General features: G+C 71.2%; 98 protein-coding genes and 1 pseudogene (2 of these 99 cut by a window edge). 55 read left to right on the forward strand and 44 right to left on the reverse strand.

All coding sequences use genetic code 11. The features are described 5' to 3' along the window. Positions 1–71, reverse strand: the beginning of a protein-coding gene (locus OHS59_RS39625) for a glycosyltransferase (RefSeq protein ID WP_328498146.1). It extends 1102 nt beyond the left edge of the window; only the first 71 of its 1173 coding nucleotides appear in the window; its start codon is at positions 69–71; the stop codon falls past the left edge of the window. Between the two features lie 58 nt (positions 72–129). On the opposite strand from OHS59_RS39625, the gene OHS59_RS39630 reads away from it, so the two are divergent. Together OHS59_RS39630 and OHS59_RS39635 are read left to right on the forward strand one after the other, a co-directional pair. Continuing rightward, positions 130–915: a glutamate racemase gene (locus OHS59_RS39630; RefSeq protein ID WP_328498147.1), complete on the forward strand. Its 786-nt coding sequence runs from the start codon at positions 130–132 to the stop codon at positions 913–915. Positions 916–1010: 95 nt separating this feature from the next. Continuing rightward, positions 1011–1568, forward strand: coding sequence for a hypothetical protein (locus OHS59_RS39635; RefSeq protein ID WP_328498148.1), 558 nt, complete (start codon positions 1011–1013; stop codon positions 1566–1568). Between the two features lie 143 nt (positions 1569–1711). On the opposite strand, the gene OHS59_RS39640 is transcribed toward OHS59_RS39635, so the two are convergent. Next, positions 1712–2746, reverse strand: a complete 1035-nt coding sequence (locus tag OHS59_RS39640) for an O-antigen ligase family protein (protein WP_328498149.1) — start codon at positions 2744–2746, stop codon at positions 1712–1714. Between the two features lie 241 nt (positions 2747–2987). Between OHS59_RS39640 and lnt the strand changes: the two genes are divergently transcribed. The 4 genes from lnt (at position 2988) to OHS59_RS39660 (ending at position 8036) form a co-directional block, all read left to right on the forward strand. Then, complete coding sequence (gene lnt / locus OHS59_RS39645) at positions 2988–4601, forward strand: apolipoprotein N-acyltransferase (protein ID WP_328498150.1); 1614 nt, start codon at positions 2988–2990, stop codon at positions 4599–4601. A gap of 107 nt (positions 4602–4708) precedes the next feature. Next, entirely contained in the window at positions 4709–5182 is a 474-nt protein-coding gene (locus tag OHS59_RS39650; RefSeq protein ID WP_328498151.1) for an NUDIX hydrolase, read from the forward strand. Positions 5183–5242: 60 nt separating this feature from the next. Further along, entirely contained in the window at positions 5243–6043 is an 801-nt protein-coding gene (locus OHS59_RS39655; RefSeq protein ID WP_328498152.1) for a 3-hydroxybutyrate dehydrogenase, read from the forward strand. Between the two features lie 58 nt (positions 6044–6101). Beyond that, the gene (locus OHS59_RS39660) at positions 6102–8036 is read left to right on the forward strand and encodes a helix-turn-helix domain-containing protein (RefSeq protein WP_328498153.1); all 1935 of its coding nucleotides are present in this window, start codon (positions 6102–6104) and stop codon (positions 8034–8036) included. Positions 8037–8131: 95 nt separating this feature from the next. On the opposite strand, the gene OHS59_RS39665 is transcribed toward OHS59_RS39660, so the two are convergent. Next, complete coding sequence (locus OHS59_RS39665; RefSeq protein ID WP_328498154.1) at positions 8132–9571, reverse strand: MFS transporter; 1440 nt, start codon at positions 9569–9571, stop codon at positions 8132–8134. Positions 9572–9818: 247 nt separating this feature from the next. On the opposite strand from OHS59_RS39665, the gene OHS59_RS39670 reads away from it, so the two are divergent. The 4 genes from OHS59_RS39670 (at position 9819) to OHS59_RS39685 (ending at position 15863) form a co-directional block, all read left to right on the forward strand. Further along, positions 9819–11318, forward strand: coding sequence for a hypothetical protein (locus OHS59_RS39670; RefSeq protein WP_328498155.1), 1500 nt, complete (start codon positions 9819–9821; stop codon positions 11316–11318). A gap of 121 nt (positions 11319–11439) precedes the next feature. After that, positions 11440–13659: an NADP-dependent isocitrate dehydrogenase gene (locus tag OHS59_RS39675; RefSeq protein WP_328498156.1), complete on the forward strand. Its 2220-nt coding sequence runs from the start codon at positions 11440–11442 to the stop codon at positions 13657–13659. A 144-nt stretch (positions 13660–13803) separates the two neighbouring features. Further along, a complete protein-coding gene (locus tag OHS59_RS39680) occupies positions 13804–15261 on the forward strand; it encodes a purine-cytosine permease family protein (protein ID WP_328499535.1) in 1458 nt (485 codons plus the stop codon). 83 nt (positions 15262–15344) lie between these two features. Continuing rightward, positions 15345–15863 carry a cysteine hydrolase family protein gene (locus OHS59_RS39685; protein ID WP_328499536.1) on the forward strand — a complete coding sequence of 173 codons (519 nt, stop codon included), beginning with the start codon at positions 15345–15347 and terminating at the stop codon, positions 15861–15863. Between the two features lie 5 nt (positions 15864–15868). Here the strand turns inward: OHS59_RS39685 and OHS59_RS39690 are convergent, their stop codons facing one another. Then, positions 15869–17134, reverse strand: coding sequence for an alpha-L-fucosidase (locus OHS59_RS39690; protein WP_328498157.1), 1266 nt, complete (start codon positions 17132–17134; stop codon positions 15869–15871). A gap of 206 nt (positions 17135–17340) precedes the next feature. Here OHS59_RS39690 and OHS59_RS39695 point away from each other — a divergent pair, with 206 nt between their 5' ends. The 3 genes from OHS59_RS39695 (at position 17341) to OHS59_RS39705 (ending at position 22203) form a co-directional block, all read left to right on the forward strand. After that, positions 17341–20316 carry a carbohydrate binding domain-containing protein gene (locus OHS59_RS39695; RefSeq protein WP_328498158.1) on the forward strand — a complete coding sequence of 992 codons (2976 nt, stop codon included), beginning with the start codon at positions 17341–17343 and terminating at the stop codon, positions 20314–20316. 111 nt (positions 20317–20427) lie between these two features. After that, a complete protein-coding gene (locus OHS59_RS39700; RefSeq protein ID WP_328498159.1) occupies positions 20428–21669 on the forward strand; it encodes an acyl-CoA dehydrogenase family protein in 1242 nt (413 codons plus the stop codon). A 129-nt stretch (positions 21670–21798) separates the two neighbouring features. Continuing rightward, a complete protein-coding gene (locus tag OHS59_RS39705; protein WP_328498160.1) occupies positions 21799–22203 on the forward strand; it encodes an SseB family protein in 405 nt (134 codons plus the stop codon). A 111-nt stretch (positions 22204–22314) separates the two neighbouring features. On the opposite strand, the gene OHS59_RS39710 is transcribed toward OHS59_RS39705, so the two are convergent. From OHS59_RS39710 to OHS59_RS39720, 3 genes are all read right to left on the reverse strand, one after another. Further along, positions 22315–22734, reverse strand: a complete 420-nt coding sequence (locus OHS59_RS39710) for a MarR family winged helix-turn-helix transcriptional regulator (protein ID WP_328498161.1) — start codon at positions 22732–22734, stop codon at positions 22315–22317. Between the two features lie 96 nt (positions 22735–22830). Next, complete coding sequence (locus OHS59_RS39715; protein WP_328498162.1) at positions 22831–23181, reverse strand: VOC family protein; 351 nt, start codon at positions 23179–23181, stop codon at positions 22831–22833. Positions 23182–23417: 236 nt separating this feature from the next. Beyond that, positions 23418–24002 carry a TMEM165/GDT1 family protein gene (locus OHS59_RS39720; protein WP_328498163.1) on the reverse strand — a complete coding sequence of 195 codons (585 nt, stop codon included), beginning with the start codon at positions 24000–24002 and terminating at the stop codon, positions 23418–23420. Positions 24003–24370: 368 nt separating this feature from the next. On the opposite strand from OHS59_RS39720, the gene OHS59_RS39725 reads away from it, so the two are divergent. Continuing rightward, positions 24371–24760, forward strand: a complete 390-nt coding sequence (locus OHS59_RS39725; RefSeq protein WP_328498164.1) for an SseB family protein — start codon at positions 24371–24373, stop codon at positions 24758–24760. Between the two features lie 9 nt (positions 24761–24769). On the opposite strand, the gene OHS59_RS39730 is transcribed toward OHS59_RS39725, so the two are convergent. Genes OHS59_RS39730 through OHS59_RS39745 form a run of 4 tightly spaced genes read right to left on the reverse strand, consistent with a single transcriptional unit; the run spans position 24770 to position 28957 of the window. Then, positions 24770–25801, reverse strand: coding sequence for a LacI family DNA-binding transcriptional regulator (locus tag OHS59_RS39730; RefSeq protein WP_328498165.1), 1032 nt, complete (start codon positions 25799–25801; stop codon positions 24770–24772). Beyond that, the gene (locus tag OHS59_RS39735; protein ID WP_328498166.1) at positions 25798–26703 is read right to left on the reverse strand and encodes a carbohydrate ABC transporter permease; all 906 of its coding nucleotides are present in this window, start codon (positions 26701–26703) and stop codon (positions 25798–25800) included. The genes OHS59_RS39730 and OHS59_RS39735 overlap by 4 nt, the downstream gene beginning before the upstream one ends. Beyond that, a complete protein-coding gene (locus OHS59_RS39740; protein WP_328498167.1) occupies positions 26700–27629 on the reverse strand; it encodes a carbohydrate ABC transporter permease in 930 nt (309 codons plus the stop codon). The genes OHS59_RS39735 and OHS59_RS39740 overlap by 4 nt, the downstream gene beginning before the upstream one ends. Continuing rightward, positions 27626–28957, reverse strand: coding sequence for an extracellular solute-binding protein (locus tag OHS59_RS39745; protein ID WP_328498168.1), 1332 nt, complete (start codon positions 28955–28957; stop codon positions 27626–27628). Before OHS59_RS39745 ends, OHS59_RS39740 begins: the two co-directional genes overlap by 4 nt. Positions 28958–29141: 184 nt before the next feature. Between OHS59_RS39745 and OHS59_RS39750 the strand changes: the two genes are divergently transcribed. Continuing rightward, entirely contained in the window at positions 29142–31292 is a 2151-nt protein-coding gene (locus tag OHS59_RS39750) for a beta-galactosidase (RefSeq protein WP_328498169.1), read from the forward strand. A 263-nt stretch (positions 31293–31555) separates the two neighbouring features. Beyond that, a complete protein-coding gene (locus tag OHS59_RS39755; protein WP_328498170.1) occupies positions 31556–33124 on the forward strand; it encodes a glycoside hydrolase family 53 protein in 1569 nt (522 codons plus the stop codon). 73 nt (positions 33125–33197) lie between these two features. On the opposite strand, the gene OHS59_RS39760 is transcribed toward OHS59_RS39755, so the two are convergent. Next, positions 33198–34709, reverse strand: a complete 1512-nt coding sequence (locus tag OHS59_RS39760) for an AMP-binding protein (protein ID WP_328498171.1) — start codon at positions 34707–34709, stop codon at positions 33198–33200. Between the two features lie 229 nt (positions 34710–34938). On the opposite strand from OHS59_RS39760, the gene OHS59_RS39765 reads away from it, so the two are divergent. From OHS59_RS39765 to OHS59_RS39810, 10 genes are all read left to right on the forward strand, one after another. Beyond that, positions 34939–35340 carry a nuclear transport factor 2 family protein gene (locus OHS59_RS39765; RefSeq protein ID WP_328498172.1) on the forward strand — a complete coding sequence of 134 codons (402 nt, stop codon included), beginning with the start codon at positions 34939–34941 and terminating at the stop codon, positions 35338–35340. A gap of 63 nt (positions 35341–35403) precedes the next feature. Continuing rightward, positions 35404–35892 carry a fluoride efflux transporter CrcB gene (gene crcB / locus OHS59_RS39770; protein ID WP_328498173.1) on the forward strand — a complete coding sequence of 163 codons (489 nt, stop codon included), beginning with the start codon at positions 35404–35406 and terminating at the stop codon, positions 35890–35892. Then, the gene (gene crcB, locus OHS59_RS39775; protein WP_328498174.1) at positions 35889–36263 is read left to right on the forward strand and encodes a fluoride efflux transporter CrcB; all 375 of its coding nucleotides are present in this window, start codon (positions 35889–35891) and stop codon (positions 36261–36263) included. The genes crcB (OHS59_RS39770) and crcB (OHS59_RS39775) overlap by 4 nt, the downstream gene beginning before the upstream one ends. Before the next feature lie 189 nt (positions 36264–36452). Next, a complete protein-coding gene (locus OHS59_RS39780; protein ID WP_328498175.1) occupies positions 36453–37142 on the forward strand; it encodes a FadR/GntR family transcriptional regulator in 690 nt (229 codons plus the stop codon). Next, on the forward strand, positions 37139–38599 hold the full coding sequence (locus OHS59_RS39785) for an amino acid permease (protein WP_328498176.1): 1461 nt from the start codon (positions 37139–37141) through the stop codon (positions 38597–38599). Before OHS59_RS39780 ends, OHS59_RS39785 begins: the two co-directional genes overlap by 4 nt. Next, entirely contained in the window at positions 38596–39636 is a 1041-nt protein-coding gene (locus OHS59_RS39790; RefSeq protein WP_328498177.1) for an asparaginase, read from the forward strand. The genes OHS59_RS39785 and OHS59_RS39790 overlap by 4 nt, the downstream gene beginning before the upstream one ends. A 64-nt stretch (positions 39637–39700) precedes the next feature. Then, entirely contained in the window at positions 39701–41101 is a 1401-nt protein-coding gene (gene aspA, locus OHS59_RS39795) for an aspartate ammonia-lyase (RefSeq protein WP_328498178.1), read from the forward strand. A gap of 598 nt (positions 41102–41699) precedes the next feature. Further along, complete coding sequence (locus OHS59_RS39800) at positions 41700–42632, forward strand: glutaminase (RefSeq protein ID WP_328498179.1); 933 nt, start codon at positions 41700–41702, stop codon at positions 42630–42632. Positions 42633–42746: 114 nt separating this feature from the next. Continuing rightward, positions 42747–44153 (forward strand): polyprenol phosphomannose-dependent alpha 1,6 mannosyltransferase MptB, encoded by a 1407-nt coding sequence (mptB, locus tag OHS59_RS39805; protein WP_328498180.1) that lies wholly within the window; start codon positions 42747–42749, stop codon positions 44151–44153. Positions 44154–44167: 14 nt separating this feature from the next. Next, a complete protein-coding gene (locus OHS59_RS39810) occupies positions 44168–45664 on the forward strand; it encodes a glycosyltransferase 87 family protein (RefSeq protein ID WP_328499537.1) in 1497 nt (498 codons plus the stop codon). A gap of 11 nt (positions 45665–45675) precedes the next feature. Here OHS59_RS39810 and OHS59_RS39815 read toward each other — a convergent pair. Then, a pseudogene (locus OHS59_RS39815) lies at positions 45676–46650 on the reverse strand (D-alanyl-D-alanine carboxypeptidase family protein); the annotation flags it as partial. A 137-nt stretch (positions 46651–46787) separates the two neighbouring features. Then, positions 46788–47930 carry a transcription termination factor Rho gene (gene rho, locus OHS59_RS39820; RefSeq protein WP_328498181.1) on the reverse strand — a complete coding sequence of 381 codons (1143 nt, stop codon included), beginning with the start codon at positions 47928–47930 and terminating at the stop codon, positions 46788–46790. Between the two features lie 392 nt (positions 47931–48322). Here rho and OHS59_RS39825 point away from each other — a divergent pair, with 392 nt between their 5' ends. The 4 genes from OHS59_RS39825 to OHS59_RS39840 all read left to right on the forward strand — a co-directional run bounded on the left by OHS59_RS39825 (position 48323) and on the right by OHS59_RS39840 (position 52645). Next, a complete protein-coding gene (locus OHS59_RS39825; RefSeq protein ID WP_328498182.1) occupies positions 48323–49510 on the forward strand; it encodes a flavin-dependent monooxygenase in 1188 nt (395 codons plus the stop codon). A gap of 128 nt (positions 49511–49638) precedes the next feature. Continuing rightward, positions 49639–50871, forward strand: coding sequence for a cytochrome P450 family protein (locus OHS59_RS39830; RefSeq protein ID WP_328498183.1), 1233 nt, complete (start codon positions 49639–49641; stop codon positions 50869–50871). A gap of 134 nt (positions 50872–51005) precedes the next feature. Next, positions 51006–51347 carry a YciI family protein gene (locus OHS59_RS39835; protein WP_328498184.1) on the forward strand — a complete coding sequence of 114 codons (342 nt, stop codon included), beginning with the start codon at positions 51006–51008 and terminating at the stop codon, positions 51345–51347. Continuing rightward, the gene (locus OHS59_RS39840; protein WP_328498185.1) at positions 51344–52645 is read left to right on the forward strand and encodes an RNA polymerase sigma factor; all 1302 of its coding nucleotides are present in this window, start codon (positions 51344–51346) and stop codon (positions 52643–52645) included. Before OHS59_RS39835 ends, OHS59_RS39840 begins: the two co-directional genes overlap by 4 nt. A 75-nt stretch (positions 52646–52720) precedes the next feature. Here the strand turns inward: OHS59_RS39840 and OHS59_RS39845 are convergent, their stop codons facing one another. Then, entirely contained in the window at positions 52721–54304 is a 1584-nt protein-coding gene (locus tag OHS59_RS39845; protein WP_328498186.1) for an alpha-amylase family glycosyl hydrolase, read from the reverse strand. Between the two features lie 121 nt (positions 54305–54425). On the opposite strand from OHS59_RS39845, the gene OHS59_RS39850 reads away from it, so the two are divergent. From OHS59_RS39850 to corA, 7 genes are all read left to right on the forward strand, one after another. Further along, positions 54426–55160 (forward strand): class I SAM-dependent methyltransferase, encoded by a 735-nt coding sequence (locus tag OHS59_RS39850; protein WP_328498187.1) that lies wholly within the window; start codon positions 54426–54428, stop codon positions 55158–55160. A gap of 323 nt (positions 55161–55483) precedes the next feature. After that, positions 55484–55573: a K(+)-transporting ATPase subunit F gene (gene kdpF, locus OHS59_RS39855; protein WP_328498188.1), complete on the forward strand. Its 90-nt coding sequence runs from the start codon at positions 55484–55486 to the stop codon at positions 55571–55573. Positions 55574–55580: 7 nt separating this feature from the next. After that, a complete protein-coding gene (kdpA, locus tag OHS59_RS39860; RefSeq protein WP_328498189.1) occupies positions 55581–57245 on the forward strand; it encodes a potassium-transporting ATPase subunit KdpA in 1665 nt (554 codons plus the stop codon). Between the two features lie 35 nt (positions 57246–57280). Then, complete coding sequence (kdpB, locus tag OHS59_RS39865; protein WP_328498190.1) at positions 57281–59386, forward strand: potassium-transporting ATPase subunit KdpB; 2106 nt, start codon at positions 57281–57283, stop codon at positions 59384–59386. Between the two features lie 35 nt (positions 59387–59421). Beyond that, positions 59422–60051 carry a potassium-transporting ATPase subunit C gene (locus OHS59_RS39870; protein WP_328499538.1) on the forward strand — a complete coding sequence of 210 codons (630 nt, stop codon included), beginning with the start codon at positions 59422–59424 and terminating at the stop codon, positions 60049–60051. A gap of 198 nt (positions 60052–60249) precedes the next feature. Further along, on the forward strand, positions 60250–60663 hold the full coding sequence (locus tag OHS59_RS39875) for a VOC family protein (protein ID WP_328498191.1): 414 nt from the start codon (positions 60250–60252) through the stop codon (positions 60661–60663). Between the two features lie 128 nt (positions 60664–60791). Then, positions 60792–61874: a magnesium/cobalt transporter CorA gene (gene corA / locus OHS59_RS39880; RefSeq protein ID WP_328498192.1), complete on the forward strand. Its 1083-nt coding sequence runs from the start codon at positions 60792–60794 to the stop codon at positions 61872–61874. A 108-nt stretch (positions 61875–61982) separates the two neighbouring features. On the opposite strand, the gene OHS59_RS39885 is transcribed toward corA, so the two are convergent. Both OHS59_RS39885 and OHS59_RS39890 read right to left on the reverse strand, forming a co-directional pair. Next, positions 61983–62804 carry an alpha/beta fold hydrolase gene (locus OHS59_RS39885; protein ID WP_328498193.1) on the reverse strand — a complete coding sequence of 274 codons (822 nt, stop codon included), beginning with the start codon at positions 62802–62804 and terminating at the stop codon, positions 61983–61985. Between the two features lie 246 nt (positions 62805–63050). After that, positions 63051–65123 carry an ATP-binding protein gene (locus tag OHS59_RS39890; protein WP_328498194.1) on the reverse strand — a complete coding sequence of 691 codons (2073 nt, stop codon included), beginning with the start codon at positions 65121–65123 and terminating at the stop codon, positions 63051–63053. Positions 65124–65291: 168 nt separating this feature from the next. Between OHS59_RS39890 and OHS59_RS39895 the strand changes: the two genes are divergently transcribed. Then, the gene (locus OHS59_RS39895) at positions 65292–66197 is read left to right on the forward strand and encodes an MEDS domain-containing protein (RefSeq protein ID WP_328498195.1); all 906 of its coding nucleotides are present in this window, start codon (positions 65292–65294) and stop codon (positions 66195–66197) included. Next, positions 66194–67162 (forward strand): sensor histidine kinase, encoded by a 969-nt coding sequence (locus tag OHS59_RS39900; protein WP_328498196.1) that lies wholly within the window; start codon positions 66194–66196, stop codon positions 67160–67162. Before OHS59_RS39895 ends, OHS59_RS39900 begins: the two co-directional genes overlap by 4 nt. 27 nt (positions 67163–67189) lie before the next feature. On the opposite strand, the gene OHS59_RS39905 is transcribed toward OHS59_RS39900, so the two are convergent. Further along, complete coding sequence (locus OHS59_RS39905; RefSeq protein ID WP_328498197.1) at positions 67190–67768, reverse strand: TetR/AcrR family transcriptional regulator; 579 nt, start codon at positions 67766–67768, stop codon at positions 67190–67192. A 110-nt stretch (positions 67769–67878) separates the two neighbouring features. Here OHS59_RS39905 and OHS59_RS39910 point away from each other — a divergent pair, with 110 nt between their 5' ends. Beyond that, positions 67879–70077 (forward strand): MMPL family transporter, encoded by a 2199-nt coding sequence (locus OHS59_RS39910; protein WP_328498198.1) that lies wholly within the window; start codon positions 67879–67881, stop codon positions 70075–70077. Positions 70078–70206: 129 nt separating this feature from the next. Here the strand turns inward: OHS59_RS39910 and OHS59_RS39915 are convergent, their stop codons facing one another. From OHS59_RS39915 to OHS59_RS39925, 3 genes are all read right to left on the reverse strand, one after another. Beyond that, positions 70207–70953: a GntR family transcriptional regulator gene (locus tag OHS59_RS39915; protein ID WP_328498199.1), complete on the reverse strand. Its 747-nt coding sequence runs from the start codon at positions 70951–70953 to the stop codon at positions 70207–70209. Between the two features lie 239 nt (positions 70954–71192). Further along, a complete protein-coding gene (locus OHS59_RS39920) occupies positions 71193–72347 on the reverse strand; it encodes a serine hydrolase domain-containing protein (RefSeq protein WP_328498200.1) in 1155 nt (384 codons plus the stop codon). A 179-nt stretch (positions 72348–72526) separates the two neighbouring features. Then, on the reverse strand, positions 72527–73495 hold the full coding sequence (locus OHS59_RS39925) for an acetylxylan esterase (protein WP_328498201.1): 969 nt from the start codon (positions 73493–73495) through the stop codon (positions 72527–72529). Between the two features lie 116 nt (positions 73496–73611). Between OHS59_RS39925 and OHS59_RS39930 the strand changes: the two genes are divergently transcribed. Further along, entirely contained in the window at positions 73612–74970 is a 1359-nt protein-coding gene (locus OHS59_RS39930) for an 8-oxoguanine deaminase (RefSeq protein WP_328498202.1), read from the forward strand. A 192-nt stretch (positions 74971–75162) separates the two neighbouring features. Then, complete coding sequence (locus OHS59_RS39935) at positions 75163–76929, forward strand: sensor histidine kinase (RefSeq protein ID WP_328498203.1); 1767 nt, start codon at positions 75163–75165, stop codon at positions 76927–76929. Between the two features lie 18 nt (positions 76930–76947). On the opposite strand, the gene OHS59_RS39940 is transcribed toward OHS59_RS39935, so the two are convergent. From OHS59_RS39940 to OHS59_RS39950, 3 genes are all read right to left on the reverse strand, one after another. Next, complete coding sequence (locus OHS59_RS39940) at positions 76948–77646, reverse strand: response regulator transcription factor (RefSeq protein ID WP_328498204.1); 699 nt, start codon at positions 77644–77646, stop codon at positions 76948–76950. A gap of 91 nt (positions 77647–77737) precedes the next feature. Then, positions 77738–78202, reverse strand: a complete 465-nt coding sequence (locus tag OHS59_RS39945; protein ID WP_328498205.1) for a cyclic nucleotide-binding domain-containing protein — start codon at positions 78200–78202, stop codon at positions 77738–77740. A gap of 244 nt (positions 78203–78446) precedes the next feature. Then, a complete protein-coding gene (locus OHS59_RS39950) occupies positions 78447–79061 on the reverse strand; it encodes an Rv1733c family protein (RefSeq protein ID WP_328498206.1) in 615 nt (204 codons plus the stop codon). A gap of 394 nt (positions 79062–79455) precedes the next feature. Between OHS59_RS39950 and OHS59_RS39955 the strand changes: the two genes are divergently transcribed. After that, entirely contained in the window at positions 79456–81867 is a 2412-nt protein-coding gene (locus OHS59_RS39955; protein ID WP_443061577.1) for a phosphoketolase family protein, read from the forward strand. Positions 81868–81960: 93 nt separating this feature from the next. Next, positions 81961–83034 (forward strand): universal stress protein, encoded by a 1074-nt coding sequence (locus OHS59_RS39960; RefSeq protein WP_328498208.1) that lies wholly within the window; start codon positions 81961–81963, stop codon positions 83032–83034. Positions 83035–83054: 20 nt separating this feature from the next. On the opposite strand, the gene OHS59_RS39965 is transcribed toward OHS59_RS39960, so the two are convergent. Both OHS59_RS39965 and OHS59_RS39970 read right to left on the reverse strand, forming a co-directional pair. Then, the gene (locus OHS59_RS39965; RefSeq protein WP_328498209.1) at positions 83055–83834 is read right to left on the reverse strand and encodes a ferredoxin reductase; all 780 of its coding nucleotides are present in this window, start codon (positions 83832–83834) and stop codon (positions 83055–83057) included. A 7-nt stretch (positions 83835–83841) separates the two neighbouring features. Next, positions 83842–84447, reverse strand: coding sequence for a sulfite oxidase-like oxidoreductase (locus OHS59_RS39970; RefSeq protein WP_328498210.1), 606 nt, complete (start codon positions 84445–84447; stop codon positions 83842–83844). A 304-nt stretch (positions 84448–84751) separates the two neighbouring features. On the opposite strand from OHS59_RS39970, the gene OHS59_RS39975 reads away from it, so the two are divergent. Further along, positions 84752–85672: a quinone oxidoreductase family protein gene (locus tag OHS59_RS39975; protein ID WP_328499539.1), complete on the forward strand. Its 921-nt coding sequence runs from the start codon at positions 84752–84754 to the stop codon at positions 85670–85672. After that, positions 85669–86394: a GNAT family N-acetyltransferase gene (locus tag OHS59_RS39980; RefSeq protein WP_328498211.1), complete on the forward strand. Its 726-nt coding sequence runs from the start codon at positions 85669–85671 to the stop codon at positions 86392–86394. The genes OHS59_RS39975 and OHS59_RS39980 overlap by 4 nt, the downstream gene beginning before the upstream one ends. Positions 86395–86475: 81 nt before the next feature. Here the strand turns inward: OHS59_RS39980 and OHS59_RS39985 are convergent, their stop codons facing one another. Next, a complete protein-coding gene (locus OHS59_RS39985) occupies positions 86476–87060 on the reverse strand; it encodes a MarR family winged helix-turn-helix transcriptional regulator (RefSeq protein ID WP_443061578.1) in 585 nt (194 codons plus the stop codon). A gap of 260 nt (positions 87061–87320) precedes the next feature. On the opposite strand from OHS59_RS39985, the gene OHS59_RS39990 reads away from it, so the two are divergent. The 3 genes from OHS59_RS39990 to OHS59_RS40000 all read left to right on the forward strand — a co-directional run bounded on the left by OHS59_RS39990 (position 87321) and on the right by OHS59_RS40000 (position 91458). Then, a complete protein-coding gene (locus OHS59_RS39990) occupies positions 87321–88106 on the forward strand; it encodes a putative protein N(5)-glutamine methyltransferase (RefSeq protein WP_328498212.1) in 786 nt (261 codons plus the stop codon). Positions 88107–88847: 741 nt separating this feature from the next. Then, on the forward strand, positions 88848–90863 hold the full coding sequence (locus OHS59_RS39995) for an NADPH-dependent 2,4-dienoyl-CoA reductase (RefSeq protein WP_328498213.1): 2016 nt from the start codon (positions 88848–88850) through the stop codon (positions 90861–90863). A gap of 40 nt (positions 90864–90903) precedes the next feature. After that, entirely contained in the window at positions 90904–91458 is a 555-nt protein-coding gene (locus OHS59_RS40000) for a PadR family transcriptional regulator (protein WP_328498214.1), read from the forward strand. Positions 91459–91548: 90 nt separating this feature from the next. On the opposite strand, the gene OHS59_RS40005 is transcribed toward OHS59_RS40000, so the two are convergent. Together OHS59_RS40005 and OHS59_RS40010 are read right to left on the reverse strand one after the other, a co-directional pair. Continuing rightward, entirely contained in the window at positions 91549–92097 is a 549-nt protein-coding gene (locus OHS59_RS40005; protein WP_328498215.1) for a hypothetical protein, read from the reverse strand. A gap of 170 nt (positions 92098–92267) precedes the next feature. Continuing rightward, a complete protein-coding gene (locus OHS59_RS40010; RefSeq protein ID WP_328498216.1) occupies positions 92268–93275 on the reverse strand; it encodes a fibronectin type III domain-containing protein in 1008 nt (335 codons plus the stop codon). Positions 93276–93681: 406 nt separating this feature from the next. On the opposite strand from OHS59_RS40010, the gene OHS59_RS40015 reads away from it, so the two are divergent. Beyond that, positions 93682–94458, forward strand: a complete 777-nt coding sequence (locus tag OHS59_RS40015) for a glycoside hydrolase family 75 protein (protein ID WP_328498217.1) — start codon at positions 93682–93684, stop codon at positions 94456–94458. Between the two features lie 56 nt (positions 94459–94514). Here OHS59_RS40015 and OHS59_RS40020 read toward each other — a convergent pair whose 3' ends face one another. The 13 genes from OHS59_RS40020 to OHS59_RS40080 all read right to left on the reverse strand — a co-directional run bounded on the left by OHS59_RS40020 (position 94515) and on the right by OHS59_RS40080 (position 109738). Beyond that, positions 94515–94958 (reverse strand): PTS fructose transporter subunit IIA, encoded by a 444-nt coding sequence (locus tag OHS59_RS40020; protein WP_443061674.1) that lies wholly within the window; start codon positions 94956–94958, stop codon positions 94515–94517. Between the two features lie 4 nt (positions 94959–94962). After that, the gene (gene dhaL / locus OHS59_RS40025) at positions 94963–95562 is read right to left on the reverse strand and encodes a dihydroxyacetone kinase subunit DhaL (protein ID WP_328498219.1); all 600 of its coding nucleotides are present in this window, start codon (positions 95560–95562) and stop codon (positions 94963–94965) included. A gap of 65 nt (positions 95563–95627) precedes the next feature. Further along, a complete protein-coding gene (gene dhaK, locus OHS59_RS40030) occupies positions 95628–96620 on the reverse strand; it encodes a dihydroxyacetone kinase subunit DhaK (RefSeq protein WP_328498220.1) in 993 nt (330 codons plus the stop codon). Positions 96621–96786: 166 nt separating this feature from the next. Beyond that, positions 96787–98115, reverse strand: a complete 1329-nt coding sequence (locus OHS59_RS40035) for an alpha-glucosidase/alpha-galactosidase (protein ID WP_328498221.1) — start codon at positions 98113–98115, stop codon at positions 96787–96789. Continuing rightward, the gene (locus tag OHS59_RS40040) at positions 98115–99110 is read right to left on the reverse strand and encodes a carbohydrate kinase family protein (protein ID WP_328498222.1); all 996 of its coding nucleotides are present in this window, start codon (positions 99108–99110) and stop codon (positions 98115–98117) included. Before OHS59_RS40040 ends, OHS59_RS40035 begins: the two co-directional genes overlap by 1 nt. A 148-nt stretch (positions 99111–99258) precedes the next feature. Then, a complete protein-coding gene (locus tag OHS59_RS40045; RefSeq protein WP_328498223.1) occupies positions 99259–100179 on the reverse strand; it encodes a carbohydrate ABC transporter permease in 921 nt (306 codons plus the stop codon). Beyond that, entirely contained in the window at positions 100176–101210 is a 1035-nt protein-coding gene (locus OHS59_RS40050) for a carbohydrate ABC transporter permease (RefSeq protein ID WP_328498224.1), read from the reverse strand. Before OHS59_RS40050 ends, OHS59_RS40045 begins: the two co-directional genes overlap by 4 nt. An 11-nt stretch (positions 101211–101221) precedes the next feature. Then, complete coding sequence (locus OHS59_RS40055) at positions 101222–102559, reverse strand: ABC transporter substrate-binding protein (protein WP_328498225.1); 1338 nt, start codon at positions 102557–102559, stop codon at positions 101222–101224. 524 nt (positions 102560–103083) lie between these two features. Beyond that, positions 103084–103929, reverse strand: coding sequence for a hypothetical protein (locus tag OHS59_RS40060; RefSeq protein WP_328499541.1), 846 nt, complete (start codon positions 103927–103929; stop codon positions 103084–103086). A gap of 500 nt (positions 103930–104429) precedes the next feature. Beyond that, positions 104430–105155 (reverse strand): GNAT family N-acetyltransferase, encoded by a 726-nt coding sequence (locus OHS59_RS40065; protein ID WP_328498226.1) that lies wholly within the window; start codon positions 105153–105155, stop codon positions 104430–104432. A 502-nt stretch (positions 105156–105657) separates the two neighbouring features. Further along, positions 105658–106578 carry a helix-turn-helix transcriptional regulator gene (locus tag OHS59_RS40070; protein WP_328498227.1) on the reverse strand — a complete coding sequence of 307 codons (921 nt, stop codon included), beginning with the start codon at positions 106576–106578 and terminating at the stop codon, positions 105658–105660. A gap of 361 nt (positions 106579–106939) precedes the next feature. Further along, positions 106940–108277 (reverse strand): AbfB domain-containing protein, encoded by a 1338-nt coding sequence (locus OHS59_RS40075; protein ID WP_328499542.1) that lies wholly within the window; start codon positions 108275–108277, stop codon positions 106940–106942. A gap of 276 nt (positions 108278–108553) precedes the next feature. Next, positions 108554–109738, reverse strand: coding sequence for a right-handed parallel beta-helix repeat-containing protein (locus OHS59_RS40080; protein WP_443061675.1), 1185 nt, complete (start codon positions 109736–109738; stop codon positions 108554–108556). Positions 109739–110103: 365 nt separating this feature from the next. On the opposite strand from OHS59_RS40080, the gene OHS59_RS40085 reads away from it, so the two are divergent. Continuing rightward, positions 110104–110475 carry a four-helix bundle copper-binding protein gene (locus tag OHS59_RS40085; protein WP_328498229.1) on the forward strand — a complete coding sequence of 124 codons (372 nt, stop codon included), beginning with the start codon at positions 110104–110106 and terminating at the stop codon, positions 110473–110475. A gap of 172 nt (positions 110476–110647) precedes the next feature. Beyond that, positions 110648–111871, forward strand: coding sequence for an acyl-CoA dehydrogenase family protein (locus tag OHS59_RS40090; RefSeq protein ID WP_328498230.1), 1224 nt, complete (start codon positions 110648–110650; stop codon positions 111869–111871). Between the two features lie 101 nt (positions 111872–111972). Here the strand turns inward: OHS59_RS40090 and OHS59_RS40095 are convergent, their stop codons facing one another. Beyond that, the gene (locus OHS59_RS40095; protein ID WP_328498231.1) at positions 111973–112635 is read right to left on the reverse strand and encodes an NADP-dependent oxidoreductase; all 663 of its coding nucleotides are present in this window, start codon (positions 112633–112635) and stop codon (positions 111973–111975) included. Positions 112636–112748: 113 nt separating this feature from the next. Between OHS59_RS40095 and OHS59_RS40100 the strand changes: the two genes are divergently transcribed. Further along, positions 112749–113129: a winged helix-turn-helix transcriptional regulator gene (locus OHS59_RS40100; RefSeq protein WP_328498232.1), complete on the forward strand. Its 381-nt coding sequence runs from the start codon at positions 112749–112751 to the stop codon at positions 113127–113129. 534 nt (positions 113130–113663) lie between these two features. Here the strand turns inward: OHS59_RS40100 and OHS59_RS40105 are convergent. Further along, complete coding sequence (locus OHS59_RS40105; protein ID WP_328498233.1) at positions 113664–114551, reverse strand: helix-turn-helix transcriptional regulator; 888 nt, start codon at positions 114549–114551, stop codon at positions 113664–113666. A 212-nt stretch (positions 114552–114763) separates the two neighbouring features. Here OHS59_RS40105 and OHS59_RS40110 point away from each other — a divergent pair, with 212 nt between their 5' ends. Together OHS59_RS40110 and OHS59_RS40115 are read left to right on the forward strand one after the other, a co-directional pair. Further along, entirely contained in the window at positions 114764–114913 is a 150-nt protein-coding gene (locus OHS59_RS40110) for a hypothetical protein (RefSeq protein WP_328498234.1), read from the forward strand. Between the two features lie 204 nt (positions 114914–115117). After that, positions 115118–115343 carry the beginning of an alcohol dehydrogenase catalytic domain-containing protein gene (locus tag OHS59_RS40115; RefSeq protein ID WP_328498235.1) on the forward strand. It continues 812 nt past the right edge of the window, so the window shows 226 of its 1038 coding nt (coding positions 1–226); it begins with the start codon at positions 115118–115120; its stop codon lies beyond the right edge, outside the window.

The following is a 115343-nucleotide window of genomic DNA, read 5'->3' on the forward strand; positions in this document are numbered from 1 at the left end:
AAGCCCTGGCCGAGAAGCAGCCACAGCCAGGCGGCCAGTGATCCGACAGCGGTCCACGCGAGGGCGCTCACCCGCCGCAGTCTGCCCCACCACGGCGGCCCGTCGAGGCGGATCGACTATGGTGACCGGGTGAAGATCGCGCTCATGGACTCCGGAATCGGACTGCTCGCGGCGGCCGCCGCGGTACGTCGACTGCGACCCGACGCGGACCTCGTTCTCTCCTCGGACCCCGGCAGCATGCCATGGGGGCCCCGCACACCCGAGGACGTGACCGCACGCGCCCTCGCCGTCGCGGAGGCCGCCGCCGCGCACCGGCCCGACGCCCTGATCGTCGCCTGCAACACCGCGTCCGTGCACGCTCTGCCCGCCCTGCGGGCCCGCCTGGAGCCGGGAGTGCCGGTCATCGGCACGGTCCCCGCGATCAAGCCGGCCGCGGCGGGCGGCGGACCCGTCGCGATCTGGGCCACGCCCGCCACCACCGGCAGCCCCTACCAGCGCGGACTCATCCGTGAGTTCGCCGACGGTGTGAGCGTCACCGAAGTGCCCTGCCCCGGACTGGCCGACGCCGTCGAGCACGCCGACCACGCGGCCATCGACACCGCGATCGCGGCGGCCGCAGCCCTCACCCCCGACGACGTGACGACCGTCGTCCTGGGATGCACCCATTACGAACTGGTCGCCGAGCGCATCCGCGCGGCCGTGCAGCGGCCCGGCACGCCACCGCTCGTCCTGCACGGCTCGGCCGGTGCCGTGGCCGCCCAGGCACTGCGCCGGACCGGCGAGGCCGCGGCCCCACAGGCGCCCGACCAGGGCACACTCACGGTGCTGCTCGGCGGACGGGAGGGCGTACTGCCCGACACCGCGCTGACGTACGCCGAGGGCCGACTGCTCCAGGCGGTCAGCCCCGCACGCTGACCGGCGCCCGTCCGGCGGAAGCCTCGCCTCCTCGCGCGACAGTCACGGTCCGCGATCAGGTGCCCGCTCCGCGGAACATGAGTACGCTCATTGGCATGACGGACCACCCCCACGGCGAACAGGGCGCTGCCGACGCCCCGCACACCGAGGTCTGGCACGGTCGCGCGTCCAACCGCATGCAGTGGCTGCTCGCCTGCATCGGCGCCGCCTGCCTGGCGCTGGGCATCGAGCTGGCCGTCGACTCGACATGGACGTCGGGCATCGCCGCCCTCGCCATGTCCGTGGTCGGCTGCATCGCAGCGGGGCTGCTCGTCCTCTTCGGCACGCTCGCCTTCGTGCACGTCGCCGTGAAGGTCGACAAGGAGTGCCTCGAAGTGCGCTGCGGCCACATGGGTGTCCCGCGCCGCCGCATCCCCCTCTCCCACATCACGGGCGCCGATTTCGCGCCCCGGGTCACCCCGCGGCAGTGGGGCGGCTGGGGCTACCGCTGGCGGCCCGACCAGGGCACCGCCGTGGTCGTCCGGCGCGGCGAGGGCCTGGTGCTCCTCCTGGGCGACGGCCATACGTTCACCATCACGGTGGACAACGCGGAGGCGGCGGTACGAGTGATCCGCGACCGGCTGAAGGTCGCCGCGGTGGGCCGGACCCGCTGACTCCTCGGCCTGCGGCAGTGGGCCGGACGCGCTCACTCCGTAGCTGCCGCCGTGAGCCGGACCCGCTCACTCCTCGGCCGCCGCCATCGGCCGTACCCGTAGACCCCTTAGACACTGGTCACCGGTCGGCGTGGGCCCGCCGTCTACCCCGTGGGGACGGTCGGCGCCGTCGGTGCGGGACGCGCCGTGGCCAGGCCCGCGAGCAGGCCCGCGCCCGCCGTGACCGTCGTGAAACTCAACGCGTTGCCGACCGCGGCGATCGCGGCCAGTGCCGTCAGCGCGGCGCCCGCGGTCAGGACGACCGGCGTGGGGCGCGGTGACCTCCACAGGGCGTACAGGACCCAGCCGAACACCGCGGCGAGCAGGACCACACCCAGGACGCCCTGCTCGGCGGCCTGCTGGAACGGCGCCGAATGCGGTTTGCCGTCCGGCGGCAGCGCCTGGGTGACGGTCGGGCTCAGCTCCGCGAAGCGCCCCGGGCCGACACCCAGCCCCGGTTCCCGGCCCGCCAGGTCGAGCGCGTCGTGCCACAGCAGCACCCGGTGCTGGGTGAGCTGCCCCTCCAGGGACGAGGTCAGGCCGTCCGGCAGTCCGTTCTCGGCTATCGCCCAGGTCGCCCCGGTCACCAGCGCCACGGCGAGCGCGAGCCCGCCGAGCCCCACGGCACGGCGGTGCATACGGTCGGCGGCGAGCGAGCAGAGCAGCACTCCGAGGCAGGCCACGAAGCCCGACGTCGATCCCAGGACGGCCGCGGTGACCGCGATACCGGCGGCCAGCAGTCGCAGACCGAGCCGCAGGCCCGGCGGGCGGGCCGCCCAGGCCGCACAGCACGCGGCTCCCGCGGAGAGGGTGAGCAGCGCGGCGGTCGCGCCGGTCTGACCGAGCGGTGAGGTCATCTGCGTACCGGGATTGATGTGCGGGGCGGCCACGGCCAGACCGAGTCCGGCGAACGCGCCGGCGCTGGGAACGGCCACCGGCAGGAGTTCGCCGCAGATCCGCCCCACCGCGTAGCCGGCGGCCACGGCGAGCACCGCGAGCAGGACTCCTTCAGGCCGGCCGCCGTGCGCCGCGGCCGTGATCAGGGACCAGGCGGCGCACGCTCCGAGGACGGCGACACCCGTCGCGTCCGCCGCGCTGCGTCTCTCGTGTGCCGACGCCGGACCGGTCGCCGAAGCCATCCCCGTGGACCCCACCCCGACGCCCCCCGACCTGTGACGCCCCCCGCCCGCCCGGCCGGAAACGGCCCGTACGTCGAAGGCTCCGGCACACCGTAACGGGTGATGCGCCGGTTTGTGGACGAGTTGCGCAGAAACGATGCGGCAAGTGAGGGGTAAACGTGCGGTCAGTGCCGGTGGCTGCCTGGTCAGGCGTCGGGGACCGCGCTGTCGGCGCCGCGGTCACGCGCCGTACACTCCCCGAGTGACCGTCACAGCGACCTCCGTAGACGAGCCGGAACAGCTCGAACCGCAGGACCGGCCCGTTTCGCGCATGGTTCGCCTGGCGCGACGGCTGCTTCCGGCCACCGCCGCCGCACTCTCCGGGGTGCTGCTGTACGTCAGTTTTCCGCCGCGCACCCTGTGGTGGCTGGCCCTGCCGGCCTTCGCGGTCCTCGGCTGGTGTCTGCACGGCCGCAGCCGTAAGGCGGCCTTCGGTCTCGGCTACCTCTTCGGCCTCGGCTTCCTGCTGCCGCTGCTCGTGTGGACCGGCGTCGAGGTCGGTCCCGGACCGTGGCTGGCGCTCGTCGTCATCGAGGCGGTGTACGTCGGACTCGTCGGCGTCGGCATCGCGGCCGTGTCGAAGCTGCCCGGCCGGCCGCTGTGGGCCGCCGCCCTGTGGATCGCCGGTGAGGCGGCACGCGCGCGCATGCCGTTCGGCGGCTTCCCCTGGGGCAAGATCGCCTTCGGCCAGGCCGACGGGGTCTTCCTGCCGCTCGCGGCCGTGGGCGGCACCCCCGTACTCGGGTTCGCGGTCGTCCTGTGCGGCTTCGGCCTGTACGAGACCGTCCGGCTGGGCCTCGAAGCGCGGCGCACCCGTGTGGTACGCCGGGGCGCCGCCGCCGTGGCCGTGGTCAGTCTCGTCCTCCCCGTGGCGGGCGCCCTCGCCGCCCGCTCCCTGGTCAGCGACCGGGCCGAGGACGGCACCGCGACCGTCGCCGTCATCCAGGGCAACGTGCCGCGCGCCGGACTCGACTTCAACTCCCAGCGCCGCGCCGTCCTCGACCACCACGCGCGGGAGACCGAGCGCCTCGCCGCGAAGGTCAAGGCGGGCAAGGCCGCCCAGCCGGACTTCGTGCTGTGGCCGGAGAACTCCTCCGACATCGACCCCTTCCGCAACCCCGACGCCTACGCCGTGATCGACAAGGCGGCCCGTGCGATCGGCGCGCCCATCTCGGTCGGCGGCGTCGTGGAGAAGGACGACAAGCTCTACAACGAGCAGATCCTGTGGGACCCGGTGAAGGGCCCCGGCGCCACCTACGACAAACGGCAGGTCCAGCCGTTCGGTGAGTACCTCCCGATGCGCTCGCTGCTCGGCGCCATCAACGAGAACTGGACGTCCATGGTCCGCCAGGACTTCAGCCGGGGCGACAAGCCGGGCGTGTTCACCATGGCGGGCACCGAGGTCGGCCTCGCGACCTGCTACGAGGCCGCCTTCGACTGGGCCGTGCGCGACACCGTCACCAACGGCGCCCAGCTCATCTCCGTACCGAGCAACAACGCCACGTTCGACCGCAGCGAGATGACCTACCAGCAGCTCGCCATGTCCCGCATCCGGGCCGTCGAGCACAGCCGCACCGTCACCGTCCCGGTGACCAGCGGCGTCAGCGCCGTGATCATGCCGGACGGGAAGATCACCCAGCGGACCGGCATGTTCGTGGCCGACTCGCTCGTCCAGAAGGTGCCGCTGCGCTCCTCCGAGACCCCCGCGACACGCTTCGGGATCGCGCCCGAGATGGTGCTGGTCCTGATCGCGGCGGGCGGCCTCGCCTGGGCCGTGACGGCGGGAGTGCGAGGACGGCGCACCGGCGACCTGTAATCCCGCGCCGCGCACACGCCAGGCGGACATACGCCGCGCAGGAGTACGCCGGGTGGGTGTGTTCGGAACACGGCGGGGTGACGGGACCGGCCCGTTAGGGTCGATCCATGGCTACTCCTGACTTCATCCGTACGATCCGCGCCACCGCCGGCCGGCAGCTGCTCTGGCTTCCCGGAGTCACCGCGGTCGTCTTCGACGACGAGGGCAGAGTGCTGCTCGGGCGCCGCGTCGACACCGGCAAGTGGGCCGTCATCGCCGGCATGTCGGAGCCGGGGGAGCAGCCCGCGGCCTGCGCCGTCCGCGAGGTGTACGAGGAGACGGGCGTACGGTGTGTCGCCGAGCGCGTCGTGCTCGTGGAGGCACTGAAGCCGATCACCTATCCCAACGGCGACATCTGCCAGTTCATGGACATCACCATCCGCTGCCGGGCCGTCGGCGGAGAGGCGCGTGTCAACGACGACGAATCGCTGGAGGTCGCCTGGTTCGCCGTGGACGCGCTGCCCGAGCTGAACGATCACGGACAGTTCAGGATCAAGCAGGCACTGTCCGACGAACCCACGTGGTTCAACCCCACGACCTGAGGGCGAAGTATGGGTTGTGACCACATCGGTCCGGCCGGGAGGGCTCCCTATGGTCGGGGCATGACCGCGCGCAGCGTCCTCCCAGGCCCCCACGCCCCGTCCCTCGACCTCGGTGGCCGTACCGCCCTCGTCACCGGCGCCGCGGGAGGCATCGGCGGAGCGTGCGCGCTGCGGCTCGCCGCCGCCGGGGCGAAGGTGCGGGCGGTCGACCTGCAGGCCGAAGGGCTGGCGACACTCACCGAACAGGCCCGGGGCCTCGCGGGCACCGTCGAGCCGCTCGTCCTGGACCTCACCGACCTGGACGCGGCGGAATCCGCCGCAGCGGGCACCGACCTCCTCGTCAACAACGCCGGACTGCAACTGGTGCGGCCCATCGAGGAGTTCCCGCCCGACGTCTTCCACACCGTGCTGACGGTGATGCTGGAGGCCCCGTTCCGCCTCATCCGCGGGGCACTGCCGCACATGTACGGGCAGGGGTGGGGCCGCATCGTCAACGTGTCCTCCGTCCATGGGCTCCGTGCCTCCGCCTTCAAGTCGGCTTATGTGGCGGCGAAACACGGTCTGGAGGGTCTCTCCAAGACCGCGGCACTGGAAGGCGCCCCCCATGGAGTCACCTCGAACTGTGTGAACCCCGCCTATGTGCGCACACCCCTGGTCGAGAAGCAGCTCGCCGACCAGGCCGCCGCCCACGGAATACCGCGCGAGCGGGTCCTGACCGAGATCCTCTTGCAGGACACCGCCGTCAAACGCCTCATCGAACCCGAGGAGGTCGCCGAGGCCGTGGCGTACCTGTGCGGCCCTGCCGCGTCCTTCGTCACCGGCACCTCACTGGTGCTCGACGGCGGCTGGACCGCGCACTGAGAGGAAGTTATCCACAGGGCCGGGCAGGCTGTCGGCGCGACGGGTCATTCTGGTGGACATGTTCCGTGATCAATCGAAGTCGACCGGGCGCTCCGAGGCGAGCGCGGAGACGCCGTTCCTGGAACTGCTGGCCAGGGGCGCGTCCGCCGACGCGTACGAGCAGCCGGTGCTGCTCGCCCGCGCGGACGGCCAGACGTCCGACCGGATCGCCGCCCTGGAGCACGCCAAGCTGCTCGCGCTGCGGGTGCGCTCGGAGATGGAGGGGCGCCGCAGACGCGAGGCCGAACTGTCCGCGCTCTTCGAGACGGCCCACGACCTGGCGGGACTGCGCGACCTCGACGCCGTGCTCCGGGCGATCGTGCAGCGCGCCCGCTCACTGCTGAGCACGGACGTCGCCTACCTCAGTCTGAACGACCCAGCCCAGGGCGACACCTACATGCGGGTCACCGAGGGCTCGGTGGCGGCGCGCTTCCAGCAGCTGCGACTGGGCATGGGGGAGGGGCTCGGCGGACTCGTCGCCCAGACGGCCCGGCCCTACGTCACCGACGACTACTTCCGGGACGACCGCTTCCGCCACACCCTGACGATCGACACGGGCGTACGGGACGAGGGGCTGGTGGCGATCCTCGGCGTGCCCCTCATGCTCGGCCCGCACGTGATCGGGGTGCTGTTCGCCGCAGACCGCCGCGCACGGGTCTTCGAACGGGAGGAGATCGCGCTGCTCGGCTCGTTCGCGGCCCTCGCGGCAGCCGCCATCGACGCCGCGAACCTGCTCACCGAGACCAGGGAGGCGCTGGCGGACCTGGAGCGGGCCAACGAGATCATCGGGGACCGCAGCGGGGTCATCGAGCGGGCCTCGGACGTCCACGACCGGCTGGCCGAGCTGGTCCTGCGGGGCGGCGGGGTCCACGACGTCTCCGCCGCGGTCTCCCAGGTCCTCGACGGCACCGTGCGCTTCGCCGACGCGGGAGCCGCACCCGGTGACGCCCTGGAGACGTCACGCGCCGAAGGACACGCCGTCCGGCACGGGGACGACTGGGTCGCGGCCGTCGCCGCCGGCGGCGAGCTGCTCGGCGCACTGGTGCTTCGCGGCCAGCCGGGGCTCGACCCCGTCGACCAGCGCACCCTGGAGCGGGCCGCCATGGTCACCTCGCTCCTGCTGCTCGCCCGGCGCTCGGCCGCCGAGGCCGAACAGCGCGTCCGCGGCGAGCTGCTGGACGATCTGCTCGACGCCCGCGACCGCGATCCCCGGCTGCTGCGCGAGCGCGCGGCCCGCCTCGACGCCGACCTGGATGCCGTCCACGTGGTGCTCGCCGCCCGCCTGGACGGCCCGGCAGCGGACGCCGACCAGGAAGCGGGCGCCCGGCGCAGGCTCTGGTCCGCGGCGTCCCACCTCGCCGCCACCCGGCACGGACTCGCCGCGGCCCGCGACGGCGGCACCGTCCTGCTGCTGCCCCTGCGACCCGGCGACACCGCGACGGACCTGGCCCGCCGCACGGCGAGAGACCTGGGCACGGCCGTCCACGAGGCGGTCACCGTCGGCGCCTCCGCACCCGTACGGGAACTCGCCGTACGGCCGGAGAGTGTGTCCGAGGCCTACTCCGAGGGGCAGCGGTGTCTCGACGCGCTGCGGCTCCTCGGCCGCCCGGGAGACGGGGCCGCGGCCGAGGACTTCGGGTTCCTGGGGCTGCTGCTGGCCGGGAGCAGGGACATCTCGGGCTTCGTCGAGCGCACCATCGGCCAGGTCGTCACCTACGACGAGAAGCGCGGCACGGATCTCCTGCGCACCCTCGACGCGTACTTCGCCTGCGGGATGAGCCCGGCGCGTACCAAGGACGAGCTGCACGTCCATGTCAACACGGTCGCGCAGCGTTTGGAGCGGGTGGGCCGGCTGCTCGGCCCCGAGTGGCAGAGCCCGGCCCGCGCGCTGGAGATCCAGCTCGCCCTGCGACTGCACCGGTTGTCGTCCGCGGCGCCCCCCGGGCAGTACTGACCCCCGCACGCGGAGGGCGCGCGGGGGTCGGTCGCCGTACAGAGGGTCGGGCGTCGTACGAGGGGTCAGCCGCCGCACCAGGGCTCCGGCGGCGCTCAGACGGTGCGGGCGTCCGCGGGGCGGGCCGACTCCTTCGCGGCCTGCGCGCCGGGCAGCCCGGCCCCGGACGGCCCGGGTTCGGCCACCGCCTCCCCGTCGACGTCCGCGAGGTCGCGGTGGCGGGTCTCCTTCGCCACACCGACCGCGATCAGCGTCAGCACGACCGCCCCGATCACGTACAGGGCGATCGGTGTCGGGCTGTCGTAGTCGGCCAGCAACGCGGTCGCGACGAGCGGCGCGGGCGCCCCGGCCGCGACCGACGAGAACTGCGCGCCGATCGAGGCCCCGGAGTAGCGCATACGGGTCGCGAACATCTCCGAGAAGAACGCGGCCTGCGGCGCGTACATGGCTCCGTGCAGGACCAGGCCCACGGTCACGGCGAGGATCAGGTTCCCGAAGCCGCCCGTGTCGATGAGCGCGAAGAACGGGAACATCCACAGCCCGGTACCGGCCGCGCCCAGCAGGTACACCGGCCGGCGGCCGACGCGGTCGGACAGGGCGCCCCACGCCGGGATCACCGCGAAATGCACCGCGGACGCGATGAGCACCGCGTTCAGCGCGGTCTGCTTGGACAGCCCGGTCGACGTGGTGGCGTACACGAGGATGAACGCCGTGATCACGTAGTAGCTGATGTTCTCCGCCATGCGCGCGCCCATCGCGATCAGCACGTCCCGCCAGTGGTGGCGCAGCACGGAGACCAGCGGCGGTTTCTCGGCGGGTCCGTCCTGGGCCGACCTGCGCGCCTCGGCCCGGGCGAGGGCGGCCTTGAAGACGGGCGATTCATCGACAGAGAGACGAATCCACAGACCGACCATCACCAGGACGCCCGACAGCAGGAAGGGGATGCGCCAGCCCCACGCCGTGAACTGGGCGTCGGACAGCACGGCGGTCAGCAGCGACAGCACACCCGTCGCCAGCAACTGCCCGGCGGGCGCCCCGGTCTGCGGCCACGAGGCCCAGAACCCGCGCCGTCGCGCGTCCCCGTGCTCCGACACCAGCAGTACGGCGCCGCCCCACTCCCCGCCCAGCGCGAAGCCCTGCACCAGGCGCAGCACGGTCAGCAGCACCGGGGCCGCCGTCCCGATGGTCGCGTGCGTGGGCAGCAGCCCGATCGCGAAGGTCGCCCCGCCCATCAACAGCAGGCTCAGGACGAGGAGTTTCTTACGTCCGAGCCGGTCGCCGTAGTGCCCGAAGACCAGTGCCCCGAGCGGTCGGGCGGCGAATCCCACCGCGTAGGTCAGAAACGACAGCAGCGTGCCGACGAGCGGGTCGGAGCCGGGGAAGAAGAGCTTGTTGAAGACGAGCGCGGCGGCGGATCCGTAGAGGAAGAAGTCGTACCACTCGATGGTGGTGCCGATGAGGCTCGCGGCGACGATGCGCTTGAGGCTGCTGGGCGGTGTGGCGGGTGGTGGGGGAGCGGTTGCTGCGGAGGCCATGTGCACCACTTCCGGGTGTTCGGTGGGGACGGGTACGTATCGGCACACCGTAGGAAGGCGCAGGTCAGGCGCACATGTGGTGGGACAACATACTTCGGGCGCGGAGTGTGCGTGGGACCTCCATACGCCCTCTCTCTTGATCTACGCCCTGCACACCCGGGTCGAGCAGGTTAATTTGTCCATGCTTCTGATCTTTTGACGCTTTCTGCCGGCAGGTGACCCAGCCCGCAGGGACGAAGGGTGGACGATGGCAGGGACCCTCAACGCCCCGCTCGCGGAAGCCGAGCGCCCGCCCGCGCCGCCGACCGTCCGCGTCGGACGGGACACCGGCGGCCGACACTGGCCGGCGGCCGTCGCTGCCGCCTTCACCCTGGCCCAACTGGTCCTCGTACGGCCCACCATGGGTCTCGGCTGGGACGAGTCGGTGTACGTCAGCCAGGTCAGCGGGCATGCCCCGGCGGCGTTCTTCAGCGCTCCGCGCGCCCGCGGCGTCACGCTGCTCGTGGCGCCGGTCGCCTCGTGGTCCTCCTCGACCACGCTGCTCAGGATGTTTCTGGCGCTGCTCTCCGGACTCGGCCTCTACCTGGCCCTGCGCGCCTGGCGAGGGCTCTTCCCCGCCGGGGTGCTGGGCGCCGCGGGTGCCCTGTTCGCCACCTTGTGGGTGACCCTCTTCTACGGCCCGCAGGCCATGCCCAATTACTGGGTCGCCCTCGGCGCGCTCGCCGGAGTCGGCTGCTTCCTGCGCGCCCGCGCCGATCCCGGCGACCGGGCGGCGCTGTGGGGCCTGGCGGCGAGCGCGGGGCTGATGGCATGGATGCGGCCCGCCGACGCCGTCTGGATCACCCTCCCGTTGTTCGCCGCGCTGATGTCCGGCCGAGGCCGGCGGCGGCCCGCCCCGCCGCTGGCGCTCGCCGCGGGGCTCGCGTCCGGAGCCGCGGAGTGGATCGCCGAGGCGTACCTCGCCCACGGCGGCCCGGGCGCCCGGCTGGCGGACGCCTCGGCGATCCAGGGCGGACTGGGCTGGAACATCGCCGTCCTCGACCAACTGCGCAGCCTGGACGGAGTCGCCCTGTGCCGCCCGTGCGCCGGGCCGGTGCCGGACACGTGGGTCGTCGCCTGGTGGTTCGTCCTGCCGCTGCTCGCCGCCCTGGGACTGGCGATCGCGGCAAGGGCCCGGCGCACCACCCCCACACTCCTGCCGCTGGCCTGCGCCGCCACGGCCGGCACCCCCTACCTGCTCATGATCGGATACGCCGCGCCACGCTTCCTGCTGCCGATGTACGCGCTCCTCGTCATCCCGGCCGCCGACGCCCTCGTCCACCTGGTCACCGCGTCGAGCCGCAAGAGGCGACCGGTGGCCGCGACCCTGGTGACGCTCGGCCTCGCCGGACACCTGGCCGTCCAGTACACCGTGCTGGCGGCGGCGGTGGACCGCACCACCTCCTCCCACCGCGACTGGGCCCGCACCGCGGCCGAACTGCACCGGCTCGGCGTACGGCCGCCGTGCACGCTCACCGGGCACCGGGCCACCCCGATCGCCTTCTACGCCGGCTGCCGCTCCGTCCAGACCCACGGACACAACGCCAACACCACCGCCGCGGACATCGAGCGGGCCGCCCGGCGGCAGCCGACAGCGGCCCTCACCACGCGGCGGGAGCCGCCGCCCGGGTTCGCCCGGGACTGGGAACGGCACCGCGGCGGCCGACTGAGCCTCTATGTGGCGCCCGCGCCCGGCAAAGCCCCCTGAGACCGGCCTCCGGCCGGGCCGTGGCGGAGTTGCACGGCCTCCTGTCCGGTCCGGTTGCATCAAGAGATATCTTGATGTCGAGCAATGTTGCAGACTTTGCAGACGTGGAGCGGAGCACCCGGTGACTGACTCGACCATCATCTATACGCACACTGACGAGGCCCCGGCCCTGGCGACCTATTCGTTCTTGCCGGTGGTCCAGGCGTACGCGTCGCAGGCCGGTGTCACTGTGGAAACCCGTGACATCTCGCTGGCCGGGCGGATCATCGCCCTCTTCCCCGAGTTCCTGGAGGAGGGGCAGCGCATCCCCGACGCGCTCGCCGAGCTGGGTGAGCTGGCCAAGACGCCCGGCGCCAACATCATCAAGCTGCCGAACATCTCGGCCTCGATCCCGCAGCTGAAGGCCGCGGTCGCCGAGCTGCAGTCGCAGGGCTACGCGCTGCCGAACTACCCGGACGACCCGAAGACCGACGAGGAGCGCGACATCCGCGCCCGCTACGACAAGGTCAAGGGCAGCGCCGTGAACCCGGTGCTGCGCGAGGGCAACTCCGACCGCCGCGCCCCCGCGTCGGTCAAGAACTACGCCAAGGCCCACCCGCACCGCATGGGCGCCTGGAGCTCCGACTCGAAGACGAACGTCGCGACCATGGGCGTCGACGACTTCCGGTCCACCGAGAAGTCCGTGGTGGTCTCCGAGGCCGGCTCCCTGCGTATCGAGCTGACCGGCGACGACGGCTCCACCACCGTCCTGCGTGAGTCCGTACCCGTCCTCGCGGGCGAGGTCGTCGACGCCTCCGTCCTGCACGTCGCCGCGCTGCGCGAGTTCCTCACCGCGCAGATCGCCCGGGCCAAGGCCGACGGTGTGCTGTTCTCCGTGCACCTCAAGGCCACGATGATGAAGGTCTCCGACCCGATCATCTTCGGCCACGTGGTGCGCGCCTTCTTCCCGAAGACGTTCGCGCAGTACGGCAAGGCGCTCGCCACCGCCGGTCTGACCCCGAACGACGGCCTCGGCGGCATCTACAAGGGCCTTGAGTCCCTGCCCGAGGGCGCCGAGATCAAGGCGTCCTTCGACGCCGAGCTCGCCGAGGGTCCCGAGCTGGCCATGGTCGACTCCGACAAGGGCATCAGCAACCTGCACGTCCCGTCCGACGTCATCGTCGACGCCTCCATGCCGGCGATGATCCGCACCTCCGGCCACATGTGGGGCCCGGACGGCGGCGAGGCCGACACCCTCGCGGTCCTCCCGGACTCCAGCTACGCCGGTGTCTACCAGGTCGTCCTCGACGACTGCCGCGCCAACGGCGCCTTCGACCCGTCGACGATGGGCACCGTCCCGAACGTCGGTCTGATGGCGCAGAAGGCCGAGGAGTACGGCAGCCACGACAAGACCTTCGAGATCCCGACCACCGGCACGGTCCGCCTCGTCGACCAGGCCGGGAACGTCGTCATCCAGCAGGCGGTCTCCGCCGGCGACATCTTCCGCGCCTGCCAGACCAAGGACGCCCCGATCCGGGACTGGGTCAAGCTGGCCGTCACCCGCGCCCGCGCCACCGGCGACCCGACCGTGTTCTGGCTGGACGAGAGCCGCGCCCACGACGCGAAGCTCATCGAGAAGGTCAACGCCTACCTGCCGGAGCACGACACCGAGGGACTGGACATCCGCGTCCTGTCACCCGTCGAGGCCACCAAGCTCTCCGTGGAGCGCATCCGCCGCGGCGAGAACACGATCTCGGTCACCGGCAACGTCCTGCGCGACTACCTGACCGACCTGTTCCCGATCCTGGAGCTGGGCACCAGCGCCAAGATGCTCTCGATCGTCCCGCTGATGAACGGCGGCGGCCTCTTCGAGACGGGCGCCGGCGGCTCCGCGCCCAAGCACGTGCAGCAGCTGGTCAAGGAGAACTACCTGCGCTGGGACAGCCTGGGTGAGTTCCTCGCGCTGGCGTCCAGCTTCGAGCACCTCGCGCAGACCACGGACAACGCGCGCGCCCAGGTCCTCGCCGACACCCTCGACCGGGCGACGGCCACGTTCCTGGAGAACGACAAGTCGCCGAGCCGTCGCCTCGGCGGCATCGACAACCGCGGCAGCCACTTCTTCCTCGCGCTGTACTGGGCGCAGGAGCTGGCCAGGCAGACCGACGACGCCGAGCTCGCCAAGGTGATCGCCCCGCTCGCCGAGACGCTCACCGCGCAGGAGGAGACGATCGTCTCCGAGCTGAACGCCGTGCAGGGCTCTCCGGCCGAGATCGGTGGCTACTACCAGCCCGACCCGGTCAAGGCCGAGGCCGTCATGCGGCCGTCCGCGACGCTGAACGCGGCGCTGGCCACGTTGGCCTGAGCCTTCGGCTCCGCTTGCGCCCGGGATTCGTCCGCGGGTGCGTTGTGGCTGGTCGCGCAGTTCCCCGCGCCCCTGAGGGGGTGCGGGGAACTGCTAGTTCCGCTCGATGACCCCGGACCCCGGATGGGCAGGTCGGCGATGGCGATGCAGGTGGAGACGCACGGGCTCGACGTGATCGGGGACGGCGAGCGCAAAGGCACGCCCCGTACGCTCTTCTGGCCCTGGTTCGGGGCGAATGTGTCCATTCTCGGACTCAGCTACGGGTCGTTCGCCCTCGGGTTCGGGATCTCGTTCTGGCAGGCGCTCGCCGCCGGAGTGATCGGCATCGTCTTCTCCTTCCTGCTCTGCGGTCTCGTCGCGGTCGCGGGCAAGCGCGGCTCGGCGCCGACGATGGTGATGAGCCGCGCCGCCTACGGCGTACGGGGCAACCGTCTGCCCGCGGTGGTGTCCTGGATGCTCACCGTCGGCTGGGAGACCGTGCTCACGGCCCTGGCGACGATGGCCACCGCGACCGTGCTGGACCGGCTCGGGTGGGGCGGCGGCACCGGGACCAAGGTGGTCGCCCTGATCGTCGTCGGGGCGCTCGTCGTGGTCGGCGGAGTCATGGGCTTCGACCTGATCATGAGGCTCCAGACGGTGATCACCGTCGTCACCGGGCTCCTGACCGTCGTCTACATCGGGCTCGTCGCCGACCACATCCACTGGTCGGCCGTCAGCGCCGTACCGGCGGGCTCCGCCCAGGAGTTCATCGGCGCGCTCGTCTTCATGATGACCGGCTTCGGCCTCGGCTGGGTCAACGCCGCCGCCGACTACTCGCGCTACCTGCCCCGCGACTCCTCCGGCCGGGGCGTGGTCGGGTGGACCACCTTCGGCGCGTCCTTGGCACCCCTGATCCTGCTGGTCTTCGGTCTGCTGCTCGCCGGCTCGTCCACGACGCTCAACACGGCGATCGCGGCCGACCCGATCGGTGCGCTCACCACGATCCTGCCCACCTGGTTCCTGATCCCCTTCGCGCTGGTGGCCGTACTCGGCCTGGTCGGCGGGGCGGTCCTCGACATCTACTCCTCCGGCCTGGCCCTGCTCGCGGCCGGCCTGCGCGTACCGCGCTATCTGGCGGCCCTGCTGGACGGCGTCCTGATGATCGCGGGCTCGGTCTACATCGTCTTCCTCGCGGACGACTTCCTGGGACAGTTCATCGGCTTCCTCACCACGCTCGGCGTGCCGGTCGCGGCCTGGTGCGGTGTGATGCTCGCCGACCTGGCGCTGCGCCGCCGCGACTACGACGAGGCGGACCTGTTCCGTGTGAAGGGCCGCTACGGAGACGTCGAACCGCTCCCGCTGCTGCTCACCCTCGCCGCCACGGCGATCGGCTGGGGGCTGGTCACCAACTCGGCCGCCGGCTGGCTGGAATGGCAGGGCTATCTGCTCGGACCGCTGGGCCTCGGCGGCAAGGACGGCACCTGGGCCTACGCGAACCTGGGCGTCCTCGCGGCGCTCGCCCTAGGCTTCCTCGGCACCCTCGCACTCGGCCGGAGAAGGGTGCGTACGCAGGAGGAACAGGCCCCGAGCGGACCGGTGGACGGGAAGGCGCCGAACGCATGAGCGGCAGTGGCCGAGACGATCTCGGCGACCTCCGAGGTGGCGGCCCCCTCGGCGGGACCCGTGACCACCTGGCCGTCGTCGACATGCAACGCGTCTTCGCCGAGCCGGACAGTCCGTGGGCCACGCCCCGTTTCGGCGAGGCGGCCGACGGAGTGCGCCGCCTGCTGCCCGCCTTCGCGGAGCGGGTCACCTTCACCCGCTTCCTGGCACCCGCCGAACCGGCCGGCGCCTGGCGCGCGTACTACGAGCAGTGGCCCTTCGCGCTGCGGCCCCCGCACGACCGGCTGTGGGAACTGGTCGACGAACTCGCGCCCCACGCACGGCACTTCGTGGACGCCCACACCTTCGGCAAGTGGACCCCGGAACTGGCCGGGCGCGTGGGCCCCGAAGGCCGTCTGGTGCTCGCCGGAGTAAGCACCGACTGCTGTGTGCTGTCCACCGCGCTGGCGGCGGCCGACGCGGGGGTCGAGGTCCGGGTGGTGGCCGACGCCTGCGCGGGCGCGGACGACGCCTCGCACGCGAAGGCCCTGCAGATCATGGACCTGTACCAGCCGCTGATCCGGGTCGTCACCGTGGCCGAGGTGCTCACCGGGACGAAGTGAGGCCGTCAGAGCCGGCCGGCTCCCGTGTAGAGGTCCAGCTCCCCCTCCAGCTCCACGGCCAGTACCGTCGCCTGCTCGTCCAGGTCGGCTGCCGCGGGCGCGTCGATCCAGGTCACCCCCGGTACCGTGTCGAGGCCGCCGGTCACGTGGTGGCCGAGTTCCGTGCCCGTGCCGAGCACCGTGACGCGCCGGACGCCGTTGCGCAGGCCCCGTACCGAGACGGTGTCGCGCGGGGCGTCGAAACACACCAGATAGAGCGTGCGCCGGTCGGCGGACAGGGTGCTGGGGCCGTAGTGGTGCCCGGCGGGCAGCCCCGCGACCGTGCCGTACACGGCAGCGGAGTGCCGTGCGATCCACGCGCCGAGGCCCTCCATGCGGTCGATCTGCTCCTGCGGGATCGTGCCGTCCTCGCGCGGTCCCGCGGCCAGCAGCAGATTGCCGCCCATGCCGATGGTCTCGGTGAAATACCGCACCAGCTGGCGCACCGACTTGAAGTCGCGGTCCTGCGGCCGGTGGCTCCATGAGTCGTTGATCGTGAGGCACAGCTCCCACGGGCCGTCCGGTGCCTGGAGAGGGGCGCCCTGTTCCGGCGTGGCGTAGTCGCCGTGGCGGAGCATCCGGCCGTTGAGGATCGTGTCCGGGTTGCCCGTGAGGATCAGCTCGGCGAGATCGTCCATCCGCCACTGCTCCTCCGTACGTTCCCACTCGCCGTCGAACCAGAGGATGTCGGGCCGGAAGCGTTCGACGAGTTCGCGGACCTGCCCGTCGCGGTACGCGAGGTAGCGCGCCCAGGCTTCCGGGTCCTCCTGGCCGGGCTCGGCCTGCGAGTACGCGTTGAGCGGCACGACGTACGGTCCGGGGTGCCGCTCGCTCGCGTAGTCCGGGTGGTTCCAGTCGGAGTGCGAGTAGTAGAGGCCGACCTTGAGATCCCGGGCGCGCAGCGCCTCGACGAACCCGGTGACGAGGTCGCGGCCCGCCGGGGTGTCCCGGACCACGTCGAGGTTGCGGTGGTCGGTGTCCCAGAGGGCGACGCCGTCGTGGTGCCGGGTGGTGAGAACCGCATACTGTGCGCCGACGCGGGCGAACAGATCGGCCCAGGCGCCGGGGTCGTAGCGCGACGCGGTGAAGCCGTCGAGCTGTTTCATGTACTGCTCGTGCGTCATCTCGCCCGTGTAGAAGGACCAGGACTCGGCGGCGCCGCCCACGGCATAGACGCCGTAGTGGATGAAGATGCCCAGCTTGGCACCGGGAAACCAGGGTTGCATCGGCATGCGTCCACGCTAGGCGCGCACCCCTCGCGGCGCGTGGGCGCCGGTCACCACTACTGGTCCGTTTTCACCCTGCGGCCCGGCCGCTGCGCGATGCCTTTACGTGGCTGTCATGTACCTGTAGCTTCCGCGCTGCAAGGAGTTTCAGGAACTTGCCGGTTCTCTTTGCAGAGCAACTCCCCACCTCCCGGCCCGCATTGGAGACGCTCATGGGACGCACCTTCCTCTGTCGGCCGAGGCGCCCGCTCGTTGCGGTGGTGGTGGCGACCGGACTGCTCGGCGCGCTCGCGGGACCACCGGAAACCGGCGCCGCCTCGATGAGGACGACCGCCGCCGAGGCGAACACGGCGACCGTCTTCCACTACACGAAGACCAAGAACTGGACGTCCACGTATCTGCACTACGCGCCGGACGGCGGCGCGTGGACCACCGCGCCGGGTACGAAGATGGAGGCGGCCTGCACGGACTGGGTGAAGCAGACCGTCGACCTGGGCTCGGCGGCCGGACTCGCGGCCACCTTCAACAACGGCAACGGCGTCTGGGACAACAACGGCGGCGCCAACTACGCGCTGGGCACCGGGAACATCACCGTCAAGGACGGGGTGATCGCCCACAGCGACCCGTGCGCCGGCACCGATCCCGTCGAGGGCAACAGGGCCACGGTCTACTACTCGACGGCGACGACCGGCTGGACGACGGCCAACCTCCACTACGCGCCGACGGGTGGCACCTGGACGACCGCGCCCGGAGTCGGCATGGAGGCGGCCTGCACGGGCTGGTGGAAGAAGACCCTGGACATCGGCACGGCGACCGCACTGAAGGCCGCCTTCAACAACGGCAACGGCGTCTGGGACAACAACAACAGCGCCGACTACGCCCTCACCACCGGCACTTCGACCGTCAAGGACCGTACGGTCACCAGGGACGCGAAGGACCCGTGCGCCGCCGAGGAGCCGGACACCCAGGCGCCGACAGCGCCCACCGGGGTCACCGCGAGTGCCACGAGCACCTCGGTCGTCCTGAGCTGGAACGCGTCGACCGACGACACCGGAGTGACCAGGTACCAGGTGACCCGCACCGGCGGCACCAAAGGCACGGTCGTCACCGACATCGCCTCAACGGTGTACTCCGACACGGGACTTGAGGAGAGGACCGGCTACACGTACACGGTGAAGGCGGTCGACGCGGCGGGCAACACCTCGCCCGCCTCCACCGGGGCCTCCGCGACCACCGGCGAGAAGGCCCCCGAACCCGCCTCCGGCACCCCACTGGGCACCGACCCCCGCAAGGACCCCATCTACTTCGTCCTCACCGCCCGCTTCCACGACGGCGACAGCTCCAACAACCGCGGCGGCAGCCGGCACACCAAGTCAGGCAACGCGGCCAACGACGACCCCATGTTCCGGGGCGACTTCAAGGGACTGGTCGAGAAACTCGACTACATCAAGGCGCTCGGCTTCTCGGCGGTCTGGGTCACCCCGGTGGTGCTCAACCGGTCGGACTACGACTACCACGGCTATCACGGCTACGACTTCTACAAGGTCGACCCACGCCTGGAATCGGCGGGCGCCTCCTACCAGGACCTGATCAACGCGGCGCACGCCAAGGGCATGAAGATCTACCAGGACGTCGTCTACAACCACAGCTCCCGCTGGGGCGCCAAAGGCCTGTTCACCCCCACGGTGTACGGCGTCCGCGACTCCCAGTGGAGCTGGTACTACGACGAGAGGAACGCGGGCTTCGAGTACGACGGCCTCACCGTCGAGCCCAAGTCCGGCAAGGCGTACTACAACGGCGACCTCTGGTCGACCGCCGAACCGTCCGGGAACACCTGTCTCGACTGGGGCAGGCCCACCGGCGGCAAGAGCGCCGAGGGCTACACGCTCTACAACTGCCAGTGGCCGAGCCCCACTTCGGGCATGTTCCCCAAGGCGCTCTACCACCGGTGCTGGATCGGCAACTGGGAGGGCGAGGACGCCCGTTCCTGCTGGCTGCACGAGGACCTGGCCGACTTCGACACCGAGAACACGCAGGTCCAGAACTACCTGATCGGTGCGTACGACAAGTACATCGACATGGGCGTCGACGGGTTCCGCGTGGACACGGCCGTGCACATACCCCGCGTGACCTGGAACCGCCGTTTCCTGCCCGCCATCCAGGAGCGCGTCACCCAGAGGTTCGGCGCCGAGGCCGCGAAGAACTTCTTCGTCTTCGGCGAGGTCGCGGCCTTCGTGAACGACAAGTGGAACCGCGGCTCGGTCAACCACTCCGCGCAGTTCTACACCTGGAAGGAGCGCAAGGAGTACAGCGCGGACGACGAGGCGGCGGCCCTGGAACAGTTCACCTACGAGAACGACCAGGGCACGGGGAACCAGCCGACCTCCACCAACGCCTTCCTGAACGGGAACAGCTACCACACGCCCGACCGCAGTCGGTTCTCCGGCATGAACATCATCGACATGCGCATGCACATGAACTTCGGTGACGCCCAGAACGCCTACGGCAACGGCAAGGACTCAGACGACAGCGTCAACGACGCCACGTACAACGTCGTCTACGTCGACAGTCACGACTACGGGCCCAACAAGAGCAGTGAGCGCTACACCGGCGGCACCGACGCGTGGGCCGAGAACATGGCTCTGATGTGGACCTTCCGGGGCATCCCCACCCTGTACTACGGCTCGGAGATCGAGTTCCAGAAGGGCAAGAAGATCGACTGCGGTCCGAGCTGCCCGCTGGCCACGACCGGTCGCGCCTACTACGGCGACCACCTCGCCGGCAGCGTTACGGCCTCCGACTTCGGCACGGTCGGCTCCGCGAGCGGCGAGGTCGCGAACACCCTCGCCCAGCCCCTGGTCAAGCACCTCCAGCGGCTCAACCGGATCCGCCGGGCCGTCCCGGCGCTCCAGACGGGCCAGTACTCCACGGAGGGGATCAGCGGCTCGATGGCCTTCAAGCGCCGGTACACCAGCGGTTCGACGGACAGTTTCGCCCTGGTCACCGTCACGGGCGACGCCACGTACACGGGCATCCCGAACGGCACCTACAAGGACGCCGTCACCGGGGACGTGAAGACCGTCTCGAACGGGACGCTGAGCGTCGCCGCGCCCGGCAAGGGCAACCTCCGCGTGTACGTGCTGAACGGCCCCGGGAAGATCGGCACCGACGGCCCGTACCTCAAGTAGGCGCGGGGGCGGTCCACTTGGCGGTATCCGGTGGGTACAGGAGACACCGGTCGCGTGTTCAATCACGGGTACCGCGTCACATACGGACCGCCCCACCCGTCAGGAGGCACCGTGATCGCCCCTCCCGAGCCAGGACTCACCGAACGCGAACTCATCGACCGCGCCGTCGCCCTGCGACCCGCACTTCTCGAACGCCAGGCGGAGACCGAGGAGTTGACGCGCTACCCGCAGGAGACGCACGAGGACTTCCTGCGGGCCGGCTTCTACCGGACCCTGCAGCCGCGCCGCTACGGCGGATACGAGTTCGGGCTGCCGACCTTCTTCCGCGTGGTCACCGAGATCACCCGCGGCTGCCCCTCCACCGGCTGGGCCCTGTCCCTGACCGCCGCCCATGTCCTGCAGTTCGCCGCGCAGTTCGACGAGCGGACACAGGACGAGGTCTTCGGCGACGACGGCGAGTTCCGCGCCGCGTCCACCGTCGCACCCGTCGGAGTCGCCCAGCCGGACGGCGACGACGGAATAGTCCTGGACGGCACCTGGCCGTACTCCTCCGGCTCCCCGTACTCCACCCACTACCTCGGCCAGACCCTGCGCGCGCCCGAGAAGCCCGGCGACCCGCCCGGACCGCTGGTGCTGTTCGTCGCCCCGCGCCCGGTGTGGGAACTCGTCGACGACTGGCACGGCGTCCTCGGCCTGCGCGGCAGCGGTTCCAACAGCATCCGCATGGCACAGGCCCGTATCCCCGAACACCTCACCCGGGAGGTGAGCCTCCTCGACCTGCCCGTGGAGGGCGGCACCCCCGGCTCGAAGCTGCACGGCAACGCGCTGTACGCGGGACGCGCGCCCAGCGTCTACCACGGGGAACTGGCGGCCATCATGACCGGCATCGGATACGCCGCCGCGGACGAGTACGCCCGGATCCTCGCCGACCGGCCGCTCACCCTGGAACCGGACCGCACCCGGTCGCAGCTCCACGACTACCAACGCCACCTCGGCGAGGCACTCGGCATGATCCACACCGCCGAGGCGGCCCTCCAGCGCAACGCCGAGGACTACATGGAGGCCTGCCGCCGCAACGTGTCGGGCGAGGCGCCCTTCACCGTCGCCGACGACAACCGCCTCGCGTTCGTCTTCCTCAACGCCGGCCGCATGGCCTACGACGCCCTGCAGACCATCCTCTTCCGCACGGCAGGCTCCCGCTACGCCCGGGACGGCGAGCGGATGCAGCGCTACTTCCGGGACGCCGCCACGTACTGGTCGCACATCGGGGCGAGCATGGCCGAGCCACTGGCCCGGCGGGTCGGCTGCGACCGGCTGGGACTGCCCTCGCACGACATTCCGCTCATCCCGTGACCGTTCGGTGCGAGGTGTGTGGAGTGTGTGGAGCGGGCATGGCACCTCCCCTGACGGGTACGCAATCAGCCGCGCCCGAGTCGGCAACGACACGGGCGGCCTGTTTTCGCCACTACGTCTGGATGTGCCATGGAGATTTCCTCGAACGACAACGCCACGGTGGAGGCCCAGCGCGCGCTGAGCGCCCTGGCCGAGAACGCCGAGGACGGAGCCGCGCTGGACACGCTGGCCGGTAGTGACGTGCTGGTCCCGGTCCCCGACGACGCCGACGACGAGGCGGCGGCCGACCCCACGGTCGTGGCCCTGCCGGTCCTCGAACAGCCGGGGTCGGACCCGCTGGTCCCGGTGTTCACCTCGGAAGTGACCATGGCCGAGCTGCTGCCGTCCGTGTCGCGCTACCGCCTCGTACCCCTGGGGACGCTCGCCGCGCAGTGGCCCGCCAGCGATCTCTCGCTGAGTATCGACGCCAGTACGCCGCACGGACTGACCCTCGACTCCCAGGGTGTACGCACCCTGCTGGCGTCCCGCGCCTGAGACGGGCGGGGTGCGGACGGGGCCCGGGCCCGGCCACCTGACGGAGGGGAGCGGCCGGGCCCCTCGGCCCGTACGGCGCACCGCCGTCGGTCACACCTGTGCCGCGGTGGTTCAGCCGGTGGCGAGCATGCGGGTCAGGACCGCGCGTTGCAGCGGGCGCACCTCGGTGTGCAGGCCGCGGCCCTTCTCGGTGAGGACGACCCAGACCCCGCGGCGGTCCTCCTGGCACATGCTCCGCTCCACCAGGCCCTCCTTCTCCAGGCGGCCGATGAGGCGGGACAGCGCGCTCTGGCTCAGATGGACCCGCTCGGCGATGTTCTGCACCCGGCACGGCTCGGCCGAGGACGGACCTGAGCCCGTGCCCGTACCCCGGCCCGCGTCCGACGCGAGGATGTCCAGCACCTCGAAGTCGCTGGCGCACAGGCCGTGCGGATGCAGTTCGCGGTCGATCTCGCACATGGTGCGGGCGTGCACCGACAGAATGTCCCGCCACTGGTCTTCGAGCCGGGAAGCGGCCTTCTCTGCTGCCATGTACGCACGGTAACAGAGAACAGGCCACTTGTTGAGTATGCAACTAGTGCAGTTGCATACAGTTGGCCGGCTTCGTCGAGCGGCGGAGCGACCGGCTCAGGACGCCTCCTGGGCGAGACCGACGGCGTTGCCGTCCGCGTCCTTCACGGAGGCGATCAGCATGCCGCCGCCGACGTCCTGGACGTCCTGGACCACCTCGGCGCCCGCGCCGACGAGATCGGCCAGGGTCGCCCTGATGTCGCCGGTGTGCCAGTAGGGGACAGGCCCGGTCAGGCCCTTGGTGTGACCGTTCGGGTCGAGCCCCACCTCGGGCCGCCCCGGCGCCCGGAAGCCCACGTAGTACGCCTCGTCCACGTACGGCTCGACACCCAGCAGCGCCCCGAACAGCGCCTTGGCGCGGGCGAGGTCCTTGACGGGGTAGGTGATGGTCTTGAGGCCTTCGGACATGACGGGCTCCTCCGCGGTCGTGATCGCAAGCCGTGCTCGCGGCTCGTGATGGCAGGTCGTGATCGCACCGGCGGTCCTCCGCCGGTTTCCCACCGGTTTCTCGCCGGTGCAATCACGCTACGACCGCGGACCACGAACCCGCTTCTCCGATCCTGACCGGTCCGTGCGGGCCGCGGTCCGCACGGACCGGCCGTAAGAGCTGGTCGTACGGACCGGTCGTCGTCCGGAGCGGGCCGTCAGCCCGCGAAGATCTCCACCACCGACCAGACGGCGAGGCCGAGCATGCAGATGCCGCCCACGCGCTGCACGGTCTTCAGGGGAACGCGCTTGGCGATGAAACGGCCGGCCAGCAGCGCGAGCGCGGAGACCGACATGAGGGCCGCCGCCGAACCGACGGCCACGGACGCGACCCCGTTGGTGGCGGCGAGGTTGGCCGTCGTGATCTGTGTCAGATCGCCCCACTCGCTGATGAAGACGGCCATGAAGGCGGTCGTGTAGACGGGCCAGAAACCGGTGACGGTCCGGCCGCCGGCATCCTCCTCGTCGTAGTCCCCGCCGCCGCGCAGCAGCATGAAGGCGCCGAACGCGAAGAGGGCGGCCGAGACCGACTTGACGGTCCAGTCGGGCAGCAGGCCGATGAGGCTCCCGGCGCCGACCGCGATGGCGACATGCACGATGAACGCGGTGGACGTGCCGAACCACACGTAGAGGGGCCTCATGCGGGTGCCCATGGCCAGCGACGCGAACATCGTCTTGTCCGGCAGCTCGGCGAGGAAGATCAGCCCGAAGGCGGTGAGGATCGCCAGGGGGTCGAGATGCATTCCGGTGGCTTTCTGTAGGGACCGGGCCCCCGGATCTTCGCGAAGCGCCCTCTGCTGGGGCGACGGGAGAACCGATCGGCCCGGCATTTCGGGTGCGCCGCGGGGGTCGCGGGCACGGCAATGCCTGGCCGAAGGTCTCGTCCACCCGTGTGATCACGGGCCCGGCCACCGGGAACCCGAGGGTTCCAGTGTGTCGACGACCGGTTCGCAGGACTACTCCCCTTCGCAGTCACTGAGTGTACAGGGCATCTGTGTGGGTGTCGCATGAGTACGGGACGAGCGGGTAGAAGGAGGGCATTCCGCGCGGATGGATCATCTCGGGTCAATCGGTACCCGAGGGCCGTGCGGGGAGGATGGAACAAGGCACCATGACCGGCGCACCCGACGAAGACACCGCCGACGTGATCCTGCAGGCCCTGAGCGCCCTGGCCCATGACGGAGGGGACCGGCACGCGCGGGCGACGCTGGCAGACAGCGCCGTACTGATCCCGTCCTACGGCTCCGACGCCGGCGGGGACTCCGTGAAGCTGATCCTGCCGGTGAAGGAGCGGACCGTGCTGGTCTTCACCTCGGAGGCACGCATGGTCCACTCCCTGCCGGACGTCCTCTACTACTGTCTCGTCCCGCTCGGCACGCTCCCCGCGCACTGGCCAGAGAGGAACCCCTCCCTGACCATCGACGCCGGCTCGCCGGAGAGCGTGATGCTGACCGCCGAGGGGGTGCGGGTACTGCTCGCCGACGGTGCCGCCGGTGGCTGAGCGTCCGCCTCAGGTCGACTGGCGCTTCACCAGCTCCGTCGGCAGGATCACCGCCGCCGGGTCCTCGCCGCCGATCTGCGCGAGCAGCACCCGGACCATCTCGGAGCTGATGCGGTCGTAGGGCTGGCGGATCGTGGTGAGTTCGGGGCTCGCCGCGACCGCCGCGGAGGAGTCGTCGAAGCCGCCCACCGCCACGTCCCCGGGGACGCTCCGGCCCGCCCGGTGCAGTGCGCTCAGCACGCCCTGCGCCATCAGGTCGGAGGCCACGAAGACCGCGTCCATGTCCGGCGTACGCTCCAGGAGGAGCTCGGCGCCCGCCTCGCCGCTGGCCCGGCTGTAGTCGCCGGAGGTGACGAGGCGTTCGTCCAGGTCGATGCCCGCCTCGGTGAGCACCTCCCGGTAGCCGGCGAGGCGCTCGACACCGCCGGGGGTGTCCAGCGGGCCGGTCACCATGCCCACCCGGCGCCGGCCGAGCGACACCAGGTGGCGCACCATGTCGCGGGCGCCGTCCCGGTCGTCCGCGGCCACGTAACTGATCTTGGAGCCGACGCCGATGGGCTTGCCGCACATGACGAGCGGCACACCGGCGTCGCGCAGTTGCTCGGCCACCGGGTCGCCGGAGTGGCTGGAGACCAGCAGCACCCCGTCGACATGGCCCGCCGTGATGTACCGCGTGATGCGGCGCCGCTCGTCCTCGGTGCCCGCCAGCATCAGCAGCAGCGGGATGTCGTGCGCCGCGAGTGCCTGGGTGCAACCGCGCAGCAGGACATTGAAGTTGGGGTCCTCGAAGAACCTCTCCTGCGGCTCGGTGAGCAGGAAGCCGATCGAGTCCGAGCGTCCGGTGATCAGCGAGCGGGCGTGCCGGTTCACGACGTAACCCGTCTTGCGGATGGCGGCGTTGACCGCTTCCTGGGCACCGGGGCTCACATAGTGCCCGCCGTTCAGGACGCGTGACACGGTGCCCCGGGACACTCCCGCCTCGCGCGCGACATCGTGAATCGTCGGCGGTCGGCGCCGGCCCCCCGATTGGCTCATGGTCACGACTTTACGGCTCCCGACAGCAGATCAAGACTCCAGAACCGCTGGATGACCAGGAAGAGCGCGACGAGCGGGATCACCGCGAGCAGCGCGCCGGTGATCACCAGCGTATAGAGGGCCGGAGTGTTGGAGCCCTGTTCGAGGAGGGTGAACAGCCCGAGGGTGATCGGGAACTTCTCGTCGTCGCTGAGCATGATGTACGGCAGCAGGAAGTTGTTCCACACCGCCACGAACTGGAACAGGAAGACCGTCACCAGGCCGGGCACCATCATGGGCAGCGCGATCCGTGTGAAGATCCGCAGCTCGCTCGCCCCGTCCATCCGCCCCGCCTCGACGACGTCGGTGGGCACGGCCGCGGCGGAGTAGATCCGCGCGAGATACACGCCGTACGGGGACAGGACCAGCGGCAGCAGCACGGACGCGTACGAATCCGTGAGGTCGGCCTTGGCCATGAGCAGGTACTGCGGGACGGCGAGGATCACCGGTGGCATCAGCACGCCGGCGAGGAGGATGTTGAAGACGGTCTCGCGGCCACGGAAGCGGTACATGGCGAGGGCGTATCCGCTGAACGCGGAGACGACCGTCGACAGGAGGGCACCGAGGCCCGCGTAGAGGGCGGAGTTCCCCATCCACTTCCAGTACACGCCGTCGCGGTAGGCGTTGAGGTCCTTGATGTTCTCGGTGAAGCCCGTGCCCGGCAGGAACGTGAACGTCGAGAACAGCTCGCTGCCCGACTTGGTCGCCGCGATCACCACCCAGGCCACCGGCAGCAGGCAGTAGACCGCGCCGATGAGCAGGGTCACCGTCGGGACGAAGGCGATCCGGCGGCGGGGCGGCGGCCCCTGGGCGGTGCCGGGCGTCGTACTTGCGGCCGGGGCCGCCTTGCGGACGGCAAGAGAACTCATCGCGCTGCCTCCTGCTTGTTACGGGAGTTCGCGGCCCGCAGGAAGCCGAAGGACAGGACCAGCGTGACGATCGCGATGATCACCGCGGTCGCCGCGGCGGAGTGGATGTCGCCCTTGCCGAAGGCGTCCTGGTACACCTTCATCAGCGGACTCCAGGTCGTGGAGACGGAGTTGGTGAGGGGCTTGAGCGTGGTCGGCTCGCTGAACACCTGGAGCGTCGCGATGATCGAGAAGAAGAAGGTGAGCACCAGCGAGGGCACCACCATCGGGATCTTGATCCGGAGCGCGGTCTGCAGCGGGGTGGCGCCGTCGAGCTTCGCCGCCTCGTACACCTCGGTGGGGATGGCCCGCAGCGAGGTGTAGATGACGATCATGTTGAAGCCGGTGCCGCCCCACACCGCGATGTTGGACAGGGCGATGTAGAGCGGCCCGCCGTCCAGCAGGTCCGGCTGCGGCAGGCCCAGCCGGTCGAGGACGAAGTAGAAGGGGCTGACGTCCGGCAGGTAGAGGAAGCCCCAGAGCATCGCCGCGACGACACCGGGGATGGCGTACGGCAGGAAGATCGCGAGCCGGGTGACCGGCGCGAGACGGACCCGCTCGGTGTCGAGCATCAGCGCGAAGAGCAGGGCGAGCCCGAGCATCACCGGGACGACGACGGCGCCGTACCCGAGCACCCGCAGGGCTCCGGCGAGCAGTTCGGGGTCGGTGAGGGAGTCGCTGTAGTTCTCGAAGCCCGCCCAGACCTCAGACCGCGCACCCGCTCCCAGACCCAGGCCCTTGACCTGCACCTTGTGCAGGCTGAGCCAGACCGCGTAGCCGATGGGCAGTGCGAAGAAGAGGGCGAAGAGGATCGTCGCGGGGAGGAGGAAGGCGTACGGGGCCCCCTTGACCCCGTACGACTTCCGGTTCCGGCGTGCGCTTGTCACTCCGCTACCTCGAAGCCCTGCTTCTTGAGGTCGGCGACGGTGTCGTCCTGCATCTTCCGCAGGGCGGCGCCGAAGTCGGACTTGTCCTTGGCGGCCGCGCCGAAGGCGTCCTTGAACGTGGTGTACGCGACGTTCACGTTCGGGCCCCAGGCGGAGGGCGCGGTGGTCTTCGCGATGTCGGCGGCCTGGGTGTAGAAGTCCGGCTGGTTCGAGAAGTACACCGGCGGCTCGGTGAAGGCGCCGCTGGTCTGCGCGTTCGTGGCGGCCGGGTAGATGCCGCCCTCCTTCGCGAGCGCGGTCAGCGCGGCGGGGTCCGTGTTCAGCCAGGTCGCGAACTTCGCGGCGGCCGACTTGTGCTTCGAGTCCGTGGTGACGGCCGTGGACGAACCGCCCCAGCTGCCCGTGACGTTGTCGGAGGCGGACCACTGCGGCAGCGGGGCCATCGCCCACTTGCCCTTGGTGTCGGGTGCGGCGGTGGTGAGGGTGCCCGGCGCCCAGACCGCGCTCACCCAGGCGATCTGCTTGCCGGTGTTCAGTGCCTTGTTCCAGGCGGGTGTGTACATCGGCTGGTTGTCGATCGCGCCCTCCTCGACGAGACCGCCCCAGAAGTCGGCGACCTTCTGGGAGGCCGCGTCGTCGATGCCGACCTTCCACTTGTCGCCCTCGGTGGTCCACCACTTGGCGCCGGCCTGCTGCGCAAGTCCGGCGAAGAGCCCGGAGTCGTTGGCGGAGAAGGTGGTCAGGTCCGTCTCCGGTGCCTTCTTCTTCAGCGCGCGGGCGGTCTCGGCGAACTCCTCCCAGGTCTGCGGGACTTCGAGGCCGTACTTCTTGAACAGGTCCTGGCGGTAGTAGAACATCATCGGCCCGGAGTCCTGCGGGATCGCGTACACCGCGTCCGAACCCAGCGTGGTCTGCTGCCACACGCCCTCGGCGAACTTGTCCTTCACGCCGTACACGTCACCGGCTATGTCGGCGAGCGCGTCATTGCTGACCAGCGTCGGCAGGGCCTGGTACTCGGCCTGCACCAGGTCCGGGGCCTTCTTGGCCTTGTGCGCCGTGAGGATCTTGGTGACCAGTGTGTCGCCGGACGCCTGCTTCTTGACGGTGACCGTGATCTGGTCCTTCTCGCCCTGGCCCTTGTTCCACAGGTCGGCGACCTTGTCCATGCCGGGCGTCCAGGACCAGTAGGTCAGCGAGACGGGCCCCGAGTCGGCCCCGTCGTCTTTGCCGGAGTCGTCGTCCGAGGACCCGCAGGCGGCGAGTGCGGTGGCGCCGAGCGTGACGGCGACCGAGATGGTCACGAGGCGACGCAGCTTCGTGTGTGGCATGGATGTATCTCCCTGACCGTGGTCTCCGCCTGCTGCGGAGGCCTGCCATGCTTCTGTGAGCGTTCACAGTAGAGAAACATCCCGGACACTTGTCAATGGTTGTTGCTGTGCGGTTATGTTGGCCTCACGCCGCTGAAACAGTGTGTGCACGTTCCCAAATGATCGATTTACCGGGAGACAATCCATGCCGGAGTCCAAGCCGGAGACCACCCCCAAGGGCCTTGAGCGGCTCGCCTTCGGTGGCGACTACAACCCCGAGCAGTGGCCGGAGTCCGTCTGGCCCGAGGACGTCCGGCTGATGCGTGAGGCCGGGGTCACGATGGTCAGCGTCGGGATCTTCTCCTGGGCGCTGCTCGAACCCTCGCCGGGCACCTACGACTTCGGCTGGCTCGACCGGCTGCTGGACCTGCTGCACGAGAACGGGATACGCGCCGACCTCGGTACGCCGACGGTGGCGCCGCCGGCCTGGTTCTACCGGCAGCACCCCGAGGCGCTGCCCGTCGCCGCCGACGGCACGCGCTACGAGTTCGGCTCACGCGGCGCCATCTGCCACAGCAACACGCACTACCGGTCGGCCGCCGCGAACATCACCGAGCGGCTGGCGGAGCGGTACGCCGCACATCCCGCACTCGCCCTGTGGCACGTCCACAACGAGTACGGGGTGCCGGTCTCGGCCTGCTACTGCGAGAGCTGCGCGGCGCATTTCCGGCGCTGGCTGGCCCGGACGTACGGCACGGCCGACCCGACCGGCGCGGCGGACTCGACCGGCACGGCTGGCGGGGTCGGCACGGGCACCGCGATCGGTACAGGCGGCACAGGTGGCACAGGCGGCGCGATCGGTACAGGCCGTGCGATCGACGCGGTCAACGAGGCCTGGGGCACGGCCTTCTGGGGTCAGCGGTACGCGGACCTCGACCAGATCAACCCGCCCCGGCTGGCCCCTACGGTCGGCAACCCGGCCCAGGCGCTCGACTACAAGCGGTTCGCCGACGCCACCATGCGCGAGAACTTCGTGGCCGAGCGGGACATCCTGCACCGCCTGGCACCCGGCATCCCGGTCACCACGAACTTCATGACCGCCCTCAGTCAGTGCGACTCCGTCGACTACTGGGCCTGGGGCCGCGAGGTCGACCTCGTGAGCAACGACCACTACCTGATCACCGACGGCCGCCGTACGCACGTGAACCTCGCGATGGCCGCCGACCTCACCCGTTCCGTGGCGGGCGGCGCCCCCTGGCTGCTGCTCGAACACTCCACGTCGGGCGTCAACTGGCAGCCCCGCAACCCCGCGAAGGCCCCCGGCCAGATGGCCCGCAACTCGCTCGCCCACGTGGCCAGGGGCTCCGAAGGCGCGATGTTCTTCCAGTGGCGGCAGTCCCGGCGCGGCGCGGAGAAGTTCCACTCGTCGATGCTGCCGCACGCCGGAACGGACTCGCGCGTCTGGCGCGAGGTGGTCGAACTCGGCGCGGCCGTCGACTCGTTGAGCCAGATACGCGGCTCCCGCACACAGGCCGACGTCGCGGTCCTGTGGGACTGGCACTCCTGGTGGGCGCAGACCCTCCAGTGGCGTCCGAGCGAGGACCACGACCCGCGCGAGCGCGCCGACGCCTTCTACGAGGCCCTCTACGACCGGCACCTCACCGTCGACTTCGCCCACCCGGAAGCGGACCTGTCGGCGTATCCGCTGGTCGTCGTACCGGCCCTGTACCTGATGACCGAGGCCGCCGGGCTGAACCTCAAGGAGTACGTGGAGAACGGCGGCACCCTCGTCGTCTCCTACTTCTCCGGCATCGTCGACGAGCACGACGCCGTGCACGACGGCGCGTACCCCGGGCCGCTGCGTGACGTACTCGGCCTGACGGTCGAGGAGTTCTCGCCGCTGCAGGTCGGCGACCAGGTCCGCATCACGGGCCCGGACGGCTCGGAACTCGCCGGTGACGTGTGGAGCGAGTTCGTGGTGCCGCGTGGCGCCGAGACCGTGTGGACGTACGCCGACGGGCTCGCCGCCGGCCATCCGGCGGTCACCCGGCACCGGCTCGGCGAAGGCTCCGCCTGGTACGTGTCCACGCGGCTCGGGGCGCAGGGGCTGGACGCGCTGATCGGCTGGGCCGCGGAGGACGCGCGGATCGCGCCGCGGGGCGATCTGCCGCGTGACGTCGAAGTGGTGCGGCGGGTGGGGGAGTCGGGGGCGTTCCTCTTCGCGATCAACCACTCCGGTGTGGAGGTCAAGGTGCCGCTCGATGCGCACGGGACGGAGCTGCTCACGGGGGAGCGGGCGGCGGGGCGGCTCGCGGTGCCCGCGGGAGCCGTTCGGGTCGTGCGGCTCGACGACTGATCCGGCCCGCAGTTTTCGCCCCCGCCGCCCCTACCCGTCCCGTCACTGCATGGGGCTGCGCCCCTCGCCCCCTGATCGCGCTGCGCGCTCGTCCTCAAACGCCGGACGGGCTGAAACGTATTCAGCCCGTCCGGCGTTTGAGGACCGGGGGTTCGGGGGCGGCGCCCCCGAGTACGGGACGGGTAGGGGCGGCGGGGGCGAGCAAACCCCCCGGCACAAACCGGGGTACACATCCACATCACGTCGAAGGGACAACGACGACGATGTTCCATCCCAGACGCACACTCAAGGCCCTCCTCCTACCGCTGGCAGCAGGCCTGGCACTGACCGTGCTGCCCGCGCAGAGCGCAACCGCGGCGACCACCCTCACCAACGCCGGCTTCGAATCGGACGGCACCGGCACGGCGACCCCGGCCGGCTGGTCGACCTACTCGGCGGCCGGCCAGACCGCGGCCTCCTTCACCGAGTCCGGCGGCCACGGCGGAAGCTACCGGCTCACGCACTACTCGGCCTCCGCGTACAAGGTGGAGACGTACCAGTACCTCTCCGGTCTCACCAACGGCACCTACAAGCTCACCGCCTGGGTGCGTTCGGGCGGCGGCCAGAACTCCGCGTACCTCGCGCTCAAGAACTGCGGGAGCGTGGAGCAGCGCACCGACATCCCGGTGTCGTCCAGCGGATGGCTCCGGATCGTCACCTCCATAGCGGTGACGAACAACCAGTGCACGATCAGCGTCAACTCCGACGCGAAGGCCGGCAACTGGATCAACGTCGACGACCTGACCTTCACCTCCGGATCGACGGCCCTGTCCATCAAGGGTTCCGACGTCTCGTCACTCGCCAAGAGCGAGGCCAAGGGCGGCGTCTACAAGAACAGTTCCGGCACCACCGGTGACGCCCTCGCCATCCTCAGGTCCGCCGGGCAGAACTACGCCCGCCTCAAGGTGTGGGTGAACCCGGCCGACGGCTACAACAACAAGGCGCGCGTCCTCGCGACCGCCAAGCGCGTCAAGGCGCAGGGCATGAAGCTCCTCGTCGACTTCCACTACTCGGACACCTGGGCCGACCCGGGCGCCCAGTCCAAGCCCGCCGCCTGGGCCGGACACTCCTACAGCCGGCTGAGGACGGACGTCTACAACCACACGTACGACGTCCTGAACGCCCTGAAAGCCCAGGGCACCACGGCCGACATGGTGCAGGTCGGCAACGAGATCAACGGCGGCATGCTCTGGAACGAGGGCTCCACCTCGAACTGGGCGCAGCTCGCCGGGCTCCTCAACTCGGGCTACGACGCGGTCAAGGCGGTCAGCTCGGGTACGACCGTGGCGATCCACCTCGCCAAGGGCGGTGACCTCGCGGGCACCCGCTGGTGGTTCGACAGCGCCGTCTCCAACGGTGTGAAGTTCGACGTCATCGGCCTGTCCTACTACGGCTACTGGCACGGCACACTCGCCGACTTCCAGACCACCCTGGACGACGCCGCGTCCCGCTACGGCAAGCCGGTCTATCTCGCCGAGACGGCCTACCCCTTCCGGCTGGACAGCGAGGACCCGACCGAGAACATCATCGACCTCGCCAGTGAACTCGTCCCCGGCTACGCCGCTTCGACGGCCGGCCAGACACAGTGGATGAAGGACGTGGCCAGCATCGTGGAGGCCGTCCCGAACGGCCGCGGCCTCGGCATCTTCTACTGGGAGTCCACCTGGACCGCGGTGACCGGCAACGGCTGGGACCCGACGGACCCCTCGTCCGGCAACGGCTGGGAGAACCAGGCCCTGTTCGGCTACGACGACAGGGCGCTGCCGGCGATGGCGTGGTTCAGCCACCGGTGACGGACCCTACGTGAACAACGGGGGTGGGTCGGAAACGGGCAGCCGTTTCCGACCCACCCCCCTGCGGCTCCCGTCACTCCCGCCAGAACGGCTCCCGCAGCTTGAACTTCTGCAGCTTCCCGGTCGCCGTACGCGGCAGCGACTCCACGAAGTCGACCCGCTTCGGTGTCTTGAAACCGGCGAGCCGCGTACGGCAGTGGGCGATCAACTCCTCGGCGGTGACACCGGATCCGTCCGTCACCACGAGCGCGGTCACCGACTCGCCCCACCTGGCGTCCGGTATGCCGATCACCGCCACCTCGCGCACCGCCGGATGCGAGGTGATGACGTCCTCCACCTCGATCGACGACACGTTCTCGCCGCCGGAGATGATGACGTCCTTCTTGCGGTCGGAGATCACCAAGTAGCCTTCGTCGTCGAGGTATCCGCCGTCCCCGGTGTGGAACCAGCCGCCCTCCTGGGCCTTCGCCGTCTCCTCTGGCTGTTCCCAGTAGCCGTCGAGGTTGTGGTTGGACGCGGTCAGCACCTCACCGTCCACGTCGACGTCCACGCGTACGCCGAGAGCGGGCACCCCGGCCCGCCCGAGCCTGCGGGCCCGTTCGGCGGGCTCCAGGCCGTCCCACTCCGCGCGGCCCCGGTTCACCGTGACGAGCGGCGAGGTCTCGGTGAGCCCGTAGATCTGGATGAACTCCCAGCCCAGTTCGACCGTCACCCGCTCGATCGTGCGGGTCGGCGGCGGAGCGCCCGCGCAGACGATACGGACCCGGTCGCGGCCGGGGATCTCGCCCTCCCAGTCGGCGGCGGCGTCGAGCACGGCGTTCAGCACGGCGGGCGCCGCGCACATCAGGGTGACGCCGTGCCGTTCGACGCGGCGCAGGATCTCGGCCCCGTCGATCTGCCGGAGCACGATGTGCCGGCCGCCGACGCCCGTGACTCCGTACGGCATGCCCCAGCCGTTGGCGTGGAACATCGGGAGCGTGTGGAGGTAGACGTCACGGTCGCTGATCGTGGTGTGCAGTCCGAACACGGTCGCGTTCAGCCAGAGGTTGCGGTGGGTGAGCTGAACTCCCTTGGGGCGCGCGGTCGTTCCGGACGTGTAGTTGACGCTGGCCGTCGCGCCCTCGTCCGGCTCCGCCCAGTCGCGCGGTTCGACGCCGCGCAGGAAGAGATCGTCGTCGTCGCCGAGCACGAACTTGTGCTTCACGTCGAGGGTGTCGAGCACGTCCGCGCGGGAGGCGTCCGCGTACACCACCGAGGCGCCGGAGTGCCGGACGATGTAGTCGATCTCCGACCGGGTGAGCCGGAAGTTCACCGGTACGAGGACGCGCCCCCAGCCGGAGACGCCGAAGAACGAGGTCAGCAGCCGTGCCGAGTTCTGTGAGATCACCGCGACCCGGCCGCCCACCGGGATGTCCAGCCGGCCGAGCCTGGCAGCCTGCGCGCGAGCGAGTGCCGCCAGCTCCCGGTAGGTGAGCTCGCCGAGGCTCGGCCCCGGCTGTTCCGGTTCGTCGACGACCGCGACGCGGTCCGGGTAGACGTGGGCCGCGCGGTCGAGGAAGTCACGGACGGTCAGCGGGTAGTACACGACAGCACCTCCGGTTCGGTGGTTCCTTCCTACCTCGCCGGACTGCCTCCGTACCCCGTGAACCCGGTGCGGATCGACGCGGACCGGTGCGGATCCTCGCGACTCGGGCTGCGGACCCCGAGGGTCGGCTGCGGATCCCCGCGGACCCGTTGCGGAGCGACGCGCCCGAAGAGTACTGTCCGACACACCTAATCAACATATTGAGTATCAGCGAGAGAGTGAGAGGTGGATGATGACGCACCCCTTCCGTAAGGCGGTCGAGGACGGCGACCACGCGGCGGTCGTCGACCTGCTCTCCGAGGACGTCGTGTTCACCAGCCCGGTGGTCTTCAAGCCGTACGCCGGAAAGGCGATCACCTCCGCGATCCTGGGCGCGGTCATCCAGGTCTTCGAGGACTTCCGCTACGTCCGGGAGGTCGCGGACCCCGGCGGCCGTGACCTCGTCCTCGTCTTCGAGGCGCGGGTGGGGGACCGTGCCCTCCAGGGCTGCGACATCCTGCACTTCGACGAGGACGGCCGCATCGACGACCTCACCGTCATGGTCCGCCCCCTGTCGGCGGCCCAGGCGCTCCAGGCGGCGATGGCGGCCCGCTTCGACGCCATCGCCGAGGAGGCGTCGGGCGCGGCCTGACCGGCACCTGTCCGTCACCGGGAGTTAGCCTGATCTCCGGCCCCGGATCAGGAGACACCGCGCATGACCAGCCCCCACCCGGAGACGGTGGACGAACCCACGGAACCCGGCGCGCCCGCGCGGCGCGTGCCGGTGTGGCGCGGCCAGGGGCCCGCCGTGGCGGTGGTCGCGCTCGGCGGCGCGGCCGGTGCGTCGGCGCGCTACGGGGCGGCGCTGCTCTGGCCCGCGCAGGCGGGCGGTTTCCCGTGGACCACGTTCTGGGTCAATGTCGTCGGCTGCTTCGTGATCGGTGTCTTCATGGTCCTGATCAGCGAGGTGTGGACGCCCCACCCGTTGGTGCGCCCCTTCTTCGGCACCGGGGTGCTGGGCGGCTTCACCACCTTCTCGACGTACGCCGTCGACATCCAGAGGCTGATGGACGAGGGGCGTCCCCGCACCGCCCTCGCCTATCTCGCCGCCACCCTCGTTGCGGCGCTCGCCGCCGTGTGGCTGGCCGTGACGCTGACACGTCGCATGCCGGTCCGGCGGGGCGCGGGGGAGCGGCCGTCGTGAACTGGGTACTGGTGATCGTCGGCGGCATGGTCGGCGCACCCCTGCGCTATCTCACCGACCGCACGGTCCGGTCCCGGTACGGCTCCGCCTTCCCCTGGGGCACCTTCACCGTGAACGTCGTCGGCTGCCTGATCCTCGGCACCCTCACCGGCGCCGCCGTGGCGGGAGCGGCCTCCTCCCACCTCCAACTGCTGCTCGGCACGGGCCTGTGCGGGGCGCTGACCACGTACTCGACGTTCTCGTACGAAACGCTGCGCCTGGCCGAGGACGGCTCCCGTTTCCATGCCGCCGTCAACGCGATCGCGAGCGTGGCCGCGGGGCTGGGGGCGGCTTTCGTAGGGGTCGCGGTGGCCCAGGTCATCTGGACGTAGCCGCGAAGGCCGTATCCGGGCTGCCGTCCGAACGTGGTCGCCGGGCCCATCTCCGGGCACGGGGGACCGGTCGCCGGTGTGACGCCGGACTGCGGGCCTTGACAGTCGCCTTCCGCGCCCCGCAGGATCACCCACGTGAACCTGTCAGACAGCCAGACAGCTGGCTCCGTGCCGAGGCGTATCAGTGCGATGGAAGCCGTGCTCGGGCATCTTCGTGGTGCCATCGAGCGCGGTGAGTACGCCGTGGGGGACAAGCTGCCCTCCGAAGCGGAGCTGTGCCGACGGCTGGAGGTCAGCAGGCCTGTACTGCGGGAGGCCCTGCGCGCCCTGCAGACCATGGGACTGACCGTGTCCCGGACCGGCAAGGGCACGTTCGTCGTGTCGGCCGGGATCGTCGAGGACCCCACCTTCGGCGACTACACGGCCAGTGACCTGATGGAGGTCCGCCGGCATGTCGAGATCCCGGTGGCCGGATACGCCGCCGTGCGCCGGACACCCGAGGACCTCGACCACCTGGCCCATCTCCTCGAACGGATGGAGCGCGAGCGGGACACCACCGCGTGGGTCGCCATGGACACGCTCTTCCACCTCGCCGTGGCGCAGGCCGCCCAGAACCCGGTCTTCCGCCGGGTGATCGAGGAGATCCGGGACGCGCTGGCCCGGCAGTCCGCGTTCCTCACCGAGCTGGGCGGCCGTCGTGAGCAGTCCAACCGTGAACACCGCGCCATCGTCGAGGCCCTCGTCGACGGCAGCGCGTCCGACGCGACCGACGCCATGGCACACCACCTCGACCGCGTCGAGACGACCCTCACCGCGATCGTGCGCCCCGAGCGCACCGACCCCGCGGGCACCCCCACAGAAGGCGGAACCAAGGCGTGAGCGAGCAGTCCCTCGAAGAACAGACGCAGCCGGCGGAGGGGAAGAGGAGGAAGAGCGGCCATGTCGACGCCGGTGACGCGGGATACAGCAAGTCCCTGAAGTCCCGGCACGTCAACATGATCGCCATCGGCGGGGCCATCGGCACCGGGCTCTTCCTCGGCGCCGGCGGCCGGCTCGCCGAGGCGGGCCCGTCCCTCTTCCTCGCCTACGCCGTCTGCGGAGTCTTCGCCTTCCTCGTCGTCCGCGCCCTCGGCGAGCTCGTCCTGTACCGGCCGTCATCCGGCGCCTTCGTGTCGTACGCCCGGGAGTTCCTCGGCGAGAAGGGCGCCTACACCGCGGGCTGGATGTACTTCCTGAACTGGGCGACCACCGGCGTCGCCGACATCACCGCGGTCGCCACCTACACCCACTACTGGGGCATGTTCTCCGACATCCCCCAGTGGGTGATCGCCCTGATCGCCCTCGCGGTCGTGCTCACCGTGAACCTCATCTCGGTGAAGATCTTCGGCGAGCTGGAGTTCTGGTTCGCCATCGTCAAGGTCGGCGCGCTCGTCGCCTTCATGCTGATCGGCATCTTCGTGCTGGTCACCCAGCAGCCCGTCGACGGAGCCACCCCCGGCCCCTCCCTCATCACCGACAACGGCGGCCTCTTCCCCAACGGCCTGCTGCCGATGCTGCTGATCGTCCAGGGTGTCGTCTTCGCGTACGCCTCCGTCGAACTGGTCGGCGTCGCGGCGGGCGAGACGGAGAACCCCGAGAAGATCCTGCCGAAGGCCATCAACTCGATCATGTGGCGCGTCGGTCTCTTCTACGTCGGCTCGGTGCTGCTGCTGTCCATGCTGCTGCCCTGGAACAAGTACACCGCCGGGGAGAGCCCGTTCGTGACCGTGCTCTCCAACATCGGCATCCCGGCGGCGGGCGGCGTGATGAACCTGGTCGTGATGACCGCCGCCATGTCCAGCCTCAACTCCGGGCTCTACTCGACCGGCCGCATCCTGCGCTCCATGTCGATGTCCGGCTCGGCGCCCAGGTTCACCTCCGTGATGAGCCGCAGCCAGGTCCCGTACGGCGGAATCCTGCTGACCAGCGGTATCTGCGTACTCGGTGTCGGGCTCAACTTCGTCGTTCCCGCCGACGCCTTCGAGATCGTCCTCAACTTCGCCGCGCTCGGCATCCTCGCCACCTGGGGCATGATCATGATCTGTCATCTGCAGTTCTGGCGGAAGTCCGAGGAGGGCGAGGTGGACCGCCCGGGCTACCGGCTGCCGGGCTCGCCCTGGACCGAGCTGGTGACCCTCTTCTTCCTCGCCTCCGTCCTGGTCCTCATGTACGCCGACGGGGGAGCGGGCCGTACGACGGTCCTGTGCCTCCCGCTGATCGTGGCGGCGCTGGTGGCCGGTTGGTACGGCGTACGCCGCCGGGTCACCGCCCTGCGCGACGGCCAGGTGGACGCATGAGCCTCAACGCCCTTCCCGGGTCCGGGAGTTCGCTCGCCGCGGCCCCCTCCGTACGGGAGCCGCTGCACGCGCCCGTCGCCCATCTCGTACGCGGCGGTGTCATCGAGGGCATCCACTACGGCTCGGTGGTCGTGCTGGCCGCCGACGGAAGCGTGGAACTGCAGATCGGTGACATCGAGGCGGCCTTCTACCCGCGCTCGGCACTCAAGCCCGTGCAGGCCGTGGCGATGGTGCGGGCCGGGCTGCCCCTCGAAGGCGACCTGCTCTCCCTGGCCGCCGCCAGCCACTCCGGCGAGGAACGCCACCTCTCCGGCACCCGGCGGATCCTCGAACTCGCCGGACTCACCGAGGACGACCTGCGCAACGTCCCCGACCTGCCCTTCGACCCGGTCGTCCGGGAGGACTGGATCCGCGCCGGGCGACTCCCGTCGAGGCTCGCCCAGAACTGCTCGGGCAAGCACGCCGCGATGCTGTACACGGCACGCCTGAACGGCTGGTCGCTCGACGACTACCTCGACCCCGCGCATCCGCTCCAGCAGGCGATCGCGGAGATCGTCGAGGACCTGACCGGGCAGGCCGTCGCGCAGGTCACGGTCGACGGCTGCGGGGCCCCGCTGTTCGCCGTCTCGCTGCACGGCCTCGCACGCGCCGCGGCCCGGATCACGACGGCCCCGCCGGGCACTCCCGAGGCGCGGGTCGCCGACGCGATGCGCGAGCACGCCGAGATGGCGTCCGGCTCCGGCCGGGACGTCGCCGCGCTGATGCGTGCCGTACCCGGGCTGCTCTCCAAGGACGGCTTCGAGGGCGTACAGGTCGCGGCCCTGCCGGACGGCCGGGCCGTCGCCGTGAAGATCTCCGACGGCGCGGACCGCGCACGCGTACCGGTCACCGCGGCGGCCCTCGCCCGCGCCGGCGTCGACCCGGCCGCGCTCGCCGAGTTCGCCGGGGCGCCGCTCCTCGGGGGCGGCGCGGTGGTGGGCCACATCCGGCCGACCCGCGCGCTCGACCCGCTCACCGAGCCCCCGGCGGCGGCGTAGGCCGCCCGGTCCGCGCGTCAGCCCCTCTCCACCTCCAGACCCCGGAAAGAAGACCCGCACCGACATGACCGTCCGCAGTGAGCACGACCTGCTCGGCGACCGTGACGTCCCCGCCGAGGCGTACTGGGGGGTCCACTCCCTGCGCGCCAAGGAGAACTTCCCCATCACGGGTACGCCGATCTCCGCGTACCCGCACCTGATCGACGCGCTCGCCGCGGTCAAGGAGGCCGCCGCCCTCGCCAACGAGGAACTCGGCCTGCTGGAACCCCGGACCGCGGCCGCGATCGTCGAGGCCTGCCGGGAGATCCGGCAGGGGAAGCTGCACGACCAGTTCGTCGTCGACGTCATCCAGGGCGGGGCCGGCACCTCGACGAACATGAACGCCAACGAGGTCGTCGCCAACCGCGCGCTCGAGCTGCTCGGGCACACCAAGGGCGAGTACGCGTTCCTGCACCCGAACGAGCACGTCAACCTCGGGCAGTCGACCAACGACGTGTACCCGACGGCCGTCAAGGTCGCCACGGTGTTCGCGGTGCGGGGGCTCCTCGACGCGATGTCCGTCCTCCAGGACGCCTTCGCGGCCAAGGCGGTCGAGTTCCGCGATGTGCTGAAGATGGGGCGTACGCAGCTGCAGGACGCCGTGCCGATGACGCTCGGGCAGGAGTTCTCGGCGTACGCGGTGATGCTGGACGAGGACCGCAGCCGGCTCGCGGAGGCCGTCGAACTGGTCCACGAGATCAATCTGGGCGCGACGGCGATCGGGACCGGGCTCAACGCGCCCGCCGGGTACGCGGAGGCGGCGCGCCGGCACCTCTCGGACATCACCGGGCTGCCGCTGGTGACCGCGGCGAATCTGGTCGAGGCGACCCAGGACTGCGGGGCGTTCGTCCAGATGTCCGGGGTGCTGAAGCGGATCGCGGTGAAGCTGTCCAAGGTCTGCAACGACCTGCGGCTGCTGTCGTCCGGGCCGCGGGCCGGGCTGAACGAGATCAACCTGCCGCCGGTGCAGGCCGGTTCGAGCATCATGCCCGGCAAGGTGAACCCGGTGGTTCCCGAGGTGGTCAACCAGGTCGCCTTCGAGGTGATCGGCAACGACGTCACCATCACGATGGCGGCGGAGGCGGGGCAGCTTCAGCTGAACGCGTTCGAGCCGGTCATTCTGCACTCGCTGTCCGAGAGCATCACGCATCTGCGGGCCGCCTGTCTGACGCTCGCCGAGCGGTGTGTCGTGGGGATCACCGCGAACACGGAGGTGCTGCGGGCGGCGGTCGAGAACTCGATCGGGCTGGTGACCGCGCTCAATCCGTACATCGGGTACTCGGCCGCGACGGAGATCGCGCGGGAAGCGCTCGCCACGGGGCGGGGGGTGGCGGAACTGGTCCTGGAAAAGGGCCTGCTCCCGGCGGACCGCCTGGCGACGCTGCTCCGTCCGGAGGTGCTGGCGGGGACGCGGGTGATCCCGTAGGGGGCGGGTGGCTCGGGTGCGCGCCGTGTGGCGGCCGATGGGGGTTGCCCGCGCCGTTCCCCGCGCCCCTGGGTATGTACGGGCTGACGTGTGAGGTGACCTGCGGGTCGTCCGGGGCTGGCTGCGCAGTTCCCCGCGCCCCTGGGTGGGTCGGAGCGGGACCGGTCCCCGCAGCCGCACCCAGGGGCGCGGGGAACTGCGCGCCCAGCCCCCACAAACCCGCGCTGCACACGCCCCCAGCCCTCACCCCTTAGGGGCGCGGGGAACGGCGCGAGCAACCCCCACGGACCCGCACGGTGTGCACGCCCCTGCACTCACTCACCTAGGGGCGCGGGGAACGGCGCACCCAGTCCCCACGGACCCGCACGGTGTGCACGCCCCTGCACTCACTCACCTAGGGGCGCGGGGAACGGCGCACCCAGTCCCCACGGACCCGCACGGTGTCCACGCCCCTGCACTCACTCACCTAGGGGCGCGGGGAACGGCGCACCCAGTCCCCACGGACCCGCACGGTGTCCACCCCCCTGCCCCCTCCCACCCAGGGGCGCGGGGAACGGCGCGGTCAGTCACGACCCACCCGCACCCCACCGACGGCACAATGGTGATCATGAGCTCGTCCCTGACCTTTCAGCCGGTTCTCAACCGCATCGCCGCCGAGATGAAGGACCTGGCCGACCGCGGCCGCCCCGCCGACTACATCCCGGCACTCGCGGCCTGCGACCCGCGGCGGTTCGGCATGGCCGTCGCGGAGCTGGACGGCACGGTCTACGGCGTCGGCGACTGGCGGCAGCCCTTCTCCACGCAGTCCATCACCAAGGTCTTCACCCTCGCCCTGGACCTGGCCCGAGAAGCGGACGAGCTCTGGGAACACGTCGGCCGCGAGCCCTCCGGCAACCCCTTCAACTCGCTCGTCCAGCTGGAGTACGAGAACGGCATCCCCCGCAACCCCTTCATCAACGCGGGCGCCCTTGTCGTCACCGACCGCCTCCACACCCAGACGGGCGACGCGGCAGGCACGCTCCTCGACTTCCTGCGCGCGGAGAGCGGCAACGACGACCTCGCCATCAACGAGGACGTGGCCGCCTCCGAGTCCGCCCACGGCGACCGCAACGCCGCGCTCGGCCACTTCATGGCCGCCTACGGAAACATCGGCAACCCCGTCCCGGTCCTGCTCGACGAGTACTTCCGCCAGTGCTCCGTCGAGGCGTCCTGCGCCGACCTCGCCCTGGCCACCGGCTTCCTCGCCCGCCACGGCATCCGCTCCGACGGCACCCGCCTCCTGACGATGAGCCAGGCCAAGGAGGTCAACGCGGTCATGCTCACCTGCGGCACGTACGACGCGGCGGGCGAGTTCGCCTACCGCGTGGGCCTGCCGGGCAAGAGCGGCGTCGGCGGCGGAGTCATCGCCGTCGTCCCCGGCCGCTGCACGCTCTGCGCCTGGAGCCCCGGCCTGGACGGACACGGCAACTCGGTGGCCGGCGTGGCCGCCCTGGACCGCTTCACCACCATCACCGGCCTCTCGGTGTTCTGAGAAGCCGCGCCGATCAGTCAGCCCCCGACCCGGTAAGACGGCGGTCATGCTGTGGCTGCCGCTCAGAGACAGGCGCGTCGCCTTCCGGCCATCCCGCGTTGACACGCTTGCCGAGTGTTGGCCAAGGGTTTCTCCGTCGATCTGCGTCGCTGTCAGCTGCTCGGGCTCGCGGGCTCGGTCGTCCTCGCGGCGGGCGGCGAGAGTGCCGGCGCCCTGCCCGTACGGGAACTGCCGTCGCTCGCGTCCGGACGGGCGGCGCTCGGCCTGGTCGGCGTGTACTTCGGGGTCGTGCTGCTGATCGCCGCATGGGCCCTGCTGGGGCGGGTGATCCGCGGTCCCGAGCCGCCGACGCCCCGTGCGCTGCTGGTCGTGCTCGCGGTGTGGGCGATTCCTCTGCTGCTCGCTCCGCCCCTGTTCAGCCGGGACGTCTACAGCTATCTGGCGCAGGGCGCGATGGTCGACGCGCACATCGACGTGTACACGCACGGACCCGCGATGCTCGGCGGCCCGCTCGCCGACGAGGTGGCGCCGGTGTGGCGGCGGACCGCGACCCCGTACGGGCCCGTCTTCCTCGCCGTGGCCTCCGCGCTGTCCGGGCTGACGCGGGGCGAGGTGCCGGCCGGGCTGTTCGGGATGCGGGTCGTCGCGCTGCTCGGCGTGGCGCTCATGGCGGCAGCGCTGCCGAGGCTCGCCCGGCACAGCGGCGCCGACCCCGCCGCCGCCCTGTGGCTCGGCGCGCTCAACCCGCTCGTGCTGCTGCACCTGGTGGCCGGAGCCCACAACGACGCCATCATGCTGGGCCTGCTCGGCGCGGGCCTGGTGGCCGCCCTCGGCCGCAGGCCCGTCCTGGGCGCCGTCCTCGTCACCCTGGCCGCACTGGTCAAGGCCCCCGCCGTGCTGGGCCTGGCGGCCGTCGTGGCCCTTCAGGTGCGCGCCGGGCGGAGCATGGTGAAGTCCCTCGTCACCACCGCGATCGCCGCCCTCGCCACCACCGTCGCCGCGACCGCCGCGGCCGGTACGGGGTACGGCTGGATCGCCGCGCTGAAGACACCCGTGTCCCCGCACAACTGGTCGCCCACCAGCCTCCTCGGCCGGGCAACCGGCGACATCCTCCGGGGCCTGGGCAGCGATCTCGCCCCGTACGCGCTGCCCGCCTGGCACGCCCTCGGCCTCGTACTCACCGCCGTGGTCGTCGCGGTGGTCTGGCTGCGCCGCCCCCGAGTCAGCCCCGTCTACGCGCTCGGCCTCAGCCTGGCGGCGGTGGCCGTGCTCGGCCCGGCCGTCCGGCCCTGGTACGCCCTGTGGGGCCTGTTCCTCATCGCCGCGGGGGCGCGCAGTGCGTCCGTACGCCACCGGGTGGCCGCCGTGACCGGGGTCCTCGCCCTCGGTGTCCTGCCCAGCGGTGGGCCGCCCGACAGTGAGCAGCTGGCCCTGGCGGTGTCGGGCGGGATGCTCGCGCTGGTCGTCCTCTGGCAGGCGCACCAGGCGTCGAAAGCGCCCGTCCCGGGGCGGACGGCATGAGGCCGCCGGACGGCATGAGGATGCCGCACACCGACCGGGGACGGGTGCTGTTCGTCCTCGTCCTGGCCGGCGCCGTGACCGTCTTCACCGCGACCGTGCCACTGCTGCGGGACTGGTTCGACCTGCGCGTCTACCACGGAGCCGTCGACGCCTGGATCCACCACGGCGGCCACCTCTACGACTACCGGGTGCCGGGGACGACGTACGGCTTCACGTATCCGCCGTTCGCGGCGGTCGGCATGCTGCCGATGGCCCTGCTCGGACTGCACACCGCGATCGCCGTCGGCCTGCTGCTCAACCTCGCCGCGACGGCCTTCGTCCTGCACACCCTGTACGTGCTGACCGGGCGCCGCCTGCGCCGGTACGGCCTGTTCGGGATCGCCGTGGGCGTCTGTCTGCTCGCCCTCCTCGAACCCGTCCGCGACACCTTCAGCTTCGGCCAGGTCAACCTCCTGCTGCTGGCCCTCGTCCTCGCCGACGCCCGGCTGATCGCGGCCGGCCGCGGCCGCTGGGCCGGAGTCGGGATCGGTCTCGCCGCCGCGGTGAAACTCACGCCCGCGATCTTCATCGTCCTGCTGCTGCTCGCCCGACGCCCGCGTGCGGCGGTCACCGCCACAGGGGTGGCGGTGGCCGCCACCGCGTTCGCCGCCCTGGCCGCTCCGGACGCCTCCCGCTTCTACTGGACGGACGCGGTCTGGGACACGGCCCGTATCGGCCGCCTCGCCTACGTCTCCAACCAGTCGCTGCAAGGCGTACTGGCCAGGCTGGCCGATCCCGCCGAGCCGAGCCGCGCCGTCTGGGCGCTGTCGGCGCTCGCCGTCCTCGGGGTGTGGGCGTGGCGTGCGCGCCGGGCCCTCGCGGCGGGCGACGTCCTCGGCGCCTTCGCCCTCACCGGCCTGGCCGCCTGTCTCGTCAGCCCCGTCACCTGGGTGCACCACCTGGTCTGGGTGCTGCCCTCGCTGGCGATCCTGGCCGAGGCGGGCCTGCGGCGCAGGCGGCTGCTGTGGCTCGCCGGAGGCATGTACGTCCTGCTGTGCAGCAGCGTCGTGTGGCTGTGGGTCGACGACGCGTCGGGCATCGACGGCTTCGTCGGCGGGAACACGTACGTGTGGATCACTCTGGGGCTGCTGCTCGGGCTGCCCGTCGGTCAGTCCCGGGTGGACCGCCGGCCGTGGAGGCGCAGGGCCAGTGCCACGGCACCCGCGCCGAGAGCGGCGGCGCCCGCGAGCGTCCCGGCCGGCAGCAGCCAGCCACCGGAGCCACCTGAGCGGTCTGAGCGGTCTGCGCCACGAGAACCGTCGGAGCCATCGGTGGCGGCCGTGCCCGCACGCGCCGCCGGACCGGCCGCCGGATCCGGGCCCGACCGCGCTCCGGCCGTCGGAGCCGCCTTGGCCCGCGACACGGCACGGGGCAGCAGCGACCCGACCGGATCGACCCGGCCGATGGCCTCGAAACCCCAGTCGAGCAGCGAGCGCGCCTCCTCGTACACGGCGAACCCGCCGCCTTCCTGAGGGTTCATCACCGTGACGACGAGGGTGTGACCGCCACGGCGCGCGGCGGCGACGAGCGTGCTGCCGGCCTGGGAGGTGGAGCCGTTCTTGATGCCGATGAGCCCCGGATAGGGCGCGACCCCGTCGGCACCGGTCAGCAGCCGGTTGGTGTTCTGGATCTCGTACGCCCAGCCGTCGCCCGGGAACTTCGCACGGACGGTGGCGCAGTAGCGCACGAAGTCGGTGTTGCGGAGCCCCGCGCGCCCGAAGACGGCCAGGTCGTACGCGGAAGACACCTGCCCGGGCATGTCGTAGCCGTCGGGTGAGACGACCCGGGTGTCACGGGCGCCCAGCGCCTGCGCCTTGGCCTGCATCTGGGCGGCCGTCGCCTGCCAGCCGCCGTTCATCTCGGCGAGTACGTGGACGGCGTCGTTGCCGGAGTTCAGAAAGACGCCCCGCCACAGGTCGGACGCCCGGTAGGTACGCCCCGCGCGGACTCCGACCAGGCTGCTGCCGGGGCCGATGCCCGCAAGGTCCGACTCGGCGACGGTGTGCCGGACCGCCGGGGGCAGCACCGGGAGCACGGTCACCGCGAAAAGGGTCTTCAGCGTGCTGGCGGGCGGCAGTGCGAGGTGGGCGTTGGCTGCCGCGAGCACTTCGCCGGTGTCGGCGTCGGCCACCAGCCACGACCGCGCGGAGATGTCCCGCGGCACGCCGGGTGCTCCGGCCCGGAGCCGGACCTGTGTCCCGGGACGGTCCAGCGCCGAGGGCGGGGAAGGCAGGGAAGGCGGGGAAGGCGAAGAGGGCGGGGAAAGGGGTGAAGGCGGTGGATTGGCGGTGCTCGGAGTGGGCCCGGTATGTGCGCCGCCCGTCCCGATGAGGGGCCCGGGGGCGGTCGTGCGCGCCCCGCCGAGAGCCGCGACCGGTCCCGGTGCGAGGGCGAGTGCTCCGACGACGCAGAGGACGGAGCAGGAGACGGCCGTGCGGGCAGGGAGTCCGATGGTCATACCGCAAACGTAGGAACGCGCAGGTCGCGAGGCGGGCAGCCCCGGCCGAACGGAGCTGTCGAACACCCGGATGCCGCAGCGGATGCAGGAGCCCGGCAGATGTCACCGGCTCTTGCTTCCTGGTGTCCACTGCCCGCTTACTGGCTGCCCGGCACCGTCTGCTGGACCTGCCTGAGGAAGGTCGCGTTGTTCGGGGTCTGCCGCATCCGGTCCAGCAGGGTCTCCAGGCCGGCCTGGCCGTCACCACGGGAGTGCAGGGCGCGTCGCAGGCCCCGTACGGCCGTCAATTCGCCTGCCGGGACGAGCAGTTCCTCGCGGCGGGTGCCGGAAGGGGTGATGTCGACGGCGGGGAAGACGCGGCGGGACGCGAGGGTGCGGTCCAGTCGCAGCTCCATGTTGCCGGTGCTCTTGAGCTCCTCGAAGTAGTAGTCGTCGGCACGCGAGCCGGTGTCCACAAGAGCCGTGGCGATGATGGTGAGCGAGCCGCCCTCCTCGGCGAGGCGCGCGGCGCCGAAGAGCCGCTTGGGCCCCTGCAGCGACGCCGCGTCCACACCGCCGCTGAGGGTGCGGCCACCCGATGCGGCCGCGTTGTTGTGGGCCCGGCACAGCCGGGTGAGCGAGTCGAGGAGGATCACGACGTCCTGGCCCGCCTCGACGAGCCGCTTGGCACGCTCGACGGCCAGCTCGGCGAGCGCGATGTGCTGCTTGGGGCTCTGGTCGAAGGTGGAGGCGAACACCTCACCGCGAACGGACCGGCGCATGTCGGTCACCTCCTCGGGGCGTTCGTCGAGGAGCACCACCATCAGGTGGGCCTCGGGGTGGTTCCCGGCGACGGCGGCGGCCAGCTGCTGGAGCAGCACGGTCTTGCCGGTCTTGGGCGGGGCGACGATCAGGCCGCGCTGGCCCTTGCCGATCGGCGCCACCAGGTCGACGAGGCGGGTGGTCAGACCGCCCGCGGGGTGTTCGAGCCGCAGCCGCTCACGCGGGTGCAGCGGGGTCAGGTCACGGAAGTGCGGACGGCCGCGCGTCTCGTCGGCGGGCCGGCCGTTGACCCGTTCGATCTCGGTGAGGGCGCGCTGCCGGCCGCGCGGTCCTTCGACGCGGTCGCCCTTGCGCAGGCCGTGACGGCGGATCAGGGCGGAGGAGACCTGAAGGTCGGATGCTCCGGGGAGCAGGTTCTCGGCGCGCAGGTGGCCCTGCCCGTTCGAGGTGATGTCGAGTACGCCGGTGGCCTGCTCCTGTGTGACGGGAGTGGGCGGGCGTTCGAGTGTGGTGGTCATGATGGGTGTCCTTTCGCGGACGGATTCACGTGCACGGGGTTCATGCGGACGTGGTCATGGAGTTGGGGGAGAGGCCGGAGCAGGGGCGGTGTCGGCACGCCCTGCACGGCGGATGCGTCACCTCTCGCGCCGCGTACCGTCGAAAAAGAGACGGACCCGTGGCCGTACATGACATGTGTGCCGTACGGAGAGAGGTGGTGCTGAGAAGAAGCTGCTGTGCCGGTCGGAGATCGACGGGCGGATCAGCTGAGTGAGAGGAAATCGGCACCGGCGCCTGAAAGGAGGCGTACACAAGTGCTGATGGCACTGTAGCACTGTCTCCTCCGGTGGAGGGGGAGCGGCCGGATCCCGGGCCGTTGACAGAGGTGGTGCCTCGCGCCACGGTGGTCGGCATGGTCGATGCCGGGATCGTCGAACGTGTACGGGAACTGCGGCCGCTGATCAGGGAGAACGCGCTGCGCGCCGAGCGCGCTCGGCGGGTGCCGGACGAGGTGGTCGCCGCGTTGAGCGGCACCGGTGTGCTCCGGATGAACGTCCCCGCGCGGTACGGCGGTTACCAGTCCCCGCTGCGCGCCCAGGTCGACGCCTTCGCCGAGATCGCCCTCGAATGCGCCTCCACGGCGTGGGTGACACTCGGTCACGCGGGAGTCTCGTACATCGCGGCGCTCTTTCCCGACGAGGCGCAGGACGACTTCTTCACCGGGCCGGCCGGTCCCGATGTCAGGATCGGCGGCACGCTCGTCCCCGGCGCCACGGCGGTGCCGTACGACGGGGGCTATCGGGTGGACGGTGCCTCGGGCTTCGCGACCGGCTGTCACCACGCGGACTGGCATCTGCTGACGGCCGCGGTCGTGCCGCCCGACGGACAGCCCCAGGAGGGGCCGCCGGAGATGGTGTGGGTCGCGGTGCCGATGTCCGAGCTGGAGATCCTCGACGACTGGGACGCCACAGGTCTCGCCGGTACTGGCAGCAACACGGTCATGGCCCGGAACATTCCCGTTCCCGCGCACCGGGTGCTGCCGGTCGGGCCGATGCTCGCCGGGCAGACCCCGTCGAAGGCCAACGCCGACGACCCCTTCTACCGCATGCCCGTGCTGCTGCTGTTCTGCGCCTGGGCGGCGTCGGCGGCGCTGGGCATGGGGCGGGCGGCGATGACGGAGTTCGGTGAGCGGATCCACCGGCGCGGCATCACGTACACCTTCTACGAGCGGCAGAACGAGGCCACCGTCACCCATCTCCAGGCAGCCGAGGCGCAGATGAGGATCTCCGCGGCCGAACTGGTGGTCGTGCGGATGGTCGACGAGATCGAGGCGAAGGCCCGTGACGGCCGCTCGTACACCCCGCTCGAACGCGCCAGGATCCGCGCCGAGAGCGGCTACGCCACCCGGCTCTGCAAGGAGGCCGTCGATCTGCTCGCCTCGGCCGCCGGCGCCTCCTCCCTCCAGCGGGACGTGCCCGTGCAGCGGATCGTCCGCGACATCCAGGCCCTGTGTCTGCACTCCTTCGTCAACCCCGCCACCAACCTGGAGATCTACGGCCGCGTACTCTCGGGCGTCGACCCGGGCACCCCCTTCCTGTGACGGCCTCCGACTGCCGTCCACACGGTAGTCAGGAGATCGCGTTGGACACGGCAGCCGAACCACCGACCGCAACGCCCGTCACGCCTGGCGCGTCCGGCGCATCCGGTGCGTCAGGAGCGCCGCATCGCATGGACCCCGCCGGTGGTTGCCCGCACGCCGACAACGCGCGCCTTCTGGCGCGCGGTGCCGTGGCCTCCGTCGTCCTGCCCGGTGCGGTGGACGGCATGGCGGTACTGGGACACGAGGCACTGAAGGAGTTCCTCGCACACCCCCAAGTCGCCAAGAACGCCCAGCACTTCACCGCACTGAGGGAAGGGCGCATCGCCGCCGGCTGGCCCCTCGCGACCTTCGCGACGGTACGGGGCATGACCACCGCGGACGGCGACGACCACCGGCGGCTGCGCTCACTGGTCAGCAAGGCGTTCACCGCCCGGCGGGTCGAAGAACTGCGCCCGCGCATCGAGGAGTTGACCGCCGGACTGCTCGACGATCTGGAGCGCGCGGCCCGGGACGGCGGGGGAGTCGCCGACCTGCGCGCGCACTTCGCGCTGCCGCTGCCGATGGGCGTCATCGGCGAACTGCTGGGCGTGGACGCCGAGTTCCGTGACCGTCTCCACCACCTCTCCAACCAGGTCGTCGCCACCGACATCGGCCCCGAGCGGGCCCTCGCCGCCAACCGGGAACTGGTGGCCGTGCTGGGAGCGGTCGTCGAGGCCAGGACCGAGCGGCCGGGCGACGACCTCACCAGCGCGCTGATCACCGCCCGCGACGAGGACGGCGACCGGCTCAGCCACGAGGAACTCCTCGGCACCCTGGTGCTGATGAGCATCGCCGGGCACGAGACCACGCTGAACCTCATCACCAACGCCGTGCGCGCCCTGTGCGGCCACCGCGATCAGCTGGAGCGGGTCGTGCGGGGCGGGGCGAGCTGGGCCGACGTCGTCGAGGAGACACTGCGCTGGGACGCGCCGGTCAGCTATTTCCCCTTCCGCTACCCGGTCGACGACCTGACCGTCGACGGCACCGTGATACCCCGGGGCACACCCGTCCTCGCGGGCTACTCGGCCGCGGGCCGCGACCCGGCCGCGCACGGCCCGGACGCCGATCTCTTCGACGTCACCAGGCCCGCAAGGCCCGGCGCCGCCCGGCAGCTGTCCCTCGGCCACGGCGCCCACTACTGCCTGGGCGCCCCACTGGCCCGTATGGAGTCCGCCATCGCCCTGGAACGCCTGTTCACGCGCTTCCCCGACCTCGACCTCGCCGTCCCCGAAGCGGACCTCGCCCGCCACTCCAGCTTCGTGGGCAACAGCGTCCGGGCACTCCCCGTACAGGTGTCACCACCGACGTCACCACAGGTGTGATCCCGGAGGTGACCCCGGTCCGCCGGAGCAATCATGGACAGTGTGTCGATCGGGCCCCGGTCCGTTCGTCGGTGGGGTGCAGGGACCTCTGCGTACCGGCCCCTGCATACCGCCTCTGAATACCGGGAGGAAACATGAAGTACGTGATGTTCATCTGCACGCCCGTCGGCGGCGAGGAGCTGAGCCCCGAGGAGATCGCCGAGGACCCCCGCTTCACCTCGTACATCGACCGGGTGCGCGGCAGCGGGGTCGTGAAGGGCGGCGCGCGGCTGCGGCCGGCCGCCGACGCCACCACCGTTCGCGTCCAGGGTGACGAAGTGCTGCTCAGCGACGGCCCGTTCGCGGAGACCAAGGAGTACATCGCGGGCTTCGACATCATCGAGGTCGCCGACCTCGACGAGGCCATCGCGCTCGCCTCCCGCCATCCGGCCGCGCTGGGCGGCGGATCGGTGGAGGTACGGCCGGTCTGGGAATGAACGACGACGAAGAGGCGCACAGTGAAGGGGCGGACGGTGCCGAGGAGGCCGTCGCCGCCGCCTTCCGCGAGGAATGGGGCCAGGTCGTCGCCACCCTGATCCGGGTGACCGGCGACTGGGACCTCGCCGAGGAGTGCGCGCAGGACGCCTTCGCCCAGGCCCTCGACCGGTGGCGGCGCGACGGAGTGCCGCGCCGCCCCGGCGCCTGGCTGACCACGACCGCGCGCAACCGTGCCATGGACGTCCTGCGCCGGGAGGCCGTGGGCGCGGCGAAACTGCGGGAGGTCGCGATGCTGGAACGGGACGGCGGATCCACCGGCCCGCACGACCCGGACTCCGACGACGACAGCGGGGTGTCGGACGACCGGCTGCGGCTGATCTTCACCTGCTGCCATCCCGCGCTGACCGTCGAGGCCCGGGTCGCCCTGACCCTGCGCACCCTCGCGGGGCTCACCACGCCCGAGATCGCCCACGCCTTCCTCGTCCCCGAGGCGACGATGGCGCAGCGCCTCGTCCGGGCCAAGCGCAAGATCCGTAACGCCGGGATCCCGTACCGGGTGCCGCCCGCGCATCTGCTCCCCGAACGCACGACGGGGGTACTGGGCGTGGTGTACCTGCTGTTCAACGAGGGGTACGCGGCGTCGTCCGGCGCCGACCTGATGCGTACGGACCTCTGCTCGGAGGCCGTCCGGCTGGCCCGGGTGCTGGCCCGCCTCATGCCCGACGAGCCCGAGGCGCTCGGCCTGCTCGCGCTTCTGCTGCTGCACGACGCCCGGCGCGGCACCCGCGTGGACGCGGCCGGGGACCTCGTCACGCTGGAGGACCAGGACCGCACGGCATGGGACCGGGCGGAGATCGAGGAGGGCGCCGCCCTGCTGGAGACCGCGCTGCGCCGGGGGCGGCCGGGCCCGTACCAGATCCAGGCGGCCGTCGCGGCCTGTCACACCACCGCGGCCACGGCACAGGACACGGACTGGGCCGACATCGCCGGACTGTACGGGGAACTGGAACGCCGGCTGCCGTCCGCCGTCGTACGCCTCAACCGCGCGGTGGCCGTAGGCATGGCCGAGAGCCCGGAAGCAGGACTGGCCCTCGTCGCGGACCTGGAGGAGAGCGGGGAGCTGGCGGACTATCACCTGCTCCCGGCCACCCGGGCGGACCTCCTGCGGCGCGCGGGACGCCTGGAGGAGGCCACTGCGGCGTACGGACAGGCGCTGGAACTGGTGGCGAACGACGCCGAGCGGCGCTTTCTGAACAAGCGGCTCGCGGAGTGTCGATCGGGCCCGCGGCCACGGTGAGGGAGGCGGCCCTGACATCTGGCGCGCGGGACTCCGGCTGGGCGGCTGAGCCGGGGCCGCCACGGGGCCTTTCGGCTACCGGTTCAGCTCGAAGATCCCGTACCCGAACGCCTCCGCGGTGACCGTGCCGCCGTCGGCGACGACACCGGACGCCTCGACGGCCCGGCCGGGCCGGAAGTCCCCGAGAGGGCAACTCGTGCGTTCCTCACGGGGGTTGACGACGACGAGATACCTCCCGCCGCGTACGTGCACGAAGGGGTAGCCCGCGTGCACGACCTCCACCGAACCGCCCGGCCCGAGTTCGGGGGCCGAGGTGCGCAGGGCGATGAGCCGGCGTACGAGATGCAGGAGGGACGTGTCGTCGGCGCGCTGGGCGGCGACCGTGGGGCGGTCGGGGGCCGGGTCGACCGGGAGATAGGGGTGCTCGGACGTCGAGAAACCGGCGTTCGGGCCGTCGTCCCACTGCATCGGCGTACGGGAGCCGGCGCGGTTGTAGCGGGGGCCGAGCACACTGCCCTCGGTGTCGGGCAGGTCCGGGATGTAGCGCATGCCGATCTCGTCGCCGTAGTAGATGGCGGGCAGGGTGGGCCAGGTCAGCTGGAACACGAAGGCGACCGGGAGCTGCTCGGCCGAACGCGGACCGCAGTTGAGGCGCGAGAAGTCGTGGTTGGCGGTCGGCAGCGAGATGAAGCCACTGTCACCGAGAGCCGTGGACGCCTGTTGCCAGGCCTCCACGAAGGGGCGCGGCGAGCCCTTGCCGCTCGGGTCGAAGAAGCAGTCGAGCGGATCCCAGTCCACGTTCACGGTCCCGGAGCCGTTGCTCCACAGCGAACGCAGCGCCAGGCCGTCCGAGGGGCCGCCGAACTGGAGGAAGAAGTCCGTGTGGAACCCCGCCGGGACGGACACCTCCGGCTCGCCCCACTCCGAGAGGATCACCGCCTCCGGGTGCGAACGGTCCAGCCAGTGGCGCAGCTCCGTCCAGATCCCGCTCGTCTCCGCCTTGTCCGGGTCGTCCTTGACGAGAGAGGCGGCCATGTCGACGCGGAAGCCCGACAGACCGAGGCCCAGCCAGTGGTCCATGATCGTGCGCAGTGCCGCACGGTTGGCGCGCGGACCCTCCGCGTCCACCGGCTGACGCCAGGGCTCGGCCGGACTCAGCCGGGCGTAACCGAAGTTGAGGGCGGGCTGGAAGGCGAAGAAGTTCGGCAGGTACGACCCCGGCCGGCTGCCGGGCGAGGCCACGAAACCGTCCGGACTGCCCTCCGGCGCCCAGATGTAGCGGTGGTCCCCGGGGTCGTTCGCCGACGCCGTGAACCACGGGTGCCGGTCCGAGGTGTGTCCCGCGACCAGATCGAGGAGTACGCGGATCCCGCGGCGGCCCGCCGCGTCGACGAGCTTGGCGAGGTCGTCGTTCGAGCCGTAGCGCGGGGCCACGTTCAGATAGTCGGAGACGTCGTACCCGGCGTCCCCGAACGGCGAGGCGAAGCACGGGTTCAGCCAGACGGTGTTCACCCCGAGCCAGGCCAGATGGTCCAGCCGCTCGGCGATGCCGTCGAAGTCGCCGATCCCGTCGCCGTTCGAGTCCGCGAACGACTGCGGGTAGATCTGGTAGAAGACCGCGTCGGCCAGCCAGGCGGGTGCGGGACGGAAGGAGCTCATGGGGCGGGTACGCCTTTCCCTGGACGGAACGTCTTCCCTGTCGAGGGTGACAGCGCGGCGGGCCGTCCGAAAGGCCGCGCCATGGCCCGGGCCCGAGCGGGACGGCCTAAGCTGATCGGCGATGTTCACCCCGGAAGGTCCCACGTTCCGCGAGCTCACCGTGCAGGCGCTGTCGTCCGTCGAGCACGGCTACGACCTGCTCGCACCGAAGTTCGACCACACCCCGTTCCGTACGCCGGACTCGTTCCTGCGGTCCGTCTCGCGGGCTCTGACGGGCCTCGGGCCGTTCGGGAGCGGGCTCGACCTGTGCTGCGGCACCGGCGCGGGCATGGACGTGCTGGGAACGGTGTGCCGGGAGCGCGTCACCGGCGTCGACATCAGCGCGGGCATGCTCGCCGTGGCGAGGCGCCGGGAGAGGCCGGGCGGGCCGCCCGCCGCCTGGGTGCGCGGCGACGCCCGTGCGCTGCCGTTCGGCCCGGTCTTCGACCTGGTGGTGAGCTTCGGGGCGTTCGGGCACTTCCTGCCCCGCGAGCTGCCGGGCCTGTTCGCGCAGGTCCACTCGGTGCTGCGGCCCGGCGGGCGGTTCGCCTTCCCGATCGTGGCACCGGCCCGCCCCGGCTCGCGCGGCCACCTGGCCATGCTCGGTTTCGACGCGGTGATGAAGGTGCGGAACGCGGTGTGGCGTCCCCCGTTCGTCATGTACTACCGGGAGTTCCGGCTCGGTGACGTGCGGCGGGAACTGGCCCGCGCCGGCTTCACGGCCGAGCTGCACGCCCTCCCCGAGTTCGGTCGCAGGAGCGACGGCAGCCCGCGCTGCCGCATGGTGCTGGCCACGAGGCCCGGACCAGCGGTTTAACCACTCCGGGGCCGTTCCGGGCCCCGCTTCGGGCCCCCTCCGGGTCCGAGATCCACGACGGCACTTCGCACTGGCGTATGAGAACCGTCAAGAGCGTGCCGAGCGGCGTATGGGAGCCGTCAACGAGCGCCGCCGGCGCTTCCGGCAGATGTTTGCTCAGAACGTCAAAGCGTTCGACCGGGCCACTGGCGCAGTCCACCAGGGCACCGGCACCGCGTCCCGCACCTCATCCAGGAGCTCACGATGGCCGATGTGGCCTTCGTCGTCATCACGATCGCGGTCTTCGCGCTGGTGGCCCTCGTCGCCAAGGGGGTGACGAAGCTGTGACCGCCGAGAACGTAGTCGGCCTGATCGTGGCCGTCGCCCTGCTGGGCTATCTCATCGTCGCCCTTGTGTTCCCCGAGAGGTTCTGAGCACAGCATGAGCCCCGTACTCGCCGGCATTCTCCAGTTGCTGGCACTCATAGCGGCGCTGGCACTCGTCCACCGCCCCCTCGGTGACCACATGGCCCGGGTCTACTCCTCGGACAGGCATCTGCGTGTCGAGAAGTGGATCTACAAGGGCATCGGCGCCGACCCGGACACCGGGATGCGCTGGCCCGCGTACCTGCGCGGAGTCCTCGCCTTCTCCGCCGCCGGTGTGCTTTTCCTGTACCTGCTGCAGCGTCTGCAGGGGGTCCTGCCCGGTTCGCTGGGCTTCTCCTCGATCGACCCGGACCAGGCGTTCAACACCGCCGTCTCCTTCGTCACGAACACCAACTGGCAGTCTTACTACGGCGAACAGGCCATGGGCCACGTCGTGCAGACCGCCGGTCTGGCCGTCCAGAACTTCGTCTCCGCGGCCGTCGGTATCGCGGTCGCCGTCGCTCTCGTACGAGGCTTCGCGCGCTCCCGTGACGGTGACCTGGGCAACTTCTGGGCGGACCTCGTCCGCGGAGTCGTCCGCATCCTGATACCGCTGTCCGTGGTCGCCGCGATCGTCCTGGTCGCCTGCGGAGTGATCCAGAACTTCTCCGGCATCCACGAGGTCGGACAGTTCTCGGGCGGCTCGCAGCAGTGGAACGGCGGCGCGGTCGCCTCCCAGGAGGCCATCAAGGAACTCGGCACCAACGGCGGCGGCTACTTCAACGCCAACAGCGCCCACCCCTTCGAGAACCCCACCCCCTTCTCGAACCTCTTCGAGATCTTCCTGCTCCTGGTCGTCCCCTTCTCGCTCACGCGGACCTTCGGCCGGATGGTCGGCAGCCTGAAGCAGGGCTACGCGATCCTCGCCACCATGGCCACCATCTGGGTCGGCTTCGTCGCCCTGATGATGTGGACCGAGTTCGCCCACCACGGCCCGGCCTTCGACCTCGCGGGCGGCGCGCTGGAGGGCAAGGAGACCCGCTTCGGCGTCGGCGCCTCGTCGATCTTCGCGGTGTCCACGACCCTGACCTCGACCGGCGCCGTGGACTCCTTCCACTCCTCGTTCACGGGACTGGGCGGCGGCATCACCATGCTGGGCATGCAACTCGGCGAGATCGCGCCCGGTGGCACCGGCTCCGGCCTCTACGGGATGCTGATCATGGCGATCATCGCGGTGTTCATCGCCGGTCTGATGGTCGGCCGCACCCCCGAGTACCTGGGCAAGAAGATCGGCACCCGCGAGATCAAGTTCGCGGCCCTGTACATCCTCATCACCCCGGCCGTGGTGCTCGTGTTCACCGCCGCCGCCATGGCCCTGCCGACCCCGGGCAACTCGATGACGAACAGCGGGGCGCACGGCTTCTCCGAGATCCTGTACGCCTACACGTCCGCGGCCAACAACAACGGCTCGGCCTTCGCCGGTCTGAACGCGGACACCCAGTGGTTCAACAGCACCCTGGGGCTGGCCATGCTGCTCGGCCGGTTCCTGCCCATGGTGTTCGTCCTCGCGCTGGCCGGCTCGCTCGCCGGGCAGAAGCCCGTGCCCGAGACCGCGGGCACCCTGCGCACCGACAAACCGCTGTTCACCGGGCTGCTGGTCGGCGCGATCCTCGTCATCACCGGTCTGACGTACTTCCCGGCGCTCGCGCTGGGCCCGCTCGCCGAGGGGCTGGCGTCATGACACCCCGTACGGACTCACTGCCGGAAGAGGGCTCCATGTCCACAGTCACTCCGACCCGGGCGCCGCACAGCGATGTACCGACCGGGCGCGGAACCACCGGCGAAGGCCGGGTCGGCGCGGGTCTCTTCGACCCGAAGCAGCTGGTCAAGTCGCTGCCGGACGCCTTCCGCAAGCTCGACCCGCGGGTGATGGTCAAGTCGCCCGTGATGTTCGTGGTGCTGGTCGGCTCGGTCCTGACGACGCTCTTCTCGTTCAAGGACCCGGGTGACTGGTTCGGCTGGACGATCAGCGCCTGGCTCTGGCTGACCGTCGTCTTCGCCAACCTGGCGGAGGCGGTCGCGGAGGGCCGCGGCAAGGCGCAGGCGGACACCCTGCGCAAGGCCAAGACCGACACCGTCGCGCGCCGGCTGTCCAAGGACGGCCGAGCCGAGGAACCCGTCCCCGGCACCGAGCTGCGCGTCGGCGACCTGGTCGTCTGCGAGGCAGGCGACATCATCCCCGGCGACGGTGACGTCGTCGAGGGCGTGGCGTCCGTGGACGAGTCGGCCATCACGGGGGAGTCGGCCCCGGTCATCCGCGAGTCCGGCGGCGACCGCTCGGCCGTCACCGGCGGCACGAAGGTGCTGTCCGACCGCGTCGTCGTCAAGATCACCACAAAACCCGGTGAGACCTTCATCGACCGCATGATCAACCTGGTCGAGGGCGCCGCCCGCCAGAAGACGCCCAACGAGATCGCGCTCAACATCCTGCTGGCCTCGCTGACGATCGTCTTCCTCCTCGCGGTGGCCACGCTGCCGCCGTTCGCGGACTACGCGGGCACGCACCTCACGATGGTCGTGCTGGTGGCCCTGCTCGTCTGCCTGATACCGACCACGATCGGCGCGCTGCTCTCCGCGATCGGCATCGCGGGCATGGACCGGCTCGTCCAGCGCAACGTCCTGGCCATGTCCGGCAGGGCGGTCGAGGCAGCCGGAGACGTGTCCACGCTGCTGCTCGACAAGACCGGCACCATCACACTCGGCAACCGGCAGGCCGCCGAGTTCGTGCCCGTCGGCGCGGCCACCGAGGCCGAACTGGCCGACGCCGCCCAGCTCTCCTCGCTGGCCGACGAGACGCCCGAGGGCCGTTCGGTCGTGGTCCTGGCGAAGGAGCGGTACGGGCTGCGCGAGCGTCACCAGGGCGAGCTGGTGAACGCCGAGTGGATCACCTTCACCGCCCAGACCCGGATGTCGGGAGTGGACGTCGACGGGCGCAGGATCCGCAAGGGGGCGGCCGGTTCGGTCGTCACCTGGGTGCGGGAGCGGGGCGGCACGGTCACCGAGGACTCGGCCGCCGTGGCCGACCGGATCTCCGGGGCGGGCGGCACCCCGCTGCTCGTCGCCGTCGAGGACGCCGGGGGTGCCCGGGTGCTGGGTGTCGTCCACCTCAAGGACGTCGTCAAGGACGGGATGCGCGAGCGGTTCGACGAACTGCGCCGCATGGGCATCAAGACCGTCATGATCACCGGCGACAACCCGCTGACGGCCAGGGCGATCGCCGAGGAGGCGGGCGTCGACGACTTCCTCGCGGAGGCCACCCCCGAGGACAAGATGGCGCTCATCAAGCGTGAGCAGGCCGGCGGCAAGCTCGTCGCGATGACGGGCGACGGCACGAACGACGCGCCGGCGCTGGCCCAGGCGGACGTGGGGGTCGCCATGAACACGGGCACCTCGGCCGCCAAGGAGGCCGGGAACATGGTCGACCTCGACTCCAACCCGACCAAGCTCATCGAGATCGTCGAGATCGGCAAGCAACTCCTCATCACCCGGGGCGCGTTGACGACGTTCTCCATCGCCAACGACGTCGCCAAGTACTTCGCGATCATCCCCGCGCTGTTCGCGGCGGTCTATCCGGGCCTGGACAAACTCAACGTCATGCAGCTGTCCTCACCCGACTCGGCGATCCTCTCCGCGGTCGTCTTCAACGCGCTGATCATCATCGCCCTGGTGCCGCTCGCCCTGCGCGGAGTGCGGTACCGGCCGGTGAGCGCGGACAAGCTGCTGCGCCGCAACCTCGGGATCTACGGCCTCGGCGGGCTGGTCGCGCCCTTCGTCGGCATCAAGATCATCGATCTGCTCATCTCCCTCGTCCCCGGGCTGTAACTTCCCTGGCTTCCCTCGAAAGCGTGCTGATCGTCATGAACAACTCGGTCACGAACACCGCACGGCTGCTGGGCGCGGGGCTGCGTGCCCTGCTGGTCCTCACCGTGGTCTGCGGAGTGATCTACCCCCTCGCCGTGACGGGCGTCGCCCAGGCCTTCTTCAACACGAAGGCCAACGGGTCGGAGATCACGTCGGGCGGCAAGGTCGTCGGCTCGTCGCTGATCGGCCAGCAGGGCTACGGCCTCGACTACTTCCAGCCCAGGCCCGCCGAAGGACTGGGCGAGAACTCGGTCAACACCCAGTACAAGCTGATCCTCTCGGGCGCCACCAACCGCTCCGGCGACAACGCCGAACTGATCACATGGGTGAAGGAGGCGAAGGCGAAGGTCGTCAAGGACAACTCGACGGCCGACTACAAGGTCAGGCCGTCCCAGGTCCCCGCGGACGCGGTGACGTCCTCCGGATCCGGCCTGGACCCGGACATCTCCCCGGCGTACGCAGACCTCCAGGTGCACCGGGTCGCCGAACGCAACGACCTGTCCGTGGCCCAGGTCCGCCATCTCGTGCACAGGTACACCGACGGCCGCACGCTCGGCTTCATGGGCGAGCCCCGGGTGAACGTCCTGGAACTCAACACCGCGCTGAAGGATCTGACCAAGGGCTGACCAAGGGCTGACCAAGGGCCTCGGCCGACGTCGACGTCGACGTCGGCCGAGGCGGTGCCGGTGCCGGTGCCGGTGACGGTGACGGCCGAGGCGGTCGGGAGGGGCCCGAGGGGGCTGATCGCCTGGTCACGGGCCGTTGTCAGTGGCCCGCGCTAGTCTGCGAACAACTGCTCGTTTGGTCCGATCTGGGAGGTTTTCATGGCTTCACGCCTCAACCCCTACATCAGCTTCGACGGCGACGCCCGACCGGCGATGGAGTTCTACAAGGAGGTCTTCGGCGGCACGCTGGCGCTCAACACCTTCGGGGAATCCGGTTCGCCGGGCATCCCGGAAGCCGACAACGTCATGCACGCCATGCTGGAGACCCCGAGCGGCTTCACCCTCATGGGCGCCGACACCCCACCGGGCATGGAGTACTCCAAGGGCGGCAACTTCTCGGTGAGCCTGAGCGGTGACGACGAGGCCGAGCTGCGCGGCTACTGGGAGAAGCTGTCCGCCGGCGGCACCGTGGCCGTCCCGCTGGAGAAGCAGATGTGGGGCGACGTCTTCGGCATGTGTACGGACCGGTTCGGCATCCCCTGGATGGTCAACATCGGCCAGGCGCAGGAGTAGAACCGGGCGGACCCGTGGTGGGCGGCCCTCCCGGTCGCCCGCCACGGTCGCGGCGGGCACCTGTGGGCGGAGCCGGCGGAGAGCGGTGGCACACTGACCCGGTCACCGAAGGAGCCCAGTCAGTGCCCATGATCCGCAACCTGAGCAGAGTGGTCCGCCGTGCCTATCGCCGCACCGTGGACCTCAGCCATCCCGCCCGTTCCCCGCTCGGCAGCGCGGTGGAGAACTGCGTGGTCTACCGCAAGGGCGGACGGCAGCCCGGCGACTGGGCGCCGGACGAGGCGATCCGCCGGACCCGCGAGGGCCGCGACGGCTTCGTCTGGATCGGTCTCCACGAGCCCACCGAGGACGAGTTCGCGGGCCTCGCCAAGCTGTTCGGCCTGCATCCACTGGCCGTCGAGGACGCGATCCACGCGCATCAGCGGCCGAAGGTCGAGCGGTACGACGACACGGTGTTCGCCGTCTTCAAGACCGTTCGGTACGTCGAGCACGAGCAGCTCACCGCGACCAGCGAGGTCGTGGACACCGGCGAGCTGATGGTCTTCGCCGGCCGGGACTTCGTGATCACCATCCGGCACGGCCACCACGGGTCCCTCGGGCCGCTCCGCGAAGCCCTGGAGAGGCTGCCGGACCAGCTCCGAAAAGGGCCCTCGGCGGTCCTGCACGCCATCGCGGACCAGGTGGTCGACGACTACGTCGAGGTCACGGACGCCATCCAGAACGACATAGAGGCCGTCGAGACCGCGGTCTTCGCCGAGCGCACCGCCCGCGGCGACGCCGGCCAGATCTACCAGCTCAAGCGGGAGCTCCTCGAACTCAAGCGCGCGGTGGTCCCCCTGCACCGGCCCCTGCAGATCCTCGCCCACGAACCCCCGGGCGCCGTCTCCCCGGAGATCCAGCCGTACTTCCGCGACGTGGCCGACCACCTGGCCCGCGCCACCGAGCAGATCAACGCCTTCGACGGGCTGCTCGACTCGATCCTGCAGGCCCACGTGGCCCAGGTGACGGTCGCCCAGAACGAGGACATGCGCAAGATCACGGCCTGGGCCGCCATCGTGGCCGTCCCCACCATGATCTGCGGCATCTACGGCATGAACTTCGACCACATGCCGGAACTGCACTGGACGTACGGCTATCCCCTCGCCCTCGGTGTCATCGCCGGCCTCTGCCTCACCATCTACCGGGGGTTCCGGCGCAACGGCTGGCTCTGAGCGGGGCCACCCGGGGCGGAAAGCACGACGGGACGCCCGCCGGGCGGCGGACATCCCGTGCGTGACGGCGCGAGTGCCGGGGGCTCAGCTCTTTCGGGTCTCTCGCACTCAGCTCTTGATGAAGTCCAGCAGGTCGGCGTCGAAGGACTTCTCGAACTCGCCCACCAGGCCGTGCGGGGCGCCCGGGTACACCTTGAGCGTGGCGTCCTTGACGATCTGGGCCGTCCTGTGGCCGGCGGCCGCGATGGGCACGATCTGGTCGTCCTCGCCGTGCGCGACCAGCGTCGGTACGTCGAAGCGGCGCAGGTCCTCGGTGAAGTCCTGCTCGGAGAACTGCTCGACGCAGTCGTACGCGGCCTTCAGGCCGACCTGCATGCTCCACAGCCAGAAGGACCGGCGCAGGCCCTCCGACACGGTGGCGCCGGGCCGGTTGAAGCCGTAGAACGCCTCGCTGAGATCCCAGTAGAACTGCGAGCGGTCCGCCTCGACACCGGCACGGATGCCGTCGAACACCTCACGCGGGGTGCCCTCGGGATTGTCCTGCGTCTTCAGCATCAGCGGTGGTACGGCGCCCAGCAGGACGGCCTTGGCGACCCGCCCGGTGCCGTGGCGGCCGATGTAGCGGGCCACCTCGCCGCCGCCGGTCGAGTGCCCGACCAGGATCACGTTGGTGAGGTTGAGACCCTCGATGAGTTCGGCCAGGTCGTCCGCGTACCGGTCCATGTGGTTGCCCTGCCACGGCTGGGCGGAGCGGCCGTGGCCACGGCGGTCGTGGGCGATGGCCCGGAAGCCGTTGTCGGCGACCAGGCGGGCCTGCTTGTCCCAGGCGTCCGCGTTGAGCGGCCAGCCGTGGCTGAAGACGACCGGCCGGCCGGTGCCCCAGTCCTTGTAGAAGATCTCGGTGCCGTCGCTGGTGGTGAACGTGCCCATGGGGGTGCCTCTCTGTGTGTGTCTCTTCGTGTTCGGCCGAAGGAGTGACCCGATGCGGATGACCTGCGGTTTCCACTCCACGGCGGGCGCCCGGCCGCGGCGGCCCGCCCGATCCGTGGTGCCTCGCCGGCGGACATGCCTTCGACACTAGGCTCGTCCGCCGTTTCCGCAATCCGTCGCCCGACCTCGTTCACCGACCGACCGCGTTCACCGACCGGACGACCGCGTTGCCGGACGGGCCGGGCGTCAGAGATCCGCTTCGTCCAGTACGCCGTCCAGCGCGAGCCGTATCGCCTCCTCCGGACCCAGCCCCCGGCCCTCGCGCACCGCCTCGGCGAATCCGGTGTCGCCGAGGGCCGCCCGGAGATGGCGGGCGTACTCCCGGCGGAAGACGGTCGTCTCGATGTCGCCGAGCTGGGGGAGTCCGGCCGTGTACCAGAGGCGGGTGCCCACGCCCAGGAGGCGGGCGGCGCGCTCGGGCTCGCCGGCGGCGGCCTCCGCCGCGATCAGGAGGTCGGCGACGGCCGCCGCACCGAGACGGTCATGGACGCGCCACTTCGCCGCCAGCGCCTCGCGCGCGGAACGCAGCGCCTCCTCCGGCCGCCCGAGCCCGATCCCGGCGAGGGCGACGAAGAAGTCGCCCCAGGCCCGCATCCACAGCTCGCCACGCTTCGCACAGTTGACACGCAGCCGCTCCGCGACCACCGCGCACCGCTCGAACGCGCCCTGCCCGGCCAGGAGATACGCCTGCACGGCAAGCGTCAGCAACTGGAAGAACTCCGCACCGCCCCCGCCACCGGGCCCCTGGGTGCGGCTGCCGTACAGCAGGGCGGACCGTGCCGACTCGCCGCGCACCGCGAGGCTCGCTCCCGTCAACGGCAGCGCGGCGACGGGAAGTCGGCGCTCCTGCGCCAACCACACGTACGCCGCGCTCACGGACTCGGCCGCGTCCACGTCGTCCGGCACGACGGTGACCAGCCGGTGCGTCCAGGTCGCCAGGGCGTGCCCGGGAGCGCTCTCGGGTGCCCGGCGCAGCGCCCGCTCCAGATAGCCGCGCCCCTCGTCGGCGAAGCCGCACGCGAACCAGAAGTACCAGAGCGTACCGGTGAGTTCGAGCGCCGGCTCGGGCTCCGGCGCCGCCAGGCTCTCTTCCAGTGCGATGCGCAGGTTGGCGTGCTCCACACTCAGCCGTTCGGCCCACATGCGCTGGCCGGGGCCCAGCCACTCGGCCTCCCCCTGACGGGCGATCCAGCGGAAGTAGTCGAGGTGACGGGCGCGTACGGCGTCCTGCTCGCCGAGGCCCGCCAGCCAGTCGGCGCCGAAGGTACGGATGGTGTCGAGCATGCGGTAGCGCCCGGCGACGCTGTCGTTCTCGCGTGTGACGATCGACTTCTCGGTGAGTGAGGCGAGCAGCGTGAGGATCTCCTCCGCGTCCAACGGGCCCCCGTGGCACACGAATTCGGCGGCCTCCACGTCCCAGCCGCCCGCGAACACGGACAGACGGGCCCACAGCAACCGCTCCAGCGGGGTGCACAGCTCATGGCTCCAGCCGATCGCCGTACGCAGCGTCTGATGGCGGGCGAGCCGGGGCCTGGCGGGGGAGACGAGCAGGTCGAAGCGGGAGTCGAGGCCCCGCAGCAGGCGGTCGAGAGGGAAGCCGCGCAGGCGCACCGCCGCCAGTTCCAGGGCGAGCGGAATCCCGTCGAGCCGGGTGCAGACCGCGGCGACGTCGGCCCGGTTGGTGTCGGTCAGCGTGAACGACGGCACGGCGGCGGAGGCGCGGGCCGTGAACAGCGCCACCGCGTCGGCGTGCTCGCCGAGCGGCAGCGGTGTCACCGAGAGCAGATGCTCACCGGGCACGCCCAGCGGCTGACGGCTGGTGGCCAGGACGCGTAACTCCGTTACGTTCGCGAGGAGTTCCTGCACGACACGGCCGCACTCGGCGAGGACGTGCTCACAGGTGTCCAGGACGAGCAGCAGGGGCCCGTCGTCGAGGTGTTCGCACACCGCCACCAGGAGCGGGCGGAGCGTCTGCTCGGTCAGCCGGGTCGCCTCCGCCACCGCGTTCGTGAGGAGGTCCGGGTTCTGCAGGTCGGAGAGTTCCACCAGCCAGACCCCGCCGGGGAACGCGGCCTGCGCGGCGTGTGCGGCCCGCAGTGCCAGCCGGGACTTTCCGACGCCTCCGGGTCCGGTGAGGGTCAGGAGGCGGGTGGATTCCAACAGGCTCGCGATTCGGGCGAGTTCGGACCTGCGGCCGACGAAGGGATTGGACTCGGCGGGCAGATTGCCGCTTCTGCCGCTGCGTACCGAGGCGCCCATCGCTCCTCCTCACCCGACCGATGGCGGTCACCCTAACGCTCCGCAACGCCCGTGTCCGGCTCCCGGCCGGGTGACGGAAATCGGGTATTCATCCGCACGCACAGGAGTCAACGGGCGTAGCGTGGAGGCGTTCCGGCACACCGAGCGGGAGATCTGGAGGTGCGGGAAATGGAAGTTGTGCCCGCGCTCAAAGCGGTCGGAGAGATGCGTGCCGGAGACCATCTGCTGCTCGGTTACGACGCGGACGAGGAGCGCGAGACGGTGGTCGCCGCCTTCCTTCTCGACGGGCTGGCCAGTGGGCACCGGGGGCTGGTGCTGGGCCCGGCCGATCTGCCCGCCGAACTCGCCCTCACCTTCCTGGAGTCCCGCGGCTGCGCGGTCGACGACGAACTCGCCGCCGGCCGGCTGACGGTGGACCCGCACCTCGGGACAGCCGAAGGGCTGTGGGACCTCGACGAGGTGATCCGCCGCGAGACGCGCCGCGCGGTCGGCGACGGCTATCTCGGCCTGCGCGTCAGCATGGAGATCATGCGCGGCCAGGCGGGCAGGGGGCTCAAGACGCTGCACGACAGCGAACTCCTCCTGGAACCCGTCTTCGCGTCCCTGCCGGTCCTCGGCATCTGCCAGTACGACCGCAGGGTCTTCGACGACGTCGAACTGGCCCCGCTGGACGTGCTGCACCACGGGCGGGTCGCCGCCGACCTCGTGTGGCGCGACGAACTGCTCTCCATCACCCGCACCTTCGCCCCGCCGGGCCTGGCACTCGCCGGCGAGGTGGACGACACGAACGTGACCGCCCTGGCCCGTGCGCTGCAGGCCGAGACGGCCCGCGTCCGGGCCAGGGGGGCCAACGGCACGAGCACCCGGCTCGACCTGAGAGATCTGGCGTTCATCGACGTCGGCGCGCTGCGCCTGCTGGTCTTCTCGGCGCTGTCCCTGCGCACCTCCGGCGGCACCCTGGTCCTGCACGGCGTCGCCCCGCACATCCAGCGGCTGATGCGCGTCACCGGCTGGGACAGGATCCCCGGTCTGCGGCTCGACAAAGGAGACGTGAGGGAGGAAGCGATTCCATGACCCGTACGGGGTTCGTCCACCAGGCGCTGTGCTACGGGTCGGACGAGGACTTCGTCGACGGCGCCCTCACGTTCACCCTCGACGGCCTGGAGGCCGACGACACCGTGCTCGCCGCTCTCGCGCCCCGGAACATCGGCCTCCTCGGCCAGGCGCTCGGCCACCGCTGCGAGGAGGTGGAGTTCGTCGACGCCGAGGACTGGTACGGCTGCCCGTCCCGCACCCTGGGCCGCTACGACGCCTACTGCGCGGAGCACGACACGGACGCGGCCGGCCGACCTTCCCGGGTCCGGATCATCGGCGAGCCCATCTGGCCGGGCCGCGGGGAATTCGAGACACGTGAGTGGATGCGCTACGAGTCACTGCTCAACGTGGCCTTCGCGGACACCGGCCACTGGATCCTCTGTCCGTACGACGCCCGTGCCCTGTCGGCCGAAGTGGTGTGCTCGGCGTCCCGCACCCACCCCGAACTCGCCCTGGGGGCACGGGAGACGGCGGCCAGCGCATGCTATGCGGATCCCGCCGACTTCTATGCCGAGTGCGACGCGGCACGGCCCCGCGGGCTGCCCGCCGGCCGCGACGACATCCCCTTCGGCCGCGACCGCTCGGCGCACGTACGGCACGCGCTGCGCAGCTACGCGCGTGACCTGGGAGTGCCCGAGCAGCGGATGCACGACATGGTCGCCGCGGTGCACGAGGTGGTCGTCAACTCCGTGCGCCACGGGGGCGGCCGGGGGATTCTGCGGCTGCGCGACGACGTCGAGTACGTGATCTGCGAGGTCTCCGACGTCGGTGCGCGGCCGCCGAACCCGGCGCCGCCCTTTCCCGGACATCTGCCGCCGGACCGCCGGGCCGTGAACGGCCACGGGATGTGGGTGGTGCGTCAGTTGAGCGACCTGCTCACGGAGACGCTCGACCCGGCGGGCTCGATCGTGCGCCTGTACTTCAAGAAGTCGGTGGCCGTGTGACCGGCGGCCGGCCGCACCGCGCGCCGGTCAGGAGGCCGGGCCGGGCGGCAGTGTCGCGAGTCCGGCACGCAGGAAAGCGATCGCCGTGTCGATGTGGGCCTCCTGCGGCCGGTAGCACACCTCGCTGATCACCGCGGCCGCGGCGGCCGACGCCATCCGCGGTCCGAAGTCGTCGGGAGAGCTGCCCTGCTCCTCGGCGAGGATCTGCGCGCCGTACTGGATGACCTCCGTCAGTCGCGCCTCGGCGGCCGCGCGCAGCTGCGGATTGAGCTCCAGCACCTGGTCGGCGAGATCGGCCAGGTCGCTGCGCCGGGTGAGCTGACCGCGCAGCCAGTGCTCCAGCGCGTCCAGGATCGTCACACCCGCCTCCCGCTCGTGCACGGCGGTCCTGATCTGGTCGGTGACGGAGTCGAACTCCGACATCGCCAGCTCCAGCTTGGACGGGAAGTACAACGTCACCGTACGGGGGGAGACCTCCGCCGCCGCCGCGATGTCGGCGATCGTCGTCGCCTCGAACCCGCGGTCGGCGAACAGCTCGTAGGCCGCCCGGACGATCGCCTCCCGGCGCCGCGCCTTGCTGCGTTCCCGTAGGCCGTCACTCATCATGACCGCACTTTACCATTCATGGCTAATTTACATCCAGTTGTAAAAATGCCTTAGAGTGTAGAGATGTCGCGGTCCGACCGGGGACCCGCGGGGAGTGGGAGGAAGTCGGCATGGCGTCACGCCTGTACACCTGGGGACGATGGGCGGTACGCCGCCGAGGCAGGGTCCTGGCCGTCTGGCTGCTGCTGCTCGGTGTGGTCGGAGGCCTCGGCATCACCCTGCACGGCAAGGTGAGCACCGAGTTCTCGGTGCCGGGGATCGAGTCCCAGAAGGCCCAGGACCTGCTGGAGGAGAAGTTCCCGACCGCCGCGGGCGGCGTGGCGCGGGTCGTCTTCGCCGCCCCCGAGGGCGACAAGCTCACCGGGTCCGAGGCCGAGGCGGCCCTCACCGCGAGCCTGGAGAAGGCCGCCGCGGTGCCCGGAGTCCTGAACGTCTCCGATCCCGCCAGGACCGGGACGGTCTCGCAGAGCGGTCGCATCGGCTACGCGGACGTCCTGTTCCGCGAGTCGGCCGACAACGTGCCCGAGACGTCCAAGGAGGCGCTGTCCGACGCGATGGAGCCGGCCCGGGACGCCGGTCTCGAAGTCGAGTTCGGCGGCTCGGCGATGCAGCCGAAGACCGAGGTCGGCGGCCCGGCGGAGATCGTGGGCGTCGTGATCGCCTTCGCCGTCCTGGCCCTCGCCCTGGGCTCCCTGATCGCGGCCGGACTCCCGCTGGTGACCGCCGTCGTGGGGGTGGCGATCGGCGTGCTGGGCGTCCAGTTCGTCTCCCGCTTCGTGGAGATGACCAGCACCGCCACCGTGCTCGCCCTCATGATCGGCCTGGCGGTGGGCATCGACTACGCCCTGTTCATCCTCTCCCGTCACCGCGAACAGCTCGCCGACCCCGAGATGGACGTCGAGGACTCGATCGCACGGGCCGTGGCCACCGCGGGCGGCGCGGTCGTCTTCGCCGGAGCGACCGTGATCATCGCGCTCTCCGCGCTGGCCGTCACCGGTATCCCGTTCCTCACCATCATGGGCCTGGCCGCCGCCGTGACCGTCCTGCTCGCCGTGCTCATCGCGATCAGCCTGGTTCCCGCGGTGCTGGGGATGTTCGGCGAGCGGCTGCGCCCGCGGCCCCGCCGCTCCGAGCGTGCTCCCGGTTCCTGGGCCCTGGGCTGGGCCCGCCTGGTCACCGGCAAGCCCGTGATCGTTCTCCTGGTGGGCGTGGTCGGCCTGCTCGCGCTCGCCCTGCCCGCCCGCGATCTGCGCCTGGGCCTGCCCGGATACGCCTCCCAGCCCGTCGACAGCACCCAGCACAAGAGCTACGACCTGCTGAGTGAGGGCTTCGGCGTCGGCTTCAACGCGACGGTCACCGCCGTCGTCGACACCCGGGGGATCCCGGCCGCCGAGCGCACCGACACACTGACCCGACTGCGTACGAGCCTGGCCGGTGACTCCGGAGTGGCCGCCGTCGCCAAGCCGGTGCTCAACCCGGACTCCAGCCTCGCGGTCGTCGCGGTCGTGCCGAAGACCGGCCCGGACGCCCAGGCCACCACCGACCTGGTGCACCGGCTGCGGGACAACGCGCCGAGCGTCGACAAGGCGGGCGGCACCCTCTACATCGCGGGCGCCACCGCCGCGGCCATCGACGTCGCGGGCAAACTGTCCGACGCGCTGCCGCTGTTCATCGCCATCATCGTGATCCTCGCGCTGATCCTGCTGACCATCGCCTTCCGGTCCCTGCTGGTCCCGGTCAAGGCCGCGCTCGGATTCCTCCTCTCGGTCGCCGCCTCCCTCGGCGCCACCGTGTGGGTCTTCCAGAACGGCCACCTCAACGGCGTCCTCGACATCCCGTCCGCAGGCCCCGTCACCAGCTTCCTTCCCGTGCTCCTCATCGGAGTCCTCTTCGGGCTGGCCATGGACTACGAGGTCTTCCTCGTCAGCCGTATGCGCGAGCACTACGAGCGCACGGGCAGCGCGTCCGAGGCCATCGTCCACGGCGTGGCGCGCAGCGGCCGGGTGGTCAGCGCCGCCGCGCTGATCATGGTCGCGGTCTTCGGCGGCTTCGTCTTCAACCACGACCCGATCATCAAGTCCATCGGTTTCGCACTGTCCTTCGGCGTCCTCGTCGACGCGTTCGTGGTCCGCATGACGCTCGTCCCGGCCGTCATGGCCCTCATCGGCCGCCGTGCCTGGGGGCTGCCCGGCTGGCTCGACCGGGTCACACCCGATGTGGACATCGAGGGCGCCAAGCTGCCGCAGCGCGCCCCGGCCGGACAGGAGGACGAGCACCGCGAGGCTGTCGGCGCGCCCGGCTCCCGCTGACCGGAACGCGCGCGGTGCCCGGGGCCGGGCCGGAGCCATGAGCCCGGCCCGGCCCTGGGCCACCAGCAGGCCGCGCGGCCCGGAGCCGTCACCCGTGCTGCCCGGGGCTGCGAGCCGTGCGGCCCGGGACTATGAGCCGTGCGGCTCCGCGACCGCCGGAAGTGTGAACTCGTAGACCAGTGCGTCCTGTTCGGCGTTCACCACCAGATCGGTGATCTCCAGGGGGCGGGCGTACTGGTCGTGCACGCGCCGCGTCACCCGTACCGAGGCCGCGTCGCCGGGCCCGGTGATGGAGTCGCGGTGGTGCAGGGTCAGCCCCGCCCGGCGCATCCAGTCGTACACGCGCCGCAGCTGGGCCGACGACGTACCGCCGGCGCGGTCTCGGTAGCGGGCGAGTTCCTCGACCTCGGAGAGCGCGACCGCCGAGAACGACGTCACGGCTGTCCGCCGCCCGTGCCCGTCCGGCGCCGCGGACTCGTAGCGGTGCACCAACGTCGGCCGCCACGGGGCGAGTCCGAGTGCCGCCGCGTGCCCCGGCGGGGGAGTCTCCCAGGTCACGGTGGCACGGTCGACGGCGCGGGACCGGTCCGGGTGCGCGCCGAGCGGAAAGCCGAGTGACGGGAGATGCCCGACCGGCAGGCCGGGCAGCTTCGCGTGGGTACCGCGCCGGTCGGTGGAGACCAGGCCGTCCCGGCGGAGGATGTCCAGAGCCTGCCGGACCGTCTCACGGCTGGCTCCGAAGTGAGCGGCCAACTGCCGCTCGCCCGGCAGCCGTTCGCCGGGCGGAATGCTTCCGTCGCGCAGGGCCCCGAGCAACTCCGAGGCGATCCGCGAGTACAGCGGCTGTGGGTCATAGTGCGTGGTGCTGCGGGCCATGTCCGCGCTCCCCTTGTGACAAGACGTAGCCGTGCGGGTTGTGGGACCACGCCTCCGGAGCCCTGGTCATGGGGCGGAAGGGCGCGGTCCCTCGTACGCGACCATCTCTAGCATTGGTCTAAACCATGCTGGAAGTGCGTCCTGTCGAGGTCGGCCGATTTCAGGCCGAATACAGCCCGTGCGCGGACCGGCCCGCGGCCCTGGTCGTGCCGTCCTGCCCAGCGCGTTCGCCCCGGCCCTCAGAGCGCGCTGTAGAGGGCGTCGACGAGCGCCGTCTTTCGCGGGTCGTCGGCGATGTGCGGCCCCATACGGTTCATGACGTACCCCAGCGAGACGCCCGCCTCCGGGTCGGCCAGACCGCAGGAACCACCGAAGCCGTCGTGCCCGAAAGCCCGCGGATCGGGGCCGTAGGAGTGGTTGGAGCCGCTGAGCCAGAGGCCGAGACCGATCTCCGTCTCGCTGTCGAGGCCGGCGCCGAGCACCAGGTCACGGCAGGCACCCTGGCCCTCGCGGACCCGCTCGGCGGCCGCCGTGGACAGGACGCGGTGTGCCCCGTACGAGCCCCGGCCGGCGAAGATCCCGTACAGCGCGGCGACCGCACGGGCCGTGCCGTGCCCGTTGGCGGCGGGGATCTCGGCGGCCCGCCAGGCAGCCGTGTTGGCCTCGGCCGCGCCCGCCACGGGGTTGGTCAGCGCGGCCAGCGCCACCGGCGCCAACTGGCTGAAGATCGCCGCTTGTTCGCCGGGCTCGGCGGTCGGCGGATGCACCAACTCGGCCGCGCGCCCGGCCTCCTTCTCCGGCAGCCCGATGGTGAAGTCGATGCCGAGCGGCCCGGTCACCTCCCGCCGCAGGAACGCGCCCGGCAGCAGACCCGAGACGCGGCGCACCACTTCACCGACCAGGAAGCCGTACGTCAGCGCGTGATAGCCCGACACCGTGCCTGGCTCCCACCAGGGCTCGGTCGCCGCGAGCCGCTTGGTGGTGAGCTCCCAGTCGAAGAGCTGCTCCAGCGAGTGCGGCTCGCGCAGCCCGGCCAGGCCCGCCCGGTGCGACAGCAGATGCCGCACGAGCACCGTCTCCTTGCCCGCCGCCGCGAACTCCGGCCAGTACGCGGCCACCGGCGCGTCCAGGTCGAGCAGTCCGCGGTCGGCCAGGATGTGCGCGCACAGTGCCGTCGGCCCCTTCGAGGTCGACCACACGTTGACGAGCGTGTCCCGCTCCCAGGCGCGCGTCCCGGCCGCGTCGGCCCAGCCGCCCCACAGGTCCACCACGGTCTCGCCGTCCACCGTGACGCTCACGGCCGCGCCCAGCTCCCCGCGGTCCCGGAAGTTCTCCTCGAACGCGGCCCGCACCGCCTCGAAACGTGTCTCGCAGTGCCCTTGAACCTGAAACATGGTTCTCCCACCGTCCGCCGGAAGGCCGGGCCCGATGGGTACCCCGCCTCCCCGCAACATACCGACTGGTCGGACAGTGCGGAAGCGCTCGGTCGGGGCAGGCCCCCAAGGGGCGCGGGGAACGGCGCGCCCAGCACCGGCGAACCCGCGCCCACGAGACGCCCAACAACGAGCCACGCTCAGAAATAGGCAGGCAGCCAGGCCAACTTGACCGCCTCCTGGTAAGGCCCCCCACCCTCGTGGTCGTTGAAGTCGTACACCTCGATCCCCTTGTCCCCGTGCCCCCACGCGTTGAACGCCGCGAAGACGGTGGAAGGCGGACACGTCTGATCCTCCAGCGCCGCCGAGAACAGCGCGGGCGCCCGCCCCCGCGCGGCGAAGTGCACCCCGTCGAAGTACGACAACGTGCGCAGCACCGCCTCCGTACGTCCGCGATGCGTCTTCAGATAGTTCCCGACCTCCCGATACGGATCCCGATCCGTGAGCCGCGTGGCACGCGGGTAGTCACACAGGAACGGCACATCCGGCGCGACCGCCACCAGGTCCGGCACCAGACCTCCCACCGCGATCGAGACACCGCCACCCTGACTCGTACCGACGACGGCCGTCCGCGAGGCGTCGACCAGCGGATGCGAACGCGCGGCCTCCACCGCCCGCACCCCGTCCGTGAACACCCGCCGGTAGTAGTAGTTCTCGGGAGCGTCGATGCCCCGCGTCATGAACCCTGGGTACGCGGGCACGCTGCCCACCGGGTCGGGGGTGTCACCGCCGCCGCCCCAGGCGCCGCCCTGACCCCGCGTGTCCATCACGAAGTGCGCGAAGCCCGCGGAGGCCCACAGCAGATGGGTGTGCGAGAGGCCGCGCCCGCCGCCGTACCCGATGAACTCCACGACCGCGGGCAGCGGCTCGTCCGCCCCGGCCGGCAGGGTCAGCCAGCCCCGCACCGGGTGACCGCCGAATCCGGCGAACGTGACGTCGTACACCGTCACGTTCCGCAGATGCGTCTCGACCGGCTCGAAGCGGGCGTCCAGGTCGTGCGCGCGCGCCTCCTCCAGCGTCTTTCCCCAGAAGGCGTCGAAGTCCTCGGGCTCGACGGACGCGCTGCGATAGTCCCGGAGCTGATCGAGGGGGAGGTCGAACAAGGCCATGGAGGACCGCCTTTGCTGCGAATAAGGGTGCGGATGATCCACACCGTACGGGTGGTGTCCGAAGGCCGCCAGGTCATGTCCACGGAGCGGCCGACCGCCCTGGCTACGCTGACGGCATGCCCTCTGCCCTGGATCTGCTGGTCAAGGACGCCGAACTGCTCGTCGTCGACGGAGGGCAGGAGATCCCGGGCGGCTGGGTGGCCGTCACGGACGGCAGGGTCGCCGCCGTGGGCGGGCCCGGAACCGCACCCGAGGCCCGCTCGGTGATCTCCGCGGCCGGGCGGCTCGTCACCCCCGGACTGATCAACACGCACCACCACATCTACCAGAACCTCACCCGCTCCTACGCGCCCGCGGTCAACGGCTCCCTCTTCGACTGGCTCACCACGCTCTACCCCCTGTGGGCCGCACTCGACGAGGAGGCCGTCCACGTGTCGGCGTACGTCGGCATCGCCGAGCTTCTGATGGGCGGCTGCACGACCTCCTCCGACCACCTCTACGTCCACCCCCGCCCGCGCCTCGTCGACGCCGAGATCCGCGCCGCGCGGGACATCGGGTTCCGCTTCCACGCCACGCGCGGCTCGATGACCCGGTCCGTGGAGGACGGCGGACTGCCGCCGCGGAGCGTCACCCAGACCGACGAAGAGGTCCTCGCCGACAGCGAACGGCTGATCAAGGCACACCACGACCCCGAACCCGGCGCGCTGGTACGGGTCGCGCTCGCGCCGTGCTCCCCGTTCTCCGTCACCAAGGAACTGATGACGGCGACCGCGGAACTCGCCGAACGGCACGACGTACGCCTGCACACGCACCTCGCCGAGGATCGCGACGAGGACACGTACTGCCTGGAGATGTACGGCTGTCGGCCCGTCGAGTACTTCGAGGACACGGGCTGGCTGACCGACCGCACCTGGGTCGCCCACTGCATCCATCCGAACGACGCCGAACTGCGGCGCCTCGCCGGCGCGGGCGTCGGCGTCGCGCACTGCCCCAGCTCCAACATGCTCATCGGCGGCGGTACCGCGCGCGTCCGGGAGATGCGCGAACTGGGACTGCCGGTCGGCATCGGCTGCGACGGCTCCGCGTCGACGGACCACGCCTCGCTGTGGATGGAGACCCGCGGCGCCCTGCTGCTCGGCCGCTACCGGGACGGACCCGGCGCGATGACCGCCCGCGACGCCCTCGACATCGCCACCCGCGGTTCGGCCCAATGCCTGGGCCGGGCCGACGAGTTGGGGCATCTCCGGCCGGGTGCCTGCGCCGACCTGGTGGTCTGGGACCTGCACGAGGTGGCGCTCGCCGGCGCGCTCAGCGACCCCGTCGAGGCCTGGCTGCGCTGCGGGCCCGGCCGCGCCTGGACCACCGTGGTCGGTGGCCGCGTCCTCGTCGACCGGGGTGAGCCGGTACTGCCCGGACTGCGCGACGCGCTGCGCGAGCACGGGCGTATCGCGCGCCGCATGCAACGCCTCGGGTGACGCGTGACGGGCCTCGGCGCCGTGGCGCGGCGGCAGTGACGCGGGTGACGTCCGCGACCGGGCAGCTCCATCCGGACGTTTTCCACGGACGCCGGACGAGCGGCCCAACTCCACGCTGCGACCGCGCCGTTCACCGGTTACGGTGAGAGACCGGGAGATGACGTCCCGTCGGCTCCCGATGTGGAGGGGCACATGAGCGGGGGCGGGAACAGGAAAGGGAAAGGGAACGGGGAGAACGGCCGCGCAGAACGCGACCGGGGGGCACGGGAGCAGCTGCCGAAGCTGCGGCTCGACGAACTGCTCGACGAGCTCCAGGGGCGTATCGAGACCGTCCGCGGCACCCGGGACCGGCTGCAGGGACTCCTCGAAGCCGTCCTGTCCGTGGGCCGCGAACTGGACCTCGCACAGGTGCTGCGCCGGATCGTCGAGGCCGCGATCGTGCTGGTCGACGCGGAGTACGGCGCCCTCGGCGTCATCGGACAGCAGCGACAGCTCGACCAGTTCGTGCCCGTGGGCATCAGCGACGAGGAATGGGCGCTGATCGGTGAACTGCCGTCCGGGCACGGCCTGCTCGGCGAACTCATCCGGTGCCCCGAACCGCTGCGGCTCGCCGAACTCTCCGGCCACGCGGCGTCCTCGGGCTTCCCGCCGCACCACCCGCCGATGCACACCTTTCTCGGCGTACCGATCAGCGTCCGCGACACGGTCTTCGGCAATCTCTATCTCACCGAGAAGCGCGGCGGCGGGGAGTTCGACCCCGAGGACGAGGCCGTCCTGTCGACGCTGGCCGTGGCGGCCGGTGTGGCCATCGAGAACGCCCGCCTCTACGAACAGGTCAGACTGCGCGAGCGCTGGCTGGAGGCCGGCGCCGAGATCACCAGCGAACTGCTGTCGAACGTGCCCGAGGAACAGGTCCTCGGGGTGATGCTGGAACGTGCCCGGGAGATCACCGCGGCCGATCTCGGCGTCGTCGACCTGGTCGTGGAGGGCACCGGCGACCTGCGCGGGGCGCTGGCGCGCGGCCAGCAGGCCGAGGCCCATCTGCACCTGCTGCTGCCACGGCAGGGCACCTTCGCGGGCGCTGCGCTGACGGCGGGCACCCTCGTCACCACGGCCGACGTCCGCAAGGACAAGCGGATCACCTTCGGGCCCGACCGCTGGGACGGACTGGGACCCGCCGTGGCCGTGCCCCTGGGAACGAACGACGGACTGCGCGGGGTCCTGATGCTGGCCCGAGGCGCGGGCCGCCCGCCGTTCAACGAGCTGGAGGCCACGTCGCTCCTCAACTTCGCCGGGCAGGCCGCGCTCGCCATGGAGCTGGCGGACCGGCGCCGGGACGCCGAGCAGATGAGCCTGCTGGAGGACCGTGACCGCATCGCCCGCGACCTGCACGACCTGGCGATCCAGCGGCTGTTCGCGACGGGCATGACCCTGCAGAGCGCACAGCGGTTCGTCCAGCATCCGCAGGCCGCCGAGCGTCTCGGCCGGGCCGTCGACGACCTCGACACCACCATCAAGATCATCAGGTCCACCATCTTCGGCCTGCGCGCCCACGAGACCGCGGCCGTGGGGCTGCGCGTCCGGGTCGTGCGCGCCCTGGAGGAAGCGGGCGCGGTCCTCGGCTTCACACCGTCCCTGCGGATGGAGGGGCTGCTCGACGTCGACGTACCCGGTGAGGTCGCCGAGGACGCCGTGGCCGTCGTGGGCGAGGCGCTCACCAACGTCGCCCGGCACGCGGGCGCCACCGCGGTGGACGTCGCCCTCGTTGTGCGCGACGGCCACCTCACGCTCACCGTCACCGACGACGGCACGGGGATGCCGGACGGGAGGGGCGGCCGGCGCAGCGGCCTGCGCAACCTCGCGGAGCGGGCCCGACGCCGAGGCGGAGAACTGCTGGTGACGAACGGTCAGGAGAGCGGTACGAGGCTCGCGTGGCGGGTGCCCCTGGAAGTGCGCTGAGTGGCGGGCGCGTTCGCCCTACCGCTCGCCCTTCCACCGCGGGGGCGGCAGATGCGCCGCGAGCACCGCCGCCTGGATGCGCCGTTCCACGCCCAGTTTGGCCAGCAGCCGGGAGATGCCGTTCTTGACGGTCTTCTCGGAGAGGTAGAGCCGCTGGCCGATCTGCCGGTTGGTGAGCCCCTCTCCGATGAGGACGAGGAACTCGCGCTCGCGATCCGAGAGGCCCGCCGACCGCGCGTCGTCGGGGGCCGCGCCACTGGCCGCCGGGGCGCGCAGGGTGTTCATGAGCCGGGCGGTGGTCGCCGGGTCCAGCATCGACTGACCCGCCCCGACCGTGCGGACCGCCGAGATCAGGTCGGACCCCTTGATCTGCTTGAGGACGTAGCCGGCCGCCCCTGCCATGATCGCGTCGAGCAGCGCGTCGTCGTCATCGAAGGACGTCAGTATCAGACAGGCCAACTCGGGCATCCGGGAACGCAGTTCACGGCAGACGGTGATCCCGTCGCTGTCGGGGAGCCGGACGTCCAGGATCGCCACGTCGGGCCGCAGCGCCGGTCCGCGTACCAGCGCCTGGGCACCGGTGGCGGCCTCCCCGACCACCTCCATGTCGGGCTCGGCGTCCAGCAGATCGTGCAGTCCCCGGCGCACCACCTCGTGGTCGTCGAGAAGGAAGATCCGGACGGGTGCGCTGCCGGGCACGTTCTGACGTTCGGCCATGACCACGACTCCCTGGCATCTGGGCTGTCCCGACCGAGCGTCGCGCACCGGGCGGGACGCCCGACAGGGCCGAACGGTCCCCTTCGGTCGCTCAGCGGGAAGCGCCGCTGCCGTAGGGGGCGTACAGGTCGAGCAGGCGCGTGCGCGTGGCGTGCAGGCGCCGGGCGAGCACCCGGCCGACCCACTGCCCGACCGCCGTGCCGAGGGCCGGGTCGGACTGGCACATCAGGCGCACGGTCGACGCGTCCAGTTCGTGCGCGTCGACCGGCGACACGGCCTCCGCGCCCAACTGCCACACGTAGGGCGGGAACAGCCAGGACCAGCCGACGAGTTCACCGAAGCCGAGGGTGTCGATCACGGGGGAGGGGCGGCCGGGAACGCGCAGGTCGAGCGCCACGGATCCGGTCCGCACGATCCAGAAGTGGTCGGCCCGCCCTCCTTCCTCGAAGATCCGCGTGCCCGGCGGGAAGGACACTTCCCGGGCGAGCCGCATCAGGCGGTGCATCTGCTCGGCGGGCAGGGCCTCGGACAGGCGTGGAGTGGAGGTTGCGAGCATGCGGGTCCCCTTTCTGGAGTGCCGCGAACATCGCGTCGGGACACCTCCAGGGTCCAGGACGCCGCCCCTTCGGGACAGGGGCCAACAGGTCCCCTCCCAGGCCTGATGGGCCCGAACGTCCCGGCTGGGCGGGCCGTTCTCTCCGCCGCCGAGCCGCCGAGCCGCCGAGCCGCCGGGCCGCCGGGCCGCCGGGCCGCCGGGCCGCCGAGGGGTGGAGGCGTGGAGCCGCCGCCCGTCCGAGCCGTCAGGTCCGGTGCCGCGCCCATTCGGGCCCCGTGCGGGCCCACTCCTGCTCCCACTCGGCCAGTCGGCGTCGTGCGGCGACCCGTCGTACCAGGGCGTGCAGGGCCAGCACGCCGGCCGCGGCCAGCCCCGCACCGCAGGCGCCCACCGCCAGCGTGTGCTGCCAGACCACCGTGCCGCTCGTCGGGGCGGGCACGATCCGGTCCCGCCAATCCAGCCAGACGTACGTGTGGTCGCCCACCCCGGCCCCGGCGGGCACCCGGGTCTCACCCGTACGCGTCCGCTCGCCCGGCTCGGCCCAGCGGACGGTCACCCGCTGCACCGGCCGCCGGTCTCCCTCCGCACGGGGCGCGGAGGAGGGCGCGCTCTCGACGACCGTCGCGAGCACCCTGTGGCGTTCGGCCCGCTGCTCCGCCGCCGTGGACCGCGCCCCGTCGTACGCCCACCAGCCCGCGGCGAGCCCGGCCAGTGGCGCGCCGGCCCACAGCACGGCGGTGACGACCATCGCGGTCCACACCTCCACCACGTCCGAACGGCGGCGCAGCGGATTGTGCCGCCCATGCCGCCCGATCACCTGCGTCCGCAACACCCGCGCCCGCACCTTCCGAGTCCGCATGTCCCGCCTCCTCAGCACCCGCGACCGTCCCGAGCCGCAGTACTCGCGACCGTTCCGTGTCGCCCCAGGTCACCGCCGCCGACCGGCTCGGACTTCGCGTCGCGTCCTCACCGCTGTCGCCTCCCGTACCGCTGTACGCCGTCCGTGTGCCCCGAGAAGGCCGAACGGACCCCTCCAGGGGCCGGTTTGCCACTCCCGCCCGGCCGACGGCCGGTGCGAGCGTCACGAGAGCCGCCCGGAGCAGGGCCGGCCACCGGACACGAACGGCCGAACAACGGGTCCGTACACGACTGATCGGCGCCTCATGTGGAACCCGCGTCCCATCCCCTCGGAACTCCCGGAACACCCGGAACCGTCCGAACCCCCGGAAGCATCGGAACAGGAGTCCCTCACCATGGCCAAGGACCGCATGGCGGCGCTCGACGCGCACTGGCGTGCCGCGAACTACCTGGCCGTCGGTCAGATCTACCTGCTCGCCAACCCGCTGCTGACCGAGCCCCTCAAACCCGAGCACATCAAGCCGCGGCTGCTCGGACACTGGGGCACCTCACCCGGCCTCAACCTGGTGCACACGCACCTCAACCGTGTCATCGCCGAGCGCGGCCTCGACGCGATCTGCGTGTGGGGCCCCGGCCACGGCGGCCCCGCCGTCCTCGCGAACTCCTGGCTTGAGGGCAGCTACACACAGACGTACCCGGACATCACCCGGGACGCCGTCGGCATGGAACGCCTCTTCCGGCAGTTCTCCTTCCCCGGCGGAGTCCCCAGCCACGTCGCCCCCGAGACGCCGGGCTCCCTCCACGAGGGCGGCGAGCTGGGCTACTCGCTCGCCCACGCGTACGGGGCGGCCTTCGACAACCCGGACCTGCTGGTCACCTGCGTGATCGGGGACGGCGAGGCCGAGACGGGACCCCTCGCCGGCTCCTGGCACTCCAACAAGTTCCTCGACCCGGTGCACGACGGCGCCGTCCTGCCCGTCCTGCACCTCAACGGCTACAAGATCGCCAACCCCACCGTGCTCGCCCGGCTGCCGCGCGCCGAACTCGACGAACTCCTGCGGGGCTACGGCCACGACCCCCTCCATGTGTCCGGCGACGACCCCCGCAGCGTCCACCGGGAGCTCGCGAAGGCGATGGACCAGGCGCTGGACCGCATCGCCCGGATCCAGCAGGAGGCCCGCGCCGGGCGGACGGGCCAGGGCGGCAGGGGCCGGGGCGGGAAGGGCCAGGCGGGGAGGGGGCAGGGCGCGAGCAGCGAACGTCCCCGCTGGCCCGTGATCGTCCTGCGGACCCCCAAGGGCTGGACCGGCCCCGCCGAGGTCGACGGGGAGCCGGTCGAGGGAACGTGGCGCTCCCACCAGGTCCCGCTGTCCGGCGTCCGCGAGAACCCCGAGCACCTGCGACAGCTGGAGGCCTGGCTGCGCTCGTACCGACCAGAGGAACTCTTCGACGCCGACGGCCGGCCCACGCGCCTCGTCCTCGACTGCGTTCCCGAGGGCACCCGCCGCCTCGGCGCGAACCCCCACACCAATGGCGGCCTGCTGCTGAGTTCGCTGCCCCTGCCGGACCTGGAGGACTTCGCCGTCCCCGTCGACAAGCCCGGCGCGGGCACCCACGAGCCCACCCGCGTCCTCGGCGGCATGCTCGCCCGGATCATGGCCGACACGGCCGAGCAGCGGAACTTCCGTGTCGTGGGCCCCGACGAGACCGAGTCCAACCGGCTGGGCGCGCTGTACGAGGCGACGGGCAAGGCCTGGCAGGCGGAGGTCCTCGACACCGACGAGCACCTGGCCCGCGACGGCCGCGTCCTGGAAGTGCTGTCCGAACACCTCTGCCAGGGCTGGCTGGAGGGCTACCTCCTCACCGGACGGCACGGTCTGTTCTCGTCGTACGAGGCGTTCGTGCACATCGTCGACTCCATGGTCAACCAGCACATCAAGTGGCTCAAGACATCGCGGCAGTTGCCCTGGCGGGCACCGCTGGCCTCCCTCAACTACCTGCTGACGTCGCACGTCTGGCGCCAGGACCACAACGGCTTCTCGCACCAGGACCCCGGCTTCGTCGACCACGTCCTCAACAAGAGCCCGGAGGTCGTACGGGTCTATCTGCCGCCGGACGCCAACACCTTGCTGTGCGTGGCGGACCAGACCCTGCGCAGCCGCGACAAGGTCAACGTCATCGTCGCCGGGAAGCAGCCCTGCTTCGACTGGCTGTCCATGGAGCAGGCCCGCGCCCACTGCGCGCGGGGCGCGGGCATCTGGGAGTGGGCCGGGACGGAGAACGGGGAGCGCGAACCGGACGTGGTCCTTGCCTGCGCCGGCGACGTGCCCACCCAGGAAGTCCTCGCCGCTGCCGGGCTGTTGCGCACCCACCTCCCCGGCCTGTCCGTCCGTGTCGTCAACGTCGTCGACATGGCCCGGCTGATGCCGACGAGCGAACACCCGGACGGGATGGCCGACTTCGAGTACGACGCCCTCTTCACCGCGGACAAGCCGGTGATCTTCGCCTACCACGGCTATCCCTGGCTGATCCACCGGCTGGCCTACCGGCGCACCGGCCACGCCAACCTCCATGTACGCGGCTACCGGGAGTCGGGCACCACCACGACCCCCTTCGACATGGTCGTCCGCAACGGGCTCGACCGGTACCGCCTCGTCATGGACGTCATCGACCGCGTCCCGGGCCTCGCCGTGCGCGCCGCCGCCGTACGCCAGCGGATGACCGACGTGCACACCCGCCACGAGGCGTGGATCCGCGAGCACGGCACCGACCTCCCCGAGGTCGCCGAGTGGACCTGGTCCGGCTGACGGCCGACGGCCGACGAATGACAACCACCAGCCGACAACCGACGGCTGACGGCTGGTGGTTGAGGGCTGACGACGAGAAGACAGCCACTACGCATGCCTGACGAACTGGGAAAGGCGCGCACCATGAGGAAGGACATCCGAACCGTCACCGTGGGCGTCGACGGCTCCCGCGCCGGTCTCGACGCCGCCGACTGGGCGGCCCGCGAGGCCGAGCGCCGCCGTCTCACCCTGCGGCTGCTGCACGCGAGCGGGGAACCCGCCGCATCCGCGCCCGATGGCGAGTCCGTCGCCGTCCCCGGGGACGGCTCCGGGTCCGGGGCTGGGGCGGTCCGCGGATCAGCGCCCGCATCCGCATTCGGATCCGTATCCGCATCCGTACCCCGCCCCCGGGCGCGCCCCCGGCCGGTCTCCGGGGCGTCGGCGGCCTCGGCCGGTGACTCGCGGCGCGGCATCCTGGACCGGGCCGCCATCCAACTCTCCTATGCGCACCCGACGTTGGAGATCGCCGCCCGCCGAACCGACACACCGGCCCTGCCCGCGCTGCTCGAAGCCGCCAAGGAGTCCGAGGCGCTGGTCCTCGGCTCACGCGGCTTCAACGGGTTCACCGGCTTCCTCGTCGGCCCGGTCGCGCTCGCCGCGACGGCGGCGGCCGCGTGCCCGGTGGTGCTCGTCCGCGCGGGTGAACTCCCCACGGACGAGCGCGTACCGGTCGACGCGGACGACGACCCGAGCGCGTCGGCCCACGCCCCGTACCTGCCGGTGGTCCTGGGACTCGACCTGGACGACCCGGCCGACGAACTCATCGGCCATGCCTTCGACGCCGCCGGTGTCCGTGCCGCGCCCCTGCACGTCGTACACACCTGGACGCTGCCGCCGCTGCGCGACTGTGCCGACGGCGCGAGGACTCCCGCCGGCACGGCCGGGCAGCAGGACGCCCGGGAGCGTTCCCTGGCGGCGGTGCTGGGGCCGTGGCGCCACAAGTTCCCGGAGACCGAGGTCTCGGAGGAGGTCGTGTACGGACACGCCGGTCATCATCTGCTGAAGGCCTCGACCAGGGCGGGGCTGCTCGTCGTCGGCCGTGCCTCGGCCGACCGGGGCCTGGGCCGCGCGGCGGACTCCCTGGTCCACCACTCCACCTGCCCGGTCGCGGTGGTCCCCCACGGCTGACGGGCGATCGGTCGGTGCGATCAGCCGAAGCGTTCGATCCGGATACGGTCCACCGGCTGGCCCGCGTCCACCAGCAGCCGCGAGGCATGCTCGGCGAACCCGTTCGAGCCGCACACATAGGCCTCCCACCCACCCTCGGGCCCGTCGGCCAGGAGCCGCGCCACATGTGCGGCCGCCACACGGCCCACGGCCACACCCTCCGGGGCGCTGCGCGTGAACACCGCGGTGGTCTCGGCGCCGTACTCCGACGCGTAGATCAGCTCCTCGGGACCGCGGGCCGACACGAGCAGCCGCAGGGGCACCGTCAGGTTCCGCGCACGGTGGTGGCGGACCATCGACATCAGCGGTACGACGCCGGAGCCCGCGCCGATCAGCAGGGCGGGCCGGTCGCCCGGCCAGGCGAAGAAACCGCTGAGCGGTCCGCGCAGCTCGACCTCGTCACCGGGCTTCGCGACCGTGTGGAACCAGCCGGACACCTCACCGCCGTCGATGTGGTCGAGGGTGAGTTCGACGTGTCCGTCGTCGTCGGGGGGCGAGGCGATCGAGTAGTGCCGCTGGGCGACATAGCCGTCCTCGGCCCGCAGCCGGAGCATCAGGTGCTGGCCCGGCAGGTGGCCCGTCCACTCGGGCACGGCGAACCGGAAGGTGGCCGCGTGCGGGGTCTCCCGGCGGATCTCGGTGAGGGTGGCGCACTGCCAGGTGGCCGCGGCGCGGTTGCTCACGGCGATCCGGCCGGGCACGGCGAACCGGGTCGCGGGAGCCGTCGTCGAGGCCGTCGCCGAGGACGTGGTCGGGGGCATGGAGGTCTCAGTCACCGGAGTAGCGCTGCTCTTCCCAGGGGTTGCCGCGGTGGTGGTAGCCGTTCTGCTCCCAGAAACCCGGCTCGTCGTGGTCGAGGAGACGGATGCCCGCGATCCACTTGGCGCTCTTCCAGAAGTACAGGCGCGGCACGATCAGCCGTGCCGGACCACCGTGTTCGGCGGGCAGTGGCCTGTCCCCGTACTCCCAGACGATCCAGGCCCGCCCGCCGGTCAGATCCGCGAGCGGCAGGTTCGTGGTGTAGCCGGTGTGCGAGTAGGCGACCGCGTGGGTGGCCTCGGCGGTCGGACGGGCGAGATCGAGGAACGCGTCGAGCGACACTCCCGCGAACCGCACCCCGAACTTCGACCAGCTCGTCACGCAGTGGATGTCGCCCTCGTACGCGGACGGCGGCAGCGCGTGCGCCTCGTCCCAGGTCCAGGTGCGCTCCTCGGCGACCAGCCCGTCGACTGTGAACGTCCACTGCGCGGGCGCCAGGTCCGGCGTGACCTCCGCGGACAGGACGGGCCAGTCGTCGCGGGCGTCGTACTGGCCGGGCGGCAGTCCGTCGTTGCGGACGCGCGGACGCCCGGCGAAGCCTCGGGTGACGTTCATGCGAGTGGTGCCTCCAGGCCGGCCTGACGGCGGCCCTTGATCGTTGCGTACGTCCTCCACGGTACCGGGCCCGCCGGTGGGAGCCGACCGGGGATCATTGCCGCCGTATGAACACTCGCCGGGTCGGGACGGTCCCGGGAATAGCCGCACCCGCGATCTTCCTTGCCGATAGTGCCCCGCCGATGGCTCGGCCGATCGTGGTGAGCCGTGGCGGTGAGCCGACGGTGGTGAACCGACGGCGGCCGCATCGGCGGGGCCCAGATCGGCAGTGCCCTCATCGGCGTGAAGGAGAGTGACGGAGCAGATGCCCAAGGCGTACGTCTTCACCCAGTACGGCGGTCCGGAGACCGAGGCCCTCGTCGAGCAGGACCGGCCGGCTCCCGGGCCCGGTCAGTTGCTGGTCGCGGTCCGGGCGGCGGGCGTCAACCCCGTCGACTGGAAGCAGCGCACCGGCTACCAGCGGCCAGGTCAGCAGCGGCGTGAGCTGCCCGCCGTCCTCGGCAACGAGGCCGCCGGTGTCGTCGAGGAGCTCGGCGAGGGAGTCACGGGATTCGAGGTGGGCGACGAGGTCTTCGGCAACCCCGTCGCGGGCGGCTACGCCCAGTACGCGCTGTTCCCCGTGGCCGTGACCGCGCACAAGCCCGCCGGGATCTCCTTCACCGACGCGGCCACCCTGCCCGTCGCGGCGGCCACCGCCTACGACGGAGTGCGTCAGCTGGCCCTGCCGGCGGGCGCGACCCTGCTGGTCACGGGCGCGGGCGGCGGGGTCGGCGTCGCGGTCGCGCAGATCGCGCACGCCGACGGACTGAACGTCATCGGGGTCGCGAGCGCAGGCAAGAAGGACCTGGTCGAGTCGCTCGGCGCCGCGCACGTGCCGTCAGGACCGGACTTCGCCGAGGCCGTCCGGGCCCTGGCGCCGGAGGGAGTGGACGCCGTGTACGACCTGGTCGGCGGCGAGGTGCTGGAGGCCGCGGCCGAGCTGGTGAAGGACCGCGCCAAACTGATCACCGCGGGCGGCAAGGACATCGTGGAGGGCCTCGGCGGCTCACCCGTCGTACGGGCCCGTACCGCCGCGGTCCTCGACGAGGTGGCCCGGCTCGTCGTCGACGGCAGGCTGGACCCCCTGGTGACGCGGACCTTCCCCCTCGAACAGGCCGCCGAGGCGCTGCGTGCCGTCGAGGAGGGCCATGCCCGCGGCAAGGTCGTGATCGAGGTCGCGGAATGAGCGCCACGCCCCACGCCCACGTCCTGGACAACCCCGCGCGGGCCTCGCTGACCGGTCCGCACGCCCACTTCGCCGAACGCCGCGGCCGTGTGCTGCGCTACCCCGCCGACGTGTCGCCCTGGCTGGCCCTGCCCGACGACCCCGACGCCGACGACTGGGCCGACGTCGCGGCGCTCGCCGGACCGGGCAAGGAGATCGCGCTGCCCGGCTTCGGAGGTGAGATACCGGAGGGCTGGGAGATCACGTTCCGCGGGGAGGGCGTGCAGTTCGTGGACGACGGCCTGGCCGCCGCGCCGGACCCGGAGGCGGTTCGGCTGGGCCCGGCCGACGTACCGGAGATGCTGGACCTCGTGGCGCGGACCAGACCGGGCCCGTTCCTGCCGCGCACCGTCGAACTCGGCACCTACCTCGGGATACGCCGGGGCGGGGCCCTGGTCGCCATGGCGGGGGAGCGGCTGCACCCGCCCGGCTGGACGGAGATCAGCGCGGTCTGCACCGATGCGGCCGTCCGCGGCGAGGGCCTGGCCACCCGGCTGACGCTGGCGGTGGCGCACGGCATACGCGCCCGGGGCGAGACCCCGTTCCTGCACACCGCGGCGGACAACGCCACCGCCGTCCGGCTCTACGAGTCCCTGGGCTTCCGGCTCCGCCGCAGGACGAGGTTCCTGGCGGCGCGGGTGCCGGAGCGGTCACAGGACGGGCGGACGGTGGCGGTGGGCTGACGGGTCGGTGGTGCGGGCGACGCGTGGCGGCGGGCTCGGGTCCCGGTCCGCCGGCTCCGACGCCCGCGCTCCCGCCTCTTCTCAGCCGCCCGCGGACAAGTCGTACGAGCCGTCGATGTCGTCCGAGTCGTCCGAGTCGCCGGAGTGGTCGGAGTCGCGGGAGCCGTCCGAGGTCGCCGTCACGCCCGGCCCGGGGCCCGCCGCGTTGTATCGCAGCAGATACCCCGCGAACCGTCGCAGGTCCTCCTCGGGCCAGCCCGCCAGCCGCTCGCGGAAGGCCACCCGACGGCTCGCGGTCACCTGGGCGAGGATCTCCGTCCCGGCCGCCGTGAGGTGCAGCACCTGGACGCGCTGGTCCTGCGGATCGGAGCGCCGCTCGATCAGCCCGGCGCCTTCGAGGGCCGACACCTGCCGGCTCACCGTGGACTTGTCGAGGGCGTAGTGCGCGGCGAGATCGGTGGCGCGGCAGCCGCCGCTCTCCTCCAGATGACCGAGAAGCGTGTACGAGACCAGGGACAGCTCCGGGTGCAGCCGGCCGGCCGAGGCCCGAGCGCGACGGGCGAAGGCCGTCATCTCGTGGTGGATCGTCTCGATGGCGACGTCGGCTGCGGTCGCGACTGCGTTCACTGGGCTGCCCTTCCTCTGATGGTTGCATGCTACAACCATTAGTTGTACAGGGCAACCAGAAGCCGTGTCGGCGTGTGGTGGCGGGAGTTCGGGGTTCGCACCGCGACCGGGGGCCTCGGACGTGTAATGTTGCCGTCCGGCTGAGGACCGCCCCAGCCGTGACGGACCGAGGAGGTGAGCCCCATTTACCGCTGTGTCAGCTCGGGTGCTCCCGCCTCATGGCCTCGCCGGCATCAGGTCACCTAGGTCCCGCCGGCCTGGAGAGCGCCCTTCGGCTTCCCGAAAGGCTCCTGGCCTCCATGCCACCTTCTTACGTCCATGTCGTCACCGCGCTCAGGTCCGCGGGCTGCGTCTTCGCCGAGGACGAGGCGCGGCTGATCCTCACCACCGCCCGTACCCCGGTCGAACTCACCGCCATGGTGGACCGCCGCAGCGCGGGTCAGCCGCTCGAACACGTCCTGGGCTGGGCCGAGTTCAGCGGTCTGCGGATCGCCGTGGAACCTGGCGTCTTCGTACCTCGCAGACGCACCGAATTCCTGGTCCGGCAGGCTGTCGAGCTCGCCCCGGAGGCTCCGGTCGTCGTGGACCTGTGCTGCGGCTCGGGCGCGGTGGGGGCCGCGCTCGTGGCGGCCCTTCCCGGGGCGGAACTGCATGCCGCCGACATCGACCCGGTCGCCGTGCGCTGTGCTCGCCGCAATGTCGGTGAGCGCGGCCGGGTCTACGAGGGTGATCTCTTCGGGCCGTTGCCGCGGGGGCTGCGCGGGCGGGTCGGGGTGCTGGCCGCCAACGTGCCGTACGTGCCCACGGGGGAGGTGGGGTTCCTGCCGCCGGAGGCCCGCGATCACGAACCGCTCGTCGCGCTCGACGGGGGAGGGGACGGGCTCGACGTTCTGCGGCGGGTCGCCGCGGGGGCGCCGGGATGGCTCGCTCCCGGCGGGAGCCTGCTCGTCGAGACGAGTGAGCGGCAGGTGGGGCGGGCTGTGGGGGTGTTCGCCGCTGCGGGGCTGATACCTCGGGTGGAGGTGTCGGAGGAACTCCACGCAAACGTGATCATTGGCATGTGGCCGGGGGTGGGGGCTGGCTGAGGGCGCGGGCCCGTCGTGGCTGGTCGCGCAGTTCCTCGCGCCCCTTAGGGAGTGGGAGGTGAGGTGGGGTTGTGGGTGCGGGTCGGCCGTGGCTGAGCGCGCCGTTCCCCGCGCCCCTGAAAGACGTCCCCGGGCCCCCAGGAGAGGCACCCGCGCGCTCGCACCCCGAAAGGCAGAGTTCGCGTCCCCTGGGCCCCGGTCGTCGAGGCCGCCCCAAGGGGCGCGGGGAACGGCGCGCTCAGCCACGACGGACCCGCACTGCAGAACGTTCCTGAGCCCTCACTCCCTAAGGGGCGCGGGGAACGGCGCACTCACCCACGACGGACCCGCACTGCAGAACGTTCCTGAGCCCTCACTCCCTAAGGGGCGCGGGGAACGGCGCGCTCAGCCACGACGGACCCGCACTCCCGAACGTTCCTGAGCCCTCACTCCCTAAGGGGCGCGGGGAACGGCGCACTCACCCACAACGGACCCGCACTCCCGAACGTTCCTGAGCCCCCACCCCCTAAGGGGCGCGAGGAACTGCGCGACCAGCCACGACGGACTCGCACGTTCGGACGTTCCCGAGCCACCCACCCCCCAGGGGGCGCGGGGAACGGCGCAACAAGCCACAGCGACCCGCACCCGCAGGGCCCCCGCGAGGTTCTCGTCACAATGGACCCCCGGCCTTTTGCAACTAGTTGCATAAAAGGTCGCCCGTCGTCTACAACCATGAGGACGACACCGCACCCGGAGGGCCCGATGACCCGTTACCCCCACCTGCTGAACCCCCTGGACCTGGGGTTCACCACCCTGCCGAACCGCGTACTCATGGGCTCCATGCACGTAGGCCTGGAAGAGGCGGACAACGGCTTCGAGCGCATGGCGGAGTTCTACGCGACCAGGGCCCGTGGCGGCGTCGGCCTCATCGTCACCGGCGGCATCGCCCCCAACGAGGCGGGCCGCCCCTACGACGGCGGCGCCAAACTCACCACCGAGGCGGAAGCCGAACAGCACGCCGAAATCACCGCAGCGGTCCACCGCGAGGGCGGGAAGATCGCGATGCAGATCCTCCACTTCGGCCGGTACGCCTACCACCCCGACCTGGTCGCGCCCAGCGCACTGCAGGCGCCCATCAGCCCCCACCAGCCCCGCGCCCTGACGGACGACGAGGTCGAGCGGACCATCGACGACTACGCCCGCGCCGCCCGCCTCGCCAGGCACGCCGGCTACGACGGCGTCGAGATCATGGGCTCCGAGGGCTATCTCATCAACGAGTTCGTCGCCGCGCAGACCAACAAGCGCGACGACCGCTGGGGCGGCTCCTACGAGAACCGCACACGGTTCCCCCTCGAAATCGTCCGCCGGGTGCGCGAGGCGGTCGGCGAGGACTTCATCATCATCTACCGCCTCTCGATGCTGGACCTGGTCCCGGGCGGCTCCTCCCTCGACGAGGTGATCACCCTCGCCAGGGCCGTCGAGGCCGCCGGGGCGACCATCATCAACACCGGCATCGGCTGGCACGAGGCCCGCATCCCCACCATCGCCACCTCGGTGCCGCGAGGCGCGTACGCCTGGGTCACCAAGAAGGTCATGGGCGCCGTGTCGATCCCGCTCGTGACGACGAACCGCATCAACACCCCTGAACTGGCCGAGGAGTTGCTCGCCGAGGGACACGCCGACATGGTGTCGCTGGCCCGCCCGATGCTCGCCGACCCCGACTTCGTGAGCAAGGCGAAGGCCGGTCGGCCCGAGGCCATCAACACCTGCATCGGCTGCAACCAGGCCTGCCTCGACCACACGTTCAGCGGCAGGATCACCTCCTGCCTGGTGAACCCGAGGGCCTGCCACGAGACGGAACTCGTCCTCGCCCCGACCCGTACCCGTAAGCGCGTCGCCGTCGTGGGCGCGGGCCCGGCCGGGCTCGCCTGCGCGGTCAGTGCCGCCGAGCGCGGCCACGACGTCACGCTCTACGACGCCGCGGCGGAGATCGGCGGCCAGCTCAACGTGGCCCGCAAGGTCCCGGGCAAGCAGGAGTTCGACGAGACCATCCGCTACTTCCGCACCCAGCTCGAACTGCACGGCGTGGACGTCCGGTTGAACACCCCGGTCGGTGACGCGGACCTCGACCCGTACGACGAGGTCGTCGTCGCCACGGGTGTCGGCCCGCGCACCCCCGAGATCCCCGGCGTGGACCACCCGAGCGTCGTCGGATACCTCGACGTGCTGCGCGACGGCGCCCCCGTCGGCGACCGGGTCGCGATCCTCGGCGCGGGCGGCATCGGCTTCGACGTCGCCGAGTACCTGACCGACAGCGGCGACAAGGCGAGCGAGGACCCGGCGACGTACTTTCGGCACTGGGGCGTCGACATGGACTACCGGGCACCCGGTGGCCTCGGCGCGCCCGAGCGGCCGGCCCCGCCGCGCAGCGTCCACCTCCTGCAGCGCAAGGCGTCCAAGGTCGGCGCCGGCCTCGGCAGGACCACCGGCTGGATCCACCGCGCCGAACTCAAGCACCGCGGAGTCACCATGGTCCCCGGCGTCCGGTACGACCGCATCGACGACGCCGGGCTGCATGTCACCGTCGACGGAGAGAGCTCCGTCCTGCCGGTCGACACCATCGTGCTCTGCACGGGCCAGGAACCGCGCCGCGACCTGTACGAGTCGCTGCTCGCCGCCGGCCGCAGCGTGCACCTCATCGGCGGCGCCGACGTGGCGGCCGAACTGGACGCCAAGCGGGCCATCAAGCAGGGCACCGAGCTGGCGGCGGCGCTGTAGGCCGCCGGACCCGGCCCGGCCCCGTCCCTAGGATGACCCCATGTCACTCCCGCACGCGATCCTCACCGCCCTGCTTGAGAAGCCGTCGTCGGGGCTGGAGCTGACCCGTCGCTTCGACAAGTCGATCGGCTACTTCTGGTCGGCGACGCATCAGCAGATCTATCGCGAGCTGGGAAAACTGGAGGCCGAGGGCTCCATCAGGGCCCTCGCCCCGCAGCAGCCGACCCGCGGGCAGAAGAAGCGGTACGAGGTCCTGCCCGCGGGCCGCGCCGAACTGGCCCGCTGGACCGCCGCGTCCCAGGACCCCAAGCCCCTGCGCGACACGCTGTTGCTGCGGCTGCGGGCGGCGGCGGTGGTCGGCACCGAGGGCATCGAGGCGGATCTGCGCCGCCATCTCGGTCTGCACCGCCGGCAGTTGGCGGAGTACGAGGAGATCCAGGAGCGCGACTTCCCGCCCGGCAAGGACGCTCCCGGGGACCGGCTCCAGCACCTGGTCCTGCGTGCCGGGATCGACCTGGAGACCTTCTGGACGGGGTGGCTCACGCACGCGCTGGAGGAGTTCGAGCGGCTCCCGGCCGAGGACCCGGCGTCCTGACCCGTCCAGTCGGAGGGACGGCCGGGGTCCGGCCGGTCCGACCGGTCCGGCGGCATCCCGACGGTCCCGGCCGGGACCGGAGCGCCGTGTTCAGAGCCGGTTCGGCCTGGACCGCCGGCGCAGTACCCAGACGGTGGCCCCGACCCCGGCGGCCACCAGGACGCCGCCCGCGACGTAGGTGACGGTGCCGTAGTCCTGCGTCGTGCTGCCCATGCCGCCCATCACCCCGCGCGAGGGTGACGCCGTCGCGGAGATCGTGGGTGTCGAGACCGGCGAGACCGTGACGGACTGGGTGCCCGCGGTGGAGCCGTCGGCGCAGACCACGATGACGGTGTAGGTGCCGGAGGTGACGCTCGACCAGGCGGCGGACTGACTGCCGCTGGTCCCGGACAGGGTCACCTGGCGCCCCTGCGCGAAGTTCGCCTGACCGCTGGAGAGCAGCGAGGCGTTCCCCATGGATCCGTTGGACCTGGTGACGCACGCGCTGGTGGTCACCTGCACCGTTCCGCCACTGGTGGTCACGTTGATCCCCGTGGCGGCCGCGGCTGCCACACCGGGCAGACCTGCGGCGAGGGCCAGCGGCAGCGCGGCGACAGCCACGGCCGGGCCGGAGCGGACGAGTGTCTGAGTGATACGCATAGGACTGCCCTCCAGCGGCACGGTGGCGGTACATCCCATGAGCCGCCGAAGGTTGGGAGCGCCCGTGCTGCCTTCGGACCGAGCCAATGCGACGGCCGCCGTTTCCGCATGCGGGCCAGGACCGTACAGGTGAACGATCCCCGGATCCCGGGCCGTTCCCAGTCCTGTTCCTACGGCTGCGCGGTCCGCCCGGTCGTCACCGTGCGTTCCTTCGAGAAGGCGCCCCAGGTGCCGTCCGGCAGCTTCGCCCGGATCCGTACCCGCTGGGTGAGCCCGGCCTCCCGGCCCACGTAGAAGCTGTACGTGGCCCTGCCGGGCGGTGGCGTCGCGCCCCAGACGAGGGAGGTGACCGGCTTCCGGTCGAGCTGGATCTGGTACTCCGTGATCACTCCGTCCACGTCCGGCCGGGTCCAGGACAGGTCGAGGTAGTGGGCCCCGTCCTCGCGATGCGTCGTGGCGCGGAACGCGGTGGGCGCCATGCCCGTGCCGCTGTCCACGCCCTTCCCGTCGCCCGACCCCGGCGGGGTGGTGATCCGGACGGCCCCGCTCGCGGGCGACACGTTGTCCGCCGCGTCGCGCGCCCGGACCGTGAAGGAGTAGCGCGTGCCCGGCCGCAGCCCGGTGACCACGGTCGCCGTCTGCGCGCCGCCCACACTGTGGATCTTCGTCGTGCCCTGATAGACGTCGTACGAGGCCACGCCCAGGTCGTCCGTGGACCGGGCCCAGGACAGTTGCGCGGCCCGGCTCCCGACCGCCTTCCCGCGGGGGCGCTCCGGGCGGCTCGGGGCCCGCCCGTCGGCGGCTGCCGCGGTGGGCGTGGTGGCCCGGACCTGCTCGCTCGGCGGTCCGAGCCTGCCGTCGGCGTCCCGCGCCCGGACGGAGAAGGCGTACCGGGTCGACGGCTTGAGCCTGGTGATGTCGACCATGTACTCGGAACCGGGTACTTCCTTCACCTTCGTGGCGCCGCGATACACCTCGTAACGGGTGACCTCGGGTTTTCCGGAGGCCCGGTTCCACATGACGTGCACGCTGGTCGCGCTGCCGGCCGCCGCGGTGACACCGGCCGGGGCCGCGGGTGGCCGGCCGTCCTCGCCCGTGCCCTGGCCGTTCGTGCCGCAGGACACCGTCGTGAGCAGCGCGCCCCAGACCACGGCGGTTCGCAGGAGTGGGCGTCGCACAGTCCTGTCCTCCCTCGGCCTCACCTCGACGAGATTGGTCCGGACCAATATGACGTCCTCGGTGGGGCCGCAACAAGAGGGCCGCCGTTCGCGATTTCGGCCGGACGTTACGTATGCTGATCCTCTTGGCAGTCGAACTCACCTCTGTCGCAGGGAAGTTCATGCCGACGGTGCGGAACGCTGTCGTCGCTGACCCGCGCCGACGAGGGTGGCCGGGTGGCCGGAGTCGTCGACGAATCCGGCCACCCGGCCCCCGACGGAACGTCACCCGACACCTCGCCCGATACGCCCCGGACACCTCACGGGACATGCACCGTACGGCCCCCCAGCAGTGGCCTCATGAGCGGACCCCCACCAGATTGGGCTGAGTGTTCGTCAGTACCCGCTCAGGAGAGGGTCTCTTATCGTGCGTGTCCGGACGCTGATGCTGGCCGCGGCCGGGGTCGCTCTGATCGCCCCCACCACACTCCCCGGCGCCGCCCCGCCTCCCGGGCACGGGCGTGCCGGACACGGCGGCCCGAGCGCGGGGAACCTCCCGCGTGCCGGCAGCCTCCCGCACGCGGGGAGCATCCCGCACGCACGGGAGACACGGACTCCGCGCAACGTCGGGGCCGCGGAACTCCTGGCCGCCGTGCGCGACTGCGCCCCCGTCTCACGCGACCGCTTCCGCAGCGATCACGGCGAGCCCGCGGACATCGAGGTCTGCGACAGGCAGGGAGCCGTCTTCTGGAAGGCCGACCTGGACATCGACTGCGACGGCAGACCGGGCCGGCACTGCAACGAACGCACCGATCCGCTCTTCTGCGACACCACCGCCTTCCAGCAGTCCGACGGACGCCAGCTGAGCGCCGAGCGGCTGCCGTACGTGGTCGTGCCCGGGCCCAGCCACCGCTGGAACCATCGGGAGCACGACGTCCGGCGCGGGACGGTCGCCGCGGTCATCCACGGCGACCGTGTCCGGTACGCGGTCGTCGGCGACATCGGCCCCGACGACATCATCGGCGAAGCCTCGTACGCCCTGGCCCGCAACCTCGGCATCCGCCCCGACCCGCGGGGCGGCGGAGCGGCGTCCGGAGTCACCTACATCCTGTTCAAGGGCTCCGGCGCCTCGCCCATCGAGAACCCGGGGGCGGCCGCCGCCCAGGGGGAGCGGCTCGCCCGCGAACTCGTCGCCCGGAGCTGAACCGAGGGCGCCCGCCCGCGTCACACCTCCGGCCTCCGCGTACGTACGTGCCCGCCTCACACCTTCCGGTACGTGTACGCCTCCGCTGCCGCCGCCTCCACAGCCGCCAGGTCCGCTCCGGCGGACGCCGTGACGACCGCCGCCACCGCGCCCTCGACGAACGGCGCGTCCACCAGACGGGTCCCCGAGGGGAGTTCGTCGCCCTCGGCCAGCAGGGCCTTCACGGTGAGGACCGCGCTGCCCAGGTCCGTGAGAACGGCGACACCGGCGCCGCGGTCCACAGCGGCGGCCGCGTCGGAGATCAGCTCGGAACTGGTGCCCAGGCCGCCGTGCCCGTCGCCGCCCGCCGCCGCCACCGGGGCGAGCGTGCCGCCGCCCGCGAGCCCCGTCGCCAGTTCGGCGACCGAGGCGGCCACCGCGGCGCTGTGCGACACGAGCACGACGCCCACGAGCTTCGTGCCGTCGTCCCCTGCTGCCGGTGTCTTCGGGGCGTCCTTCACGACGTCACTCACCGGCCGTCTCCGCGAGCGCCGCGATCAGGATCGCCGAGGAGGTGGCCCCCGGATCCTGGTGTCCGACACTGCGCTCGCCCAGATAGCTCGCCCTGCCCTTGCGCGCCTGCAACGGCGTGGTCGCGAGAGCTCCCTCCTCGGCGGCCGACCGTGCCGCGGCGAAGGACCGGCCGAGCGCGTCGACCGCCGGCACGAGCGCGTCGATCATCGTCTTGTCGCCGGGCGCCGCCCCGCCGAGCTGCGACACCGCGTCCACGCCGGTGCGCAGCGCCTCCGCGAACTCCCGCTCGTCCACCTCGGCGGCGTCACCGAGCGCCTTGCCGGTGCGCCGCAGCAGAGTCCCGTACAACGGGCCCGAGGCGCCGCCCACGGTCGAGATCAGGGTGCGTCCGGCGAGAATCAGGACAGCACCGGGGGTGCCCGGCTCCTCCTTATCCAGCGCGGTCGCCACGGCGCGGAAACCGCGCTGCAGATTGCTGCCGTGATCGGCGTCGCCGATCGGCGAGTCGAGAGCGGTGAGCCGTTCCGCCTCGTGTTCCACGGACACGGCGGTCGCCGTCATCCAACGGCGGAAGAAGTCGGCGTCGAGCACTGGATCTCCTTGCGTGGTGAGGGTGTTGCCCGGTCGCGCCGGGAGGTACGGGGGTGAGCGGCGCCTCACATGCCCCAGCGCAGACCCGCCGTACGCACCGGTGCGTCCCACAGCCGCAGCAGGTCCTCGTCGACCTGGCACAGGGTCACCGAGGCACCGGCCATGTCGAGCGAGGTGACGTAGTTCCCGACGAGGGTGCGGGCCACCGGGACCCCGCGGTCGGTCAGCACCCGCTGCACCTCCGCGTTGAAGCCGTACAGCTCCAGCAGCGGGGTGGCGCCCATGCCGTTCACCAGCACCAGGACGGGATTGCGCGGGTGCATGTCCTCCAGGATGGCGTTCACCGAGAAGTCGGCGATCTCCCGCGAGGTCATCATCGCCCGCCGTTCCCGGCCGGGCTCACCGTGGATCCCGACACCCAGCTCCAGTTCTCCTGCGGGCAGATCGAAGGTGGGGCTGCCCTTGGCGGGCGTGGAGCAGGCGCTGAGCGCGACACCGAAACTGCGCGAGTTCTCGTTGACCTGGCGGGCCAGCGCCTCGACCCGCTCCAGCGGCCGGCCCTCCTCGGCGGCGGCGCCCACGATCTTCTCCACGAACAGTGTCGCGCCGGTGCCGCGGCGGCCGGCCGTGTAGAGGCTGTCGGTGACCGCGACGTCGTCGTCGACGAGCACCTTCGCGATCTGGATGCCCTCGTCCTCGGCCAGCTCCGCCGCCATGTCGAAGTTGAGCACGTCACCGGTGTAGTTCTTCACGATGAACAGCACCCCGGCGCCGCTGTCCACGGCGGCCGCGGCCCGCACCATCTGGTCCGGCACCGGGCTGGTGAACACCTCGCCGGGACAGGCGGCGGACAGCATCCCGGGACCCACGAATCCGCCGTGCAGCGGCTCGTGCCCCGATCCGCCGCCCGAGACGAGCCCCACCTTCCCGGCCACCGGCGCGTCCCGCCGCACGATCACCCGGTTCTCGACATCCACGGTCAGCTCAGGGTGCGCGGCTGCCATGCCCCGCAGCGCGTCCGCGACAACGGTCTCCGCGACGTTGATGAGCATCTTCATGGGTACCTCCTGGTGAGACTGGCGACTGATCGTTCCCCGAGGGCCTGCTCCCGGCAGTATCGGCCTTGGGGCGGCGATGGTCACGTGTACGCACGCTCTCGGGTGTCCGCGGGTCGTCCGCCCACTCGTGCTCTTCCGTGCGACACCCGATACGCCACAGGTGGCCTCAGTGTCCGAGGGTCGCGCGCAGGGAGGGCTGAAGGAGCTCCGCATGCGCTCGTACCATGTCGTCGCACAGGTCCCAGATGCGCTCGACCGGCAGCGCGGCGGCGGTGGCGGGATCCGCCATGGCCGCCTGGCGGATGGACCGCGGGTCGTCCTCCATGGCGGCGCGGACCACGAGCTCGTTCATGCTCAGATAGTTGCGGTTGAGCGCCGCCAGCTGGGCGGGCAGCGGCCCGACCCTGGTCGGCTGGACGCCGAGGGAGTCCACCAGGCAGGGCACTTCGACGATGCCGGTGGCGGGGAGGTTGTCGATCAGGCCGTGGTTGGGGACGTTGCCGTAGACGGTGCGGGGTGTGCCGGTCACGATGCTGTGGATGATCTGCGGGGCGTACTCCATGGTGCCCTCGACCGGCAGGGGCGTACCCGCGGCGAGTGCCTGGCGGGTGTGTTCGTACGCCGCGACGTTCTCGTCGACGATGCCGAGGTACGCACCGATCGGCAGCCGCAGCCTTTCGATCTCGCTGTCGTGGTGCAGGTACCAGGGGACGTACTCGGAGGAGTGCTCGCTCGTCTCGGTCGGGTAGAAGCCGAGGCGCCTGTACATGTCGACGCGGACCCGGCGCCGCAGCTGAGGATCCTGCTCGATCAGCTTGTCCAGGAGCGGGTAGAGGTCGGTGCCCTGGTGTTCCAGCCGCAGCACCCAGGCCTGGTGGTTCACGCCGGCGGCACGGTAGGTGATCTCCTCGTGCGGTACGCCGAGCAGTTCGCCCAGGTCGTGGATGGTCCAGTACACCGAGTGGCACAGTCCGACCACCCGGGTCAGGCCGGTGGCCCGGGTCAGGTACTGGACGTTCATGGCCATGGGGTTGGTGTAGTTCAGCAGCCACGCGTCCGGGCAGAGCTCGGTGATGTCGGCGGCGAGGGACTTGAGTACGGGGAAGGTGCGCAGCGCGCGGAAGATGCCACCGATCCCCAGGGTGTCGCCGATGGTCTGCCGCAGGCCGTGGCGCTGCGGGACGTCGAAGTCGGTCCGGGTCGCCTCGCCCATGCCGACCTGCACTATGTTGATGACGAAGTCGGCGTCCTGGAGCGCCGCGCGCCGCTCCAGGTGAGCGGTCACCCGCGGACGGGCGGCGCCGGTCCCGGTGAGCCGGTCCGCGATCTGCCGGGCCGCTCCCTCGGCGGTGGCGAGGCGTTCGGCGTCGATGTCGTGCAGTGCGATGTGGGCGCCCCGCAGCTCGGGGAAGGCCAGCAGGTCCGCCAGCAGGCCTTGGGTGAACACGACGCTGCCCGCGCCGATGAACACGATCTTCGGGGTGCTGAGAGTCATCAGAGGTTCTTTCCGTTACGGGAGAGGGCGGCCACGGCCTCGGCCCAGGTGGGCTGGGACGGGGTGCCGCCGTGGGCGCGGGTGGACAGCGCGCCGCAGGCCGCGGCGAGGGCGAGGGCATGGGCGGTGGACAGACCGCGCAGGTGCGCGGCGACGAATCCGGCATCGAAACTGTCACCGGCTCCGACGGTGTCCACCGGCTGGGCGGGGATGCCGTCCGTGCTCAGCAGGGTGGAGCCGTCGTGGGCGACGGCACCGGCCGCACCGTTCTTGACGATCACGTGCGGCCCCTGAGCCGCGAGGGCGGCGGCCGCCGTCTCGACGGACTCCGCGGTCGTCCCGGCCGTGGACGACAGGGCGGCGGACGCCGGCATGGCGGCCGACAGGGCGATGGCCTCCTGGGCGTTGGGCAGCAGGAAGTCGGTGACGGCGAGCGTGGCCGGCAGGGCGTCCGGTGCCCACCGGCCCGAGGGGTCGTCGTTGGTGTCGAGGGAGGTGGTGGCCCCCCGGGCACGGGCCGTACCGAACAACTCCGGCAGCGCGGCGGCGAGTTCGGGCAGCAGGAAGTACGAAGCCGCGTGGATGTGCCGGCTGGTGACGAGCAGGTCCCTCGGCACGTCCTCCGGCCCGGTGGCGGTCAACGTACCGGGTGAGGTGAGGATCGCCCGGTCGCCGTCCGACAGGGTCAGGACGACGGTCAGGGGAGTGGCCAGGGTCCTGTCGACGCGCAGGGCACCGGTGTCCACGCCGCGGTCGTCCAGCGCGGCCCGTACGAAGCGGCCCGCCTCGTCGTCACCGATCCGTCCGGCGAACGCGACCTCAAGACCGAGCCGGGCCGCGCCACAGGCCATGATGGCGGCCGAGCCACCGAGGGTGAGGAGTCCGGAGCCGACGAGTTGCTCGTGCTGTCCGAAGGCGAGCGGTGCGTGGAGGGGACCGAGGACGACATCGGGGTTGGCATCCCCGATGACCAGCAGGTCGAAGGTTCGCGGCATACGTCTTCCTGAGAGCCGGGTGTTGATGGAGCCGGGTGCTGATGTACGTGAACATGCGGGCGCCGAAGGGCACAGCCGCAGTGGGCCGCCGGACGGCACGCCGAGCGGGCATGAGCCGGGGCTGAGCCGGGGCCGGGCCGGGCGCGGGCTACCCCTTGAGGCCGCTCGATGTGATCGACTGGATGAAGGTCTTCTGGGCGAACAGGAACGCGAGCAGGACGGGCAGCACGGTGATCATGTTGCCCGCCATGACCGCCGACCACCTGGTGTGATGCTGGCCCTGGAAGGTCGTCAGGCCCAGTTGCAGGGTGTACTGGGTGTCATGGTTGATGGCGATCAGCGGCCAGGTCAGGTCGTTCCACGTGGTGAGGAACGTCAGCACGGCCACGGTGCTCAGGGCGGGCCGGGACAGCGGCAGCACGATCCGCCACAGCACGCCCAGCCGTGAACAGCCGTCCAGCCACGCCGCCTCCTCCAACTCCCTGGGCAGCGACAGGAAGAACTGGCGCAGCAGGAACACGGCGAACGGTGTGACCAGCGAGGGCACGATCAGCGCGCCCAGCGAGTCGATGAGTCCCAGTCGCTTCATGACCAGGAAGGTCGGGATCATCGTCAGCTGGAACGGTATGGCCATCGTGGCGAGCATGAGCGCGAGCAGCACCCGGGAACCGGCGAACCGCATACGGGCGAAGGCGTAGCCGCCCAGGGAGCCCAGCACCAGGTTGGACGCCACCGCGGTCACGGACACGATCAGCGAGTTGGCGAACCACCGGGGGAACATCGCGTTGCCGATCACGTACCGGTAGCCGCCCAGGTCGATCCCCGACGGCCACAGCGCGGGCGGGAACCGGTTGATCTCGGCGTCACTCATGACGGAGCTGAGCAGCAGCCAGATCAGCGGAATCGCGAACACCAGGCAGAGCGGAGCGAGCAGGAGATGCCAGGGGCTGAACGGCAGCCGGTTCCGGCGCCGGCCCGGTTCCGCGGCCTGCCCGGCGGGCACGGGCCCGGCGGTGTCGGCGTACACGACGGTCGAGGAGGAGGCGGGCGTGGAGGATGCGGTCGTCATCGTGCGGCTCCTTCGAGGCGCCGGTCCGGGCGGGCCCGGTCACGCAGCGCGCGCGTCAGCCGGGGGACCGCCGCGAGCAGCAGCAGCGCGATGGCCAGGGCGTACGCCGCAGCCGCGCCGTAACCGGCCGTGAAGTTCTTGAACGCCTGCTCCCAGATGAAGTAGACGATCACGGTGGTGGAGCCCAGCGGGCCGCCCTTGGTCGTGACGTAGACGAGGTCGAAGACCTGCAGGGACGTGATGGCCTGCCACAGCAGGAGGAAGACCATGACCGGTCCGAGCGAGGGGAGAACGACATGGCGTAGCAGTTGCAGGCGCCCGGTCCCGTCGAGGCGGGCCGCTTCGATGAGGGAGGGCGGGACGTCCTGCAGAGCCGCCAGCAGAACCACCACGCAGAAGCCGGTGCCGCTCCACAGGGAGATCGCCAGCAGCGCGAACAACGCCTGGCCCGGATCGTTGAGGAAGCCCTGCGGGGAGATGCCGAACGAGTTCAGGACGGCGTTGGCCGCGCCGAACTCCGGGTCGAGGATGAAGGAGAACAGCACCCCCTGGGCCGCGGCCGAGATGACGAACGGCACGAAGATGAGCGTCCGGTAGAGCCCGACCAGCCGGATGCGCCGGTTCAGGGCGAGGGCGAGGAACAGCCCGATGCCGATGCTCAACGGCACGTAGAGAGCCGTGTACAGGACGGTGTTGCGCACCGCCTGGTCGAAGTGGGGGTCCTGGGCGAGAGCGCGGTAGTTGTCCAGGCCGACCCACCGGCTGGGGGTCACGAGGTCGTCGGCCTGGAAGGACAGGAGCAGCGACCAGACGACGGGGACGACGCTCAGCCCGAGGATGACGAGGACGGACGGCGCGACGAACGCCCAGGCGGTCGCCGTCTCCCGCCGCAGCCTTCGTCGGGGGGAGCGGCCACCCGGTGGGATGTCCGGGGCCGGGTCGCCCTTGCCGAGGAGGGGGCGTGTCCGCGTACGGGGACCGCGCTTCTCGCCCCGGTCCGCGAGGGTCAGGGGGGTGGGCAGGCGGGACATGGCAAGTCCTCTCAACGCGGGATGAGCAGGGCGGCGTTGGCTTCGTCCACGCAGTCGCGCAGGGCCTCGGCAGGGGAGCCGCGGCCGAGGAGCACGGCGGTGATGGCCTGGCCGAGTGCCTGCGAGATCTGCGGATACGCCGGATGCACCGGGCGCACCCGCGCCGATTGCAGGGTCTTGGTGAACACCCGCAACCCTGGGGTGTCGTCCTCCTGCTTCCGCCACTGCGGCAGCGCCTGCGTGCCCTTGCTCATGGGCAGGCTGCCGGCGTGGATGTCCCACTGCACGTCCTGGGCGGGCCGCGACAGCCAGGTCACGAAGGTGCGGGCGGCTTCGACGCGGGCGGATCCGTTGTCGAAGACGGTCCAGGTGTCGGGCCCGGAGATGGTGATGGGCTTTCCGCTGTAGCTGGGCAGCGGTACGACGTGGTAGTCGACCTTGGCCTGCCGGATGTCGGGGAGTTGCCATGGTCCGGTGACGGCCATGCCCATGCGGCCCGAGAGGAAGACCCGGTACATCTGTTCGCTGCCGGGCTTGGAGTCGATGTAGACGCTCCGAGTCTTCACGAGGGCCTCCACCGTCTGCAGGGCCCTGAGACCGGTGTCCTCGAAACCGATGCGTCGTCCGTCCTCGGTGGTGACGTCACCCCCGAGGTCCCAGATCATCGGCCACAGCCGCCACACGGTGTCCTCGTCGCCCACGCCGGGCCAGCCGGTGCCGAAGACGCCGCGCGCACGGTCGGTGAGCTTGGCCGCCGTCCTGGTGAAGTCGTCCCAGCTCCAGCCGGCGCGGGGCAGCGGCAGGCCCGCGTCGCGGAAGAGCTTCTTGTTGCACACGACCGCCAGTGAGTCGATGAGTGCGGGTGCGGCCCGCACCTGGCCGTTGAGGGTGACCGCATCGCGGGCCGGCGCCCAGAAGTCCTGCCAGGGAACGGGACCGGAGTGGAACGTGTCGGTCAGGTCCACCACGGAGGGACTGCGGGCGACGCTCGCCAGGTCGGAACCGAAGATGTAGGCGATGTCGGGGAACGAACCGGAGGCGAGGGCGGCGGTGATCTTCTGCAGCATCGCGTCCGACAGGACTCCGCCACCGAGGTCGACCCGGATACGAGGATGGGTCCGGTTGAACTTCGCCGCCAGGTCCTCGATCGCCGCACGGCCGGTGTCGGTCTGCCCGTGCCACACCTCGATCCTGACCCGGCCGTCGGCGTCGACACCGCTCCCCGGTCCCGCACACGCCGACAGCGCGGCGGTCGCGGCGGCTGCTCCCGCGACAGCCGTGCCCCGTCGCAGCACCGTGCGACGCGTCGGTAGTGCGGGAGTGCCGCTCGGGTGATGTGCTGCGGCCATATGAGCCCCCAGGAGTACGTGCGTGAGGCGGGTACGGGACGCCGTCGAGGGGCGCCACGACACAACCGTCGGTGCGGGTCGGTGAGGTGACGCGCGTTGCTGCCGGCAGTACTGCCGGCGGAGGTCGCCCACGGTGGGCGGTGCGCGGTGCGGCGCCGAGGCGATCAGCGGGTACGGCGGCGTACTTCCGGAGAAGTCGGCTCCTGGAACCCGGTCGCGATCATGCGGTCGCCGAAGGGGGGCACGCGGGGGAGGAGGAACATGATGAGCTCCACAGACCGGGGGGTACGTCCCCGCCTCGGATTCCGCCGCTGTGCGGCCGTCCTGGCGACTTTGTCCGGGCTCACGGTGCGTGGACCGTCTACCGGCTGGGCGTCCCTCTCGCGCCAGGTGCTCGGCTGGCGTTGGATGGAGTAAAGCGACCCGGTCCGGGCGTGTCAAGAGCCGCTGGGCAGGCCTTCGTCGGAGGTGGCAGGCCCTTTCGGTCCGGACCGCGCGTCACTCCCGTACGCGTGCGGCGGTCTTCAGGGCCGGCCGAGCAGGCGGTGGAGCGAGGCCTTCAGACTCGCCACGAAGGAGTCACGGGTCGCGTCGTCGAGGAGGTCCAGGGACAGATACGGGTTCAGGTCCTCCAACTCGACCAACAGCAGTCCGCCGTCCGGGGCGCGGCAGGCGTCGACGCGCTGGATGCCGTGGTCGATGTCGTTCCAGTCGATGAAACGGCCGGCGAAGTCCAGGTCGGCGGGCGTGGGTTCGTAGCGTTCGAGATGCCAGCGCCGGTCGGGTCGGGGCGCGTACAGGGCGTACTGGAAGGTGTGGTCGACGTAGTAGAACGACACCTCGTACCGGAAGTCGATGCGCGGCTGGACGAGTACACCGGAGCCCTCGTCGTACGCCAGGGTCCGCAGCCGCTCCCGGGACACGAACTCCAGGCCGATCGAGTCCGCGCCCAGCTTCGGTTTCACCACGTACTCGGCCGTCTCCGGGAGCAGCCCGAGGTCCTGCGGGCGGTCGACGGTCGGGATCACGGGAAAGCCCTGGGCGGTGAGGTCGAGGAGGTACCGCTTACCGGCCTGGTCGCCCTTGCCCGTCAGCTGGGTGCAGACCGGTACACCGCGGGCCGTCGCCCGCTCGCGGAAGTCGTCGTACGCGGCCTGGTGGTGCAGGACGGGCCCGCTGTTGCGGACGACGACCGCGTCGAAGCCGGGGGAGTCCACCAGCGCGGGGGCGTCGAGCGGATGGCACAGCGCGAGGTCGAAGTCCTCGCGGAGCCGGGAGGTCAGGAAGATGTCCTCGTCGCAGTACCGGCGACCCCGGGCCTGGTAGGCCAGATCCGTCACGAACAGCAGTCTGGGCCGGCCGGCGGCCATGGATACTCCCGGGGTCTCGGTGTCCGTTCCGATGTCCGGCACGGTGTCTGGCCTCCCATTACACACCGGCCGCTTCCGCTCGCGGGGTGGCGGGCCCGGGTCGGGCCGGGGCCCGGCGGTGCCCGGGAGGTGCCCGCGAGGTGTCTGGCCACGCGCGGAGCGGAGTTGGCCGGATGAGGACTGCGTGAACCGTTGACTAGAAAGCGCTTACCGAATACGTTCCGGTTCATCAGCGTGACCCGCATCCGGTACCGCGAACGCGACACGCGCCAACCAGCTCCGCCCCCGGTCTGCGGTTCCGGCCCCACCCGGAACCGCAGACCGGGACAGCACCCATGAACGCGCTGACACCCGGCGGCCGGTCGGACCTCTTCTTCCCCCATGGAGGTCCGCTCGGGCGCCGGACGCGTGTGTGTCGGGGGGGTGAGGATGTCCTGTCGGGACGTACCGAAGCCCGGCCGGCCCGCCGCGGGACTGTGCGACGGGCCGTACCGCTTCTCTCAGGCGATCTCGACGCTGAGTTGGGAACCCAGTTCCTCGAAACCCAATGCGGCCGCCACGCGCCGGGAGGCGGACGGGCGCGCGCGCCACTGCGGCAGCAACCCGTCGGCGAGGGCGTGCGCGACCGCCGCTGAGCCCGTCACCCGTGCCAGTCCCCGCCCGCGCGCTTCCGGCGCCGTCAGTACAGCGACATGGGCCGTCCGCCTCGGCCAGGCCCGGTATCCCGCGGCGGCAACCACCCGCCCGTGCTCGCGCACCACGAACGCGGGCGACGTCATCTCGTCCAGCGCAGCCTCACCGGCGTCGTCGCGACCGGCCACCTGCTCCAGGCTCCGTACATCCGCATGAGTGGAACCCGGCAGTTGCTCCACCGTCCACGCGCCGGATTCCGCCGGCCGGAATCGCGCGTCGCACACATAGGCCAGCGCAGCCGGTCCGAGCATCCGAGCGACGGGCAGGGCCTCCCGGACCAGGACGCTGTCCACGACGGCCTCCACCGGCAGCCCCCTCAGTGCGTCACGCACGATCCGGGCGGTACGGTCGCTCGGCGCGGTCACGATCGCTGATCCGCCCAGAGCCACCACGCCGACCCAGCCGGCCGGGCACAGCCCGGACCTCGGGGAGACCACCACGTCCACACCGCCCGGCGGGGCGAACGACACCGGCACCCGGGCCAGGTCCTCCCAGAGCCCATGGGCCCGGACCACCAACGGATCCATTGTCACGACCCCGATCCCGCCGGCCGGAACAAGCCGCCGACCTGCGAATGCGCGAGAAGCATCGGAAAAACCGAGTCCAGACGTCTCACCCGGTTCGGTGCGCGCGGGTCGGCACCACAGCCACCGGTTTCGTTCAGGGGCCCATCCTCGCCCGGTGTTTCGTTTGCGGTGCAGCGTGACGCCAGCACCGCGGGAAACATTGACCTTGTGCCGGCGGCGTCCGTACGGCGGCCCTCTCGCTCCGGCGACTTGAGTCCTGTCGCCGGTCGGGAGCGCTCGGCTCGACTGGCGACCTGGACCCTGCCGCCCGTCGGGTAAAGGTTCCACGCTGACGCCGTGAGGACACGCGGCAGGGCTCGTGCTGTCGGCGGCACGAGCCCGGCTGCAGACGACCGAGAAGCGGTTCGAGGCGGCACGGAGCATCGCACCGAGTTCCGGACGCCCGCCGGACGATGCGCCGCCGCTGTTCCGGACCGCGAGCATCGGCGTTCCGACGGGCCGACACCTGTCACGTGTTCAGGGTATGAGAGGGCAGGACGCCGTAGGCGGCGCGATAGGCGGCGGCGAAACGACTGGGTTGGTGAAAGCCCCAGCGGGTGGCGATGCCGGTCACCGTGGCGCCGGTGCCGGGATGGGCCGAGCGCAGTTCCCGGTGAGCGTGTGCGAGGCGCACCCAGCGCAGGTGGGCGGTGGGCGTGGTGTCGAGGTGGCGACGGAAGGCGTACTGCAGAGCACGAACGGTCACATGGGCCGCGGCGGCGATGTCGGCGACGGTGATGGGCTCCGCGGCATGGTCGTCGATGTAGGCGGTGGCCCGGCGCAGGGTGCGCGAGTGGGCGTCCTTGCTGTCCTGTGCGGCCGGATCGGTTCGGGCCGAGTGAGGGAAGGCCGCAAGAACACTGGCGGCCAGCATCTGAGCGCCGGCTGACACGACCAGCGGCTCCTCGCAGAGGGCGGGGTCGGAGATCACGTGATCGCGCAGGTGGACGATGAGGCGCTTCAACTGGTCGGCCGCGCCCCGCGAATGCGGCCGATGGCCGGTCAGCCGCACCGGGCCGCCGGACGGCTCGGGGTCGGCGACCTGGTTCAGCAGGTGGGGATCCAGCAGGGTGACGTTGTAGCGGGTTCCGCAGATGCGCCCCGAGTACGGCAGGTCCGGCGGTGCCAGTAGCGCGATGTCACCTGGGCCGTATGTGTCCTTGACACCGTGGAACGTGTTGTCCGCGACCGTACCTTCGTGAACCATGCACAGACTGAGCTTGCCCAGCGGTGTCACCGCGTAGCTCATCTCGTAGTTGAAATCGAGTTCGTCCACGCTGACCGACGGCATGGCGTTGCGGCGCATACGCGTTCTGATGCCCGCGGCGCCGCTGTGGCCGATGCGCAGGCGGGCGTACGCCTGGCTGAGGAAGTCCTCTGTGATGCCCAAGTCATCACTGTCGAACACCAGTGAGTTCATCGTTTCCCCGTTCCAGCGGATATGCGCTGCCACCGCAGCTCGACACCACTAGACCAGAAAAGAATATTCGTCATACGAACCCGGAAAAAGGGCACCTGAAACGGCTGAAACAATGAGTGTTTTTCGATGGCGTCTCGACCGAGCGAAGGAATGGGCACACGCCGAGGGGGCCACGGTTCCTGCCAGGTCCACCTTTCGCGGCCCGGGACTTCACAGCCGCTGTCTTGCGCGCGAGACCACCGACCTGGTGCACGGAGGAAACGTGCACCAGGTCCGGCTGTCACCGGCCCGGAAGCGCAGGAGAAGTCATGCTCTCGGGCGGTGGCGCGGGTCAGAGCGGGTTCACCGCCACGAACGAACTGTCCTGCCGGAAGAGGTCGGTGCCGTCCGACGGGTCCACGCGCAGCTGGTAGTTGTAGTGGCGCAGGTAGTAGCCGGGATAGTTGTACGACTCCAGCCGTACGGAGCCGGTGGCGCTGCCCGTCCTGGCGATGAACGTGGCGTCCCTGGCGAACGTGGACGAGCCGTTGTTCGCGTCGAAACGGCCCCGGAAGTCCCAGTGCCGCAGGTAGTTGCCGGCCGAGTTGCGGAAGGAGTAGCCGTTCCCGTCGGCGAGTCCCGCCACGACGGTGAACGTGGACGCCTGCTTCTCCGCGGTCGTGCTGGAGGAAGTCACCACCGGGAGGTTGAGCAGGGCGGACTGGTCCTGCCAGTAACGGGTGGTGTAGTTGCCCGACCGGATCGAACGGGTGACCCCCGTCGGCAGGCTCACCCCGCCGGAGACCGTCTCCTTGATCACGGTGAAGTGACGCGCGGTACCGGAGATGCCCGGCAGTGCCCGGGGCGCGCTCCAGGTGGCGAAGCTGTCGTAGCTGTCGCTGTAGTAGTAACTGCCGTCGCCGTACCCGTCGAAGAAGATCCGCCACGCGCCGTTGTCGAGCTGTATCAGCGCGGCGCCCTCACGTGTGCCGCCCCAGCCCGCCCAGTTGCCGGTCCGGCTGATCGTGTACGGCCCCGTGAGCGCGCTTGCCGTGGCGTACTCGATGTACTTCGACGTCTCGTTCTTCGTGAACGCGTGGTACGTCGAGCCGGTCCGCACCACGAACGTGTCGATGTGGTTGGTGCCGATGCCGGACAGCGCCACGGGTGAACTCCACGCCGTGAGAGCCGAGTTGCTGGCCCTGAGCCGGTAAGGGGTGAATATCCACTCGTCGTTGGTGGTCGAGCAGGACACCAGGATGTTCACGCTGCCGTCGCTGTCGACGAACCACTCCGGCGCCCACGCGCGCGACAGATTGGTGATCGGGACCGGATAGTCGTACAGGAACGTCCAGTTGCTCCGGTCCGAACTGCGGGCGAAGCCGATGGTGGTGCTGGTGTCCTGCCAGGTGTGCGTGGTGTAGGTGACGTAGTAGTAGCCGTCGGTGTGCTTGAAGATGCTGGCGTCGCGGATCCGGTTGGCGGGCGGGGTGTACGCGGAGGCCTTGAGGAGCCGGAAGTCCGTCGCGTCGTCCGACTGGTAGACGTTCACCGTGCCGTCGTTGCTGTTGAGGAACGGCACGATGGTGTAGCGGGTCGCGGAGCCGCTGGGCGGCGCGGCCGCCGCGGCCGAACCGAGCAGACCCGGCAGCCCGCCCACGACGAGCGCCGAGGTGGGCAGGGCGGCCATCGCCCGCAACAGGCTCCGGCGCGAGAGGGCGAAGGGCCGGGGCGCGCCGGTCGCGTCCGGCGAGGCGGCGGGTCCGGTGAGGCCGGTGGATCCGGCGGGTCTGTCTGGCGTGATCATGTGCGGCTCTCCTAGTTGGCGTGTGCCTGCCGTTCGTGTCGTGCGCTGAGCTGTGCCGTGCCGGTGGTGCCGGTTGTGCGGGCCCCGTGGGCCCCGGGGTCGTCCGTCCCTGGGCCCACGGGGTGGTTCAGGTGGAGTGGAGCGGTCCGGGCGGCCGGTTCAGAACCTGGCGCCGATCGACGTACCGTCCCGGGGGACCAGGAAGTCCCGGGCCGGTGGCAGTGAGCCGTCGGGCGTGCGCGGGCCGGTGACGGCGCCCGTGTCCGTGCTCACGACCGACGACTCGCCCCATGTGCCGCCCAGATCCCAGGAGTTGCCCGAGGACGTGGTGCCGACGCCGAGGGCGGCGGCCCGGGCGTCCGCGACGGAGAGGTTGGCGGTGAGGACCGCCGTCCCGCCCGATCCGTCGGCGTCGAAGCCCGTGCCCGCGTTGCGGAACGTCGTGTCGCGGCTCAGGGCGAGCGCGCCCGGATTGCCGTTGTCGGTGACGCCGTGCGCCGCGTTGCGGTACGCGACCGAGTTGCGCAGTGTGTGCGCCACCGACGGGGCCGGACTGCCACCGCCCAGCTTGAAGCCGTTGCCGTCGCCCGCGAAGTCGGGAAAGCCCCAGCGGTTGAAGCCGTTGCCGTACGCGATCGTGTTCTCCACCACGATCGGCGAGGTGAACTTCCAGGCGTCGTAACCGTCGTCCACGTTGTTCCACAGTCGCGCGCCCCGCACGACGTTGCCCGTTCCGCTGCCCTCCTTGATGGCCAGCCCGTCGGCGCTCTCCCCGTTCTTGCGCGGGTCGCGGTTGCCGTAACTGTCCAGGTTCAGGATCTGGTTGCCGGCGGAGGCACCCTGGAGCTGGAAGCCGGACTCGTAGTTGTCGTGCGTGGTGAGACGGGAGAACACGTTGTTGCCGCAGCCGTCGCAGTAGTAGCCGTACGGCCCGTTGACGATCTCCAGGCCGGAGACCTTCCACCAGGAGGCCTCCTGGTGGATCGCGCCGCGCTCGGCACGCGGGATGCTGCCGCCGACCGGTGTGTGACTGGCCGGCAGCTGTTCGCCGTCGACGACGACCCGCTCACCCTGGTACGCGCCGAGGGAGATCGGCTGCGACGCCGTTCCCGAGGCGGAGATGGTGATGTTGTCGGTGAGGGCGTAGGTGCCGCCGCGCACGGCGATGACGTCGCCCGGCTGCGCCCTGTCGACGGCCTTCTGGATGGTCCGCAGCGGTTGTCCGAGTGTGCCCGCGGCGGAGTCGTTCCCGTCGACGGCCACCACGATGGTCGACGCGGCCGCCGCCGGAGCCGGGGTCACCGCCGCCGCCAGTACGACACTCAGCGCTGTCCCTGTGAGCATGCCCGCGATGCGCACGAGGCCTCCTTGTCTGCCGATCCGTACGTTGTCGCGGATCAGTGGTCACCCACACCGGGTTGGTTGCCGGGGCACGCACTCGCCTTGGTCTGTCGAGCCGTCGATATATCGAACAAGGTTCGGTAAGTCGGTCAGAACGTAGAGCGCGGCCGTGACCACGTCAATAACTTCGACACGCCCCGTCCCTTGGGATCCGGTCAGTCACCTGGGATCCGGTTGGTCACTTGGGATGCGATCGGCCACGTGGGACCTGTTCGGTCGCTTGGAACCCTTTCGCCCCTTGAGGCCCGCTTGCTCCGCCCGGTGTTTCCGCCGGGTTTGGCGTGGCGGTGTCCGGCTACCCGGACCATGTGTCAGTAACAGAGCTGCAGGAACTCGTTCGTTTCCTTGAGGACCGGTTCGCCTGTGCGCAGGCCTGCACCGAGTGCGCACGGGTGTGTGCCCTGCGCGCGAGCCTCGCCGACCTCGACGGCCCCGAGGACCAGCAACTGATCCGGCACAAAGGCATCCTGTGCGCGGAGGTCTGCGACACGACGTGCCGTTTCCTGGCGGAACAGGTCACGCAGTCCGAGGACTCGATGCGTGTCCAGGTCGAGTGGTGCCGCACCGTGTGCCTCGAAACCGCCGGCGTTCTCGACCTCGACCCCGGGTCCGAGGAGAGCGCACAGTCCTGTCGCGACTGTGCCCGCGCCTGCTCGGAGTTCCTCACCCGGTTGAGGTGATCCGGTTGAGGCGACCCGGTCGAGGTGGCCCACCTGGGCACACTCGGCCGCCCGGGCGCGGTGAACCACCCGGACACGTCGTCGGCATTCCCTATTTCTGGAACAGGTTCTACGGTGTGCGCCGTCAGGTCCGGGTGGCCCGAGCAGTGGGCCGGGGAACCAGGGAGGCGCCGTGCATCTCGAATACACGCCGGAGCAGCAGCGGTTGCGCACCGAGCTGCGCTCCTACTTCGCCGAACTCGTCCCGGACGGCGCGCACGCCCTCCCTCGTCGCCCTGAGGGTGGGGGAGGAGTCCCGGACGACGACCCGGCCGTACAGAAGCGCTTCTACCGCGACACCATCCGCCGGCTCGGCTCCGACGGCTGGCTCGGGGTGGGCTGGCCGAAGGAGTACGGCGGGCGCGGTCTGACGCCGATGGAGCAGTTCATCTTCTTCGACGAGGCCGCCCAGGCCGGCGTACCGCTGCCGCTGATGGCGCTGAACACGGTCGGTCCGACGATCATGAGGTTCGGCACGGACGAGCAGAAGGCGTACTTCCTGCCGAAGATCCTCTCCGGTGAGATCGACTTCGCGATCGGCTACAGCGAACCCGACGCGGGCACGGACCTGGCCGCCCTGAAGACGAGGGCGGTCCGGGAGGGCGACGAGGAGAGCGGCCACTACACGGTCGACGGGCAGAAGATCTGGACGACGAACGGCGACACCGCCGACTGGGTGTGGCTCGCCGTCCGCACCGACCCCGACGCACCGCCGCACAAAGGCATCACCATGCTCCTCGTGCCGACCTCCGACCCCGGCTACTCCTGCACGATCATCAACACCCTCGCCTCGCACGACACCACCGCCAGCTACTACGAGAACATCCGCGTCCCCGTCTCCCGCCGCGTCGGCGAGGAGAACAAGGGCTGGCGGCTGATCACCAACCAGCTCAACCACGAGCGCGTCACACTCGCCGCCCACGGCACCATGGCCATCCGCGCCCTGCACGACGTCCAGCGCTGGGCCATGGAGACCAAGCTCGCCGACGGCCGCCGTGTCGTCGACCTCCCCTGGGTGCGCCGGAGCCTCGCCCGGACCCACATCAGGCTCGACGCGATGAAACTCCTCAACTGGCAGATGGTGAACGCCGTCCACGAGGGCACCCTCACCCCGCAGGACGCCTCCGCGGTCAAGGTGTACGGGTCGGAGGCCCGCCGTGACGCGTACGCCTCACTCATGGAGGTCGTCGCCGCCGCGGGCGCGCTCAAGGAGGGCTCGGCGGGCGCGGTGCTCCACGGCGCGCTGGAGCGCGGCTACCGCTCGGCCGTCATCTTCACCTTCGGTGGTGGCAACAACGAGATCCAGCGGGAGATCATCTCGTGGATCGGCCTCGGGATGCCGAGGGTGCGGCGCTAGCGTGATGTGACGAGGACTCATGGTCGGCACCGCCGTTCGTCAGCGGGGCCTCGCGCACGCGAGACCCCGCGAACGGCGGCCCACGACCGTCCGCGACGGGGTCAGACGGTGAGTACGAGCTTGCCCTGGAGGTGACCGGCGTCGAGCAGCCGGTGTGCGTCGGCGACGCGCTCGAACGGGAACGTCTCCTGCACATGGACCCGGAGTCTGCCCTGTTCCACGAGTTCGACGAGACCTCGCAGGGCGACCGGATCGGGGTCGACCGCGATACCGCTGAAGCGCATGCCGGCCGCCTCGTACCCGGCGATCAGCTCCGCGTCCTCCTCGGCGACCGCCGTCACCAGGTGACCACCGGGGCGGAGCACCTTCAGCGACCGTTCGACGGTGTCGCCGCCGATCGTGTCGAGCACGACGTCGATGTCGCGGACCGCCTCCGTGAAGTCGACCGCCGTGTAGTCGATCACCTCGTCGGCGCCGAGCCCCTCGACGAACCTCCGCTTGCTCCCGCCGGCGGTCGTGATCACGTGAGCGCCGAGCGCCTTCGCGATCTGGATCGCGACGTGGCCGACCCCGCCACCACCGCCGTGGACCAGGACGCGGTCGCCCTCGGTCACGCCGCCGAGGTCCACGAGGCCCTGCCATGCCGTCAGCCCGATCGCCCTGACGCGGACGAGGACCTCGCTGGGGAGGGGCCGGGGCTCGGGCGCGTCCACGATCGTGAGCACCTCGGGACCGCCGAGCGACTGCTGGGTGATGACTCGCATGACTCTCCTGGCTTCGAAAGGGGGAGAGAACCCAGGCTAGGTTTCCGACAGGTACCAGCAGGTGCCCAAGGCGCCCAGGAGGGTCCGAGGAGCCGGCGGGTACCTTTGGAACCATGAGCGGTTTCGGTCCCGGTGGTCCCTTTCTCGCGGACTGTCCGGCGCGTCTGGCGGTCGAGCTGATCGCCGACAAGTGGTCGGCGGTCGTGCTCTACGGTCTCAGTGAGGGCCCGGTGCGCCATGGCGAGCTGATCGGCCTGATCGGCGGCATCTCCCGCAAGATGCTCACCCAGACGCTCCGACGGCTTGAGGCGCACGGACTCGTCCACCGCCACGCCTACGTCGAGGTGCCGCCCCGCGTCGAGTACGAACTCACCCCGCTCGGGGCCACGTTGATCGAACCGATCCACATGCTGACCGAGTGGGCGAGGGCGAACGGCGACGCGGTACTCGACGCGCTCGACGCCGGTCCCGAGCCGGCCGCCTCCAGCGACTGAGGGCTCCGCCACGGCACAGGGCTACGCCTCTCTTCACCAGTCGGCGGATCCGTGTCCGGGTCCAGCGCCAGGTTCGTGGCCGCGGCGTGGGCCAGTTCCTCGTCGTCGAGGAGCGCTGCCAGCCGGGACCGCGACTCGGGATCGTCCACCAGCCGGACGCGCTGGGCCGGATCGACATGGGGGTTACGGGCGAAGAAGCTGCGCGTGTGGGTGTCCGGGTGCTCGATCACCGCGTCGATGACGGCGTCGGGCAGGATCCGGTCCCGGCACAGCAGCATCCGTACGGCGAGCGGAGCGTCGGAGAGCAGCCGCAGGAGGACTCTCTCCGGCACGGACGGGTTGAGAGGCGGCCCGGCGAGCCGACGGGCGGGAAGATCGGCGTCCGCCCGGACCTGCTCAGGCGTCGGCATGCCGTGTGCCCCCAAGGCGTCGACAGGCCTGGTGGAGACCTGATCCACGACCGTGTCCGCCTTGTGCGGCGACGGGCAGAGGCCGTCCCGATGACGCCTCGGCGCGGAGCGGGAGCTCGGCTGTCTACCGGTTCTGCTGGGACGGCGCCGGTTCGGTGCGGGTGGCGGTCATGTCCAGCAGGAGCATGGCGTCGTGGTCGGGGGTGCCCGGTTCGGCGGTGTAGACGCCGAGGCGGTGGCCGGGGGTGCCTTCGAGGGCCATGCCCTGGAAGGCGAGGGTGATCCGGCCGACCTGGGGGTGCTGGAAGGTCTTGGTGGTGACCTTGCGGCCCGTGACGTCGTAGCGCTCCCACAGTCCGGCGAAGGCCGGGCTCTTCAGGAGTAGTTCGCCGACGAGCTGGGTGAGGTCGGGGGCATCCGGGTCGGTGCCGGCCAGGGCGCGCAGGCGGGCGACGCAGTGGCGGATCTGGTTGTCCCAGTCGGGGAGGACCTCGCGGGCGGCGGGGTGGAGGAAGAGGTAACGGCCGAGGTTGCGCCGGGTGGAGGGCCACTCCTCGATGCCCGCGTACAGGGCGAGGCCGCCGGGGTTGTGGGCCAGGACGTCCATGCTGCGGCTGACGACGTAGGCCGGGCTCGGGCGCACCGTTTCCAGCAGCAGTCTCAGCTGCGGGCGCACGGTACGACTGGGGGCCGGAGCGGGTCGGGACGTACGGCGGGCGGCGTGGACCGCCAGGTCGCGCAGGTGCTCGTGCTCGGCGTCGTCGAGTTGCAGGGCGCGGGCGAGGGCGTCGACCACGGCGGGACTGGGGCGGGTCTCCTTGCCGCGTTCCATGCGGGTGTAGTAGTCGATGCTGACTCCGGCGAGCGTGGCCAGCTCCTCGCGGCGCAGTCCCGGGGTGCGGCGCACCCCGGGGCCGGGAGTGAGGCCCGCCGACCGAGGGCTGGTCTGGGTGCGGCGGGCGCGCAGGAAGCGCCCCAGTTCCTCGCCGACGCTGTGCTGCTCCGATGCCATATCGCCAGTGTCTCTCCGCCGCCGGTGGGACATGCACGTGGAGGGAGGCCCTGTCACACCCCCGCTGGCCACCCCCCGGCACATCTCGGCCTGCCTCCGACGGGCACGAAGGGGCAGGATCGACGGTGTCGCACCGTGTCCGGGGGCCCGGCACGCCGCCCCTGGCTCCTCTCCGATGGCGTGCCGCTCTTGTGCGGGGAACGGTGGACGTGATGAACGGCGACGCGGCTGGTCGGAGCCCCGGCCTGCGGCTCCACGGACGGGAAGGGAAGACGATGACGTACTGGAACGGCCCGGATCTCGACAGGATCGCCACGGCCGAGGAGCTGGACCTGTCGTCCGAACGGTCGAGCACGTCCTGACCGAGCGGGCCCGCGCCGCCACCCTGCGCCTCGAACCCCGCTGACCGGACGGAGGCCCACCGGCGCCCCCTACCGGCGCACAAGGCCGCAGAGGCAGGGCGCACAAGGCCGCCGAGGCAGCCACAGCCGCCGAAGCAGCCACAGCCAGCACAGCTGCCACAACTGTCACGACAGTCACAGCAGTCACGAAAGGCAAGATCTTCCATGCGTGCCACCTTCATGTACGGCCCCGGCGACGTCCGGGTCGAGAACCTGCCCGACCCGGTCGTCGTCGAGCCCACGGACGCGATCGTCCGGATCACCCTGGCCTGCGTCTGCGGCTCCGACCTGCACCCGTACCACTCGATGGACAGGACCGACGAGGGCGTGCCCATGGGGCACGAGTTCCTCGGCGTCGTCGAGGAGACCGGGTCCGAGGTGACCGGTCTGA

It is taken from the genome of Streptomyces sp. NBC_00414 (assembly GCF_036038375.1).
GTDB lineage: Bacteria > Actinomycetota > Actinomycetes > Streptomycetales > Streptomycetaceae > Streptomyces.

What these genes read in the sequence shown, in the direction of transcription:
- crcB (WP_328498173.1), top strand. Translation starts at nt 35,404, where the DNA reads ATGACCAGCCCCCACCCGGAGACGGTGGACGAACCCACGGAACCCGGC.
- OHS59_RS40050 (WP_328498224.1), bottom strand. Translation starts at nt 101,210, where the DNA reads ATGTCCCGCCTGCCCACCCCCCTGACCCTCGCGGACCGGGGCGAGAAG.
- OHS59_RS40000 (WP_328498214.1), top strand. Translation starts at nt 90,904, where the DNA reads ATGTCACTCCCGCACGCGATCCTCACCGCCCTGCTTGAGAAGCCGTCG.
- OHS59_RS39935 (WP_328498203.1), top strand. Translation starts at nt 75,163, where the DNA reads ATGAGCGGGGGCGGGAACAGGAAAGGGAAAGGGAACGGGGAGAACGGC.
- OHS59_RS39660 (WP_328498153.1), top strand. Translation starts at nt 6,102, where the DNA reads ATGTTCCGTGATCAATCGAAGTCGACCGGGCGCTCCGAGGCGAGCGCG.
- OHS59_RS40080 (WP_443061675.1), bottom strand. Translation starts at nt 109,738, where the DNA reads ATGCTCACAGGGACAGCGCTGAGTGTCGTACTGGCGGCGGCGGTGACC.
- OHS59_RS39985 (WP_443061578.1), bottom strand. Translation starts at nt 87,060, where the DNA reads ATGGTTGTAGCATGCAACCATCAGAGGAAGGGCAGCCCAGTGAACGCA.
- OHS59_RS39840 (WP_328498185.1), top strand. Translation starts at nt 51,344, where the DNA reads ATGAACGACGACGAAGAGGCGCACAGTGAAGGGGCGGACGGTGCCGAG.
- OHS59_RS39715 (WP_328498162.1), bottom strand. Translation starts at nt 23,181, where the DNA reads ATGTCCGAAGGCCTCAAGACCATCACCTACCCCGTCAAGGACCTCGCC.
- OHS59_RS40045 (WP_328498223.1), bottom strand. Translation starts at nt 100,179, where the DNA reads ATGACGACCGCATCCTCCACGCCCGCCTCCTCCTCGACCGTCGTGTAC.
- OHS59_RS40055 (WP_328498225.1), bottom strand. Translation starts at nt 102,559, where the DNA reads ATGGCCGCAGCACATCACCCGAGCGGCACTCCCGCACTACCGACGCGT.
- OHS59_RS39685 (WP_328499536.1), top strand. Translation starts at nt 15,345, where the DNA reads ATGCAACGCGTCTTCGCCGAGCCGGACAGTCCGTGGGCCACGCCCCGT.
- OHS59_RS39920 (WP_328498200.1), bottom strand. Translation starts at nt 72,347, where the DNA reads ATGTTTCAGGTTCAAGGGCACTGCGAGACACGTTTCGAGGCGGTGCGG.
- OHS59_RS39965 (WP_328498209.1), bottom strand. Translation starts at nt 83,834, where the DNA reads ATGCCCCCGACCACGTCCTCGGCGACGGCCTCGACGACGGCTCCCGCG.
- OHS59_RS39990 (WP_328498212.1), top strand. Translation starts at nt 87,321, where the DNA reads ATGCCACCTTCTTACGTCCATGTCGTCACCGCGCTCAGGTCCGCGGGC.
- OHS59_RS39955 (WP_443061577.1), top strand. Translation starts at nt 79,456, where the DNA reads ATGGCCAAGGACCGCATGGCGGCGCTCGACGCGCACTGGCGTGCCGCG.
- OHS59_RS40105 (WP_328498233.1), bottom strand. Translation starts at nt 114,551, where the DNA reads ATGGCATCGGAGCAGCACAGCGTCGGCGAGGAACTGGGGCGCTTCCTG.
- OHS59_RS39960 (WP_328498208.1), top strand. Translation starts at nt 81,961, where the DNA reads ATGCCTGACGAACTGGGAAAGGCGCGCACCATGAGGAAGGACATCCGA.
- OHS59_RS40095 (WP_328498231.1), bottom strand. Translation starts at nt 112,635, where the DNA reads ATGCGAGTCATCACCCAGCAGTCGCTCGGCGGTCCCGAGGTGCTCACG.
- OHS59_RS40100 (WP_328498232.1), top strand. Translation starts at nt 112,749, where the DNA reads ATGAGCGGTTTCGGTCCCGGTGGTCCCTTTCTCGCGGACTGTCCGGCG.
- OHS59_RS39925 (WP_328498201.1), bottom strand. Translation starts at nt 73,495, where the DNA reads ATGGCCTTGTTCGACCTCCCCCTCGATCAGCTCCGGGACTATCGCAGC.
- OHS59_RS39835 (WP_328498184.1), top strand. Translation starts at nt 51,006, where the DNA reads ATGAAGTACGTGATGTTCATCTGCACGCCCGTCGGCGGCGAGGAGCTG.
- OHS59_RS39850 (WP_328498187.1), top strand. Translation starts at nt 54,426, where the DNA reads ATGTTCACCCCGGAAGGTCCCACGTTCCGCGAGCTCACCGTGCAGGCG.
- OHS59_RS39745 (WP_328498168.1), bottom strand. Translation starts at nt 28,957, where the DNA reads ATGCCACACACGAAGCTGCGTCGCCTCGTGACCATCTCGGTCGCCGTC.
- OHS59_RS39635 (WP_328498148.1), top strand. Translation starts at nt 1,011, where the DNA reads ATGACGGACCACCCCCACGGCGAACAGGGCGCTGCCGACGCCCCGCAC.
- OHS59_RS40005 (WP_328498215.1), bottom strand. Translation starts at nt 92,097, where the DNA reads ATGCGTATCACTCAGACACTCGTCCGCTCCGGCCCGGCCGTGGCTGTC.
- OHS59_RS40035 (WP_328498221.1), bottom strand. Translation starts at nt 98,115, where the DNA reads ATGACTCTCAGCACCCCGAAGATCGTGTTCATCGGCGCGGGCAGCGTC.
- OHS59_RS39680 (WP_328499535.1), top strand. Translation starts at nt 13,804, where the DNA reads ATGCAGGTGGAGACGCACGGGCTCGACGTGATCGGGGACGGCGAGCGC.
- OHS59_RS39670 (WP_328498155.1), top strand. Translation starts at nt 9,819, where the DNA reads ATGGCAGGGACCCTCAACGCCCCGCTCGCGGAAGCCGAGCGCCCGCCC.
- corA (WP_328498192.1), top strand. Translation starts at nt 60,792, where the DNA reads ATGATCCGCAACCTGAGCAGAGTGGTCCGCCGTGCCTATCGCCGCACC.
- OHS59_RS39640 (WP_328498149.1), bottom strand. Translation starts at nt 2,746, where the DNA reads ATGGCTTCGGCGACCGGTCCGGCGTCGGCACACGAGAGACGCAGCGCG.
- OHS59_RS39905 (WP_328498197.1), bottom strand. Translation starts at nt 67,768, where the DNA reads ATGATGAGTGACGGCCTACGGGAACGCAGCAAGGCGCGGCGCCGGGAG.
- kdpB (WP_328498190.1), top strand. Translation starts at nt 57,281, where the DNA reads ATGTCCACAGTCACTCCGACCCGGGCGCCGCACAGCGATGTACCGACC.
- OHS59_RS40060 (WP_328499541.1), bottom strand. Translation starts at nt 103,929, where the DNA reads ATGGCCGCCGGCCGGCCCAGACTGCTGTTCGTGACGGATCTGGCCTAC.
- OHS59_RS39915 (WP_328498199.1), bottom strand. Translation starts at nt 70,953, where the DNA reads ATGGCCCGCAGCACCACGCACTATGACCCACAGCCGCTGTACTCGCGG.
- OHS59_RS39825 (WP_328498182.1), top strand. Translation starts at nt 48,323, where the DNA reads ATGGTCGATGCCGGGATCGTCGAACGTGTACGGGAACTGCGGCCGCTG.
- OHS59_RS39720 (WP_328498163.1), bottom strand. Translation starts at nt 24,002, where the DNA reads ATGCATCTCGACCCCCTGGCGATCCTCACCGCCTTCGGGCTGATCTTC.
- kdpA (WP_328498189.1), top strand. Translation starts at nt 55,581, where the DNA reads ATGAGCCCCGTACTCGCCGGCATTCTCCAGTTGCTGGCACTCATAGCG.
- OHS59_RS39970 (WP_328498210.1), bottom strand. Translation starts at nt 84,447, where the DNA reads ATGAACGTCACCCGAGGCTTCGCCGGGCGTCCGCGCGTCCGCAACGAC.
- rho (WP_328498181.1), bottom strand. Translation starts at nt 47,930, where the DNA reads ATGACCACCACACTCGAACGCCCGCCCACTCCCGTCACACAGGAGCAG.
- OHS59_RS39735 (WP_328498166.1), bottom strand. Translation starts at nt 26,703, where the DNA reads ATGAGTTCTCTTGCCGTCCGCAAGGCGGCCCCGGCCGCAAGTACGACG.
- OHS59_RS39710 (WP_328498161.1), bottom strand. Translation starts at nt 22,734, where the DNA reads ATGGCAGCAGAGAAGGCCGCTTCCCGGCTCGAAGACCAGTGGCGGGAC.
- OHS59_RS39930 (WP_328498202.1), top strand. Translation starts at nt 73,612, where the DNA reads ATGCCCTCTGCCCTGGATCTGCTGGTCAAGGACGCCGAACTGCTCGTC.
- OHS59_RS39875 (WP_328498191.1), top strand. Translation starts at nt 60,250, where the DNA reads ATGGCTTCACGCCTCAACCCCTACATCAGCTTCGACGGCGACGCCCGA.
- OHS59_RS39725 (WP_328498164.1), top strand. Translation starts at nt 24,371, where the DNA reads ATGACCGGCGCACCCGACGAAGACACCGCCGACGTGATCCTGCAGGCC.
- OHS59_RS39890 (WP_328498194.1), bottom strand. Translation starts at nt 65,123, where the DNA reads ATGGGCGCCTCGGTACGCAGCGGCAGAAGCGGCAATCTGCCCGCCGAG.
- OHS59_RS39945 (WP_328498205.1), bottom strand. Translation starts at nt 78,202, where the DNA reads ATGCTCGCAACCTCCACTCCACGCCTGTCCGAGGCCCTGCCCGCCGAG.
- OHS59_RS39755 (WP_328498170.1), top strand. Translation starts at nt 31,556, where the DNA reads ATGTTCCATCCCAGACGCACACTCAAGGCCCTCCTCCTACCGCTGGCA.
- OHS59_RS39885 (WP_328498193.1), bottom strand. Translation starts at nt 62,804, where the DNA reads ATGGGCACGTTCACCACCAGCGACGGCACCGAGATCTTCTACAAGGAC.
- OHS59_RS39765 (WP_328498172.1), top strand. Translation starts at nt 34,939, where the DNA reads ATGATGACGCACCCCTTCCGTAAGGCGGTCGAGGACGGCGACCACGCG.
- OHS59_RS39910 (WP_328498198.1), top strand. Translation starts at nt 67,879, where the DNA reads ATGGCGTCACGCCTGTACACCTGGGGACGATGGGCGGTACGCCGCCGA.
- OHS59_RS39665 (WP_328498154.1), bottom strand. Translation starts at nt 9,571, where the DNA reads ATGGCCTCCGCAGCAACCGCTCCCCCACCACCCGCCACACCGCCCAGC.
- OHS59_RS39690 (WP_328498157.1), bottom strand. Translation starts at nt 17,134, where the DNA reads ATGCCGATGCAACCCTGGTTTCCCGGTGCCAAGCTGGGCATCTTCATC.
- OHS59_RS39950 (WP_328498206.1), bottom strand. Translation starts at nt 79,061, where the DNA reads ATGCGGACTCGGAAGGTGCGGGCGCGGGTGTTGCGGACGCAGGTGATC.
- OHS59_RS39830 (WP_328498183.1), top strand. Translation starts at nt 49,639, where the DNA reads ATGGACCCCGCCGGTGGTTGCCCGCACGCCGACAACGCGCGCCTTCTG.
- OHS59_RS39695 (WP_328498158.1), top strand. Translation starts at nt 17,341, where the DNA reads ATGGGACGCACCTTCCTCTGTCGGCCGAGGCGCCCGCTCGTTGCGGTG.
- OHS59_RS39895 (WP_328498195.1), top strand. Translation starts at nt 65,292, where the DNA reads ATGGAAGTTGTGCCCGCGCTCAAAGCGGTCGGAGAGATGCGTGCCGGA.
- OHS59_RS39705 (WP_328498160.1), top strand. Translation starts at nt 21,799, where the DNA reads ATGGAGATTTCCTCGAACGACAACGCCACGGTGGAGGCCCAGCGCGCG.
- OHS59_RS39870 (WP_328499538.1), top strand. Translation starts at nt 59,422, where the DNA reads ATGAACAACTCGGTCACGAACACCGCACGGCTGCTGGGCGCGGGGCTG.
- OHS59_RS39980 (WP_328498211.1), top strand. Translation starts at nt 85,669, where the DNA reads ATGAGCGCCACGCCCCACGCCCACGTCCTGGACAACCCCGCGCGGGCC.
- OHS59_RS39845 (WP_328498186.1), bottom strand. Translation starts at nt 54,304, where the DNA reads ATGAGCTCCTTCCGTCCCGCACCCGCCTGGCTGGCCGACGCGGTCTTC.
- aspA (WP_328498178.1), top strand. Translation starts at nt 39,701, where the DNA reads ATGACCGTCCGCAGTGAGCACGACCTGCTCGGCGACCGTGACGTCCCC.
- OHS59_RS40040 (WP_328498222.1), bottom strand. Translation starts at nt 99,110, where the DNA reads ATGCCGCGAACCTTCGACCTGCTGGTCATCGGGGATGCCAACCCCGAT.
- OHS59_RS39750 (WP_328498169.1), top strand. Translation starts at nt 29,142, where the DNA reads ATGCCGGAGTCCAAGCCGGAGACCACCCCCAAGGGCCTTGAGCGGCTC.
- OHS59_RS40110 (WP_328498234.1), top strand. Translation starts at nt 114,764, where the DNA reads ATGAACGGCGACGCGGCTGGTCGGAGCCCCGGCCTGCGGCTCCACGGA.
- OHS59_RS39975 (WP_328499539.1), top strand. Translation starts at nt 84,752, where the DNA reads ATGCCCAAGGCGTACGTCTTCACCCAGTACGGCGGTCCGGAGACCGAG.
- OHS59_RS39800 (WP_328498179.1), top strand. Translation starts at nt 41,700, where the DNA reads ATGGTGATCATGAGCTCGTCCCTGACCTTTCAGCCGGTTCTCAACCGC.
- OHS59_RS39940 (WP_328498204.1), bottom strand. Translation starts at nt 77,646, where the DNA reads ATGGCCGAACGTCAGAACGTGCCCGGCAGCGCACCCGTCCGGATCTTC.
- OHS59_RS39810 (WP_328499537.1), top strand. Translation starts at nt 44,168, where the DNA reads ATGAGGATGCCGCACACCGACCGGGGACGGGTGCTGTTCGTCCTCGTC.
- OHS59_RS39780 (WP_328498175.1), top strand. Translation starts at nt 36,453, where the DNA reads ATGGAAGCCGTGCTCGGGCATCTTCGTGGTGCCATCGAGCGCGGTGAG.
- OHS59_RS40075 (WP_328499542.1), bottom strand. Translation starts at nt 108,277, where the DNA reads ATGGCCGCCCTGCCCACCTCGGCGCTCGTCGTGGGCGGGCTGCCGGGT.
- dhaK (WP_328498220.1), bottom strand. Translation starts at nt 96,620, where the DNA reads ATGAAGATGCTCATCAACGTCGCGGAGACCGTTGTCGCGGACGCGCTG.
- OHS59_RS39995 (WP_328498213.1), top strand. Translation starts at nt 88,848, where the DNA reads ATGACCCGTTACCCCCACCTGCTGAACCCCCTGGACCTGGGGTTCACC.
- OHS59_RS39900 (WP_328498196.1), top strand. Translation starts at nt 66,194, where the DNA reads ATGACCCGTACGGGGTTCGTCCACCAGGCGCTGTGCTACGGGTCGGAC.
- OHS59_RS39790 (WP_328498177.1), top strand. Translation starts at nt 38,596, where the DNA reads ATGAGCCTCAACGCCCTTCCCGGGTCCGGGAGTTCGCTCGCCGCGGCC.
- OHS59_RS39655 (WP_328498152.1), top strand. Translation starts at nt 5,243, where the DNA reads ATGACCGCGCGCAGCGTCCTCCCAGGCCCCCACGCCCCGTCCCTCGAC.
- OHS59_RS39650 (WP_328498151.1), top strand. Translation starts at nt 4,709, where the DNA reads ATGGCTACTCCTGACTTCATCCGTACGATCCGCGCCACCGCCGGCCGG.